Genomic DNA, 114,089 nt, shown 5'->3' on the forward strand with positions numbered 1-114,089 from the left:
TTGCCAGGCATCAAATAAAGCAGAAGGCCCAGTCGAAAGACTGGGCCTTTTTGCTTGTCTGCTATTTAATGACGCAGCTTACCGATAAACGGCGGCCTAAGCTGCTGTAGAACGGCCTGGAATACCGGCGAGCGGCGCATTTCTGCGCTCATAGCGCGGTTTTCATACCCTGTCGTCTACGAAAAAGGGCCCGGTCTCGCGACCCGGCCCTTATTTATATCCGTTCTCTCACTGGAGAGTAAATCCAATCCAGTAGGACGGTAATGATTAACGGGTCAGCGCTACAATTCCCAGCGTTAATCCAGCCACTGCCGCCGCGCCGCCGGCAATTGCCCCAGCCGTTTCCCAGTTATCCTGAGTCGTGCCTTTCATGCAGGTGTTGGTATGAACTAGCCTGCCTTCAGAATCGTAGACCGGCACGCAGGGAGAGTCATGCGCGCAGCCGGCGAGTAAAGTTGCCAGCAGCGTCACTAAAATAAATTTCTTCATGATATTACCTCTGAATAGTCCGTTTTACTGCATCGGGTGAGATACACGACGGAATAGCCTATTTTACCATCGCTGATACAGAGGTCTGATAGAGGAAATTATCTCAATTTATGAGCTACGTAAATGTCATGGAGATAAGCGGGGAATTGCGTAGAAAAGATGTAGAACAAAATAACGAAATAAAGGCAGGGGCTGCCGATCTTATCATTATTGAATATAGTGACTTTAATTTAACTAATTGAATAATAATAAAAAGGCGCCAGCGCGGCGCCTTTGAGGAGGAGATACGCTACTTCTCGCGTCGGGTAAAGCGGCCCCTTACCACCACGAAAAATACCGGTACGAAGAAGATTGCCAGCAGCGTAGCGGTTAACATCCCGCCCATCACGCCGGTACCCACCGCATTTTGCGCCCCGCTTCCGGCGCCATGGCTAATAACTAAAGGCAGCACCCCGAGAATAAAGGCTAATGATGTCATGAGGATCGGACGCAGGCGCATACGCGATGCCTCGAGCGTCGCCTCGATAATTCCTTTGCCTTCTTTATCCATAAGATCTTTAGCAAACTCGACGATCAGAATGGCATTTTTTGCCGATAAGCCAATCGTGGTTAATAAGCCGACCTGGAAATAGACATCATTATTGAGCCCACGAAGCGATGCCGCCAGCAACGCCCCAACAACCCCTAAGGGCACGACCAGCATCACCGAGAAGGGGATTGACCAGCTCTCATAGAGCGCGGCGAGGCACAGGAAGACAACAATCAGGGAGATGGCGTAGAGCGCAGGCGCCTGGTTGCCGGAGAGCCGTTCCTGATAGGACATTCCCGTCCAGTCGTAACCGATACCGGTCGGCAGCTTGCTGGCCAGCTGCTCCATCAGGATCATTGCGTCCCCGGTACTTTTACCCGGCGCGGCCTCGCCGAGAATTTCCATCGAAGGCAAGCCGTTGTAACGCTCAAGTCGCGGAGAGCCATAGACCCAGCGCGACGTGACGAACGACGAGAACGGCACCATTTCACCGTTGGCGCTGCGCACATACATATTATTGATATCATTCGGCAGCATACGGAAATGCGCATCAGCCTGAACGTAAACCTTTTTCACCCGACCATGGTCGATGAAATCGTTAACGTAGTACCCGCCGAGGGCGGCAGAAATCGTTTCGTTGATATCCGCTAATGAAATCCCGAGCGCCTGGGCCTTCTCCTGATCTACGTCGAGCTTAAACTGCGGCGTATCCTCCAGCCCGTTTGGCCGCACGCGCACCAGCTGGTCCGGATGCTGCCTGACCATGCCCAGCAGCTGATTACGCGCCTGGGTTAGTACGCTATGGCCGAGGTTGCCCTGATCGACAAGTTCGAAGTCAAAACCCGTTGCGGAACCGAGTTCGATAATGGCCGGCAGATTGAACGGGAAGACCATAGCGTCCTTAATCTGGCTGAAGGCGACGGTGGCTCGTTTGATAATCGCCTCCACGCCGTTCTCTGCCCCGCTGCGTTGTTCCCACGGTTTAAGGCTGACGAAGGCCATGCCGGAGTTTTGCCCCTGACCGCTGAAGCTAAAGCCGTTGACGGTAAAGACGCTCTCGACGTTGGCCTTTTCATTATGCAGATAGTAGTCGGTAACGGTATCCAGCACTTTCTGCGTTCGCTCCTGCGTAGCGCCGGAAGGCAGCTGGAGCATGGTCATAAACACGCCCTGATCTTCATCCGGCAGGAAGGAGGTTGGCAGACGCATAAAGAGCACGGCCATCCCCACGACGATGAGCAAATAGATAGCTAGGTAGCGTCCGGTACAGCGAAGGATCCTGCTGACGCTGTTGGTGTAGTGGTTAACGCTGCTGTCGAACCTGGCGTTGAACCAACCGAAAAAGCCTTTCTTTTCATCATGGTTGGCGGAAGAAGGCTTTAGCAAGGTGGCACACAGCGCCGGCGTCAGGATCAGCGCAACCAGCACGGAGAGCGCCATGGCCGAGACGATGGTGATAGAGAACTGACGATAAATGGCGCCCGTGGAGCCGCCAAAGAAGGCCATGGGTACAAACACCGCTGACAGCACCATCGCGATGCCAACGAGGGCGCCCTGAATTTGCGACATGGACTTTTCGGTCGCTTCCTTCGGCGAAAGCCTCTCTTCCACCATCACGCGCTCGACGTTTTCCACCACCACGATAGCGTCATCTACCAGCAGCCCTATCGCCAGCACCATTCCGAACATCGTCAGGGTATTAATGGAGTAGCCGAATGCGGAAAGCACCGCAAAGGTCCCGAGTAAAACAACCGGGACTGCGATGGTGGGAATGAGCGTTGCGCGCATATTCTGCAGGAACAGATACATCACGAGGAACACGAGGACGATGGCTTCAAACAGCGTTTTGACCACCTCGTGAATCGATATTTTCACAAACGGCGTGGTGTCGTACGGATAGACAACCTTCATCCCCTGCGGGAAATAGGGCTGCAGCTCGGCAAGCTTTGCCTTAATCGCCGCTGCGGTATCAAGGGCATTGGCGCCGGTTGCGAGTTTAATCCCGAGGCCGGAAGCCGGCTTACCGTTAATTTTCGCCACCACGTTGTAGTTTTCGCCGCCCAGCTCGATACGCGCGACGTCTTTCAGATGGACCACCGAACCGTCGGCGTTCACCCGCAGCGTTACCTTACCAAACTCTTGCGGATCCTTCAGGCGGGTTTGCGCGATGATCGAGGCGTTCAGCTGCTGGCCCGCCACCGCCGGCGTTCCTCCAAGCTGACCGGCGGCAATCTGATCGTTTTGCACCTGCAGCTGGTTGATGACGTCGACCGGCGTCAGGTTATATTTATTCAGCAGATTGCTATCAAGCCACACGCGCATCGCGTACTGGGCGCCAAACAGCTGCACATCGCCAACGCCGTTGAGACGGCTAATCGAATCCTTGACGTTTGAGGCGACGTAGTCAGAGATATCATCCTGAGCGGTATTGGGATTATCGGAAATGAAGCCTGCAACCAACAGGAAGCTGCTGCTGGATTTCTCGACGCTAATCCCCTGCTGCTGCACCTCCTGCGGCAGCAGCGGCGTAGCAAGCTGTAGCTTGTTTTGTACCTGGACCTGGGCAATATCCGGATCGGTACCTGACCGGAAGGTCAGCGTGATGGTGACGCCGCCTGCAGAGTCACTGGTGGAGGACATATACATCAGGTTGTCGATACCGTTCATGTTCTGTTCGATAACCTGCGTCACGGTATCCTGTACGGTCTGAGCATCGGCGCCGGGATAGGTGGCGGATACGGCAACGGCCGGAGGAGCAATTGTCGGATACTGCGCAATAGGCAGCTGCATAATCGCGAGGCCGCCGGCAATCATCATAATGATCGCCAGTACCCAGGCGAATACCGGGCGATGGATAAAAAACTTAGACATAGTGATTCATACCTTATTGTGTGACGGGCGCCGCGGTATCCTCTGTGGCCTTCACCGTCGTACCCGGGTGAACCTTCTGCAGGCCGCTGATGACAACTTTGTCACCGCTTTGCAGGCCGCGGGTTATCAACCAACGATCGCCGATTGCCTGGGATGCAATAACGTCGCGGGTTTCAACCTGGCCGTGGTCGTTGACCAGCATGACGGTGGCATCACCGCGCGGCGTGCGGGTTACCCCCTGCTGCGGCACCAGAATCGCCTGCGGATCCACGCCTTCATCGATGCGGGCGCGGACGAACATCCCCGGCAGCAGGCTGTGCTGCGGGTTTGGGAAGATGGCGCGCAGGGTGATGGAGCCAGTGCTTTCATCTACCGTCACGTCGGAGAATTGCAAAGAGCCCTTGAGCGGGTAGGGCTGGCCATTTTCCATGACCAGCTGAACGTTCTGCGTATCGCTGCCGCGCTGCAGGCTCTGCTGCTTGAGGTGCATAAAATCGCTGCTGGATTCAGTGACGTCGACGTAAATGGGGTCAAGCTGCTGGACTGTGGCCATCGCCTCGGCCTGGCCGTTGGTGACCAGAGCGCCCTCGGTGACGCTGGATTTACCGATACGTCCGACGATAGGCGAGGTGACTTTGGTATAGGCAAGATTAATGCGCGCGCTTTCGACCGCCGCTTTTGCCGCCATCACGTCGGCATCGGCCTGGCTGGCCGTTGCCAGCGCCTGATCGTACTCCTGGCGGCTGATGTACTGTGTCCCGAGCAGAGGAAGATAGCGCTTAACCGTGAGGTGCGCGATGGTGGCTGCCGCGACGGCTTTAGCCTCATCACCTTTTGCGCTGCTGTAGGCGGCCTGATAGGTCGCCGGGTCAATTTGATAGAGCGGCTGGCCCGCCTTTACGTCGCTCCCCTCAATAAAGCTGCGTTGCAGGACGATCCCGCTGACCTGAGGACGAACCTCCGCGACGCGAAATGCCGACGTGCGGCCCGGCAGCTCCGTGGTGACGGATAGCGGTTCGCTGCTGACAACGTGGACGGTGACCTGCGGTATTTGTGCCGGCGGCTGCCCGCTGTTTGAATTATCACAGCCGGTGAGCAGGAGCGCTGTGATAATTAGGCTGGATAAAAGTGTAACCCTGGCGTGACTCGTCATTACCGTTCCTTATAGATTCCGCACCCTGTTCGGCTACGAACCTGTGAAAGAAATAGAGAATAAAAAAGCAGACCGGTATCCTACAAATAAACATCGGTGGATGTAAGGAATAGTTATTTTTGGAGTAACGCAAGGGCACGCAAAAACAAAAAAATGCGAATTTATATTTTAAGAATGACCTTATTATTAACAACGAGCTTAATAACATTTGTCATGTGAATGTATCATTACTTATTCATTCTTTATATGCATTAGTTGGGCGTGATATCTCAAGGGGGAATATCTCCATTTTTGCTAAGTAATATTAATTAGAGAATGCTAGATTTAATCCCGTCTCAATACTCCCACTATTCCGCTGTTCGGCAGCAGGTGAAGCAATGTATGGTCAGAAAAACAAAAGAAGAGGCGCTACGCACGCGCCAGCTGCTGATTGACGTAGCCATCCAGCAGTTTGCGCTGCGCGGGGTGGCGAACACGACGCTTACGGACATCGCCGATGCCGCCGGCGTAACCCGCGGAGCGATATACTGGCATTTCTCGAGCAAGTCACAGCTGTTTAATGAAATGTGGCAGCAGCAACTCCCGCTGCGAGAGCTTCTTCCGCCGCCGGCATCACAAATATCCGCAAGCGATCTTCTGCATCATTTAAGAGAGAAATTTATCTTCGGCCTGCAGTATATTGCCGAAGATCCGCGGCAGCGCGACCTGATGCAGATTCTCTATCATAAATGCGAGTTTGCCTGCGACATGATGTCTGAACAGGATATTCGGCAAAAAATTGGGTTTAGCTATCCCACTATTCGCGAGATTTTAGCTGAGTGTATCCGTAACCGTTTATTACCTGCGGAAACAAATATTGAATTAACGTTAATTATATTGCACGGATCCTTTAGCGGTATTATTAAAAACTGGCTAATGGCGCCGCAGCGATTCGATCTCTATCAGCAGGCGCCGCTGCTGGTGGATAATATTATGTCGATGCTCTGTGTACCGAGTCGTCGGACGGCGAGCTAGCTCAGAGGGGTCAGCTGTCTGCTGCGGGAAGGGGGTAAACGCGAGGCAGTAAAAAGGCGCTTCCCCATGCCGAAGAGCGCCTTTTATTCAAGCAATTAACTGACTAGTATCAGTTCATGCCGTATTTCTTCAATTTTTTACGCAGCGTACCGCGGTTGATGCCCATCATCAGGGCAGCACGGGTCTGGTTACCGCGGGTGTATTGCATCACCATGTCCAACAGGGGCTGTTCTACTTCAGCCAGTACCAGCTCATACAGGTCACTAACGTCCTGACCGTTCAGTTGAGCAAAATAGTTCTTCAGTGCCTGTTTAACCGAGTCACGCAGGGGCTTTTGAGTTACCTGATCCTGAGAGTTAACGGTAGAAACGGTCAGTACGTCAGAATTTACGCGTTGTTCGAACATAGTTCTGTCAGCTCTTTATTTCTGTTTACGCAAAATTTTCGAAGTATGCCTCCAACGCCTCCAGCTGATCGCTGGCATCCTCTATGGCGTTGAATGTGCGCCGAAACTGGTCATTTGGAGCGTGCTCCTGGAGATACCAGGAAACGTGTTTACGCGCAATTCGGTACCCTTTTGCCTGACCGTAAAAGTCATGCAATTCCCGAACGTGAGCGCAAAGCAAGCGCTTAACCTCTGCCAACGGCAGGGGGGGCAGCAGCTCTCCAGTGTCCAGATAATGCTGGATTTCCCGAAAGATCCAGGGTCTTCCCTGAGCTGCGCGGCCTATCATAAGGGCATCAGCCCCCGTATAGTCGAGCACAGCTCTGGCTTTAAGCGGGTCAGTAATGTCACCATTCGCGATAATCGGAATGGAAACTTTCTGCTTAACTGCCCGAATACTGTCGTATTCAGCGTCTCCGTTAAATAAACAGGCGCGCGTGCGTCCGTGAATAGTCAGAGCCTGAATGCCACACTCTTCAGCCAGTTGGGCAATTTCTACACAGTTACGGTGTTCCGGCTCCCAACCGGTGCGAATCTTGAGTGTCACGGGAACGTCCACTGCCTTGACGACCGCCGTCAGGATTAACTTCACCTGCTCGGGATGCTGCAAGAGGGCTGAACCTGCGAGCTTGCGATTCACCTTTTTCGCCGGGCACCCCATATTAATATCAATAATTTGGGCACCGCTTTCCACGTTAATACGGGCGGCTGCGGCCATCTCTTCCGGTACGCTACCGGCGATTTGCACGGTACGAATACCGGGCTCATCAACGTGCACCATCCGTAAACGGGACTTGTCGCTCTCCCAAACCTGAGGGTTGGAGGACATCATCTCGGAAACGGTTAAACCTGCTCCCATCTCATAGCACAGCGTCCTGAATGGTCTGTCAGTAATGCCAGCCATAGGTGCTGCGATCAGGCGATTTCTAAGCTGGTAGTGTCCGATGCGCATGAGTTAAGAAATGACCATACTGTGACTGCAAGGCGGCGTATATTACGCATTTTTTGCACGAGATGAAAGGCCAAACTTTGAGCAATCCCCTATCACAGATCAATGAATCCAGGGGTAACGAAAATACCATGGATAAATTATCATATTAATCATTGCGTTAATGCAAGGTGGATAATTTGTGTCCAATTATAAAATCGTAAAACTTATCTATTTTTCTTAGAAAAATGGGGTCATTGGCGGCATAAAACGCTGTTTTTGTAGCCAAAAAAGCGCTTCGTAATGCGATCTGGCTCCCATTTCTTGACGTCATTCGGCGGTTACTGGAAACAAAAATGCGGCCCGCAGGCCGCATTCGCGCTTACTTGCGCTGGCCGGTAATCCGGCACCACTCTTCTTTTTCAACCACCAGGTCGAGATTAAAGCGATCGGCGTAGGCTTCACAGACGCCGTCAGCCTGGCTGGCAAGGATCCCGGAGAGCCCCAGCAGACCGCCTGCAACGGGCAGGACGCTGATTAACGGAGCCAGCTCGCGTAACGGGCCGGCCAGAATGTTGGCGACCACGACGTCGGCGCTGAGAGCCTCTGGCTGATCCTGAGGTAAATAGAGCTCCAGACGATCCGAGACGCCGTTACGCTCGGCGTTATCGCGGCTGGCCTGAATCGCCTGCGGATCGATATCGATACCGATGGCCTTCGCCGCGCCGAGCTTCAGGGCAGCAATCGCCAGGATGCCGGAACCGCAGCCGAAATCAATAATCGTTTTACCCGCCAGATCCAGCCCATCGAGCCACTGCAGGCACAGGGAGGTCGTCGGGTGGGTACCGGTACCGAAGGCGAGGCCCGGATCGAGCATCACGTTCACCGCGTTGGCATCCGGCACTTCACGCCAGCTTGGGCAAATCCACAGCCGCTCGCCGAAGCGCATCGGGTGGAAGTTATCCATCCATTCGCGCTCCCAGTCTTTGTCTTCCAGCTGCTCGATTTTGTGCGCGAAACCGGCGCCCAGAAGGGGATGCTGCTCAAGGATAGCAACGACTTCGTTCATGTCGCTCTCTGCGTCGAACAGGCCGGTCACGTCGGTGTCGCCCCACAGGCGGGTTTCCCCCGGCAGCGGTTCGAATACCGGCGTATCGTGGGTATCCTGGAAGGTGATAGAGACGGCACCGGCCTCCATCAGCGCATCGCTTAAATCTTCAGCGTGTGCGCCGGTCGTGTTCAGTTTCAGTTGGATCCATGGCATGGCAAAACTCTTTATTTATCAGTAGTCATAATAGGGGCTGGTGGGACGGGCTGACCGAAACGGTTGCCAATCACAAAAGCCAGCAAGCTTAACAGCAGTGAGGGCACAATCGGATGAAAGCCCAGGTACTGAATATTGAATGTCGCCAGCACGGCGTACAGCACGCCGCCAACGATCATGGCGCTGAGGGCGCCGGTAGCGTTAGCGCGCTCCCAGTACAGGCCCATTACCAGCGGCCATAAGAACACCGCTTCCAGGCCGCCGAAGGCCAGCAGGTTGAGCCAGATGATCATCTCGGGCGGCCGCCAGGCTGCCAGCATCATCAGGATCCCAATGACCAGGGTGGTGGCGGTGGAGATCCTCTTCAGCTTTTGCTCATTATGCTTTTTGGCAGGCTGAGCGCTGAGCCAAAGATCTTTAATGATCGTAGCCGATGCCTGCAATAAGTGGGCGTTAACGTTCGACATGATCGCCGCCATTGGCGCCGCCAGGAACAGGCCCGCGGCCCACGGTGGCAGCACCTGGACCATCAGCGTTGGGATCACCTGATCGGGGACGGTGAGGTGCGGCAGAACCGCGCGGCCCAGCGCGCCCGCGAGGTGCATGCCAAACATCAGCAGCGCGACGACTACGGTACCGATGATGATCCCCCGGTGAACGGCTTTGCTGTCTTTATAAGAGATGCAGCGTACGGCGGTATGCGGCAGGCCGATGACGCCGAAGCAGACCAGCACCCAAAACGAGGTCATAAAGGTCGGATTAAGGATACCGTCTACGCCGTGCGGCGATACCAGCTGCGGATCTATCTTCTGTAAGGTATCGACGGCGTGATGCAGACCGCCCGCAGCGTGGACAACCCCAACCAGCAGCACGATAGTGCCGATCAGCATGACCATACCCTGCATGGTGTCATTGAGCACGCTGGCGCGAAAACCGCCGAACGCGGTGTACAGAGCAATGGTGATCCCGAAGATCAGCAGGCCGTTTTCATATTTGATTCCCGCCGCAGTCTCCAGCAGGCGCGCGCCGCCGATAAACTGCACGGCGATCGCCCCGACGAAGGCAACCAGCAGGCTGATGCTGGCGATCCAGACGACGGCGCGGCTTTGGTAGCGGGCCTGCAGCATGTCGTTGAGGGTGATGGCGTTATAGCGTCGCGCCAGAATAGCGAATTTCTTCCCGAGGATCCCCAGCGAAAGCCAGATCGTCGGTACCTGGATCATCGCCAGCAGCACCCAGCCGAGCCCGTACTTATAGGCAGCGCCGGGCCCGCCGATAAATGAACTGGCGCTGATGTAGGTGGCGGTGAGCGTCATGGCCAGCACGAAGCCACCCATGGAACGGCTGCCGAGGAAATACTCGCTGAGAAAACTGCCGCTGCTGCGTTTGCGCATGGCGTAAAGCGACAGGCCGAAGACCACGAACAGATAGGCAATCAGGATGACGATGATTTCAAGCTGCATCGCTATCCTCCAGCGGAATATCGCGGAATACGAAACGCACCATCGCCCAGCACAGCAGGATAAATATCAGAGGCACCAGCAGGCAGGCCATTTCGAACCAGTGCGGCAGCCCGGTTATGCCGATAGCGCTGTCCGGGAGATAGGCCGCAGCCAGCCAGGCGGCAAGATAGAGAAGGGTCAGCCACAGCGCCCAGCGCGCTTCTTTGTGGGCCTGAACAAACCGATTGTCCATTTTTTAGTCCCAGGAGGATGAAGAAAGCGGGGATTGTACCGCATGGAAAAGATGAGGGGAGAGAAAAAGAAAAAAGGCCGGATTATCCGGCCTTTTGCAGCGATGCAGGATTATTTTTCCTGCATACCGAGCTTTTTCTCCAGATAGTGGATATTGGTACCACCATGCTGGAAGTGCTCGTCATTCATGATGCGAATCTGCAGATCGACGTTAGTTTTGATGCCGTCGATGATCAGCTCCTGCAGCGCATTTTTCATGCGTGAAATGGCCACATCACGGTTTTCGCCGTAGCAGATAAGCTTGCCGATCATTGAGTCATAGTACGGCGGCACGGTGTAGCCGGCGTAGATATGAGACTCCCAGCGAACGCCAAAACCGCCCGGCGCGTGGAAGCGGGTAATTTTACCCGGACTCGGCAGGAAGGTATTCGGGTCTTCGGCGTTAATACGGCATTCAACCGCATGGCCACGCACCTGAACTTCTTCCTGCTTGATGGACAGCGGCTGGCCTGCGGCAATCCGCAGCTGCTCTTTAATCAGGTCAACGCCGGTGATCATTTCTGTTACCGGGTGTTCAACCTGAATACGGGTGTTCATTTCAATGAAGTAGAACTCGCCGTTTTCGAACAGGAACTCAAAGGTACCCGCCCCGCGATAGCCGATATCAACGCAGGCCTTGGAGCAGCGCTCGCCGATGTAGCGACGCAGTTCCGGAGTAATACCCGGCGCCGGCGCTTCTTCGACAACTTTCTGGTGACGACGCTGCATGGAGCAGTCGCGCTCAGCCAGATAGATAGCGTTACCCTGGCCATCAGCCAGTACCTGGATCTCGATATGACGAGGATTTTCCAGGTATTTCTCCATATACACCATGTCGTTGCTGAAAGCGGCTTTCGCTTCAGCTTTGGTCATGGAGATGGACTGCGCCAGCTCGGCATCGCTGCGCACAACGCGCATGCCGCGACCGCCGCCGCCGCCGGAGGCTTTGATGATAACCGGGTAGCCGATGCGTTTCGCATGGGCGCGGTTAGCGTCCATGTCGTCGCCCAGCGGGCCATCGGAGCCAGGAACGGTCGGTACGCCGGCTTTCTTCATGGCGGTAATCGCCGACACTTTGTCGCCCATCAGACGAATAGTGTCAGCCTTCGGGCCGATAAAGATAAAGCCGGAACGTTCAACCTGCTCAGCAAAGTTGGCGTTTTCCGAAAGGAAGCCATAGCCCGGGTGAATCGCCACCGCGCCGGTGATTTCAGCCGCGCTGATGATCGCCGGGATATTCAGGTAGCTCTTAATGGACGGAGCCGGGCCAATACAGACCGTCTCATCCGCTAACAATACGTGTTTTAAATCGCGATCCGCAGTGGAGTGTACAGCAACGGTCTTGATGCCCAGTTCTTTACAGGCACGCAGGATACGCAGTGCAATCTCGCCACGGTTGGCGATAACAATTTTATCCAGCATGTTCGCCTCGTTACTCGATGACTACCAGCGGCTCGTCAAATTCTACCGGTTGGCCGCTTTCGATCAGAATGGCTTTCACCACGCCGGCTTTGTCGGCTTCGATCTGGTTCATCATTTTCATTGCTTCGACGATGCACAGAGTGTCGCCCACGTTGACTTTCTGGCCGATTTCCACAAACGCTTTAGCGTCCGGGCTCGGGGTGCGGTAGAAAGTACCGACCATCGGGGAACGTACGATGTGACCACTGATTTCCGCTTTCGCCGGGGCTTCTGCCTGCGCGGCTGCCGGTGCTGCGGCAACAGGTGCCTGTGCCTGCATCATCGGAGCGGCATAAGCCTGCTGCATCACTGGATAACCGGTGTTCGGAGCTGAGCGGCTGATGCGCACAGACTCTTCGCCTTCAGAAATTTCCAGTTCGTTGATGCCAGACTCTTCGACCAGCTCGATCAGTTTTTTAATCTTACGAATATCCATGAGTGGGTTCCGTACTCTTTGTTTAGTGTGATTGTGACAGGCGTTTTACCGCCGTCTGTAAAGCGTATGAATAACCGTCCGCCCCCAATCCACAGATAACGCCTGCGGCGATATCCGACAGATAAGAGTGATGACGGAATGGTTCGCGGGCATGCACGTTGCTCAGGTGGATCTCGATAAACGGGATACTCACCGCAAGTAGCGCGTCGCGGATTGCCACGCTGGTGTGCGTAAACGCGGCCGGATTAATCAGGATATAGTCGACAGCGTCTTTAGCCTGATGAATTCGGTCGATTAACGCGTACTCCGCGTTTGATTGCAGGTGATCCAGCGCCACGTTCAGAGCCGCAGCTTCTGATTCCAGACGGTTAACAATCTCAGAAAGCTTGAGGGTGCCGTACTTCTCAGGCTCGCGTGTACCAAGCATGTTAAGGTTGGGTCCATTCAAAAGCAAAATGCGAAACTTGTCAGCCATTGTGCGGCTATCTCCTGCCATTCTCGGGTAAAAAACAAAATATACCTTCGAAACGCGCTTGTCACCTTTTCAGGGCGTAAAAACCCCTCCAGGAAAACCAAAGTCGCACATTATAACGATTTCGTAGCATTTGGCAGCTAAATACTGGTCTTATCAGGGAAGATTATCAACCGCTATCGTTAAATGAGTCGCGGTTGATAAAAGATCTGCGGGAAACTGCACATATCCGGGGATTAGCGCCACCACTGACGGAACTTCTTGTAACGCCACGCCAAAAGCACAACCGCCAGCCCGGCATATATCAACGGCTGTGGGGATAATATCTTCACGGACCATAGATAGTGGATGGGGGCAAGGATCGCCACCAGATAGACGAAGTTATGCAATGTTTGCCAGCGACGGCCTAATTTTCGCTGCAGCGCCTGCGTCGAGGTGACTGCCAGCGCCAGCAGGGTAAGCCAGCTGATAAACCCCAGCGTCAGATAGGGCCGATTCACCAGCTCAGAACCCAGCAGCGCCAGATTGTTAATCCCGAGTTCCAGCAGCGTGTAGCTGGTCAGGTGCAGCGTCGCCCAGGCAAAACACCACAGTCCCAGCAGGCGCCTGGTACGAATCAACAGCGGCTGTTTAGCGTAGCGCGCCAGCGGCGACACAAGCAAGGTTGCCAGCAGAAATTTAAGAGCCATCCTACCGGTAAAGTGTTGAATATCCTTTGCCGGGTCGGCGCTGAAATACCCCTGCTGCGCAGCCCAGAATAGCCAGAGAAAGGGAAGAAACCCGGCCAGATGGAGCATAACCTTGAGCCAGGTAATCTGTTTTACGTTCAGGCGCACTAGTAATTCTCCCGCAAATTCAGGCCCCGGTAGAGCGAAGCCACTTCGTCAGCATAGCCGTTGAACAGCAGCGTCGGCTGGCGCTTGACGTCCAGCACGCCTCCGGAACCGATAAAGCGTTCCGTTGCCTGCGACCAGCGCGGATGATCGACATGCGGATTGACGTTGGCGTAAAAGCCGTATTCATCCGGTCCCGCCAGATTCCAGGTGGTCGGCGGCCGCTCGCGGGTGAGTTCGATACTAACAATCGACTTAATCCCTTTGAAGCCATACTTCCACGGGACCGTCAGGCGCACCGGCGCGCCATTCTGCGGCGGCAGCGCCTTACCGTAGACGCCCACGCTCAGCAGGGTGAGGGGATGCATCGCCTCATCCAGGCGCAGGCCTTCGACATAAGGATAGGCCAGGCCGCCGCCGATGAAGCGATCCTTCTGCCCCGGCATCTGGTCGGGGGCATAGATGGTTTTAAATGCCACGTAGCGGGCGCTGCTGGTGGGCTCAACCAGCGCCAGCAGCTTATGCAGCGGGAAGCCAACCCACGGCACCACCATCGACCAGGCTTCGACACAGCGCATCCGGTAAATGCGCTCTTCGAGCGGAAAGCGGGTGGTCAGATCGTGATGATCGAGCGTCAGCGGTTTAGCAACTTCTCCGCCGATGGTCAGCGTCCACGGATCGGTACGCAGGCTGCCCGCGTTGGCCGCCGGATCGGCTTTATCCAGACCGAACTCATAGAAGTTGTTGTAGCCGGATACCTTATCCTCCGGGGTGAGCGTTAGCGCGTTTTGCCATGCGGCGGGTTTGTCGAAGGTCAGCGCTTTGCCCGCCGGCGCGGGAGGGCGGTCGTGGCCTTTGAACCAATCGAGAAGATCGGCTTTTGCCGTAGGGGAAAGGGAAAGGGCCGTTGCGGTAATCCCCAGCGTTTTCAAAACCTGGCGACGCTGCAGCATAAAAACGGATTCTGCCGTGACGTCGGCTTCCGTTAGCTTTTTGTGTTTCATGACATCCTCCGGCATGCTTTTTCCTAAGCATGACGGAGGCGGAGAGTTATCGCGAATATGTCACGAAAAATTGCATATTAGGCGATTTTCACCAGCGTCCGACCCTGGATTTGGTTAGCCATAATCTTATCGGCAAAGGCCGGCGCTTCGGCGAGCGTAATTTCCGTCGCGCTTTGCGCATAGAACGACTCAGGCAGATCGCCAACCAACCGCTGCCAGGCTTGAGCCCGGCGCGCGGGCGGAGTCATTACCGAATCAACGCCCTGCAGGCGGACGTTACGCAAAATAAACGGCATCACCGTCGTCGGCAGAGCAAAGCCGCCGGCCAGGCCGCAGGCGGCTACGCAGCCGCCGTAGTTCATCTGTGCCAGCACTTTCGCCAGCACCTTATCGCCGACGGTATCGACCGCACCGGCCCACAGCTGTTTCTCCAGCGGACGGGTTTCGGCAAACTCCTCGCGCCCAACGATCCGCTGCGCGCCCAGCGCTTTCAGATAATCATGGGTGCTTTCGCGACCAGAAACGGCGACCACCTGGTAACCCAGACGATGCAGAAGGGCAACCGCGGTGCTGCCGACGCCGCCGCTGGCTCCGGTGACGACAACCTCGCCGTCCTGGGGACGAATACCGGCATCTTCCAGCGCCATCACGCACAGCATGGCGGTGAAGCCGGCGGTACCGATGGCCATCGCTTTACGGCCGTCCAGCCCTTCAGGCATCGCAACCAGCCAGTCGCCTTTCACGCGCGCCTGCTCGGCCAGGCCACCCCAGTGATTTTCGCCAACGCCCCATCCGGTGAGAAGCACCTGCTGGCCCGCATGGAAACGCGGATCTTCGCTGGTGTGGACGATACCGGCAAAATCGATGCCAGGAATCATCGGAAAGTTGCGGATGATTTTTCCGCTGCCGGTGATCGCCAGCGCGTCTTTATAGTTGAGGCTGGACCACTGAATATCGACGGTCACATCGCCCTGCGGCAGCCGGCTGGCGTCGATGGTTTGCACCGAAGAGATTGTTTTGCCATCCTGCTGTTCTAATATTAAAGCCTGCATATGCGGGTCCTTATTGGTACAAAGATTGGAAAAATTTTTCTGCAGACTATACTCGCTATCGGCATTATTACGCCGATACAACGCAATAAATTGCCAGATACGTCAGCTTTGATAGTATGCCTCGCACTTTAAAAAGTTAGTGCTTACTTTGGGGAAAGCGCCAGTACCGGAGTCCGAATATTCATCGGGCAGTCATTCACACGCGGAGTTAACACAGGGATGCGATTAACGACGAAATTCTCAGCATTTGTCACGCTGCTTACCAGCCTGACTATCTTTGTCACGCTTATTGGCGCGTCGCTGAGTTTTTATAACGGTATTCAGCAAAAAATGGAGAATCGCGTCCAGGCCGTAGCGACGGTGCTGGATAACCGCCTGATCTCTTCATCCTTTGCCCGGCTTGAACCACAGATGGATGAGCTGATGACGCCGGTCGACGTTGTGCAGGTTGATTTTCTCCTTAACGGCAAATCGGTGTACAGCCACTCGCGTAGCGACAGCTACCGCCCACTGGGGAGTAATAACCAGTTTCGGGAGATCACGGTCCCGTCGCTAAAGCACCCCGGCATGACGCTGCATCTGGTCTATCTGGACCCGATGGTTAACTACTTCCGCTCGCTGCACGTGACCGCACCGCTTTCTATCGCCATTGGCTTTATGGTGCTGATGATGTTTTTTTCCGTTCGCTGGATCCGTCGTCAGCTGTCCGGGCAGGAGCTGCTGGAGCTGCGGGCGACGAGGATCCTTAACGGCGAGCGCGGGCCTCAGGTGCGCGGATCGGTGCACGAATGGCCGGTGAGCACCAGCAGCGCGCTGGATATGCTGCTATCCGAGCTGCAGTTTGCCAGCGATCAGCGAAGCCGTATGGATACGCTTATTCGCTCCTATGCCGCTCAGGACACCAAAACCGGCCTCAATAACCGCCTGTTCTTTGATAACCAGCTTGCCACGCTGCTGGAAGATCAGGAAAAGGTCGGCTCCTACGGTATTGTGATGATGATCCGCCTGCCGGAGTTCGATTTACTGCGCGATAACTGGGGGCGCGCCGCAGCGGAGGAGCATTACTTCACGCTCATCAACCTGCTTTCTACTTTTATTATGCGCTATCCCGGCGCGCTGCTGGCGCGTTATCACCGCAGCGATTTTGCCGTCCTGCTGCCGCACCGCACCCTGAAGGAGGCGGACAGCATCGCCGGGCTGCTGCTGAAGGCGATGGACGCGCTGCCGCCCACGCGCATTCTTGACCGCGATGACATGATGCATATCGGTATTTGCGCCTTCCGCAGCGGACAGACCACGGCTCAGGTGATGGAGCGCGCGGAAGCGGCCACGCGCAACGCGGTTCTGCAGGGGAGCAATAGCTGGGCGGTTTATGACGATTCGCTGCCGGAGAAAGGGCGCGGCAACGTGCGCTGGCGCACCCTGATTGAACAGATGCTAAGCCGCGGTGGACCGCGGCTCTATCAGAAGCCCGCGGTGAATCGCGACGGTCGCGTCCATCACCGTGAGCTGATGTCCCGCCTGTATGACGGTACGGAAGAGGTGATTGCGGCGGAATATATGCCGATGGTGCAGCAGTTTGGCCTGGCGGAAGAGTATGACCGCCTGCAGATCACGCGGCTGCTGCCATTTTTAGGCTTCTGGCCAGACGAAAACCTCGCTTTACAGGTGACGGTGGAGTCGCTGATCCGTCCTCGATTCCAGCGCTGGCTGCGCGATACTTTGATGCAGTGTGAAAAATCGCAACGTCAGCGCATTATTTTTGAACTTGCAGAGGCAGATGTTTGTCAATATATCGGCCGCCTGCAGCCGGTTATGCGGCTGATTAACGCTTTAGGTATTAAAGTCGCCGTGGTTCAGGCCGGATTAACGCTGGTTGGAACCAGCTGGATCAAGCAGTTGGACGTCGAAGTCATCAAGCTACACCAGGGACTGTCGCGCAATATTGAAAAACGCAGTGAGAACCAGCTGCTGGTTCAGAGCCTGGTGGAGGCCTGCAAGGGTATGCCGGTCCAGGTTTTTGCAACCGGAGTACGCAGTCGTAGTGAGTGGCAGGTCCTGTCTCAATGCGGTGTTACCGGTGGCCAGGGGGAATTTTTTGCCGCCTCACAGCCACTTGACACAAATGTGAAAAAATATTCGCAAAGATACTCGGTTTGATCTGCCGTTTAGCGTGATTTCACGTAGAATAACGCGCGCCATAGTGAAGGGGGTGTGCTTGTCTACCTGCCGGATTATCGCAATGTAAATGCCAGTAAATGACCTTTGACAGGTTGCAAATTGAAGCGTGGAGCGCTGCTGAAGTTTTCAGCACTGAACGGAGCCGGAAAATTTGTAACAAAGGAAATGAACTGCACTAATTTTCACCGTAGCAGATGATTTTTGCGCCTTGTCGCTGCTGCGTGTGGTTGGTAAAGTAAGCGGATTTTGTTTTCCGCCCCAGCTTTCAGGATTATCCCTTAGTATGTTAAAAAAATTTCGTGGCATGTTTTCCAATGACCTGTCCATTGACCTGGGTACCGCGAATACCCTTATCTATGTAAAAGGACAAGGCATCGTATTGAATGAGCCTTCCGTTGTGGCCATTCGTCAGGATCGTGCCGGATCGCCGAAAAGCGTCGCCGCTGTCGGTCATGAAGCGAAGCAGATGCTCGGGCGTACACCGGGCAACATCGCGGCAATTCGCCCGATGAAAGACGGCGTTATCGCCGACTTCTTTGTTACCGAAAAAATGCTGCAACACTTCATCAAACAGGTGCATAGCAACAGCTTCATGCGTCCGAGCCCGCGCGTTCTGGTGTGTGTACCGGTTGGTGCAACCCAGGTTGAACGTCGTGCCATCCGCGAATCCGCTCAGGGCGCTGGCGCCCGTGAAGTCTTCCTGATCGAAGAGCCGATGGCGGCTGCGATCGGTGCTGGCCTGCCGGTTTCTGAAGCAACCGGTTCGATGGTTGTGGATATTGGCGGCGGTACCACGGAAGTGGCGGTTATCTCCCTGAACGGCGTGGTTTACTCCTCTTCCGTGCGTATCGGCGGTGACCGTTTCGATGAAGCCGTGATTAATTATGTGCGTCGTAACTACGGCTCCCTGATCGGTGAAGCGACGGCAGAACGTATCAAGCATGAAATCGGCTCCGCTTATCCGGGCGATGAAGTGCGTGAAATCGAAGTGCGCGGTCGTAACCTGGCTGAAGGCGTTCCACGCGGCTTCACCCTGAACTCGAACGAAATTCTCGAAGCGCTGCAGGAACCGCTGACCGGCATCGTTAGCGCGGTGATGGTTGCTCTCGAGCAGTGCCCGCCAGAGCTGGCTTCTGATATCTCCGAGCGCGGTATGGTCCTGACCGGCGGCGGTGCGCTGCTGCGTAACCTCGACCGCCTGCTGATGGAAGAGACAGGTATTCCTGTCGTAGTTGCAGAAGATCCACTGACTTGCGTCGCGCGTGGCGGCGGTAAAGCGCTGGAAATGATCGATATGCACGGCGGCGACTTGTTTAGCGAAGAGTAGTCAGCCGAAGGTCTGGGGTGGCTCAAGGGTTGCCCCTGGTCTTAACTGACACGAGAATACGCATAGCCTATGAAGCCAATTTTTAGCCGTGGCCCGTCGCTACAGATTCGCCTTATTCTGGCGGTTCTGGTGGCGCTTGGCGTGATTATCGCCGACAGCCGCCTGGGTACGTTCAGCCAGATTCGAACGTACATGGATACAGCCGTCAGTCCTTTCTACTTTATTTCTAACGGTCCTCGGGAATTGCTGGATAGCGTATCGCAAACGCTGGCCACCCGCGATCAGCTCGAACTGGAAAACCGCGCGCTGCGTCAGGAACTGCTGCTGAAAAACAGCGACCTGCTGATGCTGGGCCAGTACAAGCAGGAGAACGCGCGTCTGCGTGAACTGCTGGGCTCCCCGCTGCGCCAGGATGAGCAAAAAATGGTGACTCAGGTCATCTCAACGGTTAACGATCCCTACAGCGATCAGGTGGTTATCGATAAAGGCAGCGTCAGCGGCGTTTACGAAGGCCAGCCGGTTATCAGCGATAAGGGCGTTGTCGGTCAGGTTGTTGCCGTCGCGAAGATGACCAGCCGCGTGCTGCTTATCTGTGACGCCACCCATGCGCTGCCGATTCAGGTGCTGCGCAACGATATCCGCGTGATTGCCGCCGGTAATGGCTGCACTGACGATCTGCAGCTGGAGCATCTGCCGGCGAATACCGATATTCGCGTCGGCGACGTGCTGGTGACTTCAGGTCTTGGCGGCCGTTTCCCGGAAGGGTATCCGGTGGGCGTGGTCTCTTCCGTCAAGCTGGATACGCAGCGCGCGTATACCGTTATTCAGGCTCGCCCGACCGCGGGCCTGCAGCGTTTGCGCTATCTGCTGCTGCTGTGGGGGGCCGATCGTAACGGCTCCAACCCGATGACCCCGGAAGAGGTTCATCGCGTCGCCAATGAACGTCTGATGCAGATGATGCCGCAGGTTCTGCCTGCGCCGGATTCCGTCGGGCCACAAATGCCGGCTCCCGCAACCGGCCTGACGCCACCTGCTAAACCTCTGCCTGCAGGGGGGCAATAGTGGCAAGCTACCGTAGCCAGGGACGCTGGGTTATCTGGCTCTCGTTTCTTATTGCACTCTTGCTACAGATCATGCCCTGGCCGGCGGACATCAGCGTCTTCCGGCCAAACTGGGTACTGCTTATCCTGCTGTACTGGATCCTCGCGTTACCGCATCGGGTGAACGTCGGCACGGGCTTCGTGATGGGCGCCGTTCTCGATCTCATCAGCGGCTCGACGCTGGGCGTTCGCGCGCTATCGTTAAGCATCATCGCTTATCTGGTCGCTCTGAAATATCAGCTGTTCCGCAATCTGGCGCTCTGGCAGCAGGCGCTGGTGGTGATGATGCTCTCCCTCGCGGTGGACATCGTTGTTTTCTGGGCAGAGTTTTTAGTGATCAACGTCTCTTTCCGTCCGGAAGTGTTCTGGAGTAGTGTAGTAAACGGTGTGCTCTGGCCATGGCTATTCCTGCTGATGCGTAAAGTGCGTCAGCAATTTGCGGTGCAATAAGGTTGATATGACAACTCTGTATCTTGCTTCAGGTTCTCCACGTCGACAGGAGCTGTTGACTCAGATGGGGCTCTCCTTCGAGCGCGTGGTTCCCGGTATTGAGGAGCGACGCCAGCCGCAGGAGAGCGCTCAGCATTACGTCACTCGCCTGGCGCGTGAAAAAGCGCAGGCAGGCGTTGCGCTGGCATCGCGCGATCTGCCGGTGCTGGGTGCGGATACCATTGTCATCCTTAACGGCGAAGTGCTGGAAAAGCCGCGCGATGCCGGGCACGCCGCAGAGATGCTGCGCATGCTTTCCGGGAAAACGCATCAGGTGATGACCGCGGTTGCCCTGGCGGATAAGCAGCAGGCGCTGGACTGTCTGGTGGTAACGGAGGTGACCTTCCGCCTGCTGAGCGAGCAGGATATCGCCGGCTACGTCGCCAGCGGCGAACCTTTAGATAAAGCAGGTGCATACGGTATTCAAGGGCTGGGTGGCTGTTTTGTCAGGAAGATTAATGGCAGCTATCACGCCGTAGTCGGCTTACCGCTGGTAGAAACGTATGAGTTGCTGAGTAACTTTAACTCACTGCGTGAAGAAAAGGGATAAAGATGACGGCTGAATTATTAGTGAACGTAACGCCATCGGAAACGCGCGTCGCGTATATCGATGGCGGTATTCTGCAGGAAATTCACATTGAGCGCGAAGCGCGGCGTGGGATCGTAGGCAATATCTACAAGGGTCGTGTCAGCCGAGTGCTGCCGGGGATGCAGGCGGCTTTTGTAGATATTGGCCTGGATAAGGCCGCATTTCTGCACGCTTCAGACATCATGCCGCACACCGAGTGCGTCGCCGGGGAAGAGCAAAAGCAGTTCACCGTGCGCGATATTTCCGAGCTGGTCCGTCAGGGCCAGGACCTGATGGTGCAGGTGGTGAAAGACCCCCTTGGTACGAAAGGCGCCCGTCTGACGACCGATATCACCATTCCTTCCCGCTATCTGGTGTTTATGCCTGGGGCCTCGCACGTTGGGGTTTCCCAGCGTATTGAGAGCGAAGCGGAGCGTGAGCGCCTGAAGAAGGTTGTCGCCGACTACTGCGATGAGCTGGGCGGATTTATCATCCGTACGGCGGCGGAAGGCGTACACGAGCAGGAAATGGCCGCCGATGCTGCCTACCTCAAGCGCGTCTGGACGAAGGTCATGGAGCGTAAGAAGCGCCAGCAGACCCGCTATCAGATGTACGGCGAGCTGGCGCTGGCTCAGCGCGTGCTGCGCGATTTTGCCGATGCCCATCTTGACCGCATTCGCGTCGACTCCCGCCTGACCTACGAATCGCTGCTGGAGTTCACCGCCGAATATATGCCGGAGATGACCAGCAAGCTCGAGCACTACAGCGGCCGTCAGCCGATCTTCGATCTCTTTGACGTGGAGAACGAAATTCAGCGCGCGCTGGAGCGTAAAGTGGAGCTGAAGTCCGGCGGCTATCTGGTTATCGATCAGACCGAGGCGATGACCACCGTTGACATCAACACCGGGGCCTTCGTCGGCCACCGCAATCTTGACGATACCATCTTCAATACCAACATTGAGGCGACCCAGGCGATTGCCCGCCAGCTGCGGCTGCGCAACCTCGGCGGGATTATTATCATTGATTTCATTGATATGAATAATGAAGATCACCGCCGCCGGGTGCTGCATTCTCTGGAGCAGGCGCTGAATAAGGATCGGGTGAAAACCAGCATCAACGGCTTCTCCCAGCTTGGGCTGGTGGAGATGACCCGTAAGCGCACCCGCGAAAGCGTGGAGCACGTGCTGTGTAAGGACTGCCCGACCTGCCACGGTCGCGGCACGGTAAAATCGGTTGAAACGGTGTGTTATGAAATCATGCGCGAGATCGTCCGCGTACATCATGCCTACGACTCCGATCGTTTCCTGGTCTATGCTTCTCCTGCCGTCGCGGAAACCCTGAAAGGGGAAGAGTCCCACGCGCTGGCGGAAGTCGAAATCTTTGTCGGTAAACAGGTCAAAGTGCAAATTGAACCGCTCTATAATCAAGAGCAGTTTGATGTGGTGATGATGTAATCATCTGGTTTGCCCTCGTTCGGCCTTTCGGCCGCGGTGACGCGCCGGCCGGGCGGAACCCGTGAACGCAGCGCCGAGGGGCAGATGAAGGATGAGGTGTAATAGTTTGACAAGGAGAGATGCGTGAGGCGACTGCCCGGGATATTACTGCTCACCGTGGCAACACTGATTGTTGTCATCGCACTGCTGGTGAGCGGTCTGCGTCTCGTGCTGCCGCAGCTGGACGCATGGCGTCCCCAGCTGCTGGAGAAAATCTCCGCGATCTCCGGCTCTCCGGTCGAGGCTTCCCGGCTGAGCGCCAGCTGGGAGACTTTTGGCCCCACGCTGGACGTCCGCGATGTGAAAGCCGGCCTCAAAGACGGCGGCGAGCTGTCGGTTAAACGCGTTACCCTCGCGCTGGACGTATGGCAAAGCCTGCTCCACATGCGCTGGCAGTTTCGCGATCTCACCTTCTGGCAGCTAAAAATCCACACCAACACGCCGATCCAGACTAACGACGGCGGCGAGAGCCTGAAAACCGACCACATCGGCGATCTGTTCCTGCGCCAGTTCGATCACTTTATTCTCCGCGACAGCCACCTGAGCTTCGTGACCCTCTCCGGCCAGCGCGCCGAACTGGCCATTCCGCAGCTCACCTGGCTGAACGGTAAAAATCGTCATCGCGCGGAAGGCGAGCTGAGCCTTTCCAGCCTCAACGGCCAGCACGGGGTGATGAAGGTGCGGATGGATCTGCGCGATGAAAACGGCCTGCTGAACAAGGGCCGCGTATGGCTGCAGGCGGATGATATTGACGTGAAGCCGTGGCTGGGCCGCTGGATGCAGGACAATATCGCCCTGCAGAGCGCGCGTTTTAGCCTTGAAGGCTGGATGACTATCGACAAAGGCGATATCGCCGGCGGCGACGTATGGCTGAAAAAAGGCGGCGCCAGCTGGCAGGGCGATAATCAGCCCCATCGGCTGGTGGTGGATAACCTGACGGCGCACATCTCCCGCGATAAGCAGAGCTGGGGCTTCCGTATTCCCGATACGCGGATCTCGATTGACGGCAAGTCGTGGCCTCGCGGCGCGCTGGCGATGGCGTGGATCCCGGCGCAGGACGTTGGCGGGGACGACCGTTCCCGCAGCGACGAGCTGCGCATCCGCGCGAGCAACCTTGAGCTGAACGGTCTGACCGGGCTGCAGCCTTTTGCCGATAAGCTGGCGCCCGCGCTCGGCGAAATCTGGCGCACCACCCGGCCAAACGGCAAAATTAATCTTCTGGCGCTGGATATCCCGCTGCAGGCGGCGGAAAAATCGCGCTTTCAGGCCAGCTGGAGCGACTTTTCGTGGAAGCAGTGGAAGCTGTTGCCCGGCGCGGAGCACTTCTCCGGCAGCGTCGCCGGAAGCGTTGAGAACGGCTCTCTGCATGCCAGCATGACGCAGGCGAAAATGCCCTATGAAACGGTATTTCGCGCGCCGCTGGAAATCGCGCAGGGCGACGCGACCCTTAGCTGGGTAAAGAATGAAAAGGGCTTTATGCTCGACGGGCGCAATATTGACGTACAGGCAACCGGCGTGCGCGCTCGGGGCGGCTTCCGCTATTTACAGCCGCAGGGCGATGAGCCCTGGCTGGGCATCCTGGCAGGGATCAGCACCAATGACGGCGGTCAGGCGTGGCGCTATTTCCCGGAAAACCTGATGGGCAAACAGCTGGTGGATTACCTCAGCGGCGCGATTCAAGGCGGCCAGTCCACCGATGCGACGCTGGTTTACGGCGGCAACCCGCACCTGTTCCCCTATCTGCACAACGAAGGCCAGTTCCAGGTTTCCGTCCCGCTGACCAACGCCACCTTCGCTTTCCAGCCGGACTGGCCGGCGCTGACCGGTCTGGACATCAACCTCGACTTTATCAATAACGGGCTGTGGATGAAGGCCGATAAGGTCATGCTGGGCAAGGTGACCGCCAGCAACCTTGAGGCGGCGATCCCTGACTATTCGCGGGAAAAGCTGCTGATCGACGCCGATATAAACGGTGCGGGCAAAGAGGTTGGCCCGTACTTCAAAGAGACGCCGCTCAAAGAGACGCTGGGCACCGCGCTGGATGAGCTGCAACTGGATGGTGGTGTGAGCGCTCGCTTACATCTCGACATTCCGCTGGACGGTGAGCTGACGACCGCCAAAGGCGACGTGAACCTCAAAAATAACAGCCTGTTTATCAAGCCTATCAATGCGACGCTGGACAACCTCAGCGGTAAATTCAGCTTTGTTAACGGCAATCTGAAAAGCGAGAACATGAGCGCCAGCTGGTTTAATCAGCCGCTGAACCTTAATTTCTCCACCACCGAGGGGCAGAAAGCCTTCCTGGTCGATGTGGGAATGAACGCCAGCTGGCAGCCGTCGCGCACCGGCCTGCTGCCGAAAGCTATCGATGAGGCGGTGAGCGGCAGCGTGCCGTGGGACGGTAAGGTGGCGATTGAGCTGCCGTATCGCGGCAGCGCAAGCTACAAGGTCGATATTAACGGCGATCTAAAGAATGTGAGCAGTCGCTTACCTGCGCCCGTAGACAAGCCAGCCGGCGAAGCGCTGCCGGTGAAAATTAACGTCGCAGGTGGGCTCAGCAGCTTTGATTTGACCGGCTCCATTGGCGCGAAAAACCATATCAACAGCCGCTGGCTGCTGAACCGCAAGCTGACGCTGGATCGGGCGATTTTAACCTCCGACAGCAAGGCCATTTCGCCGCTCCCCGAACAGGCTGGCGTAGAGCTCAACATGCCGCCGATGGACGGCGCGCAGTGGCTGGCCCTGTTCCAGGGCGGTGCGGCCAATGAAGTCAGCAGCAATATCATCTTCCCCGAGCGGATCACCCTGCGGACGCCGTCGCTGACCTTTGCCGGGCAAAGCTGGAATAACGTCAGCCTAGTCTCCCGACCGGAGGCCGGTGGTTCGAAGGTTGAAGCGCAGGGCCGGGAAATTAACGCTTCCCTGACAATACGCCAAAACGCCCCGTGGCTGGCGGCCATTCGCTACCTCTATTACAACCCGACCGCCGCGCAGAAGAGCGATGCGGCGCCGGGCGGCAGCAATCCTTTGGCCGATAGCCGAATCGATTTCCGCGGCTGGCCGGATCTCCAGCTGCGCTGCGCGGAGTGCTGGCTGTGGGGGCAAAAATATGGGCGTATCGACGGCGACTTCGCGATTAGCGGCGATACGCTTACGCTCGCCAACGGGCTGGTGGATACCGGTTTCGGCCGACTGACCGCCGATGGCGTGTGGGTCAATGCGACAAGCGGAGTACGCACCTCGTTGAAAGGTAAGCTTTATGGCAGTAAAACGGACGCTTTCGTCGGCTTCTTTGGCGTTTCAACGCCGGTGAAAGGCTCGTCGTTTGACGTCGACTACGATCTGCACTGGCGCGCGCCGCCGTGGCAGCCGGACGTGGCCTCGCTTAACGGGGTGCTGAAAAGCCGTCTTGGCAAGGGCGAGTTTACCGACATTAGCACCGGTCACGCCGGGCAGCTGCTGCGCCTGCTGAGCGTGGACGCACTGCTGCGCAAGCTGCGCTTCGACTTCAGCGACACCTTCAGCGAAGGATTCTGGTTCGATTCGATCCGCAGTACTGCATGGATTAAAGATGGCGTGCTCAATACCGATGATACGCTGGTTGACGGCCTTGAAGCGGATATTGCGATGAGAGGCTCGGTGGATCTCGTGCGCCGCGAACTGGACCTGCAGGCGGTGGTGGCGCCGGAAATCTCGGCGACCGTCGGCGTGGCAACGGCGTTCGTGATTAACCCGATTGTCGGGGCCGCGGTGTTTGCCGCCAGCAAGGTGCTGGGGCCGCTGTGGAATAAGGTGTCTATTTTGCGCTATCGCATCACCGGTCCTATCGATCAGCCGCAAATCAATGAAGTGCTGCGCCAGGCGCGCAGCGACAAAAAGCAATGATTTGACGATTGCGGGGAATTATCGCACTCTCAATATATAGCGTTCTATACCCGTTATATTTCAAACTGCAGATGCGTTGGCTACGCCTGTTGACCCCGGAGCTAAGCTGCCGGGGTTGGTCAGCTGCCGCCTTTCTGCAACCTGAATGATTATGGGTACCTATTTCCGCCTGACAGGCGGCAACAAACGAGTAGCAAACGATGAGTCTGAACCTGGTAAGTGAACAATTACTGTCGGCAAACGGCCTGAGCCATCAGGACCTTTTCGCCATTCTTGGCCAGCTGGCCGAGCGCCGTCTTGATTACGGCGATCTCTATTTTCAGTCGAGCTATCACGAATCCTGGGTTCTGGAAGACAGCATCATCAAAGATGGTTCGTATAATATCGACCAGGGCGTCGGCGTTCGCGCGGTAAGCGGGGAAAAGACCGGTTTCGCCTATGCTGACCAAATCAGCCTGCTGGCGCTGGAGCAAAGCGCGCAGGCGGCGCGTACCATCGTGCGTGACAGCGGCGACGGTAAGGTGCGCACTCTTGGCGCGGTGGAGTATAGCCCGCTGTACGCCAGCATCGATCCGCTGCAAAGCATGAGTCGCGAAGAGAAGCTGGATATTCTGCGTCGCGTAGACAAAGCGGCGCGGGCCGCCGATAAGCGCGTGCAGGAAGTGTCTGCCAGCCTCAGCGGCGTGTATGAACTGATTCTGGTTGCGGCGACCGATGGTACGCTGGCGGCGGACGTTCGACCGCTGGTCCGCCTTTCCGTCAGCGTGCTGGTGGAAGATGATGGCAAACGCGAGCGCGGCTCCAGCGGCGGCGGCGGACGTTTCGGCTACGACTATTTTCTCGGTAGCGAAGAGGGCGAGGTTCGCGCTGACGCCTGGGCAAGAGAGGCCGTGCGCATGGCGTTGGTGAATCTCTCCGCCGTGGCGGCCCCGGCAGGCATGCTGCCGGTGGTATTGGGCGCGGGCTGGCCTGGGGTACTGCTGCATGAAGCGGTAGGCCACGGCCTGGAAGGCGACTTTAACCGTCGCGGGACGTCGGTGTTCAGCGGCCATATGGGCGAGCTGGTGGCGTCAGAACTCTGTACCGTGGTCGATGACGGCACCATTGCCGATCGCCGCGGTTCGCTGGCTATTGACGATGAGGGTACGCCGGGTCAATACAACGTGTTGATCGAGAACGGTATCCTCAAAGGCTATATGCAGGACAAGCTCAACGCCCGCCTGATGGGCGTCGCGCCTACCGGTAACGGCCGTCGCGAATCCTACGCGCATCTGCCGATGCCGCGTATGACCAACACCTATATGCTGGCGGGTAAATCGACGCCGCAGGAGATTATCGAATCGGTTGATTACGGTATCTTTGCGCCAAACTTCGGCGGCGGCCAGGTGGATATCACCTCCGGCAAGTTTGTTTTCTCCACCTCTGAAGCCTATCTGATTGAAAAGGGGAAGGTGACTAAGGCGGTGAAAGGGGCGACGCTTATCGGCTCCGGGATCGAAGCCATGCAGCAGATTTCCATGGTGGGGAACGACCTGAAGCTGGATAGCGGCGTTGGCGTTTGCGGCAAAGAGGGCCAGAGTGTGCCGGTTGGCGTCGGTCAGCCGACGCTGAAGGTCGATAAGCTCACCGTCGGCGGCACTGCCTGAGTATCTTCAATACGCCTTCGCATTCGTCGAAGGCGTAACCTTTCCCGTACTTATCCCGCCGCGCGTTATCGCCAGCGGCTAGTGGTCGAGCCCGCGGCCGTGCATCCCCTGATAAATTTTCGCCACCTCGACAAAATATTCGGTCAGGTAGTTAATGCACACCTGTACCTTCAGCGGCAGCTTGTCTTTTTCGGTATATAGCGCGTACACCGGGCGGGGATCCGACTGATAGCTTGGCAGCAGGATCTCAAGCTCCCCGCGGTTGATCTCTTCGATCGCCCACATGAGCGGAACGTAAGCGACGCCGACGCCGGCGCTCAGCCAGCGCACCAGCGTCATCGGATCGTTAGTGACGAAGCGCCCCTGCGGGATCAGCTTCGTCGAGATCCCTTCTGGCGCGATGATTTCGAATTCGTTATCCGGACGCACGCTGTATTCAAGCCAGGAGTGGCTGGCGAGATCCGCCGGCTTTTCCGGGATCCCCGCCTGCTGAAGGTAGCTCTTTGCCGCGCAGAGCACCATCGGCATCGACCCCAGACGACGTGAAAAGAGGCTGGAATCCTGCAGCGCGCCGACGCGAATAACCACGTCCAGGCCGTCGGCGATCAGGTCCGGTGCCGGGATCCCGGTGACCAGATTAACCGACAGTCCGGGGTACTCTTTGAGCATGCCTGCGGTAATGTGGGACAGGACATTCTGTGCCATAGTTGAAGAGCAGCCGACGCGCAGCGTGCCGATTGGCGTGTTGTTAAACGCGTAAAGCTGCTCGTGGACGTCCTGGGCTTCATGCAGCATTCGGCGGCAGCCCTGATAATAAATTTTCCCGGCTTCCGTTAAGGCAAGGCTGCGGGTGCTGCGGTTAAGCAGCTTTACCTGCAGCTCATCTTCCAGCCTGGATACGGTTTGGCTGATTGAAGATACGCTCATCTGGAGCTGGCGGGCCGCGGCGGTAAATGAACCCAGTTCAACCACTCTGGCAAAAACGGACATGCGTTTTAGTCGTTCCATTGTTCACTCTGACTTAAAAGTGATTTAGATCACATAATATAGATCATGCTGCAATTGTTACGTTACTATATTGTTAGCTACATAATAAATGCTTCACGCTTACCACCTGTACGCTTCTTATCAAGGTCATCATGAGTCTGTTTCCTGTCATCGTGATTTTCGGCTTGTCGTTTCCGCCGATCTTCTTTGAGCTGTTAATATCGCTGGCCGTTTTCTGGCTGGTGCACCGACTGCTGGTTCCTACCGGCATCTATGACTTCGTCTGGCACCCTGCACTGTTTAATACCGCGTTATATTGCTGCCTTTTTTATCTGATATCGCGTTTGTTCGTTTGAGGTTGATGTGAAAACACTAACAAGAAATATCCTCCGTACCGCAATCACTGTGATACTGGTTATCCTGGCATTTGTCGCAATTTTTCGCGCGTGGGTCTACTACACCGCATCGCCGTGGACGCGTGATGCGCGCTTTAGCGCCGACATCGTGGCCATCGCGCCCGACGTCTCGGGGCTGATTTCGCAGGTTAACATCAAGGATAACCAGCTGGTTAAGCAAGGTCAGGTTTTATTCGTGATTGACCAACCGCGCTACCAGAAGGCGCTTGAAGAGGCCGAGGCCGACGTCTCCTATTACCAAACTTTGGCCCAGGAGAAGCGCGTTGAGGCCGGCCGTCGTAACCGGCTCGGCGTTCAGGCAATGTCCCGGGAGGAGATAGACCAGGCCAATAACGTCCTGCAGACGGTGGAACACCAGCTGGCGAAATCGGTGGCAAGCCGCGATCTGGCGAAGCTCGACCTGCAGCGGACGGTTATCCGCGCGCCGGCCGACGGCTGGGTGACCAACCTCAACGTCTACAGCGGTGAATTTATTACCCGCGGCTCTACGGCGGTGGCGCTGGTGAAACAGGATACCTTCTACGTGGTGGCCTACCTCGAAGAGACCAAGCTGGAAGGCGTACGTCCGGGCTTCCGGGCGGAGATCACCCCGCTGGGCAGCAGCAGCACGATCAAAGGGACGGTTGACAGCATTGCCGCCGGGGTGACCAACGCCAGCAGCAGCAGCGATGCAAAAGGCATGGCCTCCGTGGACTCGAACCTTGAGTGGGTGCGCCTGGCGCAGCGCGTACCGGTGCGTATTCGTCTCGATAAGCAGCAGGGCAATATTTGGCCGGCGGGAACCACCGCAACGGTGGTGATCACCGGCAAAGAGGACCGCGACGTCCGGCAGGCGAATTTCTTCCAGAAACTGGCCCTGCGCCTGCGTGAGTTTGGTTAATCGTCATGGGGATCTTCACAATCGCCCCCCGGCACCTCCGCTTTGCCATTAAGCTGGCATGCGCGGTGGTGCTGGCACTCTTCGTTGGCTTCCACTTTCAGCTGGAAACGCCCCGCTGGGCGGTGCTGACGGCGGCAATCGTTGCCGCGGGCCCGGCGTTTGCGGCCGGCGGAGAGCCCTATTCGGGCGCCATTCGCTATCGTGGGATGCTGCGTATCGTCGGCACCTTTATCGGCTGTATTGCGGCGCTGGCTATTATCATCCTGATGATCCGCGCCCCGCTGCTGATGATGCTGGTGTGCTGCCTGTGGGCCGGATTCTGCACCTGGCTCTCTTCGCTGGTGCGGGTTGAAAACTCCTACGCATGGGGACTCGCGGGCTATACCGCGCTGATCATTGTTATCACTATTCATACCGATCCGATGCTGGCACCGCAGTTTGCCGTCGAGCGCTGCAGCGAGATCGTGGTCGGTATCGTCAGCGCCATCGTGGCGGACCTGCTGTTTTCGCCGCGGTCGATCAAAAAAGAGATCGACCTCGAGCTGGATAACCTGCTGGTCGAACACTATCGCCTGATGCAGCTCTGCGTGGCGCATGGCGACAGCGCAGTGGTGGACAAAGCCTGGGGAGCGTTGGTTCGTCGGACCAGCGCGCTGGAAGGCATGCGCGGAAACCTGATTATGGAGTCCTCGCGCTGGGCCAAGGTGAACCAGCGGCTGAAGGCGATTAATACGCTCTCCCTGACGCTGATCACCCAGGCCTGCGAGACCTACTTAATCCAGAACTCACGCCCGGAAATGGTGACGGATGATTACCGCGAGCTGTTCGCCGAGCCGGTTGAGAGCGTGCAGGATGTCCATCGCCAGCTGAAGAGAATGCGCCGCTTTCTGACCTGGAAAGGGGAGCATAATACGCCGGTCACGATCTATAGCTGGGTCGGCGCCGCGACGCGCTATCTGCTGTTAAAAAGGGGCGTGGTCGGCAATACCAAAATTAGCCGCATTGAAGATGAGGTGCTGCGGGGCGAAGTGGTCATCAAGGCCGAGTCAGCCGAGCGCCACCATGCGATGGTGAACTTCTGGCGAACCTCCATTTCGTGCATTCTCGGCACCTTGTTCTGGCTGTGGACCGGCTGGACCTCCGGCAGCGGGGCGATGGTGATGATCGCCGTAGTCACGGCGCTGGCGATGCGCCTGCCGAACCCGCGTATGGTGGCGCTGGACTTCCTCTACGGGATGCTGGTGGCGCTTCCGCTGGGGGCGTTTTTCTTCCTCGTGATTATGCCCGCGACGCAGCAGAGCATGCTGCTGCTCTGTATTAGCCTGGCGGTAATGGCATTCTTCATCGGGATTGAAGTACAGAAGCGGCGGCTGGGTTCGATGGGGGCGCTGGCCGGTACCATCAATATCCTGGTGCTGGATAACCCGATGCAGTTCCAGTTCAGCCAGTTCCTTGACAGTGCGTTAGGCCAGATAGTCGGCTGTTTCCTCGCGCTGATGGTTATCCTGCTGGTGCGGGATAATTCGCGGGAGCGCACCGGGCGCGTGCTGCTCAATCAGTTTGTCTCGGCGGCGGTGTCATCGCTCACCACCAATACCGCCAGGCGCAAAGAGAACCATCTGCCGGCCCTCTATCAGCAGCTCTTCTTATTGCTGAGCAAGTTCCCGGACGATATTGCCCGTTTCCGCCTGGCGCTGACGCTGATTATTGCTCACCAGCGCCTGCGCGATGCGCCGGTGCCGGTTAACGACGATCTGTCGGCATACCATCGCCAGCTGCGCCGTACTGCGGATCACGTTATCTCCGCAGGCAATGACGACAAGCGTCGACGCTACTTCTCCCGCCTGCTCGATGAGCTGGATATTTATCAGGAGAAGCTACGGCTCTGGGAAGCCTCGCCGCAGGTGACGGAGCCGGTCCGACGGCTGGTGGAGATGCTGCGTAAGTATCAGCATGTGCTGACAAATAGCTAAAGACTAAAAACCGACGCCTGAAGCGTCGGTTTTTTTATCGCTATACTTATTCATCAACGGTACCCCTTCGATTGAGAAATATAAGGATGGTAAAGAGACCGTCCGGCGGTATGGTATTTAGCGGGGAATGGCTGCGGGTTTTTAGCGGGGGCGGGCGATGACGGTCTACACGTTTGATTTCGATGACATAGCGGAACAGCAGGATTTCTATCGCGAGTTTTCACGCGTCTTTGAGCTGGGTCGGGAGAGAGTAAACAACCTGGATTCGCTCTGGGAAGCGACCACCGGTGGTCTGCTGCCGCTACCGCTGGAGATTGAGTTTATTCACTTGAGCGATAAGCAGCGACGGCGCTTTGGCGCGTTGATCCTGCTGTTTGATGAAGCGGAAGAAGAGCTGGAAGGGGAGCTGCGTTTTAATGCCAGACAGGCATAAAAAAGCCCCCGACAGGCGGGGGCAAGTCGTCGGACAAGACGACGAGGGTTTATTTGTACAACTCAGCCGTAGCGTGCCAGCTGTCGCCGGTACGGGCTTCAATAATACGGTAGCTGCTGGCGCCTTCTTTAGCGGCTTTCGCCGCCAGTTCCTGGCGCATATCCATCGGCGCGCTGCCTACCTGCGAGACAGAAACGGTGCCCATGGACTGTAGGTTTTGAGCCTGTTCGGCGTTGACCTGCTGTACGGCGGCGCTTGCGCCGAAGGAGAGTACGGAAGCCAGGCCCAGAGATGCGATGATCATTGCAGTTTTCATAATTTTTACTCCAACCATGTTGATTGCAGCGGCGGGAGGTTTGCGATGTACCTGGGCCGCTGGAGATATTCTGTATTCAGTTAATAACCGACTGACGTTAACGCTTATTTATAAAGCTCTGCCGTTGCGTGCCAGTGGTCACCGGTGCGCGCTTCGATAATGCGATAGGAAGAAGCCCCTTCCTCCTGCGCTTTTTTGTTCAGCATTTCGTGCATATCCATCGGGGAAGCACTTACCGCGCCGACGGAAACGGTGCCGATTGACTGACGGCCTTGAGCCTGATCGCTGTTGATTGAATCAGCGGCAAAAGCGCCAAAAGAGAGCACGGACAGGATACTGAGTGCAGCTACGGTTGTTTTGATTTTCATGATGTTCACCTCGTCGAATCTTTTTATTGAGGGCTCTTTGTTTCGTGACCCTCATCACAAAATCAAGTATACACTAATCACCAAAAATATTAATACCATGCTAATTGTTTTGAGTGTAAATAATTACATAGAAATGTCTTTTTTATAACGTATAAGAATTAGAAATGTCATTTATTAGCCGCATGTGCCCGCTATTTCTAATAAAATCATATGGATGGACGTATTTGATATTTTGTGCGTTTTCGGCCCATTCATTCAGTAAAGGAATGTATAGGCGTGAAAAACCACACTAAATGTTAAAAAAATGCTGCATTTTTTGAAGGACCCTCCGGCGGCAGCCAGAGGGTGAGGGAGAGGGCTTAGAGTTCTTGCTCAAACAGGACCAGAATCGCGTCGTGCAGATCTTTGACGGTAAAGCCTCTGGCCGGGGTGGTAAAGATGGTGTCATCGCCGGCAATACTGCCGAGGATGCCTTCCGCTTTACCCAGGGAGTCGAGAAGACGCGCGATGAGCTGCGCTGCGCCTGGGCTGGTATGGATAACCACGACGGCGTCGTTATAGTCGATGTCCAGTACCAGGTTTTTCAGCGGGCTGGACGTCGTCGGAACGCCAAGCTCGGCAGGCAGACAGTAGACCATTTCCATTTTGGCATTGCGGGTGCGTACCGCGCCAAATTTTGTGAGCATGCGCGAGACTTTCGATTGGTTGATATTATCGAAACCTTCTTCCTGCAACGCCTGGACGATTTCACCTTGAGAGCTGAATTTTTCTTCTTTAAGCAGCAGTTTAAATGCTTTAACCAGTTCTTCTTGTTTTGCCGAACTTCGCATAAGTCACCCAGATTATGGTGGTAAAAACAACATCATTATGCATAATCATGAATTTTTATGCAAATAATCCGCAAGGGGATAAAGTAAATAATGTTATGAAGGGGGCATATTTTAGCAAATAACCCTGCTAAGGAACATGCCTTCATCACGGGGCGTAAATAGCTGTAAAAGTAAATTAAATGTTATGAGATTGGTGTTGTTTTGCCGAACAGGCTGGGTGTATTGTAACCACTAGTCGGTCCGGTACTACGCTTTGCTGGATGGTCAGTCTCAGGGATGAAAATGCGAAGCGGATGCATCGCTGCGCACCAGAACGCATTCTTCAACCATACTTATTGTAATTGTTCATCTTGTGAATTAAGGTCCAGGCGACGGAGTAACGAAAGACTATATTAACCATAATAAGGAGTTTAGGATGAAAGTTGCAGTCCTCGGCGCCGCTGGTGGAATCGGCCAGGCGCTTGCCCTACTACTTAAGACCCAACTGCCTTCAGGTTCAGAACTCTCGTTGTACGACATTGCTCCGGTAACCCCGGGCGTGGCGGTTGATCTTAGCCATATCCCTACCGATGTAAAAATCAAAGGTTTCTCCGGTGAAGACGCAACCCCGGCGCTCGAAGGCGCTGATGTGGTGCTGATTTCCGCTGGCGTTGCGCGCAAGCCAGGAATGGATCGCTCCGATTTATTTAACGTTAACGCCGGTATCGTGAAAAATCTGGTTCAGCAGATTGCCAAAACCAGCCCGCAGGCCTGCATCGGTATTATTACCAACCCGGTGAACACGACGGTGGCGATTGCGGCAGAAGTGCTGAAAAAAGCCGGCGTTTACGATAAGAACAAGCTGTTTGGCGTCACCACGCTGGACATTATCCGCTCTAATACCTTTGTCGCTGAGCTGAAAGGTAAATCCTCATCTGATGTCGAAGTGCCGGTGATTGGCGGCCACTCTGGCGTCACAATCCTGCCGTTACTGTCACAGATTGCTGGCGTAAGCTTCAGCGAACAAGAGGTGGCAGACCTGACGAAACGTATTCAAAACGCCGGCACCGAAGTCGTTGAGGCCAAAGCCGGTGGCGGATCGGCAACCCTCTCTATGGGCCAGGCGGCAGCGCGTTTCGGCCTCTCGCTGGTCCGCGCGATGCAGGGCGAGAAGGGCGTGGTGGAATGCGCCTATGTTGAAGGCGATGGCCAGTACGCGCGCTTCTTCTCACAGCCGCTGCTGTTGGGCAAAAATGGTGTAGAAGAGCGTCGTTCGATTGGCACGCTCAGCGCGTTTGAACAACAGGCGCTGGAAGGCATGCTCGATACGCTGAAGAAAGATATCGCCCTGGGCGAAGATTTCGTTAATAAGTAACTGTTCTGATATGCGAATGATATAAACGAGCGGGCAGCCTTGCCCGCTCGCTGTTTTAAAGCCTCTGCTGGCCCACTCGCCTTTAATTGTTATCAAAATGTGATCGCCTCTGCAACTTCTGCAATCCCTTCCTGATTCTTGATTTTTTGGTCACGCTACGACCGAATTTCCACCCGCCTCTTAAGGCGGCGCGGCTTTTGGCTGGCTTATATTGATTCCACCTTGCCGCCATCACCGGGAAAAACATGACCTCCTTAATGCTAAAGCGCAGTGATTACTTCGCGAGTGCCGCCCATCCGGTGGCGGTGGAACATCGTTGTCCGCAGGATATCTTCCCTCTACATCGCCATGATTTTGATGAAATTGTCATCGTCTGGCGCGGTAATGGACTGCATATCTGGAACGGGCTGCCGTACCGCATTACCTACGGCGACGTGCTGTACGTGACCCAGCAGGATAGCCACTATTATCAGTCGGTCGATAACCTCGAGCTGGGCAACATTCTGTTTTGCCGCGACCGCCTGCGCCTGGGCACCGACTGGCACAATCTGCTGCCCGGCACGGAAACCCACCAGCAAAGCCGCAGCTGGCGATTGACCCGGGAGTCGCTGGCGTTGATTCGCCAGCACGTCGAGCGCCTCGCTGGGGAATGCAGCAAGCGGGAGCCCCTCTCTTTACGCCTGACCGAGTCGATATTTCTCGAACTGGTACTTTTGCTAATGCGCCACCGCTACGCGCCGGACACGCTGGCTTCTCGCGCCCGTCAGGATATCGATCTGGTCATTGCCAGCCTCGGCTCGCGGCTGAATGAGAAGTTTGAGCTGGAGTCCCTCTGCGCGCAGCACCAGCTTTCTCCGCGTTCGGTGCGCGACGCTTTCAAACAGATAACCGGTATGACCATCAGCCGCTACCAGATGCAGCGCCGCCTGTGCCGCGCCATTACGCTGCTCGGCACCAGTGAACTCTCCATTGCAGAAGTGGCGGCGGTGAGCGGATTTAGCGACAGCAACTACTTCGCGGTCATCTTTCAGAAAACCTTTAATCAGTCCCCTAGCCACTGCCGGCGAGCGCTGCAGGAACGGGGCCCGGGACGCGGTCATTTTCCTTTCTCAGAAGATTTATCCTCATCAGGAGATAACCTATGAACACACCCGTCGTGCTTAATGCCGCGCTATTTGGTATCGGGCTCAATACCTACTGGCCACAGTTCAGCGGCCTTGAGCAGCGCCTGCTGGGCTATTTGCAGGAGATTGAAGGGCAGCTCTGCGCGCCGTCGATCGATATCATCAACGGTGGGCTGGTCGATTCGCTGGAGAAAAGCGATGCGCTGGCCCGGTGCCTCAGGCAGTTTTCCCCGGACGTCATCGTGATCGCCATCAGCACCTACGCCCTGAGCTCGACGGTGCTGCCGCTGGTGCAGCAGTTTAGCGTGCCGGTGCTGATCCTCGCTCTCCAGCCCGAGCGCTCCTTGCCGTATAGCGTGATTCGCGATCTGCCCGATCGCGGGGCGCGCACCGGCGAGTGGCTGGCGCATTGCCAGGCATGCAGCGCGCCGGAGCTGGCGAACGTGTTTAATCGCGCCGGGATCCGCTGGGAAATGATCGTCGGGGCGCTGCATAACGATCCTCACGTCTGGCGTGAAGCCGGCGCCTGGCTGACGGCGCTGACCCTGAAAAAGCAGCTGGCGCAGACGCAGATTGGCGTGCTGGGCCACTACTACAACGGCATGTACGACGTCTATTCCAACATGACGAACCTCTCGGCAAAGCTTGGCGTGCGCTTCCAGCCGCTGGAGATGTGCGAGTTGCTAAGCTGGCGCGAGCAGGTTTCCGCCAGGCAGATAGAAGAGAAGCTGCGGGAAATAAAAGAAACGCTGGTCATCGATGACAGCTGCGATGAGCAGGAGCTGCGGCGAGCCACGCACACCGCCGTCGCCCTCGACAGCCTGGTCCAGGAAAACAAACTGCACGCGCTGGCTTATTACTACGAAGGCACGCCGGGCAGTGCCCATGAAAATATTGTCACCTCACTGATTGTGGGCAACACGCTGCTCACCGGACGAGAGATTCCGGTCGCCGGGGAGTACGAGGTTAAAAACGTCATCGCGATGAAAATTCTCTCGCTGCTGGGTGCCGGAGGCTCGTTTGCTGAACCTTACGGCATTGATTTTGATGATGATGTTGTTTTGTGGGGACACGATGGCCCGGCGCATCCGGCCATGGCGGAAGGAGAGGTGCGTCTTGTTCCTTTGCCGGTTTATCACGGCAAGCCCGGCAAGGGGATCTCAATCCAAATGAGCGTACGCAACGGGCCGGTCACCTTTCTGTCGGTGGTAGAAGACGTCAACAACCGGGTGATTTTGCAGTACGCCGAAGGGGAGTCGTTGGCAGGTGAAGTGCTGGATATCGGCAATACCAACAGCCGCTACCGTTTCGCCTGCGGCGCCCGGGCCTTTACCGAAAGCTGGTCGCGCGGTGGGGCTGCTCATCACTGCGCCATCGGCATCGGCCACCACGGTGCAACGCTTGAAAAGCTTGCTGGCCTGCTCGGCGTGGCGGCTACCCGCATTGTATAACCGCAAAGGAGAATCTGTATGAGTGCAAAAATTGGTATTTTCGCTATCGGCCTTGAGGCTTACTGGCCGCAGTTTTCGGGCATGAAAGAGCGCCTGATGGAGCACCATCATCGGCTACTGGAAAAATTCTCGCCACGCGACGTCGTTGCCGTCGGGATGGTAGACAACCCGGAAAGGGCGCGGGAGGCGGGGCTGCGCTTTCAGGCGGAAGACGTGGATATTATCTTCTGCCACCTGACAACTTACGCCTCGTCAGAGTCACTGCTGCCGGTCGTGCGCGCGCTGGGCAACGTGACGCTGGTGCTGTTGAACGTGCAGTCAGTACCCGCGCTGGATCTGGATAAAACCCGGACTATCGACGACTGGCTGGGCCAAGGCTGTACCTGCGCCGGTCTGCCCGAAATGACTGCCGTGCTGCGCCGTTTCGAGCATTCTTTTGCGGTGGTTTCCGGCTATCTCGAGGGAGATACGATCCTTGATGAGAAGATGAGCCAGTGGTGCGATGCGGCTAATGCCTGTCGTCGTCTAAAGTCCGGGAATATTGGCATTCTTGGCCGCCCTTATCCGGGGATGATGGATCTCAACGTCGATGAAACGCAGATTTTCCGCACTTTCGGCAGCTACGTGAAGCACCTGAACTGGGAAGACATTGCGGCCAATATTGCTCACGGCTTTAACCAGGACGACATCGAGCGGGTGGGACAGGAGGTGAAAGAGGTGTTCCGCCTGCCGGAGGATCTGGATGAGCAGCACCTGACCTCAATGATTGAGGTCTATCTGGCGACCCGCAAGCTGGTGGACGATCACCGGCTGATTGCGCTGTCGAACCATTTCGAGGTGCAGCCTGGCGGCTATATGCACCAGATAATCTCCGCGTCGAATCCGGTCTTTTCCATGCTGACCCGCCAGGGCATCGCCTGCCCGGTAGAGGCCGACATCAAAACGGCGATCGCGCTGACGCTGATGAAATCCCTGGCCGGCAGCGCGACGCTGACCGAGCTTTACTCGATGGATTTTAACCAGGATCTTTGCATCGTTGGGCACAGCGGGGCGGGCGATCCTGACATCGCCGATGAAAAATCCCTGCTCAAAATGAGCCCGGTCTTCCACGGCAAGCCGGGCAGCGGTTTTCTGACGCAGTTTACCCCGGCTACCGGGCCGGTAACTCTGGCTTCAGTGACTCAAGGGGCCGACGGACAGTACATGCTGGTGCTGGCAGAGGGCGAGTTGGTGGAAGGTAAAACGCTGCAGCTTGGGGATACCAACGCCCTGTTCCGTTTCCGCAAAGGGCTGCGCGCTTTTGTGGATGAGTGGTCCGCCTGCGGCCCGACCCACCACTGCGCCATGGGACGGGGATACCACGCCCAGGCGTTTCATAAACTTGGGCAGCTTCTGAAGATCCCTGTTCACGAGGTGTGATCTTTAGCGCGCACGATCGTCCCGATCCGATTGCCGTAGCGCGCCGTACGACCTGTGGGAAGCCCGTTTTCTCCCATTAATCCTTACTTTTTGTGATACCTGCTATCGCCTGGCCTCCCTTTGCCGAAATTTGGTCCGGGGAGCCTGACTATTCTCTTGTGAGGTTAATATGAACAACTTATCGACCCGTCCCACAACCATCGATCGCGGTAGACGCTACAGCTTTCTGGTCGCCATCGGCGCAAGCATCGGCGGCCTGCTCTACGGCTACGATACGGGCATCATTGCCAGCGCCTTGCTCTTTCTGCGCGAGGATTTTGCCATCGCGGACAACGCCTTTATGCAGTCGGTGGTCACCTCCGCCACGCTGCTCGGCGCGATATTTGGCGCGCTGCTGACCGGCCCGCTCTCGGACCGCCTGGGCCGACGCAGAACCGTCATCGTCATCTCAATATTGTTTGCCTTATTCGCTCTGGGCTGCGCCTTAGCGACCTCTCTCAATATGCTGATTATCATGCGTTTCCTGCTTGGCCTGGGCGTTGGCGGCTCCTCGCAAATCGTTCCGATGTATATCGCCGAGCTCGCGCCTGCCCATCGGCGTGGCGCTCAGGGCGTGCTGTTCCAGATGATGATCTGCGTCGGCACGCTGCTGGCCTACGCCGTAGGCTATCTGCTTGGTCCGTCCGGCGCCTGGGAGTGGATGCTCGGGCTGGCGGTTATCCCGGCGGTGATTTTTATCGTGATGATGCTGTATCTGCCGGAAAGCCCGCGCTGGCTGGTAGGCAAGCAGCAGGCTAAACGGGCGGAGGAAATACTCGTCCGCGTAGGGCGCACCGGACACGAAGCCGCTCTGGAAGTAAAGGAGATAGAACGACTGCATCGGGACCAGCAGTCGAGTTGGAGAGAGCTGTTTCAGCCCTGGGTGCGGCCCGCGCTGGTCGCAGGCCTTGGCATCGCTATTTTCTCTCAGGCTACCGGCATCAGCGCCATCATCTATTACGCCCCTTCTTTACTGGTGATGGCGCAGTTTGGCAAATCGGTGGCGATCCTGGGTTCCGTCGGGATCGGCGTGGTGCTCACGGTATTTACACTGCTGGGCATTTGGCTGCTGGACGTACTCGGGCGGCGGCGGCTGATGCTGATTGGCCTGCCCGGCGCGGTAGTCGTGCTGGCGGTGATGTCGATGCTGTTGCCCTGGTCCGCCCACGCGCAGGAGCTGCTGAGCGACGGCCATAAAATCATCGTGCTGGCCTGCCTGCTGGGATATTTCGCCTTCAACGGCGGCAGCCTGTCGGTGGTGACCTGGCTGTACTGCGCCGAAATATTCCCCCTTGGCGTGCGGGGCAAGGGGACGGCTTTGTGCTCGTTTGCGCTGTGGGTCGTCAATTTCCTTGTCACCCTGCTGCTCTATTTCACGGCGGATGCCCTTGGCATTGGCCTCGTGTTCGGCGCGCTGGCGGTGGTCAATGCGCTCGCCTGGGTCTTCGTATGGCGCTACGCCCCGGAGACGCGGGGAAGAACGCTGGAGGATATTGAACAGAGCCTGCTTAACGGGCAATTCAACTCGCGCAATGGCGATTCTTCGGGCGTTTTGCTCAATAAAATCAACTCAGACTAAGAGGTCGTTATGGAATTTAAAACGGATATTCCGCAGAGCCAGCGCGCGCTGTTCCTGATGGCGAAAAAAAACCTTGAGCTGCGAACTACGGATGTGCCGCAGCCGCAGGCCGGAGAAGTATTGCTGAAAATCGGTTCGGTGGGCGTATGCGGTTCAGACAAGCATTTTTACTTCGACGGCCGATGCGGCAGCGAAATAATTACCGAGCCGATGATTATGGGGCACGAGTTTGGCGGTGCGATTGTGGCGGTGGGGAAGGGCGTTTCTCCGCATAGAGTAGGTCAGCGCGTCTCGGTGGATCCGCTGGTGCCCTGCGGCCGCTGCCAGCATTGTTTGCAGGGGAATTACAATATCTGTCCGACGCAGAAATTTTTCGGCGTGCCGGGTACCTACGGCGCCATGCAGCAGTATCTTTGCGTCCCGTCAGGTAATGCGCATGCCATCAGCGAGGCCGTTAGCGACGGCGCGGCGGCGATGGTCGAAACTATTTCGGTTGCCCTGGCCGGGGTACAAAAAGGCCGGATTGGCCTGGGTTCCCGGGTGTTAATTACCGGCGGTGGCCCGGTAGGTTTATTTGCCGTTCAGGTTGCGAAAACGCTTGGCGCGACGGAGATCGTGCTGGCTGAACCTCAGGAAGGACGGCGCAAAATTGCCCACGAGCTGGGGGCTGAAACGCTGAGCGATCTGGCTGAAAACGATCGGCAGTACGACGTGCTGCTGGAATGCACGGGCGTACAGTCCGTGCGCCACGACGCCTGTCTGAGCGTGCTTTCCGGCGGCCGGGCAATAATGATTGGCGTGGGCGAGCAGGTGGGAGGCTTTCCTATGTCGGCAGTGATAGAACGCGAAGTCACTGTTCATGGCGTAATGCGCTACAAGTTTACCTGGCCTGCGGTTATTGCGGCGCTGGAGGCGCAGAGGCTGAACGCCGATATCCTGATAAGCCGACGTTTGCCGCTGGCGCGTGCGCAGGAGGCATGGACGCTGCCGGTGGCCAATGAAATTAAGACGATGATCGACGTTAACGACTGATTGACGTTAACGTCGATATGACGAGCTAAAGCCCGAGCCTTCGGGCTTTAGTTGGTTGCCGGGTATTCCTGAACGGCGATATGCAGGGTGATTTTCTTATCTTCGCGCATGATCACCACCGGAATTTCTGAACCTGGGCGGATCTCAGCAACCTGATCCATGGTTTCGAGAGCGGAAACCGCGGGTTTGTCATTGACCGAGATAATCACGTCGTTGGCGCGGATGCCGGCCTGGGCCGCAGGCCCTTCAGGCGCAACGTCGTTCACGACGATCCCCTGTAGCTGATCGATTCCGCCGCCCTGCGCATGTAGCGGCGCGATCTCACGACCGCTAATGCCGATGTAGCCGCGGATCACGCGGCCGTCGCGGATCAGCTTATCCATGATCTTAGTCGCCAGCTGGAAGGGGATAGCAAAACCGATCCCTTCCGGCGTTTCGCCGTCGTTGCTTTTATCAAATGAGAGCGTGTTAATGCCCATCAGCTCGCCCAGCGAGTTGACCAGCGCGCCGCCGGAGTTGCCGTGGTTGATAGAGGCATCGGTTTGCAGGAAGTTTTGTCGGCCCGTCGGGTTAAGGCCGATACGACCGGTGGCGCTGATAATCCCCTGAGTAATGGTTTGCCCGAGGTTATACGGGTTACCAATCGCCAGAACCACATCGCCAATATGCGGCACGCGTTTCGGATTAATCGGAATAACCGGCAGGCCGCCGTTGGCGTTGATTTTCAATACCGCAAGATCGGTCAGGGTATCAGAACCGACCAGCAGGGCTTCAAAGACGCGGCCGTCCTGCAGCGCGATGATGATCTGATCAGCGTCGTTAATAACGTGCTTATTGGTCAGAATATACCCGCGCTGGTCCATGATGACGCCGGAACCCAGGGTCAGCTGATTGTGGCTGGTGCCGTTGAGGGCACGGTTATAGACGTTGACCACCGCAGGCGCAGCCCGGCGGACGGCAGGATTATAGCTGGCGGGCGATTCGTCCGCGCTATCGTACTGGGTCGTCGTCGACAGATGCCATTGACGCAGCGAGGGCATTGCGGCCAGCAGCAGTCCCCCGACGATCAAACCAATGAGTACTGAACGTAAAAGCTTTCCAGGCATGATGCAGATATCGTTGATTAATGGACAGGCGCAGCATAACACGACTTACGGGCGTCGTCTTTCACGTTACCGGCGCGCAGGCTGCGTCCCGTCGCCCGATAGGAATAGCGTATTTCCGGACATCGCGGCGATCGCCATGTCCGGATCCGTGCGTTAGCGCAGCAGGAGATAAATGCTTTCGTTACCGCGCATCACGTTCAGCGCGATGACCGCCGGCTTACTCTCCAGCACCTTGCGCAGCTCGGCGATAGTGCTAATGCGCTCGCGGTTAAGGCCGATGATAATATCGTCCTTATGCAGGCCGACCTGTGCCGCAGGGCTGGCTTTATCGACGCTATCAACCACCACGCCTTTGGTACCGTCCTTCATCTGACCATCGCTCAACGATGCGCCCTGCAGGGCGGGTATAATCAGCTCGGCGCTGGCGCTGGAAGAGGTGCTCTTATCCAGGGTAACCTCAACATTCACCGGCTTACCGTCGCGCAGAAGCCCCAGCTTCACTTTGGTTCCCGGCTCGGTGGTGGCGATACGCGACCGCAGCTCGGCAAAGCTGTTGAGCGGCTTGTCGTTCATGCTGACAATCACGTCCCCGGATTTAATCCCCGCCTTAGCTGAACCGGAGTTCGGCAGCACTTCGCTGACAAAAGCACCGCGCTGAGCGTCGATATTCATCGCCCTGGCGATATCGGCGCTCATTTCAGTACCTTTAATTCCCAGCAGGCCGCGTTTGATTTCACCAAACTGAATCAGCTGCTGAGCGAGGGTTTTTGCCATGTTGCTGGGGATGGCAAAGCCGATGCCGACGCTGCCGCCGCCCGGAGCCAGAATCGCCGTATTGATGCCAATAAGTTCGCCATTCAGGTTCAGCAGTGCGCCGCCGGAGTTACCGCGGTTAATAGAGGCATCGGTCTGAATGAAGTTCTCCAGCCCTTCCAGGTTCAGGCCGCTGCGGCCGAGGGCGGAGATAATGCCCGAGGTGGCGGTCTGCCCGAGGCCGAAGGGGTTGCCGACGGCGACGGCGAAATCACCCACGCGCAGCTTATCGGAATCGGCGATAGCGATTTGCGTGAGGTGGGTTGGTTTTAGCAGCTGCAGCAGGGCGATATCGCTTTGATCGTCGCTACCGACCAGCTTCGCATCAAACTCGCGACCATCGTTGAGCTGGACGCTTATCTTTTGCGCCTGGCTGATGACGTGATTATTGGTCAGCACATAGCCTTTTTCGGCGTCGATGATAACGCCTGAGCCGAGCCCCTCAAAAGGCTGAGCCTGCTCCTGCGGCGCATTGTCGCCAAAGTATTTTTTTAGCTCTTCCGGCATGTTTTGCGCAGGAGAGGCGGTGCCTTCAACCTGAACGCTAACCACCGCAGGCAGCACTTTTTCCAGCATCGGCGCCAGGCTCGGCAGCGCTCCCTGGCCCGGTACCTGCGTGGGTATCGACGCCGTAGCCGTAGGTATAACGGACAACGATAACCCGATGCTTAACGCTAACGCACTCAACAGCAAAGTCTGTTTCTTCATTAGATGCTGGCTCTCGTAACCTGAGGTGTGTGGAAAATCGTCCCGAATGGCCTGATGTTATTGAATTTTCGACCAGGTAACAACGTGGTCAATGTTTTAAATTGTAGCTGGGATGTAGGGGGGAAGACGGGCGCAGAGAGTGCGCCCGGAAAATATTTTTACGCTAACCGCAGGATTAGTCGCGTTTTGCACCACCGCGCAGCAGGCCGGATGCGCCTTCAGAATAGTCGCGCGGCATCTGCACCGGCGCCTGATCGTTACCGGCTTCTGATTCAGCCAGGCGGTTGCGGAACGGATTAGCCTCCGCCATGGTATCCGGCAGCAGGCTGCTGGAGCTTTTTGCCATATGCTGGTACAGCTGGCGATAGTCATCGGCCATGTTATCCAGCAGTTCAGCGCTGCGCGCAAAATGGCTGACCAGCTCTTCGCGATACTCTTCAAGCTCTGTTTTATTCTTTTCGAGTTCGAACTGCAGCGCCTGCTGTTGACGTAATTTGCGGTTGCCAAAACGCATGGCGACGGCACCGATGATGATACCGACAACTAGCCCAATTAGCGCATATTCCCAGGTCATGTACATCTCCCGTTGTTTTGTGGTTCCGTAGGGTGGCTATGAGGCTCTCCGCCTGCGCCCGATAGTGCCACTATAACCGCTAATTCCACAGAAGTGGAATCCTGGCGTATCATCGCGTAGTGTAGAACGGCCTTTTTTTCGACAATCGTGAGCTTTGACGTTACGATTTTCAAGGAATAACAATTAGATCATGCAAAGCCTGTCCCCAACATCGCGTTACCTTTTAGCTCTCAAAGAGGGCACTCATCAGCCCGACGACGTCCAGCAAGAAGCGGTAAGCCGCCTCGATACTATCTATCATGAACTGCAGGAAAAACCCGCGCCAACTCCGCAAAGCGGCGGCCTGCGGGCGAAATTTGGCAAACTGCTGGGCAAGCGTGAGCCAACGCCTGAAACGGGCTCCGCCCGCGGCCTGTACATGTGGGGTGGCGTGGGGCGCGGTAAAACCTGGCTGATGGACCTCTTTTATCAGAGCCTGCCCGGCGAGCGTAAGCAGCGCCTGCACTTTCACCGCTTTATGCTGCGCGTTCATGAAGAGCTGATTGCCCTGCAGGGGCACAGCGACCCGCTGGAGATCCTTGCCGACCGCTTCAAGGCGGAAACCGATGTGCTGTGCTTTGATGAGTTTTTTGTTTCAGACATTACCGATGCCATGCTGTTGGGTGGGTTAATGAAGGCGCTGTTTGCGCGCGGCATCACGCTGGTGGCGACCTCTAATATTCCCCCGGACGATCTGTACCGTAACGGCCTGCAGCGCGCCCGCTTCCTGCCGGCTATCGAGGCGATCAAGCAGCATTGCGATATCATGAACGTCGATGCGGGCATTGATTACCGTTTACGCACGCTCACTCAGGCCCACCTCTGGCTATCGCCGCTCAACGAGCAGACCCGGCAGCAGATGGATAAGCTGTGGCTGGCGCTGGCCGGCGCGAGGCGCGAGCAGACGCCGACGCTGGAGATTAACCACCGTCCTCTACCCACGCTCGGCGTGGAGAACCAGACCCTGGCGGCGTCGTTCGCTACGCTGTGCGTCGATGCGAGGAGCCAGCATGACTATATTGCGCTGTCTCGCCTGTTCCATACCGTCATGCTATTTGATGTTCCGGTTATGACGACGCAGCTGGAGAGCGAGGCGCGGCGCTTCATTGCGCTGGTTGATGAATTCTACGAGCGCCATGTTAAGCTGGCGGTCAGCGCGGCGGTGCCGCTGCACGAAATTTACCAGGGCGAACGCCTGAAGTTCGAGTTCCAGCGCTGCCTGTCACGTCTGCAGGAGATGCAGAGCGAGGAGTATTTAAAGCGTCCTCATATGCCGTAACGCGCCTTTCTCCCTCTCCCGGCGGGAGAGGGCTGACGCAGATGCGCGAGGGCCCGCTCCGGTCGCGAAAAAACCCAATCCAAATCACATAAAGGGGTCGATCTTTACGCGTGACTTCTCTATAATCTTGCGACCCCACGTTACGAGAAGGTTTTTTTCCCAAAACTTTCTATGTGCCGGCATAGGCTATTCGAAGGGGTAGGTTTGCTGGACAATGTCGTGTGAACCTCAACTGACTAAACGTTTGGGTGTTCACCAACGTGTAACTTATTATTTGGGTAAGCTTTTAATGAAAACTTTTACAGCTAAACCAGAAACCGTAAAACGCGACTGGTATGTTGTTGACGCGACCGGTAAAACTCTGGGCCGTCTGGCTTCCGAACTGGCTCTGCGCCTGCGCGGCAAGCATAAAGCGGAATACACTCCGCACGTTGATACTGGTGATTACATCATCGTTCTGAACGCAGAAAAAGTTGCTGTAACCGGCAACAAGCGCGAAGACAAAATGTATTACCATCACACCGGCCACATCGGTGGTATCAAAGAAGCGACCTTTGAAGAGATGATTGCTCGCCGTCCTGAGCGTGTGATTGAAATCGCGGTTAAAGGCATGCTGCCAAAAGGCCCGCTGGGTCGTGCTATGTACCGTAAACTGAAAGTTTACGCGGGTAACGAGCACAACCACGCGGCACAGCAACCGCAAGTTCTTGACATCTAATCGGGATTATAGGCAATGGCTGAAAATCAATACTACGGCACTGGTCGCCGCAAAAGTTCTGCAGCTCGCGTTTTCATCAAACCGGGCAGCGGCAAAATCGTTATCAACCAACGTTCTCTGGAACAGTACTTCGGTCGTGAAACTGCCCGCATGGTAGTTCGTCAGCCGCTGGAACTGGTCGACATGGTTGAGAAACTGGATCTGTACATCACCGTTAAAGGTGGTGGTATCTCTGGTCAGGCTGGTGCGATCCGTCACGGTATCACCCGCGCTCTGATGGAGTATGATGAGTCCCTGCGTGGCGAACTGCGTAAAGCTGGTTTCGTTACTCGTGATGCTCGTCAGGTTGAACGTAAGAAAGTCGGTCTGCGTAAAGCACGTCGTCGTCCTCAGTTCTCCAAACGTTAATTGTTTTCTGCTCACGCAGAACAATTTGCGAAAAAACCCGCTTCGGCGGGTTTTTTTATGGATAAAACGGTCATTTTGCATGGTGAAGTCACCCATTCTTACCACTTTTTCAGCATTTCCAGAATCCCCTCACCACAACGTCGTCAAGATCTGGTAAACTATCATCCAATTTTCTGCCCAAATGCTGGTGATTGTTCGTTTTTTGTTTCTTTCATAAACGAGAATGTCTTCCCGCGAATGGGGTTTTTACATCTGGCTAGCCATGCGTGGCTGGTAGCAGTACAAAATTCTGAATATACCTGGAGGTTTTCATGGCTGTCGCTGCCAACAAACGTTCGGTAATGACGCTGTTTTCTGGTCCTACTGACATCTATAGCCACCAAGTCCGCATCGTGCTGGCAGAAAAAGGTGTTAGTTTTGAGATAGAACACGTGGAGAAGGATAACCCACCTCAGGATCTGATTGACCTCAACCCAAATCAAAGCGTACCGACGCTGGTGGATCGTGAGCTCACTCTGTGGGAATCCCGCATCATTATGGAATATCTGGATGAGCGTTTCCCACATCCGCCGTTAATGCCGGTTTATCCGGTGGCGCGTGGTGAAAGCCGTCTGTACATGCAACGTATCGAAAAAGACTGGTATTCGCTGATGAATACCATTCAGACCGGCACCGCCGCACAGGCTGATAACGCGCGTAAGCAGCTGCGTGAAGAGCTGCAGGCGATTGCGCCAGTCTTCACCCAGAAGCCTTATTTCCTGAGCGATGAGTTCAGCCTGGTAGACTGCTACCTTGCACCGCTGCTGTGGCGTTTACCGGTACTCGGCGTCGAAGTGATTGGTGCGGGTGCGAAGGAGCTCAAGGGCTATATGACTCGCGTATTTGAACGTGACTCCTTCCTGGCTTCCTTAACTGAACCCGAGCGTGAAATGCGACTCGGTCGAGGCTAACCGATGGATGTATCGCAGCTAACGCCGCGTCGCCCGTATCTGCTACGGGCGTTCTATGAGTGGCTGCTGGATAACCAGCTGACTCCGCATCTGGTCGTCGATGTCACTTTGCCGGACGTTATGGTTCCGATGGAGTATGCGCGCGACGGACAGATCGTTCTCAACATTGCTCCGCGTGCCGTCGGGAATCTGGAGCTGGCTAACGATGAAGTGCGCTTCAACGCCCGCTTTGGCGGCGTTCCGCGCAATGTCTCCGTACCGCTGGCTGCCGTACTGGCTATCTACGCGCGTGAAAACGGCGCAGGGACCATGTTCGAGCCGGAAGCGGCTTACGATGAGGACGCCATCAGCCTGAATGATGACGAAGCATCGTTAAGCAACGATAACGAAACGGTGATGTCAGTGATTGACGGTGATAAGCCGGATAATCACGAGGATGACCCTGATGACACGCCGCCGCCTCGCGGTGGGCGACCGGCGCTACGCGTCGTGAAGTAATCCTCCAGGCAGGGCCATCAGGCCCTGCTTTTTTTATCTCATCCTGCGCCTGAATCCAGCGGTCTCACGCATCGTTAGCCGTCGTTCTGCCCTGGCTGCCGTTAGCTTCACCCGCCAGATGTTCCTATGATATGATGAATCTGCTGTCACATTTGTCACTCTTCGCTACCTATGGACACTATGAAAGCATCGGATACGCCCGCTGAAAGTACTGCTGATAACGTCGGACGCTCGCTGCGTAGCCGGCCGCTGACGCGTAAAAAACTGTCCGAAATGGTCGAAGAAGAGCTGGAGCAAATGATTCGCCGGCGCGAGTTTGCCGAAGGTGAGCAGCTTCCCTCAGAGCGGGAGCTGATGACATTTTTCAACGTCGGCCGCCCGTCGGTACGTGAAGCGCTGGCGGCGCTAAAGCGTAAAGGTCTGGTGCAGATTAGCAACGGCGAACGGGCCCGCGTTTCGCGACCGTCTGCCGACACCATCATCGGGGAGCTCTCCGGTATGGCGAAAGATTTCCTCTCCCATCCCGGCGGAATCGCGCATTTCGAGCAGCTGCGTCTGTTTTTTGAATCCAGCCTGGTTCGCTACGCGGCTGAGCATGCCAGCGATGAACAGCTTGAAAAGCTGGTACAGGCTCTTGAGATCAACAGCCAGTCGCTGGATGACAATACGCTGTTTATCCGTTCAGACGTTGAGTTCCACCGCGTGCTGGCGGAAATTCCCGGCAATCCAATTTTTATGGCCATTCACGTTGCGCTCCTCGACTGGCTCATCGCCGCGCGTCCTAAGGTCCCTGAAAGGGAACTTTATGAGCATAATAATTTAAGCTATCAACAGCATATCGATATCGTTGCCGCCATTCGCCGCCGCGATCCGGATGAAGCCGATCGCGCTCTGCAAACCCACCTCAACAGCGTTTCCGCCACCTGGCACGCCTTCGGCAAGAAAAAACAGCCGCGTAAATCCGTCTAAGGATCTTCAGGATCGTTTAGTGAAGCAGATCGCATAATAAGCGTTTGGTATGAGGCTGCTGCTTATTCGTTCTGGTATAACAGGTATAAAGGTACACAGTTAATCACAACAAATAACACGACGAGGTCTCTATGGCGGTGAATTTACGTGGGGTAATGGCGGCGCTGCTGACGCCGTTTGACGGGCAGCAAAAGCTGGATCAAGACAGCCTGCGGCGGCTGGTGCGTTTTAATCTCAATCAGGGGATCGACGGGCTGTACGTCGGCGGTTCTACCGGCGAGGCGTTCGTGCAGACCAGCGCTGAGCGCCAGCAGGTGCTGGAAATCGTGGCTGAAGAAGCGCAGGGGAAGATGACGCTGATTGCCCACGTCGGCTGCGTCAGCACAATGGAAAGCCAGCAGCTTGCGCAGGCAGCCGAAGGGTACGGCTACGACGCGGTGTCTGCGGTGACGCCGTTCTACTATCCGTTCAGCTTTGAAGAACACTGCGCTCACTATCAGGCGATTATTGATTCCGCTAACGGCCTGCCGATGGTGGTCTATAACATCCCGGTGCTCAGCGGCGTGAAGCTGACGCTCGATCAGATAGGCACCCTGGTGACGCTCCCGGGCGTGGGCGCACTGAAGCAGACTTCCGGCGATCTTTACCAGATGGAGCAGATCCGCCGGTCGCATCCGGATTTGGTACTGTACAACGGCTTTGACGAAATCTTTGCCTCCGGGCTTGTGGCCGGCGCAGACGGCGGGATCGGCAGCACCTACAACATTATGGGCTGGCGCTATAAGGGGATCGTTAAAGCGCTTCAGACCGGCGATATTGCGCAGGCGCAAAGGCTGCAGGCTGAATGTAATAAGGTTATCGACCTGCTGATCAAAACCGGCGTATTCCGCGGGCTTAAAACCGTCCTTCACTATATGGACGTCGTTGCTGAACCGCTGTGCCGTAGGCCATTCGCGCCGGTGGATGAGAAATTCCTGCCGGAGCTGAAGGCGCTGGCGCAGCAGCTGCAGCAAGAGAAGCAGCATCTGGGTTGAGGATAGCCTCCGCGCTATGAGAGTGGAGCAACGCCCGGAGAGCGGCAGCAACGCTTCCGTCCGGGCGACAACATTGATATGCCAGATGGGTGATAGCGGCATCTGGCATGAGAAACCAAGCGTGGGTCTGACCCATCGCGGGAGAGTAAAATGAGCACAACGACCCAGAACATCCCGTGGTATCGCCATCTCAACCGGGCGCAGTGGCGGGCTTTCTCCGCCGCCTGGCTGGGGTATTTGCTTGATGGTTTTGATTTTGTATTAATCGCCCTGGTGTTGACGGAAATCCAGGGAGACTTCGGCCTGACCACCGTTGAGGCGGCGAGTCTTATCTCTGCGGCCTTCATCTCGCGCTGGTTTGGCGGGCTGATGCTCGGGGCGATGGGCGATCGCTATGGACGGCGGCTGGCGATGGTCAGCAGCATTATTCTTTTTTCGGTGGGCACCCTGGCCTGCGGCTTTGCGTCGGGCTACACCACCCTGTTTATCGCCCGGCTGGTGATCGGCATGGGGATGGCGGGGGAGTATGGTTCCAGCGCCACCTACGTTATTGAAAGCTGGCCCCAAAAGCTGCGCAATAAGGCCAGCGGATTCTTGATCTCCGGCTTCTCCGTAGGGGCGGTCGTTGCTGCACAGGTCTATAGCCTGGTGGTTCCCGTTTGGGGATGGAGAGCGCTATTTTTCATCGGTATCGTACCGATTGTTTTTGCACTGTGGCTGCGAAAAAACATCCCGGAAGCGGAAGACTGGCAGCAGAAGCATGCCGGAAAAACGCCGGTGCTCACGATGGTCGATATTCTGTACTGCGGAAAACACCGGGTGATAAATATTTTCCTGACCCTCGCTGCGGCAACGGCGCTGTGGTTCTGCTTCGCGGGTGAGCTGCAAAATGCCGGAATAGTAGTGGTCCTGGGGCTGCTGTGCGCGGCTATATTTATCAGCTTTATGGTGCAAAGTAGCGGCAAACGCTGGCCGACCGGCGTGACGCTGATGGTCGTTGTGCTGTTTGCCTTCCTGTATTCATGGCCCATTCAGGCGCTTCTGCCAACCTATCTCAAGACGGATCTGGCTTACGATCATACTACCGTCGCGCAGGTTCTGTTCTTTAGCGGCTTTGGCGCCGCGGTTGGCTGCTGCGTCGGCGGCTTTCTCGGCGACTGGTTGGGGACGCGAAAAGCCTATGTTTACAGCCTGCTTGCGTCACAGCTCCTCATTATTCCCGTCTTTGCTATCGGCGGCACAAACGTCTGGGTCCTTGGCCTGCTACTGTTTTTCCAGCAGATGCTGGGGCAAGGGATCTCCGGGATCCTGCCGAAGCTGATTGGCGGCTACTTCGATACCGACAAGCGTGCGGCCGGCCTGGGTTTTACCTACAACGTGGGCGCGCTGGGCGGAGCGATTGCCCCGGTGCTTGGCGCCCTGATTGCGCAGCGAATGGATCTCGGCACGACCCTGGGATCGCTTTCCTTCGGCCTGACCTTCGTCGTGATCCTGCTGATTGGCCTGGATATGCCCTCCCGCGTTCAGCGCTGGATCCGTCCCGAAGCCTTGCGGACCCACGACGCAATTGACGGTCTGCCGTTCAGCGGCGCCACGGCGTCGGGTGCGCGCAAGCGTGGCCTAATGAAAATCCGCTAACCTGTGCCCGGCGGCATGCCGGGCGATTGTCTTTGCCAGGGAGTCATCATGTCTTTGTTTGAACTACTCGATACCCGCATCCGCGCCAACGGTGGATTAATTGTTTCCTGTCAGCCGGTCCCCGGCAGCCCGCTGGATACGCCGCCCATCGTTGCCGCCATGGCGCTCGCCGCAGAACGTGCCGGGGCGGTGGCGTTACGTATTGAAGGCGTGGAGAACCTCCGCGCGACCCGGGACGCGGTGACGATACCGATTATCGGCATCCTCAAACGCGACCTGACGGATTCAGCGGTGCGTATCACGCCGTTTCTCGAGGATGTGGATGCCCTGGCGCTGGCTGGGGCGGATATCATCGCCATCGACGGCACCGACCGCCCGCGGCCGGTGCCGGTAGCAGCGCTGCTGGCGAGGATCCATCAGCACAATACGCTGGCGATGACCGACTGCTCATCTCCTGAAGATGGTCTCTCCTGCCAGCGGCTGGGGGCGGAGATTATTGGTACCACGCTGTCGGGCTACACCGGCGGGGAAACGCCGCAGGAGCCGGACCTCGCGCTGGTCCGCACCCTGCACGCGGCGGGCTGTCGGGTGATTGCGGAAGGGCGCTACAACACGCCGGAGCAGGCGGGGGAGGCGATGCGCAACGGCGCGTGGGCGGTTACCGTTGGCTCGGCGATTACCCGTCTGGAGCATATCTGTGAATGGTACAACGCGGCGCTGAAAAAGGCGGCACCATGAGCACGCTGGCGATAGATATCGGCGGGACGAAGCTGGCTGCGGGGCTGGTGGGCGATGAGCTTACGCTGCTGGAGCGGCGTGAAATGCCCACTCCGGCCAGCCGAACGGCGGCGGCGCTAGCCGCTGCGTTAGAAGAGCTCGTTTCCCCGCTGGCCGCGCGCGCAGAGCGTTTTGCCGTGGCCTCAACCGGGATCATCCGGCACGGCACCTTAACCGCCATCAACCCGGCTAATCTTGGCGGCCTGGCGTATTTTCCTCTGGTCGACTGTCTGTCCACGCTCACCGGGCTACCCGGTATCGCGCTCAACGATGCGCAGGCGGCGGCATGGGCGGAGTATCAGGCACTGCCGGAGAAAGTCGGTGAGATGCTCTTTTTAACCGTGTCGACGGGGGTCGGTGGCGGAGTGGTTAGCCGCGGCAGGCTGCATACCGGAAGCGGCGGCCTGGCCGGGCATTGTGGCCATACGCTGGCGGATCCCCACGGCCCGCGCTGTGGCTGCGGGCGTACCGGCTGCGTGGAAGCCGTCGCGTCAGGGCGCGGTATTGCGGCAGCCGCAGAGGGCGAGCTGAGCGGGCTGGACGCGAAAGCTATCTTTGACCGTGCGGCACAGGGGAACCCGCAGGCGGAGCGGCTTATGCGGCGCTCGGCGCAAGCGCTGGCGCGGCTGATTGCCGACCTGAAAGCCGTTACCGACTGTCAGCTCGTGGTGGTTGGTGGCAGCGTGGGTCTTGCTGGCGGCTATCTGCCTCTGGTTAACGAATATCTGTTACAGGAACCCGCGGTCTATCATGTCCCGCTGCGGGAAGCTTACTACCGACACGATGCGGGCCTGCTCGGCGCGGCATTATGGGGACAGGGAGAGAACGAATGATTTTGGGCAATGTTCACCAGCCATTCGCCGCCGGCCTTCCGCCGGCGCTGGCGCAGGCAATTCTTCTGGCACAAGCTCACGACCTGCAAAGCATCGCGCCGGGGCGCTACGAGCTGCAGGGTGACAGCATATTTATGAACGTGATGCAGTTCAGTACCGGGGCGCCGGCAGAGAAAAAGGCGGAGCTGCATACGCGGTTTATTGATATCCAGATCCTGCTGGCGGGGGAAGAGCGGATATTTTACGGCGTAGAGGGAGCCGCACGCGAGTGCGAAGACGCGCACGACGAGGATGATTATCAGCTGTGTCGAAGCATTCACGGCGAACAGGTATTGACCCTGCAGGCCGGTATGTTTGCGGTATTCATGCCCGATGAACCGCATAAACCGGGCTGCACGGTGACGCAGGCCGATGAGATTAAAAAGGTGGTGATCAAAGTTAGCGCCAGCCTGCTGGCGAAATAGAAAAAGCCCGATGGCAACAAACCATCGGGCTTTTTTTGGCGACCCGGCTAAGCAGCTATCCGGGCCCTGGCGTTACACTTCCAGGTAGTTGAGGATCCCGTCAGCCGCTTTGCGACCTTCGGCAATCGCCGTCACCACCAGGTCAGAACCGCGCACGATATCGCCGCCGGCGAAGATCTTCGGGTTGCTGGTCTGGAACGCGTTTTCGTTACCTTCCGGGGCAATAATACGACCCTGTGAGTCGAGCTCAACGCTGTGTTTCGCCAGCCATTCCATGCTGTGCGGACGGAAGCCAAACGCCATAACTACCGCATCGACCGGAATGACGTGCTCGGAACCGGCAACGATTTCGGCCCGACGGCGGCCCTTCGCATCCGGCTGGCCCATCTCGGTGCGCGCCATCTTCACGCCGCACACTTTACCGTTGGCATTCACCTCAACGCCCAGCGGCTGAACGTTGAACTGGAACTCCACGCCCTCTTCACGCGCGTTTTTGACTTCGCGTTTCGAGCCCGGCATGTTCTCTTCGTCACGGCGGTAGGCGCAGATAACGTGAGTAGCGCCCTGGCGGATAGAAGTACGCACGCAGTCCATCGCGGTGTCGCCACCGCCGAGAACCACGACGCGCTTGCCTTCCATGCTGACGTACGGCTCGTCCGGCGTTTCGCCAAAGCCCATCGTCTGCTTGGTGTTGGCAATCAGGAACGGCAGCGCATCATACACGCCGTTCGCATCTTCGTTTTCCAGCCCGCCGCGCATCGACTGATAGGTACCGACGCCGAGGAACACGGCATCGTACTCTTTCAGCAGCTCGTCGAGCTGAACGTCGCGGCCCACTTCAACGTTGAGTTTGAACTCAATCCCCATGCCGGTGAAAATTTCCCGACGGCGGGTCATGACCTCTTTTTCCAGCTTAAATGCCGGAATGCCGAAGGTCAGCAGGCCGCCGATTTCCGGATGGCGGTCGAACACCACCGCCTTCACGCCGTTACGGGTCAGGACGTCAGCACAGGCGAGGCCCGCCGGGCCCGCACCGATGATGGCGACCGTTTTGCCGACCGGCTTGACGCCGGAAAGGTCGGGACGCCAGCCCATCTCGAATGCTTTATCGTTGATATAGCGCTCGATATTGCCGATGGTCACGGCGCCAAACTCATCGTTCAGCGTACAGGAACCTTCACACAGACGGTCCTGCGGGCACACGCGGCCGCACACTTCCGGCAGGGTGTTGGTCTGATGCGACAGCTCAGCCGCTTCAAAAATACGCCCTTCATTGGCCAGCTTCAGCCAGTTAGGGATGTAGTTGTGAACCGGGCACTTCCATTCACAGTACGGGTTGCCGCAGGAGAGGCAGCGGTCTGCCTGCGCCTTAGCCTGGCCCTCTGAAAACGGCTCGTAAATCTCAACAAATTCAATTTTGCGGATCTTCAGCGGCTTCTTTGGCGGATCAACGCGCTGTAAGTCGATAAACTGGTATACGTTCTGGCTCATCTGAATTCCTTACTGCGCCTGCACACGCAGCTCTGCTGCGCTACGACTACGGTGACCCAACAGTGCTTTAACATCGCTGGACTTTGGTTTAACCAGCGCGAATTTCGCCGAGAAGGCCGGCCAGTTGGCCAGGATCTCTTCCCCGCGCGACGAGCCGGTCAGCTGCACGTGTTCGGTAATCAAACCACGCAGATGCTCCTCGTGGATAGCCAGAGAGTCAACGTCCAGCACTTCCACCAGCTCCGGGTTCACGCGTTTGCGGAAGTCGCCGGCTTCATCCAGCACGTAGGCGAAGCCGCCGGTCATCCCTGCGCCAAAGTTGACGCCGGTTTTACCGATCACGCAGACGATGCCGCCGGTCATATATTCGCAGCCGTTATCGCCGATGCCTTCAACGACGGTGATGGCACCGGAGTTACGCACCGCAAAACGTTCACCTGCGCGGCCCGCCGCGTACAGACGACCGCCGGTCGCGCCGTACAGGCAGGTATTGCCGATGATGCTCGCTTCATGGCTGCGGAAGGCGGAGCCTACCGGAGGACGAATCGCGAGCAGGCCGCCGGCCATACCTTTACCGACGTAGTCGTTCGCATCACCGGTCAGGTGCAGCTCCACGCCACCGGCGTTCCATACGCCGAAGCTCTGGCCCGCGGTACCGCTGAAGTGGGCGGTAATCGGGTCGGCAGCCAGCCCCTGGTCGCCGTGAGTCTGGGCAATATAGCCGGACAGCGAGGCGCCAACGGAGCGGTCGGTGTTGCGGATATCAAACCAGAACGTTTTGCTCTGCTTGCCGTCAACGAACGGTTTTGCCTGCTGCAGCAGCTGCGCGTTCAGCACGCCGTTATCAAACGGCGGGTTGTTCTCGGTGCAGTACAGCGCTTTGCCCGCGTGCGGCTCGGCGGTCTCCAGCAGTTTTGACAGATCCAGCTTCTGCTGCTTCGCGGTAAAGCCGTCCAGCACCTTCAGCAGATCGGTGCGACCGATCAGATCCACCAGACGCTTCACGCCCAGCTGGGCCATCAGCTCGCGGGTTTCGCGGGCGATGAATTCAAAGTAGTTGGTCACTTTGAACGGCAGGCCGTGGTAGTGGTTCTTACGCAGTTTGTCATCCTGGGTTGCTACGCCGGTTGCGCAGTTGTTCAGGTGGCAAATACGCAGGTATTTACAGCCCAGCGCCACCATCGGGCCGGTGCCGAAGCCGAAGCTTTCCGCGCCGAGGATCGCCGCTTTGATGATATCGAGGCCGGTTTTCAGGCCGCCGTCCACCTGCAAGCGAATCTTATGCCGCAGGCCGTTGGCCACCAGCGCCTGCTGGGTTTCAACCAGGCCGAGCTCCCACGGACATCCCGCATATTTCACCGAGGAGAGCGGGCTGGCGCCGGTGCCGCCGTCATAGCCGGCGATAGTGATAAGGTCGGCATAGGCTTTCGCCACGCCGGTGGCGATAGTGCCAACGCCCGGCTCGGAGACCAGCTTCACTGAAATCATCGCTTTCGGATTGACCTGTTTCAGGTCAAAAATCAGCTGCGCCAGATCTTCGATCGAGTAAATATCGTGATGCGGCGGCGGCGAAATCAGCGTTACGCCCGGTACCGAGTAGCGCAGTTTGGCAATGTACGGGGTGACTTTATCACCCGGCAGCTGGCCACCTTCGCCCGGTTTGGCGCCCTGAGCGACTTTAATCTGAATAACGTCGGCGTTAACCAGGTAAGCCGGGGTGACGCCGAAGCGGCCGGAGGCAACCTGCTTGATGCGCGACACTTTGTTGGTGCCGTAGCGCGCCGGGTCTTCGCCGCCTTCGCCGGAGTTGGAGAAGCCGCCGATGCTGTTCATCGCTTCCGCCAGCGATTCATGCGCTTCCGGGCTTAATGCGCCGATAGACATGGCCGCGGTATCGAAGCGTTTGTACAGCTCTTTTGCCGACTCAACGTGGGCGATATCGATCGCTTCGTCGCCAGGATTCAGCGCCAGCAGATCGCGCAGCGTAGCGGCCGGGCGCTCGTTGACCAGCTGAGAATACTGCTGGTAATCGCGGTATTCACCGCTCTGAACCGCCTGCTGCAGGGTGCGTACGACGTCCGGGTTATAGGCGTGATATTCACCACCGTGAACGTATTTCAGCAGACCGCCCTGGTCCAGCGGCTTGCGGACCAGCCACGCGCGTTTCGACAGGTTCAGCAGGTCCTGCTGGAAGTCGTCGAAGCCTGCGCCGCCGATGCGGCTGACTACGCCGAGGAAGCAGAGGTCGGAAACTTCGCGATGCAGGCCAACGGCTTCAAACAGCTTCGAGCAGCGATAGGACGCGATGGTCGAAATACCCATCTTCGACATGATCTTGTAGAGACCTTTGTTGATGCCGTTACGGTAGTTCAGCATCACCGTGCGGTAGTCTCTGTCGATGGCTTTGCTATCGACCAGTCTGGCCAGGGTTTCATAGGCCAGATACGGGTAGATAGCCGTTGCGCCGAAGCCCAGCAGGACCGCGAAGTGGTGCGGGTCGCGGGCGCTGGCGGTTTCAACAATGATGTTGGCATCGCAGCGCAGGCTCTTATCGACCAGACGAGTCTGGATAGCACCGACCGCCATTGGCGCCGGTACCGGCAGGCGATCTTTCGCAATGTTGCGATCCGACAGCACCAGCAGCACGGTACCGTTGCGTACCATCCGCTCTGCTTTGTCGCACAGCGCCTTCACCGTCTCGGCCAGGGTTGTTTCCGCGGCGTTGAAGGTGATGTCCAGGGTATCGGCGCGATAGTGCTCCTCTTCCATGGTGGTCAGCTGTTTGAAATCAGAGTACAGCAGGATTGGCGATTTGAAGCTCAGGCGGTGCGCCTGGCCTTCCGCTTCGCAGAAGACGTTCATTTCGCGGCCAATGCTGGTGGCCAGAGACATCACGTGCGCTTCACGCAGCGGGTCGATCGGCGGGTTGGTCACCTGCGCGAACTGCTGGCGGAAGTAATCGTAAATAATACGCGGCTGGCTGGAGAGCACGGCAAACGGCGTGTCATCGCCCATGGAGCCGACGGCTTCCTGGCCGTTCTCGCCCAGCACGCGCAGCACGGAATCCAGCTCTTCAGCGCTGTAGTTAAACTGTTTCTGATAGCTGGCGAGCGTATCGTCATCCAGCTGGCGGCTGCCAACGTCTTCGTCAGGCAGGTCTTCGAACGGCACCAGGCGACGAACGTTTTTCTCCATCCACTCTTTGTAAGGGTGGCGGCTTTTCAGGTCGTCGTCAGTCTCTGCTGAGTGCAGAATGCGGCCACCGCGGGTATCGATAACCATCAGCTCGCCTGGACCGACGCGGCCTTTTTCAACCACTTCGTCAGGCTGATAATCCCAGATGCCGACTTCGGAGGCGCAGGTGATCAGCTTGTCTTTGGTGATGACGTAGCGTGCCGGACGCAGACCGTTACGGTCGAGGTTACAGGCAGCGTAGCGCCCATCGGACATGACGATGCCCGCCGGGCCGTCCCACGGCTCCATATGCATGGAGTTAAAGTCGAAGAATGCGCGCAGCTCCGGATCCATATCCGGGTTGTTCTGCCAGGCCGGCGGAACGAGCAGGCGCATGGCGCGAACGATATCCATCCCGCCTGCCAGCAGCAGTTCCAGCATGTTATCCATAGAGCTGGAGTCCGAGCCCGTTTCGTTGACGAACGGTGCGGCATCGTGCAGATCGGGGATCAGCGGGGTCTGGAACTTATAGGTACGCGCGCGCGCCCACTGGCGGTTGCCGGTGATGGTGTTGATTTCACCGTTGTGCGCCAGGTAGCGGAACGGCTGTGCCAGCGGCCAGCGCGGCACGGTGTTGGTGGAGAAGCGCTGGTGGAACAGGCAGATTGCCGACTCCAGACGCAGGTCCGCAAGGTCCAGGTAGAAGCGCGGCAAATCCGCCGGCATACACAGACCTTTATAGATATTCACCAGGTTCGACAGGCTGCAAACGTAAAAATCTTTATCATCCTGCAGGCGCTTTTCAAGGCGACGACGCGCGATGAACAGGCGACGCTCCATATCACGCGGGCGCCAGCCTGCCGGTGCGTTAACAAAAATTTGTTCAATACGGGGCAGCGAGGAGAGGGCGATTTCACCGAGAACCCCTTCGTTAGTTGGCACTTCGCGCCAGCCGACGATAGACAGGGTTTCACGTTGCAGTTCTTCTTCAACGATGCGGCGTGAGGCAGCAGCCAGTTCAGGATCTTTATTAAGGAACAGCATCCCAACGGCGTAATTTTTGGCTAAACGCCAGCCGCGTTCTTCCGCAACGATACGGAAGAAACGATCGGGTTTTTGCAGCAGCAAGCCACAACCGTCGCCGGTTTTACCATCGGCAAGGATCGCGCCGCGGTGCTGCATTCGGGCCAGTGCGTGTATAGCGGTACGCACTACCTTGTGGCTAGGTTCGCCTTCTATGTGGGCGATCAGGCCGAAACCACAGTTATCCCTCTCAAGGGATTTATCGTACAACATATCAGTGAACCTCCCCAGGCTCTACGGGACACCCTCCGATACCGATTGCGCACGGGCACAGAAAGAGCATGGCGACGGGGTTTGCACCTCGCATTCGCCCTCTTTAAATCCTTTTCGCATCGGTACGCAAGTTTGAGGACTTGCTGTAAGAGGGAATCTCAATTACTGCATAAATATGATGAGCAGAGAGCTCATCCAGAAAGCTTCCAGCGGATTCCCAACTTATCGGGAATCCACACTTACGTCAAATGGCAATCTTATTTATACAAAAATGTGCTATGTGGTGTTTAATGTTATGATTATTAAAGATATTAACGGGTTTTTAACGCTATTGAAACGTGCCGGAAAGCGTAATCTAGTGTGATCTGTCTCACTATATCGATAGCGTAACATTATCGATCTGTGCTGAAGTGTCTTTTTATTGCAGAATATTTAGCTGCTTATTATCTCTGAAGCCAGAAATAACACTGTTTTTAACCCTGGCGAAGATAATGGCAAACCAGAGGTTAAGTATAAGGAAAAGTCATCATAGAAATCGTGAATGAAATTGCAGTTATATTGAGTGGTTATGCAATGAGCTGAGCGGTCACTCTGACGATTGATCCAGGTCATCGCCGTAGGTGACTAAAAATGGCAGGCTTGGCCCCTTTCTTCAGGCCGGTCTATCAGATTATGCAGTTACAAAAATTAGTCAATATGTTTGGTGGGGATCTTATGCGTCGCTATGGCGAAAAGGTTCATAAACTGACGCTGCATGGTGGATTTAGCTGCCCGAATCGTGATGGCACCCTTGGCCGGGGCGGCTGCACGTTCTGCAACGTAGCCTCTTTTGCTGACGAAGAGCAGCAGCACCGCTCGATTGCCGAGCAGCTGGCGCTTCAGGCGCAGCGGGTGAACCGTGCAAAACGCTATCTGGCCTATTTTCAGGCCTACACCAGCACCTTTGCTGAAGTGCAGGTGCTGCGCGCGATGTACCAGCAGGCGGTGAGCCAGGCCAATATTGTCGGGCTCTGCGTCGGCACCCGACCGGACTGTGTCCCCGAAGCGGTGCTGGACCTGCTAACGGAGTATCGGGAGCTGGGCTACGAAGTCTGGCTGGAGCTGGGGCTGCAAACGGCGCACGATAAAACGCTGCATCGCATTAACCGCGGCCATGACTTTGCCTGCTATCAGCGCACGACCCGGCTGGCGAGAGCGCGCGGGCTGAAGGTGTGCGCGCATTTGATTGTCGGGCTGCCGGGCGAAGGGCCGGGCCACTGCCTGCAAACGCTGGAGCAGGTCGTCGGGACCGGCGTGGATGGCATCAAGCTGCATCCGCTGCATATCGTCACCGGCAGCACGATGGCGAAAGCCTGGCAGGCCGGGCGCCTTAACGGCATTGAGCTGGATGACTATACCGTCACCGCCGGAGAGATGATTCGACATACGCCGCCGGAGGTGATTTATCACCGAATCTCGGCCAGCGCCCGCCGTCCCACCCTGCTGGCGCCGCTGTGGTGCGAAAATCGCTGGACCGGGATGGTTGAACTGGACCGCTATCTGAACCAGCACGGCGTGCAGGGTTCGGCCCTGGGACGCGCGTGGAGCCCGACCGCCGCATAGTCCGTGAATAACGCGGCGTTGCGGATAGTTCAGCAGCGGCCTGCGCTGCGGCGGTCTGAAGTATGAAGAGGATCGGCATTTTTCGCACAACTTACGGCGCCTCGCTCAGAATTGGGTATTATTGTGCACAGTTGTGGCGAAGGAATCCCTTATGAAGCAAATCCGTATGCTGGCGCAGTACTATGTTGACCTGATGATGAAGCTGGGTCTGGTGCGTTTTTCAATGCTGTTAGCCCTGGCCCTGGTGGTGCTGGCGATTGTGGTGCAGATGGCCGTTACGATGGTGCTGCACGGCCAGGTCGAAAGCATCGATGTGATCCGCTCTATCTTCTTTGGCCTGCTGATTACCCCGTGGGCGGTCTACTTTCTGTCGGTGGTGGTTGAGCAGCTTGAGGAGTCGCGACAGCGCCTCTCGAGGCTGGTGGAGAAGCTGGAGGAGATGCGCGAGCGGGATCTGAAGCTCAACGTGCAGCTCAAAGACAACATCGCCCAGCTCAATCAGGAGATTGGCGAGCGCGAGAAGGCGGAAGCCGAACGCGAAACCACGCTGGAACAGCTGAAAATTGAGATGAAAGAGCGTGAAGAGGCGCAGATTCAGCTCGAACAGCAGTCCTCCTTCCTGCGTTCATTCCTCGACGCCTCGCCAGACCTTGTTTTCTATCGCAATGAAGATAAAGAGTTTTCCGGCTGCAACCGGGCGATGGAGCTGCTGACGGGTAAAAGCGAGAAGCAGCTTATCCACCTCAAGCCGCAGGATGTCTATAACGAAGAAGCGGCGGAGAAGGTGCTGGAAACGGATGAGAAAGTCTTCCGGCATAACGTCTCTCTGACCTATGAACAGTGGCTGGATTACCCGGACGGGCGCAAAGCCTGCTTTGAAATCCGCAAGGTTCCTTACTACGATCGCGTCGGCAAACGCCGTGGCCTGATGGGCTTCGGCCGCGATATTACCGAACGTAAGCGCTATCAGGACGCTCTGGAGCGCGCCAGCCGCGATAAGACGACCTTTATCTCAACTATCAGCCACGAGCTGCGTACGCCGCTTAACGGCATCGTGGGGCTCAGCCGCATCCTGCTGGATACCGAACTCACCGGCGAGCAGGAAAAATACCTGAAAACGATCCACGTATCGGCGGTGACGCTGGGCAATATCTTCAACGATATTATCGATATGGATAAGATGGAGCGGCGTAAGGTCCAGCTCGATAATCAGCCGGTGGACTTCACCAGCTTCCTTGCCGACCTCGAAAACCTCTCCGGCCTGCAGGCGCAGCAGAAAGGGCTGCGCTTCGTGATGGATCCGACGCTGCCGCTGCCGCATAAGGTCGTCACCGACGGTACGCGCCTGCGGCAGATCCTGTGGAACCTCATTAGCAACGCGGTCAAATTTACCCCTCAGGGCGGCAACGTGACCGTCCGTATTCGCTACGATGAGGGCAATATTCTGCACTTTGAGGTCGAGGATTCCGGTATCGGTATTCCGCAGGCGGAGCAGGATAAAATCTTCGCCATGTACTATCAGGTTAAGGATAGCCACGGCGGGAAACCTGCCACCGGCACCGGAATTGGCCTGGCGGTATCGCGCCGGCTGGCACGCAATATGGGCGGCGATATCAACGTCGCCAGCCAGCCGGGCCAGGGCGCAACCTTTACCTTAACCGTGCATGCGCCGGCGGTAGCGGAGGAGGTTGAAGACACGCTGGCGGAAGATGAAATGCCGCTCCCGGCGCTGAACGTGCTGCTGGTAGAGGATATTGAGCTTAACGTGATTGTCGCCCGCTCGGTGCTGGAAAAACTGGGCAATAGCGTTGACGTGGCGATGACCGGTAAAGCCGCGCTGGAGATGTTCGAACCCGGTGAATATGACCTGGTGCTGCTGGATATTCAGCTACCGGATATGACCGGTCTCGATATCTCACGCCACCTCAAGCAACGCTTTGCCGCCGACGAGCTGCCGCCGCTGGTGGCGCTCACGGCCAACGTTCTGAAAGACAAAAAAGAGTACCTGAATGCCGGTATGGATGATGTGCTGAGTAAGCCGCTGTCGGTCCCGGCGCTCACCGCCATTATTAAAAAGTTCTGGGATTCGCCGGAAGATGACCTGGACGAGGCGCCGGCCGTGGATGCGGCTAAATCGGCCTCGGTGCTGGATATTCCGATGCTGGAACAGTACATCGAGCTGGTGGGGCCGAAGCTCATCAGCGACGGTCTGGCGGTTTTCGAGAAGATGATGCCGGGCTATCTGGCGGTGCTGGAGTCCAACCTTACCGCTCGCGACCAGAAAGGGATTGTCGATGAAGGCCATAAGATTAAGGGCGCCGCGGGCTCTATCGGCCTGCGCCACATTCAGCAGCTTGGACAGCAGATTCAGACGCCGGACCTGCCCGCGTGGTCAGATAACGTTGGTGAATGGGTTGAAGAGATGAAATCGGAGTGGCAGAACGATGTGGCGGTACTGAAGGCGTGGGTTGCGGCGGCACATAAAAAATGACCCCGGATAAACCGGGGTGCGCGAACACTGCGCCAACACCAGGGAACTGGTCGTTGCGCCACAATTTTTAGAGATATTTTTTACACGGCGCAACCTGAGGATTTGGTTTGCTCGCTGATTAAGATAGCAAACCTTAAATTATTTGTTACATGAATCAGTCAAATATGTGAAGCAATGCGGGTAAATCAAAATTTTTGACTGGTTTCAGCAAGTTTGCACTAAGGAGCTGGGGTGATGAAAAAGATTGGTGTCGTATTAAGCGGCTGCGGTGTCTATGACGGCACTGAGATTCATGAGGCGGTTATTACCCTGCTGGCGATTGCTCGCGGCGGTGCCCAGGCGGTGTGCTTTGCCCCTGATAAGGCGCAAACGGACGTCATCAACCATCTGACCGGCGAGCTTCTGCCGGAAAGCCGCAACGTGCTGATTGAAGCCGCGCGCATCGCCCGCGGTGAGATCCAGCCGCTGTCCGACGCCCGGGCCGATGATCTCGATGCGCTGATTGTCCCCGGTGGATTTGGCGCCGCGAAAAACCTCAGCAGCTTCGCCTCCCGGGGCAGCGAATGTACCGTCGACGACGAGCTGAAGGCGCTGACGCAGGCCATGCATCAGGCCGGTAAGCCGCTGGGCTTTATCTGTATCGCGCCGGCGCTGCTGCCAAAAATCTTACCCGCCCCGCTGCGGGTCACCATTGGCACCGATCTGGACACCGCCGAAGCGCTGGAGGATATGGGGGCCGAGCATGTGCCCTGTCCGGTGGATGACATTGTGGTGGATGAAGAGAATAAAGTCGTGACCACCCCGGCCTATATGCTGGCGCAGAATATCGCCGAAGCGGCGAGCGGGATTGAGAAGCTGGTGGCGCGCGTGCTGGTTCTCACGGCATGAAGGCCCGCTTTTCGCCGCTGCGGATGGTAAAGCGTGGGCTGCTGCGCGTGCTGCTGGTGGCCGCCGCCTTCTGGGGCGGCGGCATTGCGCTGTTTAGCGTGCTGCCGGTGCCTTTCTCGGCGGTGATGCTTGAGCGGCAGGTCGGCGCCTGGCTGAGCGGCAATTTTCATTATGTCGCCCACTCTGATTGGGTGGGGATGGATGAGATATCGCCGTGGATGGGGCTGGCGGTGATGGCGGCTGAGGACCAAAAGTTCCCCGACCATTGGGGCTTTGACGTTCCGGCGATAGAAAAAGCGCTGGCGCACAATGAGCGTAACGAAAACCGCGTTCGCGGGGCCTCGACCCTGTCGCAGCAGACGGCCAAAAACCTGTTTTTATGGGATGGCCGTAGCTGGCTGCGTAAGGGGCTGGAGGCCGGTCTGACCGTAGGAATCGAGACGGTATGGAGTAAAAAACGCATCCTCACCGTTTATCTGAATATCGCCGAGTTTGGTGAAGGGACGTTTGGCGTTGAAGCCGCGTCGCAGCGCTACTTCCACAAGCCGGCGAGCAGGTTAACGCCTGCGGAAGCGGCCCTGCTGGCCGCCGTATTGCCTAATCCGATCCGCTTTCGCGCGGACGCGCCGTCGGGCTATGTCCGCAGTCGACAGGCGTGGATTTTACGTCAGATGCGTCAGCTTGGCGGGGAAGGGTTTATGCGGGAGAACAGGCTGTATTAATACGGTTGGCGGGTGTGTTACCCCGGTAAGCATCGCGCGACCGGGGGAATGACGCCGGCGTTAGTCTTCGTCAAAACCGGCGTTAAACAGCGCAATAACCGCGGCCAGCGCTTCGACTTCCTGCGGACCGCTGGCCTCAATCTCAATTTGCCGACCCTTTGCGGAGTCGAGCATCAGCAGAGCAATCACGCTATTGGCTTCCGCCTCCGTGCCCTCATCGTTGCGCAGCAGCACTTCGGCATCGAAATTTTGCATCAGCTCGAACAGCTTCATCGCCGGGCGCGCGTGCATGCCCAGCTTGTTAGTGATCTCAACGCTCTGCTTTACGGTCATGATTTGCGTTTTTCCAGCGTCCGGTGACGCGACTGCACGTTCTTACCGCGCGAGCGGAAGTAGTCAGCCAGTTGTTCGGCAATATAGACCGAACGATGTTTACCGCCGGTACAACCGATAGCGACCGTCAGATAGCTGCGGTTATTGGTCTCCAGCATGGGTAACCATAGCTCAAGATAGCTGCGGGTCTGATAAATAAAGTTGTGAACCTCGGTGTGGCGATCGAGGAAGGCGGCAACGGGTTTATCGAGGCCGGTCATCGGGCGCAGCTTGGGATCCCAGTGCGGGTTAGGCAGGAAGCGCACGTCGAAGACGTAATCGGCATCAATCGGAATACCGTGCTTAAAGCCAAAGGATTCAAAGACCATGGTGAGCTCACGCTCGCGTTTGCCCAACAGGCGCGTACGCAGCATTTCTGCCAGCTCGTGTACCGACATTTCGGAGGTGTCGACGATCAGGTCGGCGCGGGAGCGCAGCGGCTCCAGCAGCGCGCTCTCTTCGTCGATGGCGCTCTCAAGCGACAGGTTTTTGCTTGAAAGCGGATGCAGGCGACGCGTGTCGCTGTAGCGACGAATCAGCGTATTGCGATCGGCATCAAGGAACAGCAGCTGAGGAGAAAACGCCTCAGGCAGGCTCTTCATCGCCTGTTCAAAGATTTCTGGCGACTCCGGCATGTTGCGCACGTCAATGCTGACGGCGGCGGAAATGTTTCTGTCGGCCAGCGATCTCGCCAGCTCGGGCAGCAGCACTACCGGCAGGTTATCTACGCAGTAGAAGCCCATATCTTCCAGCGCCCGCAGGGCGACGGATTTCCCCGATCCTGAGCGGCCGCTGACGATCATCAGTACCATGTACCGTTTCTCCTCAGTACGATAAAGGGGAGGCTATCGCTCCCGTTATGCGTCATCGCTGCTTCCTGCCTCGGTGATAATCTCATACAGCTCTTCGTCGCTTTGCGCGGCGCGCAGGCGACGGCAAATCGTTTTATCCGCTAGCCGTTTTGCCACCAGCGACAGCGTATGCAGATGGGTTTTTGTCTGATCGGCCGGCACTAAAAGCGCAAACAGCAGATCGACGGGCTGATTGTCGATCGCATCAAAGGCGATCGGCGTTTCCAGCTGCACAAAAACGCCAACGGCGCGCAGCGTATCCTCTTCAAGCTTACCGTGCGGAATGGCGATGCCGTTGCCAATTCCGGTACTGCCCATTTTCTCACGGGTGAGGATCGCTTCGAATACCACCTGGGACGGCAGACCTAGCTGCTTTGCTGCCAGCTCGCTGATGATCTCCAGCGCGCGCTTTTTGCTCTGGCAGTGAACCTGGCTACGGGTACATTCCTGATTAAGGACATTGCTCAGTTGTAGAGCTGAATCGTTGTTCATCATAATTTCACCTGAGCTCGCTCTCTGCCAGCTGCCGACAATAGCCGACGGCTGGCAGGGACGATCGCCCGGACAATTAGTGTTGTTTTAGTTTATCTTTATGTTTTGTTAACTGTCGTGCCAGCTTATCGATGAGACCATCGATAGCGGCATACATATCCTGCCCTTCCGCACTGGCATGGATTTCGCCACCGTTGACATGCAGATTGGCGTCCGCAATTTGCGTCACCTTCTCTACTTTTAACACAATGTAGACCTGATTGATCCTGTCGAAAAACTGCTCCAGTTTGCTGAACTTCGCGTTGACGAACTCGCGCAGGGCCGGGGTGATTTCGACGTTGTGTCCTGTAATGTTGAGCTGCATAGTGTCTTCCTTATCGGTTGGGTCACACCAGCTGTTTACGCTGGTTAGACGGCGGAATGGATAAAGACTCTCGGTACTTAGCGACGGTGCGGCGCGCCACCATGATACCCTGTTCAGACAGGATGGTGGTGAGCTTACTGTCACTCAACGGCTTCGCGGGGTTCTCCGCGGCGATTAACTTCTTCACCAGCGCGCGAATGGCGGTCGACGATGCCTCGCCTCCGCCTTCGGTATTCACGTGGCTGGAGAAGAAATACTTCAGTTCAAAAATACCGCGCGGGCTGTGCAGGTACTTTTGCGTGGTCACGCGTGAAATCGTCGATTCATGCATTTCGACGGCCTGAGCGATATCCGCCAGCACCATCGGTTTCATAAACTCTTCGCCCTGTTCAAAGAAGGCCTGCTGCTGTTCGACGATGCAGCGGCTGACGCGCAGCAGCGTATCGTTGCGGCTTTCCAGGCTTTTGATCAGCCAGCGGGCTTCCTGCAGGTTGCTGCGGATAAACTGGCTATCGGCGTCGTTACGCGTGCTGTTGCCCATTGCGGCGTAGTGCTGGTTGATCTTCAGGCGCGGGATGCTGTCGGAATTCAGCTCTACGACCCAGCGTTCGCTCACCTTACGCACCAGCACATCCGGGATCACGTATTCTGGTTCGCTGGTTTGGATCGACTGACCCGGGCGCGGATCTAACGACTGGATCAGATTAACCGCTTCTTTCAGAACATCCTCTTTCAGCCGCGTAACGCGCATCAGGGAGCGAAAGTCGTGGTTGGCGAGCAGATCGAGATGATCGCTGATGATAAGCCGGGCCTCTTCCAGCCACGGCGTCTCTTTGGCAAACTGCGAGAGCTGAACCAGCAGGCAGTCGCGCAGATCTTTTGCCGCGACGCCAACCGGGTCAAAACGCTGGATGCGCTTCAGTACCGCTTCAACTTCTTCGAGGCCGATTTCGTCATCGTCAATGCTCTCAACGATATCCTCCACCCGCAGGGTGAGGTAGCCGGTATCATCAACGGCATCGACGATAGAGGTGGCGATAGCGCGGTCGGTATCGGTGAACGGCGTCAGCTGGACCTGCCACATCAGGTAATCCTGCAGGCTCTGAGTCGTTTCACCTTGATAGATAGGCAGCTCGTCATCCTGGTAATCGACGCCGTTGCCAGAAGGCGTGCCGGCGGTGTAGATCTCATCCCAGCTGGCGTCGAGCGGCAGCTCCTCGGGCATATCTTTTTGCTCAAGGGCGTCCACGGTATCCAGAGACTCGCGGTCCTCAACTTCTTTCGTTTCTACCTCTTCATGAAGATCGGTTTGCTCAAGCAACGGATTACTCTCCAGCGCCTGCTGGAGTTCCTGCTGGAGTTCTAACGTGGACAGCTGCAGCAAACGAATGGCCTGCTGCAGTTGTGGCGTCATGGCAAGCTGTTGGCTTAGCCTTAATTGCAAACCTTGCTTCATATTCAGGGCTAATATCTCCGGCTAAAACGTCTGTAACCTCTACCCTATCAGAGTCTGAAGTCTTCCCCAAGATACACGCGCTTAACCTGCTCGTCTTCCAGGATTTGCTGTGGGGTGCCGTGAGCAATCAGATGCCCCTGGCTGACGATATAAGCACGCTCGCAGACCGCCAGAGTTTCCCTGACGTTATGGTCGGTGATTAGGACGCCAAGGCCGCTGTCGCGCAGGTGCTCGATGATGCGTTTGATATCGATAACGGAGATGGGGTCAACGCCAGCAAACGGTTCATCCAGAAGGATAAATTTAGGGTTGGCGGCCAGCGCGCGGGCAATTTCAACGCGGCGACGTTCGCCGCCGGAAAGCGCCTGACCGAGGCTATCGCGTAGATGCTCGATATGAAACTCTTCCATCAACTCTTTCGCGCGATCTTCACGCTGTTCGCTGCTCAGATCGTCACGAATCTGCAGTACCGCCATCAGGTTATCGTAGACGCTCAGGCGACGGAAAATCGAGGCCTCCTGCGGCAGATAGCCAATGCCGCGGCGCGCGCGCGCGTGAAGCGGCAGCAGGCTGATATCTTCATCGTCGATGATAATATTGCCGGCGTCGCGCGGCACGATCCCGACCACCATGTAGAAGGTGGTGGTTTTGCCGGCGCCGTTCGGGCCGAGCAGGCCGACAATCTCACCGGAGTTGACGGTCAGACTGACATCTTCCACCACGCGGCGGCCTTTATAAGCTTTGGCGAGATTCTTTGCAGTTAATGTTGCCATAACGAATTACTTACCTTTCTTTGGCTGATCGGTGCCTTTGTCCTGCAGCTGCGAAGGAACCAGAACCGTAGTCACGCGCCCGCCTTTGTTGCTGAACGCCTGCATTTTCTGCTCTTTCACCAGATAGGTGATCTTGTCACCCTGGATATTGCTATCGATCTGTTCCAGATGCGCATTGCCGGTCAGTACGACGAAATCATTTTGCAGCTCATAGCGCATTTTTGACGCGCGGCCTTTCACCGGCTTGCCGTTATCCTGCATCTGGAAGAAGGTTGCCGGATTGCCGTATCCGTCGATCACCTCTTTGCCCCTCTCGCCGCCTGGACGAGTGACCACGACCTTATCGGCATTGATCTTGATGGTGCCCTGGGTCACGACGACATTACCGGTAAAGGTGACAACATTGCCCTGCATATCCAGCGACTGCTGATCGGATTCGATATGAATCGGCTGATCGGTGTCGCCAGTCTTTGCCAGTGCCGGCAGGCTGACGGCCAGTATGGCGCTGGCGAGCGCAATCTTAAGGCTGAGTTTGTTTGTTCTGAATTTCATAAGAGGTTCTAACCTTTTCAATCAGCTCGGCATTTTTGCTGCGCAGGTTACCGCGCATTCTTAGGCCACTGGAAGTAAATGTTGTCCCGTACAACGTCACCATGTCATCGGAGGTAACATCCTGCGTCACCAGATTTATCCGGGCGTTATCCGTCGTAATTTTGCGCAGTTGAGAGTCGGGGCTTAGCGCGTTCACCTCAACGTGCCCATAAAGATACAGCATACGATCGTTGGTCAGCTTGGCTTTATCCGCTTTGATTGACCAGGTTGGGGCTTTGTTGGTATCAAAGGTGGTCATCACCGGCTGAGTGAACCACGACAGCTCTTGCGCAGAAAAATACGCCACGTGCTCGGCGATAAGGCGATAGTTAAGCGCCCCTTCCGGACTGTAAACGACGGTATCGGTATGCTCGCTGGTATAGGTTGGGTCATCAGGATTGACCTCCGGCTGAGCGCTATCGTCCGTACCCGCCAGGTTAAGGCCGATCAGGATCAGCGCGACCAGCGACAGTAAAATGATAACCCAACGTCTGGTTTTACTCATATTGATTGCCCTTTGGCCTCATCCAGCTTGCCCTGCGCCAATAGTAACAAATCGCAGACTTCGCGTACCGCTCCGCGCCCGCCGTTGATGCGGGTAACATAGTCTGCGCGTGGAAGCAGCAGCGGGTGCGCATCCGCCACGGCAACGCTTAAGCCTGTTTCTGCCATTACCGGCCAGTCGATCAGGTCATCGCCAATATAGGCCACTTCGTCCGCACGGACGGCCAGCTTGCTTAATAAGTCACGGAAGGCCAGCAGCTTATCGGACTGCCCTTGATAGAGATGCGTAATGCCTAACGTCTGACAGCGATCTTCTACTAGTTTAGCGTTTCGCCCGGTAATAATCGCCACTTCAATACCTGAAGTCAGCGCGCAGCGGATCCCGTAGCCATCGCGTACGTTGAACGCCTTCAGCTCTTCGCCGTTGTTGCCCATATAGATAAGACCGTCGGACAGCACGCCGTCGACGTCGAGGATCAGTAAACGGATCTTCGCCGCGCGTTCGAGAAATTCAGGGCTTACCGGTCCGTAGCAGGTCGCTAGCAGAGCATCAGCATTATTCATTATTTTATCCTTACTTACACTACGCCTGCGCGCAGGAGATCGTGCATATGTACCACACCCAACAGACGGTCGCCATCGGCAACTAATACGCAGGTGATATGACGGGCTTGCATCAGGTTTAGCGCATCGACGGCCAGAATGCCGGGACGGATGCGAATCCCACCCGGCGTCATGACCTCGGCAATGCCGGCATTACGCATATCGACCCCGGAATCGAACACCCGGCGCAGGTCGCCATCGGTGAAAATACCGATGATGTTCATCTCATCGTCGCAGATAGCGGTCATGCCTAAATTTTTCCGCGTGATTTCCAGCAGCGCATCGCGCAGCGTGGCCTGCAGAGTCACGTGCGGGATTTCATCACCCGTGTGCATGATATCATTGACCCGCAGCAGCAGCTTGCGGCCCAACGCGCCGCCGGGGTGCGACAGCGCGAAATCTTCGGCGGTAAAGCCGCGAGCTTCCAGCAGCGCAACCGCCAGAGCATCGCCCATCACCAGCGCCGCGGTGGTGCTTGACGTCGGGGCAAGGCCAAGCGGACAGGCTTCTTTCAGCACCTTCACGCACAGGTGGATATCCGCCGCGCGCGCCATGCTGCTTTCCGGGCGGCTGGTCATGCAGATCAGCGGCACCCGCTGGCGCTTAAGCACCGGGATCAGCGCGAGCATTTCGTTCGACTCGCCGGAGTTCGACAGGGCGATAATAACGTCCTGCGGCGTGACCATGCCTAAATCGCCGTGGGCCGCCTCGCCGGGATGAACGAAGAACGACGGCGTACCGGTGCTGGCGAAGGTGGCTGCCATTTTGCGCCCGATATGGCCGGACTTACCCATCCCCATGACCACCACTTTGCCCGTGCAGCGGAAAATCGTTTCGCAGGCGCGCGTAAAATCTTCATTAATGTATTGATCGAGCTGCGCCAGACCTTCACGTTCAATTTCCAGGACCTCGCGGCCTGCCCGTTGAAAGTCAAAATCCGTTGGCAAATCTTTTTGCGACATAATGGTATCCCGATTCATTCACCAAAGAGCGGTGCTGCCCAGTACAGCATCGCCAACCAAACCACAAAACCGCCGACCAGCAGCGCCCCGGCAAGTCGGCTGGGCTGCCGTTTTCGGCGCCAGCACAGCAGGGCGAAAATTACGCTGACCAGCATCATGACGGCATAGTCGCGCGTAAACGCTTCGGGGGCGAAGGATCCCGGCGCGATCAGCGCCGGCAGCCCGAGAACCAGGACAATATTCAGGATATTGGCGCCAATGATATTCCCGATGGCGATATCATCTTCCCCTTTACGTGCGCCAGCAATCGCCGTTGCCAGTTCCGGCAGGCTGGTGCCGATGGCGACCACCGTGAGGCCGACGGTCAGTTCGCTGATGGCGAAGTAGTTCGCCAGCACGGTGGCATTATCCACCACCATGCGGGTCGCCATAGGCATGATAATCATCGCTACCCCCAGCCACAGCAGGGCGACGGGAAGAGAACCTTCTCGCGGCAGCTCCGCTATCTGCTCCCGGGTCAGGCTGTCGTTACCCTGACGCTCGGCGATGCGCGCAATTTTTACCGTGAACAGTAGCCATAGTATGGCTAACGCCAGTAAAAAAAGGCCGTCCATGCGCGAGAGCTGGCCGTCATAGAGGACAAAGCTCGCGAGCAGGCTGACCAGCAACATTAGCGGCAGTTCGCGGCGCAGGATATCAGAATGTACGGTAAATGGATGAAGTAAGGCGGCGAGGCCAAGAATTAATAGGATATTGGTGATGTTGGATCCGATCGCCGTCCCGATGGCCAGATCGGTCTGCCCGTGCAGGGAGGCGGCCGCAGAGACGATGATCTCGGGCAGGCTGGTGCCGATACTCACCACCGTCATGCCAATAATAAGCGGCGGGATCCCTATCATGCGGCACAGTATTGAAGCGGCGTAGACCAGACGATCGGCGCTGTAGACCACCAGCAGTAAACCAATTATTAACAGAGCCGTCGCTAAGAGCATCTAAAGTCCTTTCTTCAGGTATAATCGTCGCCTCGCTGATCGTCCGTACGCAGCGTAACGAATTCTTAATTTTGACTTTATGTTTGTCAAAAGTAAAACAAATGCCAGCTTTCGCTAACCCAGGCGGGTAAGATTCTGTAAAAATGTTGGGTTTATGGTGGAAGAAAGCACCATGCTTAGCCTGAGGGATGTTTTGTAAGGATGATTTTATGAGCCAAACTCTGGCGAATTTAGTCGAAGTACGCGGTATCAGCTTCTCTCGAGGCGATCGCGCGATCTTTGATGATATCTCGCTGTCGGTGCCGCGCGGTAAGATCACGGCGATCATGGGGCCATCGGGAATCGGTAAAACGACCCTGCTGCGCCTGATCGGCGGCCAGATCCCACCGGACAGCGGCGAGATCCTGTTTGATGGCGAAAACGTGCCGCAGATGTCGCGTTCGCGCCTGTATACCGTACGTAAGCGCATGAGCATGCTGTTTCAGTCGGGCGCGCTGTTCACCGATATGAACGTCTTTAATAACGTGGCCTATCCGCTGCGCGAGCACACTCAGCTGCCCGAAGCGCTGCTGCATACTACGGTGATGATGAAGCTTGAGGCCGTTGGCCTGCGCGGAGCGGCAATGCTGATGCCTTCTGAGCTATCCGGCGGCATGGCGCGCCGTGCCGCGCTGGCAAGAGCTATCGCGCTCGAACCGGATCTCATCATGTTCGATGAACCGTTCGTCGGCCAGGATCCCATCACTATGGGCGTGCTGGTTAAGCTGATTTCTGAACTTAACAGTACCCTGGGCGTCACCTGTATCGTGGTATCGCACGACGTACCGGAAGTGCTCAGTATTGCGGATTACGCCTATATTGTGGCCGATAAGAAAATCGTCGCCCACGGCAGCGCCCGGTCGCTGCGGGAAAATGCCGACCCTCGGGTTCGCCAGTTTATTGATGGTATCGCCGACGGCCCGGTGCCGTTCCGCTATCCGGCAGGCGACTATCAGCATGATTTATTAGGCATAGGGAGTTAAACGACTGATGCTGCTAAATATGCTGGCATCGCTCGGCCATCGGGGGATTAAAACCACCGCGGCTTTTGGGCGTGCCGGATTAATGCTTTTCAACGCCGTAGTGGGCAAGCCGGAGTTTCGCAAGCACGCGCCGCTGCTGGTGCGCCAGCTGTACAACGTTGGCGTGCTGTCGATGCTGATCATCATCGTGTCGGGGCTGTTCATCGGCATGGTGCTCGGCCTGCAGGGGTATCTGGTGTTAACCACCTACAGCGCAGAAACCAGTCTTGGTATGCTGGTGGCGCTGTCTCTGCTGCGCGAGCTGGGACCGGTGGTTGCCGCGCTGCTGTTTGCCGGGCGTGCCGGTTCTGCGCTGACCGCCGAAATAGGGCTGATGCGTGCGACCGAACAGCTCTCGAGCATGGAGATGATGGCCGTTGATCCGCTGCGTCGCGTAATATCACCACGCTTCTGGGCCGGCGTCATCTCACTGCCGCTGCTGACGGTTATTTTTGTCGCGGTGGGGATCTGGGGCGGTTCGCTGGTTGGCGTTAACTGGAAAGGTATCGACAGCGGCTTCTTCTGGACCGCGATGCAAAACGCCGTCGACTGGCGAATGGATCTGGTTAACTGCCTGATTAAGAGTCTGGTTTTCGCCATTACGGTGACATGGGTAGCGTTATTTAACGGTTATGACGCTATCCCCACTTCCGCAGGGATTAGCCGGGCAACGACGCGCACCGTGGTGCATTCGTCGCTGGCGGTTCTGGGGCTGGATTTTGTGCTGACTGCGCTGATGTTTGGGAATTGAGTTCATGCAAACGAAAAAAAGTGAAATCTGGGTAGGCGTATTTTTACTGGTGGCGCTGCTGGCGGCGCTGTTTGTATGCCTGAAGGCCGCGAACGTGACCTCTCTGCGGACCGAGCCGACGTATCGTCTTTACGCGACGTTTGACAATATCGGTGGCCTGAAGGCGCGGTCGCCGGTGCGCATTGGCGGCGTGGTCGTTGGCCGGGTGGCAGATATTACGCTCGATCCAAAAACCTACCTGCCGCGGGTGGCTCTCGATATCGATGAGAGCTACAACCATATTCCTGACTCCAGCTCGCTGGCCATTCGTACTTCCGGCCTGCTGGGCGAGCAGTACCTGGCTCTGAACATCGGTTTTGAAGACCCGGAGCTGGGGACATCTATCCTTAAAGATGGTGGGACGATTCAGGACACCAAATCTGCCATGGTTCTGGAAGATCTGATTGGCCAGTTCCTTTACAGCAGTAAAGGCAGCGACAATAAGAATTCTGGCGATGATCCAACAGCCCAGGAAAGTCATACTGACGCAGCGCAGCCTGCCGCCACGACGCACTAACTCAGGAGAGACCCGATATGTTTAAACGCTTACTGATGATCGCCATGCTGGCGATTGCGCCATTGACTGCTGCGACCGCAGCGGATCAGTCCAATCCGTACAAGCTGATGGATGAAGCCGCGCAGAAAACCTTCGACCGCCTGAAAAACGAGCAGCCGAAGATTCAGGCTAACCCGAACTATCTGCGTGAAATCGTCGACCAGGAGCTGATGCCGTACGTGCAGGTGAAGTATGCCGGCGCGCTGGTGCTGGGCCGTTATTACAAAGAGGCGACCCCGGCGCAGCGTGAGGCCTACTTTACCGCCTTCCGCGAATATCTGAAGCAGGCGTACGGCCAGGCGCTGGCGATGTATCACGGTCAGACCTATCAAATCGCGGCTGAACAGCCGCTGGGCGATGCGACTATCGTTCCTATCCGCGTGACGATCCTCGATCCTAACGGTCGTCCGCCGGTGCGCCTGGACTTCCAGTGGCGTAAAAACACCCAGACCGGCCACTGGCAGGCTTACGATATGATTGCTGAAGGGGTGAGCATGATCACCACCAAGCAGAACGAGTGGAGCGATCTGCTGCGTACTAAAGGCGTTGATGGCCTGACCGCGCAGCTGAAAGCGATCTCCGCCCAGCCGATTACTCTGGAACAGAAAAAATAATGAGCGGTCAGCTGAGCTGGACCCGCAGCGGCGAGCGCCTGGCACTGCAGGGTGAGCTGGACCAGGATCTGCTGGTCCCGCTCTGGGACGACCGCCTACAGGTGACTGAAGGCGTATCGACTATCGACCTGAACGCAGTAACCCGGGTCGATACCGCGGGCCTGGCGCTACTGGTGCATTTCGTGGCGCTGATTCGTCGCCAGGGCAGGGAGGCACAGCTGATCGGCAAGAGCGATAATTTGCAAACGCTGATCGCTCTTTACAACCTTCCTGCCGATATGATCCCATAACTTTTCAGGGTGTTACTGCTGACGCTATCCGCAAAGCCCCATCAATATTTTCGATGGGGCTTTTTGCTTGTTTAAGACCGCGCCACTTTCCTCTAAGATGTTGGGCTATTTTCACTACCAGATAAAATTTGAACCCATGGAAAATCATGAAATTCAGACCGTGCTGATGAACGCACTCTCCCTCCAGGAAGTCCACGTCTCTGGCGATGGCAGTCACTTTCAGGTTATTGCTGTGGGCGAGCTGTTCGACGGCATGAGCCGCGTGAAGAAGCAGCAGACTATCTACGCCCCGCTGATGGAATATATTGCCGACAACCGCATCCATGCTCTGTCGATCAAGGCGTATACCCCGCAAGAGTGGGCTCGCGATCGCAAGCTAAATGGCTTTTAAGCTGTAGGGATGCTCCCTGCAGCGTATATGAATTCTTAACAGAGAACAGAATCAATGGATAAATTCCGTGTTCAGGGTCCGACTCGTCTCCAGGGCGAAGTCACCATCTCCGGTGCGAAAAACGCAGCCCTGCCGATCCTCTTTGCCGCACTGCTGGCAGACGAGCCGATTGAGATCCAGAATGTACCGAAGCTGAAAGACATCGATACCACGATGAAACTGCTGAGCCAGCTCGGCGCCAAAGTTGAGCGTAATGGTTCGGTATGGATTGATGCGGGCCCGGTTGACGTCTTCTGTGCTCCGTACGATTTAGTCAAAACCATGCGTGCCTCTATCTGGGCGCTGGGGCCGCTGGTGGCGCGTTTTGGCCAGGGCCAGGTTTCACTGCCGGGCGGCTGTGCGATCGGCGCCCGTCCGGTTGACCTGCATATTACCGGCCTGGAGCAGCTGGGTGCCGAGATCAAGCTGGAAGAGGGCTACGTCAAGGCATCGGTCAATGGACGCCTCAAAGGCGCGCATATCGTAATGGATAAGGTCAGCGTTGGCGCGACCGTCACCATCATGAGCGCCGCGACGCTGGCAGAAGGCACCACCGTTATCGAAAACGCCGCGCGTGAGCCGGAAATCGTCGATACGGCCAACTTCCTCGTTGCGCTGGGCGCGAAAATTAAAGGCCAGGGCTCTGACCGCATTACCATTGAAGGCGTAGAGCGTCTGGGCGGCGGCGTCTATCGTGTTCTGCCGGACCGCATCGAAACCGGGACCTTCCTGGTCGCAGCGGCAATCTCCGGCGGTAAAATCGTCTGCCGCAATGCGCAGCCTGATACCCTCGACGCCGTGCTGGCGAAGCTGCGTGACGCGGGTGCCGATATTGAGACCGGTGAAGACTGGATTAGCCTTGATATGCACGGCAATCGCCCTAAAGCCGTCAACGTACGTACCGCACCGCACCCGGGATTCCCGACCGACATGCAGGCGCAGTTTACGCTGCTAAACCTAGTGGCTGAAGGCACCGGCGTGATTACCGAGACCATTTTCGAAAACCGCTTTATGCACATTCCGGAACTGATCCGTATGGGCGCACACGCGGAAATCGAAAGCAATACGGCGATCTGCCACGGAGTGGCCCAGCTGTCCGGTGCTCAGGTAATGGCAACCGACCTGCGCGCATCGGCAAGCCTGGTACTGGCGGGCTGTATTGCGGAAGGCACCACGATTGTCGATCGTATCTATCACATCGACCGCGGATACGAGCGGATTGAAGATAAGCTGCAGGCGCTCGGCGCGAATATCGAACGCGTCAAAGGCGAGTAAAGCTGCTATCGCAGCCCTCTGACGTTGGTCCGGGGGCTGCATCCTGAATTACCTCGACTCACTTCTCACTTTTCTTCTGGCGTATCATCTGCGTTCTGTCGATAAACCGATGGGTAATCGGGTCATGGTAGCGTGACGGCCAAATAGCCCAGGGTGTGGTTTCCAGCGCGTTCGCAATAATCAGCTCGCCTTTGGGCCACGGCCGGGTTAGAGCATTGGCCAGGGTTGAGGAACTCAGACCGTTGCGTCGTGATTCCGCTGCCAGCGACGTGCCCTTTTTGCGTAATCCGGCGATAATATCGGCCGGGTGCCAATCGATGAACTTATCCATAAATTCTCCTGGTGATAAGGTTCCAGATCGCCCCAAGCGGACGACAGAGTCACTATACCCCTGGTTTATTAAAGTTCTAACAAGTTCCAGTAAATCGATTGAATATTCAGAATTCATCAAGGTTCAGGGCAGGGGGTTACGACGGAGGATTTTTTTGGAACTTTCCCGCGCGATGCGCGGGAAGGGTCGAAAGGGCGATTAGCGATCGCGCTGAACGGCGATGTGCGCCAGGCCGATGAGCGCTTCGCGCCACGGCGAGTCGGGTAAAACCTGAAGCGCGACAATCGCCTTATCGGCTTCTTCTTCCGCGCGCTTTTGGGTCCACTCCAGCGAGCCGCAGGCGGCCATGGCTTCCAGAACGGCTGCCAGCAGGTGACGTCCGTTACCCTGTTCGATTGCGCCGCGGATCATGGCGGACTGCTCCGGAGTGCCGTGGCGCATCGCATGCAGCAGCGGCAGAGTAGGTTTACCCTCGTTCAGGTCATCGCCCACGTTTTTACCCAGACGCTCGCCGTCGGAGCTGTAGTCCAGCAAATCATCGATCAGCTGGAAAGCGGTGCCCAAATAGCGGCCGTAGTCCTGTAATGCCCGCTCCTGTTCCTCGGTGCAGCCAGCCAGAATCCCGGAACATTGCGCGGCGGCCTCGAACAGCCGGGCTGTTTTGCTGTAAATCACCCGCATGTAGTTTTCTTCGGTGATGTCCGGGTCGTTAACGTTCATCAGCTGCAGGACTTCGCCTTCGGCAATCACGTTAACGGCTTTCGACATGACCTCCAGCACTTTCAGCGAACCGAGGCTGGTCATCATCTGGAAAGAGCGGGTATAGATAAAATCACCAACCAGCACGCTGGCTGCATTGCCGAAGGCCGCATTGGCCGTGGCTTTGCCACGACGCATATCCGACTCGTCAACGACATCATCATGAAGCAGGGTCGCGGTATGAATAAATTCGATCAGCGCGGCAATGGTGACGTGCGCATTCCCTTGATAACCGACGGCACGCGCCGCGAGGACCGCAATCATCGGACGAATACGTTTACCGCCTCCGCTGACGATGTAATAGCCTAACTGATTGATAAGCTGAACATCTGAGTCGAGTTGCTCAAGGATTGTCGCATTGACACCCGCCATATCTTGCGCGGTTAACTCATTGATTTTTTCTAAATTCATCGCAAAAGCCGGGCCACATGTCCTGTTACCGCGAATCCAGGTGGGTTCACAGCAGGATTAAGATAGAATTAAAAGAAGATATGATTGTACTGAAAAAATGGCATAGATAAACGTTAGCGTGAAAGTTGTGTTTTTTTTCTGCGTTGAGCGACGATCGCTCTTGTCAAAGGCTCGCCTTTTGCGTAATATTCGCGCCCTATTGTGAATATTTATAGCGCACTCTAAATCACATTAAGAGGTGCGCGGAAGCGGAGTTTTATATGTACGCGGTTTTCCAAAGTGGTGGTAAACAACACCGAGTAAGCGAAGGTCAGACCATTCGCCTGGAAAAGCTGGACATCGCAACTGGCGAAGCTGTTGAGTTCGCTGAAGTGCTGATGGTCGCAAACGGTGAAGAAATCAAGATCGGCGTTCCTTTCGTTGAGGGCGGCGTAATCAAAGCTGAAGTTGTTGCTCACGGTCGTGGCGAGAAAGTTAAAATCGTTAAGTTTCGTCGTCGTAAACACTACCGTAAGCAGCAGGGCCATCGTCAGTGGTTCACTGATGTGAAAATTACTGGCATCAGCGCCTAAGACCTGAGGAGAGATTTAAATGGCACATAAAAAGGCTGGCGGCTCAACTCGTAACGGTCGCGACTCAGAAGCTAAACGCCTGGGCGTTAAGCGTTTCGGTGGCGAAACCGTTCTGGCGGGTAGCATCATCGTTCGTCAGCGTGGCACCAAATTCCACGCTGGTAGCAACGTAGGTTGCGGTCGTGACCACACTCTGTTTGCTAAAGCAGACGGTAAAGTGAAATTTGAAGTTAAAGGCCCGAACAACCGTAAATATATCAGCATCGTTGCTGAGTAAGGTTTTCGAGGTCCGGTAACGGATTAAAGCCCCGCAACGTGTTGCGGGGCTTTTTACATTAGAAGTCCGGAAAATTTTCCGCAGGTAAAACGGGCATGAAGCAGCAGGCCGGCATAGGTATTGTTTTGGCGCTCACCACCGCAATGTGCTGGGGTGCGCTGCCCATCGCAATGAAGCAGGTTCTGGAAGTGATGGAACCGCCAACGGTGGTGTTCTATCGCTTTTTAATGGCGAGTATTGGCCTCGGGTCGATCCTGGCGATTAAAGGCAAGCTGCCGCCGCTGCATCTTTTCCGCAAGCCTCGCTGGCTAATTTTACTGGCTATCGCAACGGGCGGCCTGTTCGGTAACTTCATTCTGTTCAGCTCGTCCTTGCAATATTTAAGCCCGACGGCCTCGCAGGTGATTGGCCAGCTGTCCCCGGTTGGCATGATGGTCGCCAGCGTCTTTATCCTCAAGGAGAAGATGCGCGGGACCCAGGTTATCGGTGCGATAATGCTGCTCTGCGGGCTGGTGATGTTCTTCAACACCAGCCTGATAGAGATTTTTACCCGCCTGACGGATTACACCTGGGGTGTGATTTTTGGCGTGGCTGCGGCGACGGTGTGGGTAAGCTACGGCGTCGCGCAAAAGGTGTTATTGCGTCGTCTGGCGTCACAGCAAATCCTGTTTTTGCTGTACACTTTATGTACGATTGCACTATTGCCGCTGGCAAAGCCGGGTGTGATATCCCAGCTAAGCGACTGGCAGCTGGCGTGCCTGATCTTTTGTGGTTTGAACACGCTGGTAGGTTATGGCGCACTCGCGGAAGCGATGGCGCGTTGGCAGGCAGCACAGGTGAGCGCATTAATTACGCTAACCCCGCTGTTTACGCTGTTATTTTCAGATTTATTATCAATTGCCTGGCCCGATTTCTTCGTCAAACCGATGTTAAACCTGTTGGGTTATCTCGGTGCGTTTGTCGTGGTTGCGGGCGCGATGTTTTCCGCCATTGGTCATCGTCTTTGGGGACGCTGGCGTAAAAATGAAGCGGTTGTAGTAGTCCCCCGCTCAGGCGAATGATTTACGGAGAGTAAAATGAAGTTTGTTGATGAAGCAACGATCCTGGTCGTAGCAGGTGATGGCGGCAATGGTTGCGTGAGCTTCCGCCGTGAAAAATATATCCCAAGAGGCGGCCCTGACGGCGGCGACGGCGGTGATGGCGGCGACGTTTGGCTGGAAGCGGACGAGAACCTGAACACCCTGATTGACTACCGTTTTGAGAAAGCTTTCCGCGCTGAACGTGGACAGAACGGACAAAGCCGTGACTGTACCGGTAAGCGTGGTAAAGACGTCTCGGTGAAGGTGCCCGTAGGGACCCGTGTTATCGATCAGGGGACCGGCGAGACCATGGGCGATATGACCAAACACGGTCAGCGTCTGATGGTCGCCAAAGGCGGCTGGCACGGCCTGGGTAACACCCGCTTCAAATCGTCCGTCAACCGTACCCCGCGTCAGAAAACGATGGGTACGCCGGGCGACAAGCGCGACCTGCAGCTTGAGCTGATGCTGCTGGCAGACGTTGGGATGCTGGGGATGCCGAACGCCGGTAAATCCACCTTCATTCGCGCCGTTTCTGCAGCGAAGCCGAAAGTTGCCGATTATCCGTTCACCACGCTGGTTCCTAGCCTCGGCGTTGTACGTATGGATAACGAGAAGAGCTTCGTCGTGGCGGATATTCCAGGGCTGATTGAAGGCGCCGCCGAAGGCGCAGGCCTCGGTATTCGCTTCCTCAAGCACCTTGAGCGCTGCCGCGTGCTGCTGCACCTCATCGATATTGAGCCAATCGACGGTTCCGATCCGGTCGAGAATGCGCGCATTATCATCGGTGAGCTGGAAAAATACAGCGAGAATCTGGCGTCGAAACCACGCTGGCTGGTCTTCAACAAGATCGACCTGATGGATAAAGCGGAAGCCGAAGCGAAGGCGAAAACCATTGCCGAAGCGCTGGGCTGGGAAGATAAGTTCTACCTGATTTCTGCGGCAAGCCAGCAGGGCGTGAAAGACCTGTGCTGGGACGTGATGACCTTTATCATCGAAAACCCAATCGTGCATGCGCAGGAAGATAAGCCGGCTGAGAAAGTCGAGTTTATGTGGGATGACTACCACCGCGAGCAGCTTGAAAGCGCTGAGATCGAAGTGGAAGACGACGAAGACTGGGATGACGACTGGGACGAAGACGACGAAGAAGGCGTTGAGTTCATCTACAAGCGTTAATTCTGGTATGCACCGGTCCCCGCAGCGTAATGCTAAGCGGGGAACATCGCCGGGTAGCACGAAAAGGGCCGCATCTGATGCGGCCCTTTTGTATTTAGTTGTTCTGGTACAAATCCTTATACAGCCGGCTTTCGAAGCGCACCAGCGGAATTCGACGGTTGCGCTGATCGGCTGGCGGTACCGCATAGCCTGACAGATACTGCACGAAAGCGATTTTCTGCCCGCTGGCGCCGGTGATAAAGCCCGCCAGATTATAGACCCCCTGCAGGGAGCCGGTTTTCGCGGAAACCTTACCATCCACGCCCGCCTGATGCAGACCCGCACGGTACTGCAGCGACCCGTCATGACCGGCGAGCGGCAGCATCGAGATGAAGTTGAGCTCATTATCGTGCTGGGCAATATATTGCAGCACCTGCATCATTGTGGCGGGAGCGATCAGGTTGTGGCGCGACAGGCCGGAACCGTCGGCAATAATCGTATTGCCCAGGTCGACGCCAGCCTGCTGACGCAGGATTTGGCGCACCGCATCGGAACCCGCACGCCAGGTGCCCGGCACGCCGAGGCGCGCGTGACCGATGGTGCGGAATACGGTATCGGCAATCATGTTGTCTGATTTTTTCAGCATGATGCGCAGGAGATCGTGCAGCGGCGCGGACTGAGTACTCGCCAGCACGGTCCCCGGATCGTTGGCCAGCGTCTGGCGCAGCAGAGTCCCACTGTAGGTGATGCCGGCCTGGGTCAATTCAGACTTCAGGATCACCCCGGCATAGCTGGCGCCGTCCTGAATGGCAAAGGCCAGCGGCAGCGGCTCGCTGCGCTGCGGCAGACAGCCGGTCAGGGTGTAGCGGTTAAGATCGCCCGGTACCACGTCGAGCTCGCAGTACTGAGCCTCCGCAGAGCCGCGGGCCAGCGTGCGGACCTGGCTGAACATGGTGACCGGGTAATACGAGGCGACGCGAATAAATGCCAGGTCTCCGGGCTTCTGCGCGCTGTACAGCGAGATCGAGAAACAGTTGCGATCGACGATCGCCGCCGCCGGCGGGGCGCTAAAGCACTGGGTCATATCGTTCCACGGCCAGCCCGGCGCTTTGTCATGGCTGGCGAAGACCGAGGTATCGATCAGGACGTTCCCCTCGATCCGCTGGACGCCGGCCTTTTTGAGCGTGGCCACCATATTGCGAATATCCTGCCGCCTGAGCGTAGGATCGCCGCCAAAACGGGCAATCAGGTCACCTTTCAGCACGCCACCGTCGAGGGTACCTTTGGTTTCCAGGGTGGTGGTGAAACGGAAGTCTGGCCCCAGCTGGAGCAGGGCAGCCAGCGCGGTGATCACCTTCTGAGTACTGGCCGGTAGCGCCATTTGCTGGCTGTGAAAGTCTATCTCCGGCGTAGGGGAGCCGACCTTTTGCGCCATAAAGGCGAGGTTAGCACCCGCAGGAAGCTGGTTGATGTACTCGTCAATGTTCGCCGCCTGAGCGCTAAACGCAATGCCGGCAGTCAATCCGATGATAAATCTGGAAAATCGCATAATCTCGCGCTAACAACCTGAAACCGAGCCGTCATACTACGGTGCAACACCCTGTAAAGTAAACGATGACCCATAGTGAACTTCAGGGTAAAATACGTATCAAATTGAAAATTGCTGCTGACCTGGGGAATGTTTCCCGGGTTGGTTTTCTTTTTGCTCCTGTCCTGCTTTTTGCCAGGCAGGTTGCGGAACGGGATATCCGTTCCATGAAGGAATGATAAAGAGGTATAACAAATGCAAGCTATTCCGATGACCTTACGTGGCGCTGAAAAACTACGCGAAGAGCTGGATTTTCTGAAATCCGTTCGTCGCCCTGAAATCATTGCAGCCATCGCCGACGCCCGTGAACATGGCGATCTCAAAGAGAACGCTGAGTACCATGCGGCCCGCGAACAGCAGGGTTTCTGTGAAGGTCGTATCAAAGATATTGAGGCCAAGCTGTCCAATGCGCAGGTTATCGATATCACCAAAATGCCGAATAACGGCCGCGTGATTTTTGGTTCGACGGTAAACGTTCTCAACGTTGATACCGACGAAGAGCAGATTTATCGCATCGTGGGCGACGACGAAGCGGATTTTAAGCAGAATCTTATCTCCGTGAACTCCCCGATCGCTCGCGGGCTGATCGGTAAAGAGCAGGATGATGTGGTGACAATCCGCACGCCGGGTGGCGAGGTCGAATACGAAATTATCAAGGTTGAGTACCTTTAATTCGTATTTCCCGCTACGCTGTTGATGGATTGTAAAGAAAGGAAAAAGGCCGCATAGCGGCCTTTTATCAACGTCCAGAGCATGGCATTTTGCTCGTCTACCCGCAGAAATCCCTCGTTTTACACAAAGTTGTGTCGAGATTCAGGATATTCTTAGCGTGGCAGCGAGATTTTACGCTCTTTAGATGGGCGGTACAGGACCAGCGTTTTACCGATGACCTGTACGTTACAGGCGCCGGTTTCGCGTACGATAGCTTCCACGATCAGGGTTTTAGTCTCGCGGTCTTCCGAGGCGATTTTCACCTTGATGAGCTCATGGTGCGCTAGCGCTTGTTCGATCTCGGCCAGTACCCCTTCGGTCAAACCATTATTGCCAAGCATAACTACCGGCTTGAGCGGATGTGCCAGACCTTTCAGGTGCTGTTTTTGTTTAGTACTCAGATTCATCGTATTTTTTTGCTTACGTTGGGATTGAAAACGGTTCATTCTACCGCCATCTCCCATATATCGCCAAACTACAGTGTCGATTTTTACGTCGCAAAGTATGATGAACCCGAAATGGGAATGTTAAATGACAGGTAAAAAGCGTTCTGCCAGTTCCAGCCGCTGGCTTCAGGAACACTTTAGCGATAAATATGTTCTCCAGGCACAGAAAAAGGGGTTACGTTCCCGAGCCTGGTTTAAACTTGATGAAATACAGCAAAGTGACAAAATTTTTAAGCCGGGGATGACGGTTGTTGACCTCGGTGCTGCACCCGGAGGCTGGTCGCAATATGCGGTCACGCAGATCGGAAACAGCGGCCGCATCATCGCTTGCGATCTTTTACCGATGGATCCAATCGTTGGTGTGGACTTCCTTCAGGGCGACTTTCGTGATGAATTAGTCCTGAAAGCGTTACTTGAGCGCGTAGGTGACAGTAAAGTACAAGTTGTCATGTCCGATATGGCGCCAAACATGTGCGGAACACCGGCGGTGGACATCCCCCGGGCCATGTATTTGGTGGAACTGGCGCTTGGAATGGCTCGTGATGTATTAGCGCCAGGTGGTAGTTTTGTAGTTAAGGTGTTCCAGGGCGAAGGCTTCGATGAGTATCTAAGAGAAATTCGCTCCCTGTTTACGAAGGTCAAAGTTCGTAAGCCGGACTCTTCCCGTGCTCGTTCGCGTGAAGTGTACATTGTAGCGACCGGGCGAAAACCATAACCGGTAGATTTCAAACGAAAGTTTGAAAGACACTGGATATAGAGTATCCTGACGCTGTTTTTAACACAGTTGTAATAAGAGGTTAATCCCTTGAGTGACATGGCGAAAAACCTAATACTCTGGCTGGTCATTGCCGTCGTGCTGATGTCAGTATTCCAGAGCTTTGGGCCCAGCGAGTCTAATGGCCGTAAGGTGGATTATTCAACCTTCCTGCAAGAGGTCAACCAGGACCAGGTTCGCGAAGCGCGTATCAACGGACGTGAGATCAACGTTACCAAGAAAGATAGTAACCGTTACACGACTTACATTCCGGTTAACGATCCGAAGCTGCTCGATAACCTGTTGACGAAAAACGTCAAAGTGGTTGGCGAACCGCCGGAAGAGCCGAGCCTGCTGGCTTCCATCTTCATTTCCTGGTTCCCGATGCTGTTGCTGATCGGCGTCTGGATCTTCTTTATGCGGCAAATGCAGGGCGGCGGCGGAAAGGGCGCGATGTCCTTCGGCAAAAGCAAAGCCCGTATGCTGACGGAAGACCAGATCAAAACCACTTTTGCTGATGTCGCGGGTTGCGATGAAGCGAAAGATGAAGTGGCCGAACTGGTGGAATATCTGCGTGAGCCGAGCCGTTTCCAGAAGCTGGGCGGTAAAATCCCGAAAGGCGTCCTGATGGTCGGCCCTCCGGGTACCGGTAAAACGCTGCTGGCGAAAGCGATCGCCGGCGAAGCGAAAGTGCCGTTCTTCACAATTTCCGGTTCTGACTTCGTAGAAATGTTCGTGGGTGTCGGCGCATCTCGCGTGCGTGACATGTTCGAACAGGCTAAGAAAGCGGCTCCGTGCATTATCTTCATCGATGAAATCGACGCCGTCGGTCGCCAGCGTGGCGCTGGTCTGGGCGGTGGTCACGATGAGCGTGAGCAGACGCTGAACCAGATGCTGGTTGAGATGGATGGTTTCGAAGGTAACGAAGGTATTATCGTTATCGCCGCAACAAACCGTCCGGACGTTCTGGACCCCGCGCTGCTGCGTCCGGGCCGCTTCGACCGTCAGGTTGTCGTTGGTCTGCCGGATGTTCGCGGTCGTGAGCAGATCCTGAAAGTTCACATGCGTCGCGTTCCGCTGTCGCCTGATATCGACGCGGCAATCATCGCGCGCGGTACCCCGGGCTTCTCCGGTGCTGACCTGGCGAACCTGGTGAACGAAGCCGCTCTGTTTGCTGCCCGTGGCAACAAACGCGTGGTATCGATGGTTGAGTTCGAAAAGGCTAAAGACAAAATCATGATGGGTGCGGAACGTCGCTCCATGGTGATGACGGAAGCGCAGAAAGAGTCGACCGCTTATCACGAAGCAGGACATGCGATTATTGGTCGCCTGGTGCCGGAACACGATCCGGTGCATAAGGTGACGATTATTCCGCGCGGCCGCGCTCTGGGCGTCACGTTCTTCCTGCCGGAAGGCGATGCAATCAGCGCCAGCCGTCAGAAGCTGGAAAGCCAGATTTCGACCCTCTACGGCGGTCGTCTTGCAGAAGAGATTATCTACGGTGTAGAGCATGTTTCTACCGGCGCGTCGAACGACATTAAAGTCGCGACCAACCTGGCACGTAACATGGTGACTCAGTGGGGCTTCTCCGACAAACTCGGTCCGCTGCTGTATGCGGAAGAAGAGGGCGAAGTATTCCTCGGACGCAGCGTCGCGAAAGCGAAGCATATGTCCGATGAGACCGCACGTATCATTGACCAGGAAGTGAAATCACTGGTTGAGCGTAACTACAACCGCGCCCGTCAGATCCTTAACGACAATCTGGATATTCTGCACTCGATGAAAGATGCGCTCATGAAATATGAGACCATCGATGCACCGCAGATTGATGACCTGATGGCACGTCGTGACGTTCGCCCACCGGCTGGCTGGGAAGACCCAGGCACCAACAATTCTGGCAACAACGGCACCCCGAGTGCGCCGCGTCCGGTCGATGAACCGCGTACGCCAAACCCGGGTAACACGATGTCAGAGCAGTTAGGCGACAAATAAGTTAGCCGCTGTTGATGTGGTTGTGCATATCTAAACCCTGGGGCATCCGCTCTGGGGTTTTTCTTTTATTTATCTCTCCTGATTCAGGGATCTCGTGATGAAACTTGTAGCCCAGGGCTCAACCCTCGATCTCACCCACCCGCACGTGATGGGTATCCTTAACGTTACGCCGGACTCCTTCTCCGACGGCGGGGCGCACAATTCGCTGGTAGAGGCGGTTAAGCACGCCAATCTGATGATTAATGCCGGGGCGACGATCGTTGACATCGGCGGCGAATCGACGCGTCCTGGTGCGCTGGATGTTAGCGTTGAGGAAGAGCTGACGCGCGTGATCCCGGTTGTGGAAGCCATTGCTCAGCGTTTTGAAGTGTGGATCTCGGTCGATACGTCAAAACCTGAAGTGATCCGTGAAGCCGCTCGGGTAGGGGCACATATCATCAACGATATCCGCTCGCTAACGGAGCCCGGCGCGCTGGAAGCGGCGGCAGAGACCGGTCTGCCGGTGTGTCTGATGCATATGCAGGGGCAGCCGAAAACCATGCAGGCTGCGCCGAAGTACGAAGACGTCTTCACCGATGTGACGCGCTTTTTCACAGAGCATATTGTGCGCTGCGAACGGGCTGGGATCGCAAAAGATAAATTGTTGCTCGACCCGGGATTCGGTTTCGGTAAAAATCTTTCCCATAATTATGAGCTGCTTGCTCGACTCGGCGAGTTCCACCATTTTGGTCTCCCGCTGTTGGTAGGTATGTCGCGTAAGTCGATGGTCGGTCAGTTGCTGAACGTTGGGCCGGCAGAGCGCCTCAGCGGTAGCCTGGCTTGCGCAGTAATTGCGGCGATGCAGGGCGCGCAGATAGTGCGCGTCCATGACGTCAAAGAAACGGTAGAAGCGCTGCGCGTGGTGGAAGCCACTCTGGCTACAAAGGAAAATAAACGTTATGAGTAACCGTAAATATTTTGGCACCGATGGTATCCGTGGCCGCGTTGGCGATGCGCCAATTACGCCGGAATTTGTGCTTAAGCTGGGCTGGGCTGCAGGAAAAGTTCTCGCGCGTCACGGTTCGCGTAAAATTATCATTGGTAAAGATACCCGTATCTCGGGCTATATGCTGGAGTCGGCCCTCGAAGCGGGCCTGGCGGCAGCCGGTCTCTCCGCCTCATTCACTGGCCCAATGCCTACGCCGGCGGTGGCTTATCTGACCCGCGCTTTCCGCGCAGAGGCCGGTATCGTCATTTCAGCGTCGCATAACCCTTTCTACGACAACGGAATCAAGTTCTTCTCTATTGAGGGAACCAAGCTGCCGGATAACGTCGAAGAGGCGATTGAAGCCGAGATGGAGAAAGAGCTGACCTGCGTCGACTCTGCGGAATTAGGCAAAGCCAGCCGGATTGTCGATGCGGCCGGGCGCTACATCGAGTTCTGCAAAGGCACCTTCCCGAATGAGCTAAGCCTGAACGAGCTGAAAGTGGTTGTTGACTGCGCTCACGGCGCGACCTACCACATCGCGCCTAGCGTCTTCCGCGAGCTCGGCGCGCAGGTTATTGCGATGGGCTGTGAGCCCAACGGCCTTAATATCAACGAAGAGGTCGGGGCCACCGACGTGCGTGCCTTACAGGCTCGCGTGCTGGCGGAAAAGGCCGATCTGGGCATTGCCTACGACGGCGATGGTGACCGCGTTATTATGGTCGACCATGAAGGCAATAAAGTTGATGGTGACCAGATCCTCTACATTATTGCCCGCGAAGGCCTGCGTCAGGGCCAGCTGCGCGGCGGTGCCGTGGGCACGCTAATGAGCAATATGGGACTCGAGCTGGCGCTCAAACAGCTGGGTATCCCGTTTGCTCGCGCAAAAGTGGGCGACCGCTATGTGCTGGAGAAGATGCAGGAGAAAGGCTGGCGTATTGGCGCCGAAAACTCCGGTCACGTTATCCTGCTCGATAAGACGACCACCGGAGACGGCATTGTTGCAAGCCTGCAGGTCGTGGCCGCGATGGTACGTAACCATATGAGCCTGCACGATCTGTGCAGCGGCATGAAGATGTTCCCGCAGATTCTGGTCAACGTGCGCTTTACCGATAACAGCAGCAACCCGCTCGAGCATGAGAGCGTAAAAGCGGTTGCCGCCGAGGTTGAGGCCGCATTGGGTAAACGTGGCCGGGTGCTGTTACGTAAATCCGGCACCGAGCCGCTGATTCGCGTGATGGTTGAAGGCGAGCACGAAGAGCAGGTGCACGAATTCGCTCACCGCATTGCTGATGCGGTTAAAAACGCATAGCTTGTGGCGCTAAGTGATTAAAAAGGCGGCGCTTGCCGCTTTTTTAATTGCCAATAAACGGTTTTTTGCTGTTTTTTTCTGCAGTTGATACAATGCGTCGAAATTGCCCTTGCGAAGGTCATTCGCTTTGGTTAGTATTCACACCCGCTTCAGTGGGAAACGTTAATGCGTCCCGCTTTATTGGTCGAAGCAATTGGTATGCGGCGAATCCGCAAGGAACAGGTTGATTATGCAAGAAGCTCTTTTAGTTGTTTTCCTTATTGTGGCGATTGGCCTTGTTGGTCTGATCATGCTGCAGCAAGGTAAAGGCGCTGATATGGGAGCCTCGTTCGGAGCAGGCGCTTCCGGCACGTTGTTCGGTTCCAGCGGTTCTGGTAACTTCATGACCCGCATGACCGGTATCCTGGCTGCGTTGTTCTTCATCATTAGTTTGGTGCTGGGCAATATCAACAGCAACAAGACCAGTAAAGGAAGTGAGTGGGATAATCTGAGCGCGCCGAAATCCGAGCAGACTCAGCCAGCAGCGCCGGCGCAGCCGAGCAGCGACATCCCACACTGATAAGTAGTATCTGTACCGAGGTGGTGGAATTGGTAGACACGCTACCTTGAGGTGGTAGTGCCCTAACGGGCTTGTGGGTTCGAGTCCCATCCTCGGTACCAATATTCCGAAAAAAAGACGCTGAAAAGCGTCTTTTTTTTTGCCTTAAATCGACGGCTGTTTATTTATAAATAACTCTCCGCTGGCCTTGATCCCATCCAGGTCGCTAAAGTCGCGCTCATCTATTTATCAGAGGTGAGTAACGCAATGAAGCATTTCAGGCTGTTTATCATTGCCGGCGTTCTGTGCTTGTCCGGATGTAGTACCACGCCAGCGGCGGATCCGGTGGAGACTATTAATGCGCTGGCGGTACCGGTAATGCATAGCGACGTTCAGTCCGCAGGACAAAACTCTCAGTCAATTACCCGCTGCTTTCAGGATAACTCGGTGCTGATTGGCAGCCTTAGCCGGTCATTAAAAGACAACTATCTGCAGGATGTGGAGAGAAAGGATATCTTCGATAAGGATAGCGATGCCTATCACGTCTACAGCGCGCTCACCAAACTCGAACAGATGTCGGCGATGAATGAGGTCTACCGCAAAGAAAATAATATTGCCGGACTAGAAGAGATCAATAAGGTACTGAAGGCCGTTCCCCTGGCGGCGTAAGTGAGGGATCGCCGGACGGCAATCCCTGCTGATAACGATCAGAAGCGGAAGTTGAAGCCGGCGTAGGCGCCGTCGGCCAGCGTATTGTCACGATGGCTGTTTTTGCCCGCCATATCCATATAGCGATAACCCGCTTCAATACTCAGCGACTTAATGACGTTTATTCGCACACCCGCGTTAGCTTCAACGTAGTCGTCTACGCCGCTGGACATGGAGTCCGGAGAGTAATAGGCCTCCCCGAAGAGGGTGAAGAAATCGCCGAGCGGTAATTGTGCCCCGCCGCCAAGCGCGATGGCGTAACCCTCATCGCTATCCTGTGGATTGAGGTAGAGCGCTTTGCCACCCATGGTCAGCAGAAACGGGCCGAGGTCAAAGTTATAGCCCATACCTAACCCTGCGATATCCCCGTCGTTATCGCTATGCGCCCAGCTGCCGTTGAAGGTCATGCCCGGATCGTCTGCGTTAAAGCTGGCGGAAAGATGAGTAAACTCTTCCCCCGCCTCGCCGTGGAGGTTAACCGATGCGCTAGCGGCGCCGCTGGCGCAGAGCGCCGCGACGAGCAGAACTGATTTTGACGTGAACATGCTCATTGTTAGTTCCTTCAGGTAAAAAAATACCCGACACGAGCGTTCGGGCAAATAAGTAGCGTGCTTTGGGTTCTAATCGCCGTTGACCGCAGAGCTAAACGGCAGCCGTTATCACGCCACGCAGAGCGACACGCGCGGCGTGAGCGCTGATGCAGGCAGCGATTTGTGTGAACAACAGGGTTGGGTGCTGACGCGTTTGACCTTAGAGATCGCAGAGGCAAAAGCAGTCGGCACAGCGCGGGTATTTACTGCGAACGCTGGCGGAAGAGTTGTCTTCATTTCTGGGCCTGTTGTTTGGTTTTTAAAGCACATTTTTCAGTGCGATAAATACAGGCGCCCAGAATAAAATTATTTATCGCTTGCCGTTATCATTTGTTTGTTTAAATTTAAATTGCATCCAGCGCCCTGGTAGCTGGCCCCGCAATACAGCAGAGATAAGCACCAGCGCGGTTGCTTAGAATTTCTCAGGTAGCATGTTCACGCTTTGCAAATAACCACCGCGGGCGAACTCAATATATCCGCCTTTTTTTAACGCTGACAGCACGTTCAGAATACTGCTGCGCGAAAGATGGGTTCGGTCCTGAATATATTCCAGAATAGATACGCGTAGCCGCGTTTCATCAGGCATAAGAAGCATCTCCATCAGATGATTGCGGATGACCGAGTAGGTTCGCTGCTGCAGGACCAAATCGTCCCGATAAACCAGGTACGAGGTATGGTATGCGAGTAGGCTGGTAACCTCTTCCCACAGGTCGTGCTCCCGGAACAGCTGGATGGCACGATCGCTATCGATACGTAATACATCGGAGGGGATCTCCGCCCGTAGCCCGTGGCTCCGGCTCGGCTGGAGCATCTCCGCGACGCCAAAGAGATGCGGTTCATAGACGGTCACTATCAATAATTTGTCAGATGAACGGATAACTGACAGCTCGCCTTTTTTAAAAAGATAGAGCTGGGTTTTCCCTTTATAGTCACAGGCCAGCCTTTTTCGCGCAATCACATTCATTGGCGTGGCGTAAGGCTCAAGCGTCTCCAGCAGGCGATCGATCTCCCGCTGTGGTCTGACCGGGGGTTTTATATTCATTAGGGCCTCACATCGGAAAGGATAAATCTATGCGGAAGATTATAGACAATAATTATTAGATACCGCGACCGGTAAAATTATGAGCCCCAGATTTTAGGGCGTGTAATTCTGACGAAAGAAAAAAGCCGACGGATTAGCGTCGGCTGAAAGAGTAGATGAAAATAGATTATTTGTCTCTATTTTCCAAATTCTCAACCTGCGGCAGACCGGTGGTTGAAGACGCGGTGAGCAGGCCGGATTGTGCGTAACCGAACAGCTTATCGCGGGTATCGGTGATATCCAGATTACGCATGGTCAGCTGGCCAATACGGTCTTCTGCGGAGAACATTGAGTCGCCTTTCTCCATCGTCAGACGCTCTGCTTTATAGGTCAGGTTGTCGGAGACGGTGTTCAGAATGGAGTAATCATTGCCGCGACGCAGCTCCAGCGTCACCTCACCGGTAATCGCGCTCGCCACCCAACGCTGCAGCGCATCACGCAGCATCAGCGCCTGAGAGTCAAACCAGCGTCCCTGATACAGCAGGCGACCCAGCTGACGCCCGTGGGCGTGGTACTGCTCAATGGTATCTTCGTTATGGATGCCGGTCAGCAGACGCTCATAGGCAATGTGCAGCAGCGCCATGCCCGGCGCTTCATAGATGCCGCGGCTTTTTGCTTCGATGATACGGTTTTCAATCTGGTCGCTCATGCCAAGCCCGTGACGGCCGCCGATGCGGTTTGCTTCCAGCATCAGCTCCACGTCATCGCTGAAGGTTTGGCCGTTGAGCGCGACCGGATGACCCTGCTCAAAGCGAATGGTCACTTCTTCCGCCGGGATCTTAACGCTCTCATCCCAGAACTTAACCCCCATGATCGGGGTGACGATTTTGACGCTGGAGTTCAGGAATTCCAGGTCCTTCGCTTCGTGGGTTGCGCCCAGCATGTTGGAGTCAGTGGAGTAGGCTTTCTCAACGGACATTTTGTAGTCAAAACCGCAGGCAATCATAAACTCGGACATTTCCTGACGTCCGCCGAGCTCATCGATAAAGTCGCTATCCAGCCACGGTTTGTAAATTTTCAGCTCAGCGTTGGTCAGCAGGCCGTAACGATAGAAGCGCTCAATATCGTTGCCTTTATAAGTGCTGCCGTCACCCCAGATGTTAACGCCATCTTCTTTCATCGCGGCAACCAGCATGGTGCCGGTAACGGCACGACCGAGCGGGGTGGTGTTAAAATAGGTCAGGCCGCCGGTGGTGTTATGGAATGCGCCGCACTGGATAGCGGCAATGCCTTCAGCAACCAGCTGTTTACGGCAGTCGATCAGACGAGCGCCCTCGGCACCGTACTCTTTGGCGCGGCGAGGAATAGCATCGTAATCCTCTTCGTCCGGCTGGCCCAGGTTAGCGGTGTAGGCGTAAGGTACCGCGCCTTTTTTACGCATCCACAGCAGGGCGGCACTGGTATCCAGTCCACCAGAGAAAGCGATACCAATACGTTGACCAATCGGGAGATGCTTAAGAATCGTCGTCATAAAATAAAACCCTGCTAGATAGACTGTTGTGAGTTCGGTTTACCAGGTCCAGAACCTGTCCCATTTGACTATTCCGTTTGCCATTGAGGTTCAGGGTCATGCTTAAAAACCTTTATGTATAACCATACACGCCGGTCTTCTCGCGCTGTCCATGCCAAGGTGGCGTAAAAATCACGTCAAATGGGATATGTCCCTATTGCATGTTTATGCACTAATAGTGAGTTTTCATTTAATCATCTTTTATGGATGACAGGAAGTGATTCATTGCTTTTTTGCTAAAAAAGGGCGAGATGCCAGCATAAACGGTAACCGGACAATGTGAAAAACATGTTGACAAAATATAGGGTTTATCAATACACTTTACCACGATTTTATGTCCCGTCCTCGGTACCAAATCCCAGCAGTATTTGCGTCTTTTACTCAATAAGAGTAAAATATGCCACGTTTCAGGCGCGGGGTGGAGCAGCCTGGTAGCTCGTCGGGCTCATAACCCGAAGGTCGTCGGTTCAAATCCGGCCCCCGCAACCACTTTCCCTTTGAGTACTTTTTCAAATATACTGTGAGGACCTGGTCCTTCGTAGCCGAATTTGAAAGAATTCTCCTGGAAGTGTTCCAGATCGCAGTTGCGATCGCAGGGTTCAGTTATCTAAAACCCCGATTTATCGGGGTTTTTTGTTATCTGACTTCAGAATAACTGGGCTATACGCCCTTTTTTTATGTCTTGGGGGTGGGTTTGTCCACATTAGAGCAAAAATTAACAGAGATGCTCACTGCGCCGGTTGAAGCGCTTGGCTTTGAGCTGGTCGGCATCGAATTCGTTCGTGGTCGCACTTCCACACTGCGCATCTATATTGATAGTGACAATGGCATCAATGTTGATGATTGTGCTGATGTGAGCCACCAGGTCAGTGCTGTCATGGACGTCGAAGATCCGATCACCGTTGCTTATAACCTGGAAGTGTCTTCACCTGGTCTCGATCGCCCGATGTTTACCGCCGAACACTATGCGCGTTTTTCCGGTGAAGAAGTTTCGCTGGTACTGCGTATGGCGGTTCAAAATCGCCGCAAATGGCAGGGCGTTATCAAAGCGGTAGACGGTGAAATGATCACGGTAACCGTCGAAGGCAAAGATGAAGTGTTCGCGCTGAGTAACATCCAGAAGGCGAACCTGGTTCCCCACTTTTAACAGTCTGGATTGAGGTGAAAGGCCCCGATGAACAAAGAAATTTTGGCTGTTGTTGAAGCCGTTTCCAACGAAAAATCGCTGCCGCGCGAAAAGATTTTCGAAGCGCTGGAAAGTGCTCTGGCAACGGCGACAAAGAAAAAATACGAGCAAGAGATCGACGTGCGCGTGAGCATCGATCGTCGTAGCGGTGATTTTGACACCTTCCGTCGCTGGTTGGTCGTTGAAGAAGTTACCCAGCCGACTCGCGAAATTACGCTTGAAGCGGCGCGTTACGAAGACGAAAGCATGAATCCTGGTGACTTTGTCGAAGACCAGATTGAATCCGTCACCTTCGACCGTATCACCACGCAAACCGCAAAACAGGTAATCGTACAGAAAGTACGTGAAGCCGAGCGCGCCATGGTTGTCGATCAGTTCCGCGAGCACGAAGGTGAAATCATCACCGGCGTGGTGAAAAAAGTGAACCGCGATAACATCACTCTGGATCTGGGCAGCAATGCTGAAGCCGTGATCCTGCGTGAAGATATGCTGCCGCGTGAAAACTTCCGTCCAGGCGACCGTATTCGCGGCGTTCTGTACGCGGTACGTCCGGAAGCGCGCGGCGCTCAGCTGTTCGTTACCCGTTCTAAGCCGGAAATGCTGATCGAACTGTTCCGCATTGAGGTGCCGGAAATCGGTGAAGAAGTTCTCGAGATTAAAGCTGCCGCTCGCGATCCGGGTTCTCGTGCGAAAATCGCGGTGAAAACCAACGATAAGCGTATCGATCCGGTTGGCGCCTGTGTCGGCATGCGCGGTGCGCGCGTTCAGGCGGTTTCTACCGAACTGGGCGGCGAGCGTATCGATATCGTCCTGTGGGATGATAACCCGGCGCAGTTCGTGATTAACGCGATGGCTCCGGCTGACGTTGCGTCTATCGTGGTGGATGAAGACAAGCACACCATGGATATCGCCGTTGAAGCGGGCAATCTGGCGCAGGCGATCGGCCGTAACGGTCAGAACGTGCGTCTGGCATCGCAGCTGAGCGGCTGGGAACTCAACGTAATGACCGTTGATGACCTGCAGGCTAAGCACCAGGCAGAAGCCCATGCGGCAATCGATACTTTTACTAAGTATCTTGATATTGATGAAGATTTCGCCACGATGCTGGTTGAAGAAGGTTTCGCCACTCTGGAAGAACTGGCCTATGTGCCGGTGAAAGAACTGCTGGAAATCGACGGTCTGGATGAATCCACCGTTGAAGCACTTCGTGAGCGTGCGAAAAATGCGCTGACCACGTTGGCGCTGGCTCAGGAAGAAAGCCTGGGAGACACCAAACCTGCCGATGATTTACTGAATCTGGAAGGTCTGGAACGTCTGATGGCTTTCAAACTGGCTGCCCGTGGCGTTTGTACGCTGGAAGATCTCGCCGAGCAGGGCATTGATGATCTGGCTGATATCGAAGGCTTGACCGACGAAAAAGCCGGAGAGCTCATCATGGCCGCCCGTAATATTTGTTGGTTCGGCGACGAAGCGTAATAAACTGTAGCAGGAAGGAACAGCATGACAGATGTGACCATTAAAGCGCTGGCCTCAGAGATTCAGACCTCTGTGGATCGCCTGATACAGCAATTTGCTGATGCAGGGATCCGCAAATCGGTCGATGACTCTGTGACCGCGCAAGAGAAGCAAACCTTGTTGACGCACCTGAACCGTGAACACGGCTCGGCGCCCGACAAGCTGACGCTGCAGCGCAAAACGCGCAGCACGTTAAATATTCCAGGTACCGGTGGAAAGAGCAAATCGGTACAAATCGAAGTCCGCAAGAAACGCACCTTTGTGAAACGCGATCCGCAAGAGGCAGAACGCCTTGCCGCGGAAGAGCAGGCGCAGCGTGAAGCGGAAGAGCAGGCCCATCGTGAAGCTGAAGAAACGGCTAAGCGAGAGGCGCAATTAAAAGCTGAACGTGAGGCCGCAGAACAAGCTAAACGTGAAGTCGCTGATAAAGCGAAACGTGAAGCCGCGGAAAAAGACAAAGTGAGCAATCAACAAACCGACGAAATGACAAAAACCGCCCAGGCTGAAAAGAGCCGCCGTGAAAACGAAGCTGCAGAGCTGAAGCGTAAATCGGAAGAAGAAGCACGTCGCAAGCTTGAAGAAGAAGCGCGCCGCGTGGCAGACGATGCACGCCGTATGGCCGCAGAAAACGAAAAGAACTGGACCGAAACCCCAGAAACGCCTGTTGAAGAAACCTCTGACTATCACGTGACTACGTCTCAGCATGCCCGTCAGGCAGAAGACGACAACGACCGTGAAGTTGAAGGCGGTCGTGGCCGTGGCCGTAACGCCAAAGCAGCACGCCCTCAGAAGAAAGGCAACAAGCACGCTGAATCCAAAGCCGATCGTGAAGAAGCCCGTGCGGCAGTACGCGGCGGTAAAGGCGGCAAGCGTAAAGGTTCTTCTCTGCAGCAGGGCTTCCAGAAGCCGGCTCAGGCCGTGAACCGTGACGTTATCATTGGCGAAACCATCACCGTTGGCGATCTGGCTAACAAGATGGCGGTCAAAGGCTCTCAGGTCATCAAAGCGATGATGAAGCTGGGCGCAATGGCGACCATCAACCAGGTCATCGACCAGGAAACCGCACAGCTGGTTGCCGAAGAGATGGGCCACAAGGTTATCCTGCGTCGTGAGAACGAGCTGGAAGAAGCGGTAATGAGCGACCGTGATACCGGCGCTGCGGCAGAAGCCCGTGCACCGGTTGTGACCATCATGGGTCACGTTGACCACGGTAAAACCTCTCTGCTCGACTATATTCGTTCAACGAAAGTGGCGTCCGGCGAAGCGGGTGGTATCACCCAGCACATCGGTGCGTACCACGTTGAAACTGAAAACGGCATGATCACCTTCCTGGACACCCCGGGCCACGCCGCGTTCACCTCAATGCGTGCTCGTGGTGCTCAGGCAACGGATATCGTTGTTCTGGTTGTTGCCGCGGACGATGGCGTGATGCCGCAGACTATCGAAGCTATCCAGCATGCGAAAGCAGCGCAGGTGCCGGTGGTTGTTGCGGTCAACAAAATCGATAAGCCAGAAGCGGATATGGATCGCGTTAAAACCGAACTGTCTCAGTACGGTGTAATGCCGGAAGAGTGGGGCGGCGAGTCTCAGTTCATCCCTGTTTCTGCGAAAGCCGGTACCGGTATCGACGACCTGCTGAACGCCATCCTGCTGCAGGCTGAAGTTCTGGAGCTGAAGGCCGTTCGTAACGGTATGGCAAGCGGTGCGGTTATCGAATCCTTCCTGGATAAAGGTCGTGGTCCGGTTGCAACCGTTCTGGTACGTGAAGGTACTCTGAACAAGGGCGATATCGTTCTGTGTGGCTTCGAATATGGCCGCGTTCGTGCAATGCGTAACGAACTGGGTCAGGAAGTGCTGGAAGCAGGTCCGTCCATTCCGGTTGAGATCCTCGGCCTGTCCGGCGTTCCGGCTGCGGGTGACGAAGTGACCGTTGTTCGTGACGAGAAAAAAGCGCGTGAAGTTGCGCTCTATCGTCAGGGCAAATTCCGCGAAGTCAAACTGGCGCGTCAGCAGAAGTCTAAGCTTGAGAACATGTTCGCTAACATGACCGAAGGCGAAGTTCACGAAGTGAACGTAGTACTGAAAGCGGACGTTCAGGGCTCTGTGGAAGCTATCTCTGACTCTTTACTGAAGCTGTCTACCGACGAAGTCAAAGTGAAGATCATTGGTTCTGGCGTAGGTGGTATCACCGAAACCGACGCGACCCTGGCTGCGGCATCCAACGCTATCCTGGTTGGCTTCAACGTGCGTGCTGATGCCTCTGCTCGTAAAGTGATTGAAGCTGAAAGCCTGGATCTGCGCTACTACTCCGTCATCTATAACCTGATCGACGAAGTTAAAGCAGCAATGAGCGGCATGCTGTCTCCGGAACTGAAACAGCAGATCATTGGTCTGGCTGAAGTGCGTGATGTGTTCAAATCGCCGAAATTTGGCGCCATCGCGGGCTGTATGGTTACCGAAGGTACGATTAAGCGTCACAACCCAATCCGCGTACTGCGTGACAACGTGGTTATCTACGAAGGCGAGCTGGAATCCCTGCGCCGCTTCAAAGATGACGTTAACGAAGTCCGTAACGGCATGGAATGTGGTATCGGCGTTAAGAACTACAACGACGTTCGCGCTGGCGACATGATCGAAGTGTTCGAAATCATCGAGATCCAACGTACCATCGCGTAATCTTCGTCGACTGCTGGGCCGCTGCGCCTGTTGCTGCAGCCCAACATTGACAGAAGATCGCTGAAGGTAAGCCGGGTTAGCGAAGCGCCACCCGGCAATAATTCTAAAAAGGGGCTTATAGCCCCTTTTTTGTCTTTATTCTGGAGAATTTATTATGGCGAAAGAATTTGGTCGCCCGCAGCGCGTAGCTCAGGAGATGCAAAAAGAGATTGCTATCATCCTGCAGCGCGAAATTAAAGATCCGCGCCTGGGCATGATGACTACCGTCTCTGGCGTAGAAATGTCCCGCGATCTGGCCTATGCCAAAGTGTTCGTGACGTTCCTGAACGACAAAGATGAAGCCGCTGTTAAGGCGGGTATTAAAGCGCTGCAGGAAGCATCCGGATTTATCCGCTCTCTGCTGGGTAAAGCGATGCGTCTGCGTATCGTGCCGGAACTGACCTTCTTCTACGACAACTCGCTGGTCGAAGGGATGCGCATGTCTAACCTGGTGACCAGCGTGGTGAAGCATGACGATGAGCGTCGTGTGAACCCGGACGACGTCAAGGAGGACTAATGAGTCGTCCTCGTCGTCGCGGCCGCGATGTGCACGGCGTGCTGTTGCTGGATAAACCCCAGGGGGCTTCCAGCAATGACGTACTGCAAAAAGTAAAACGTATTTATAACGCTAACCGGGCAGGGCACACCGGCGCGCTGGATCCGCTGGCAACCGGCATGCTGCCGATTTGCCTCGGAGAAGCGACCAAGTTTTCCCAGTACCTGCTCGATTCTGACAAGCGTTACCGCGTCATTGCCAAACTGGGTCAACGCACTGACACCTCTGATGCCGATGGCCAGGTAGTGGAAGAGCGCCCGCTGGCCTTTAGCGATGCTCAGCTGGCCTCCGCGCTGGACGATTTTCGTGGCGAGACTCAGCAGGTGCCGTCCATGTATTCGGCGCTGAAGTACCAGGGTAAAAAGCTGTATGAATATGCCCGTCAGGGGATTGACGTCCCGCGCGAAGCCCGGCCGATTACCGTCTACGAGCTGCTGTTTATTCGCCATGAAGGCGATGAGCTCGAGCTGGAAATCCACTGTTCAAAAGGGACCTATATTCGGACGATTATCGACGATTTAGGCGAAAAGCTTGGCTGCGGCGCGCACGTGATTTTCCTGCGCCGCCTGGCCGTCAGCAAGTATCCTGTTGAACGTATGGTGACGCTCGAACAGCTGCAGGCGCTGGTTGAACAGGCGCAAGAGCAGGATATTCCTGCCGCGCAGCTGCTCGATCCGCTGCTGATGCCGATGGACAGCCCAGCCTCGGATTATCCGTTGGTTAATATTCCCGAAACGTCGGCGGTATACTTTAAAAACGGTAATCCGGTCCGCACTTCTGGCGCGCCGAAGCAGGGCCTGGTTCGCGTAACGGAAGGTGAAGACGAGAAGTTTCTCGGTATGGGTGAGATTGATGACGAAGGCCGCGTGGCGCCGCGTCGTCTGGTCGTTGAATACCCTGTCTGAGGGCTGTTCTTGCGATAAAAGCTGGCTGCGAGTAGAATATCGCCGCCTGACGTCCGCAAAAATGTTTTAACATTTTCGGGCGTCGCATCAGGGGTTGCTGAATTAGAGATCGGCACCCTTTCTTTCTTTTAATTTTTGGAGTTCAAAATGTCTCTAAGCGTTGAAGCTAAAGCAAAAATCGTTTCTGAGTTTGGTCGTGGCGAAAACGACAGCGGTTCTACCGAAGTTCAGGTTGCACTGCTGACTGCCCAGATTAACCATCTGCAGGGTCACTTCTCCGAGCATAAAAAAGATCACCACAGCCGTCGTGGTCTGCTGCGCATGGTTTCCCAGCGTCGTAAACTGCTCGACTACCTGAAACGTAAAGATGTTGCACGTTACTCTTCGCTGATCGAGCGTCTGGGTCTGCGTCGCTAGTTCTGCGAGTTTCAGAAAAAGGGGCCTCAGGGCCCCTTTTTTCGACCAGGCGGCAGCAATTAGCTAAAAACTCATGTATTGTTGCTATTAATGATCTTCGTGCAGAGGTTCGCGCGGCTAATGAGAGGCTTCATCCGCAGGGGCGGGTAAAGGTTGTCATTAGTCGCGAGGATGCAGAAGATCGGGTCATCTGACGCTATATCCTCGATATAGCGTCACTTTTTGATAAAAGGATAGAATTTTGCTAAATCCGATCGTTCGTAAATTCCAGTACGGCCAACACACCGTTACCCTGGAAACCGGCATGATGGCCCGCCAGGCCACTGCTGCTGTCATGGTAAGCATGGATGACACCGCGGTATTCGTTACCGTTGTTGGCCAGAAGAAAGCGAAGCCAGGCCAGGACTTCTTCCCGCTGACCGTAAACTATCAAGAACGTACCTATGCAGCAGGTAAAATCCCGGGTGGTTTCTTCCGTCGTGAAGGCCGTCCAAGCGAAGGCGAAACCCTGATTGCGCGTCTGATTGACCGCCCGGTTCGTCCGCTGTTCCCGGAAGGTTTTGTTAACGAAGTTCAGGTTATTGCTACCGTTGTTTCCGTTAACCCACAGGTTAACCCGGACATCGTTGCCATGATCGGTGCTTCCGCTGCGCTGTCCCTGTCCGGTATTCCGTTTAACGGTCCTATCGGCTCCGCGCGCGTTGGCTACATCAACGACCAGTACGTACTGAACCCGACTCAGGATGAGCTGAAAGAGAGTAAGCTGGACCTGGTTGTTGCCGGTACCGAAGCTGCGGTCCTGATGGTTGAATCTGAAGCAGAACTGCTGAGCGAAGACCAGATGCTGGGCGCGGTGGTGTTCGGCCACGAGCAGCAGCAGATTGTTATTCAGACCATCAACGATCTGGTGAAAGAAGCGGGTAAACCGCGCTGGGAATGGCAGCCGGAAGTCGTAGACGCCGCGCTGAATGCCCGCGTTGCAGCCCTGGCTGAAACTCGCCTGAGCGATGCTTACCGCATCACTGATAAACAAGAGCGCTATGCTCAGATTGGCGTGATCAAAGCTGAAACTATCGCCACGCTGACCGCTGAAGATGAAACCCTGGACGCTAACGAGCTGGGTGAAATTCTGCACGCTATCGAGAAAAATGCCGTTCGTAGCCGCGTACTGGCAGGCGAGCCGCGTATCGATGGCCGTGAAAAAGATATGATTCGTGGTCTGGACGTTCGTACCGGCGTACTGCCGCGTACCCACGGTTCCGCACTGTTCACCCGTGGCGAAACTCAGGCGCTGGTTACCGCGACACTGGGCACCGCGCGTGACGCACAGAACATCGATGAGCTGATGGGCGACCGTACCGACTCCTTCCTGTTCCACTACAACTTCCCTCCGTACTCCGTAGGCGAGACCGGAATGGTAGGTTCACCGAAGCGTCGTGAAATTGGTCACGGTCGTCTGGCTAAGCGCGGCGTGCTGGCCGTGATGCCGACCACCGAAGAGTTCCCGTACACCGTTCGCGTGGTTTCTGAAATCACCGAATCTAACGGCTCTTCTTCCATGGCTTCCGTTTGCGGTGCCTCTCTGGCACTGATGGACGCCGGCGTGCCGATTAAAGCCTCCGTTGCGGGTATCGCGATGGGTCTGGTGAAAGAAGGCGACAACTATGTCGTTCTGTCCGATATTCTGGGCGACGAAGATCACCTGGGCGATATGGACTTCAAAGTTGCGGGTTCCCGCGACGGTATCTCTGCTCTGCAGATGGATATCAAAATTGAAGGTATCACCAAAGAGATCATGCAGGTTGCGCTGAACCAGGCTAAAGGTGCGCGTCTGCACATCCTGGGCGTAATGGAGCAGGCGATTAACGCGCCGCGCGGCGACATCTCCGAATTCGCACCGCGTATCCACACCATCAAGATCAGCCCGGACAAGATCAAAGACGTTATCGGTAAGGGCGGCTCCGTCATCCGTGCGCTGACTGAAGAGACCGGCACCACCATCGAAATCGAAGATGACGGTACCGTGAAAATCGCAGCGACCGACGGTGACAAAGCGCTGCACGCGATTCGTCGTATCGAAGAGATTACCGCTGAGATCGAAGTTGGCCGTATCTACAATGGTAAAGTGACCCGTATCGTTGACTTTGGCGCATTCGTTGCCATCGGCGGCGGTAAAGAAGGTCTGGTGCATATTTCTCAGATCGCCGACAAGCGCGTAGAGAAAGTCACCGATTACCTGCAGATGGGTCAGGAAGTGCCGGTTAAGGTTCTGGAAGTTGACCGTCAGGGCCGCGTCCGTCTGAGCATCAAAGAAGCAACTGAGCAGACTCAGCCTGTAAGCGCACCGGAAGCTCCGGTCGTAGAGCAGGGCGAGTAAGGTTGCCGTTTGCCCTCCGCGTTTGCGGAGGGCGTATTACGGGCAGGACGCCTTGTTTGCAGCCGGGGAACTGGACGTTCATCCAATCGTTGTCTTCGGGAGTGGGAAATGAAGCCTTTTTTGCGCTGGTGTTTCGTGGCGACAGCTCTCACGCTGGCAGGATGCAGCAACTCTGCCTGGCGTAAGGACGCAGTCCTCGCGGTGCCATTGCAACCGACTTTGCAGCAAGAAGTGATTCTGGCGCGCATGGAACAAATTCTTGCCAGTCGGGCTTTAACCGATGATGAACGCGCACAGCTTTTATATGAGCGCGGAGTGTTGTATGATAGTCTCGGTCTGAGGGCATTAGCGCGAAACGATTTTTCACAAGCGCTGGCAATCCGACCTGATATGCCCGAAGTATTCAACTACTTAGGCATATATTTAACGCAGGCAGGCAATTTTGATGCTGCCTATGAAGCGTTTGATTCTGTACTTGAGCTTGATCCAACTTATAACTACGCGCACTTAAATCGCGGCATCGCCCTGTATTACGGGGGTCGTGCTAAGTTAGCGCAAGATGATCTGCTGGCGTTTTATCAAGACGATCCCAATGATCCTTTCCGTAGCCTGTGGCTTTATCTCGCTGAGCGCAAACTCGACGAGAAGCAGGCGCTTGAAGCACTGAAACAGCGCTTCGACAAATCGGACAAAGAGCAATGGGGATGGAACATTGTCGAGTTCTACCTTAACGATATTAGCGAAAAAACGCTGATGGATCGTTTGAAGGCAGACGCAACGGATAACACCTCGCTCGCTGAGCATCTCAGTGAAACCAACTTCTATTTAGGTAAGTACTACCTAAGTCTGGGGGACAAGGACAGCGCTACGGCACTGTTCAAACTGGCGGTCGCAAACAACGTTCACAACTACGTTGAGCACCGATACGCATTGTTGGAATTATCGCTCTTGGGCCAGGAGCAAGATGACCTGGCAGAATCGGACCAGCAATAGCTGACGAACAAACATCAGCCCAAATTTTTATTGCCATCACCTTCGCGGGTGAGGGCGTTGTTGTTCGTTAATACACCTACTTTGAGCCGGTTCACACTTTTCAATGAAAATTACTGTAAATTTTCACGTTGAGTTATGTAGACTGGCCGCCATTAATTTTGAGGCACACGTACTACATGGCTGAATTCGAAACCACTTTTGCAGATCTGGGCCTGAAGGCTCCTATCCTTGAAGCCCTTAACGATCTGGGTTACGAAAAACCATCTCCGATCCAGGCTGAATGCATTCCGCATCTGCTGGGCGGCCGCGATGTTCTGGGTATGGCCCAGACCGGTAGCGGTAAAACTGCAGCGTTCTCTTTACCGCTGCTGAACAATCTTGATCCTGAGCTCAAAGCACCGCAAATCCTGGTGCTGGCGCCGACCCGCGAACTGGCGGTACAGGTTGCTGAAGCGATGACGGACTTCTCTAAACATATGCGCGGCGTAAACGTGGTAGCCCTTTACGGCGGCCAGCGTTATGACGTGCAGTTGCGTGCTCTGCGCCAGGGACCACAAATTGTTGTCGGTACCCCGGGTCGTCTGCTTGACCACCTGAAGCGCGGTACTCTGGATCTCTCTAAGCTGAGCGGTCTGGTGCTGGATGAAGCTGACGAAATGCTGCGCATGGGCTTCATCGAAGACGTAGAAACTATCATGGCTCAGATCCCGGAAGGTCATCAGACCGCTCTGTTCTCTGCCACTATGCCGGAAGCGATCCGTCGTATTACCCGCCGCTTTATGAAAGAGCCGCAGGAAGTGCGCATCCAGTCCAGCGTTACTACTCGCCCGGACATCAGCCAGAGCTACTGGACTGCTTACGGCATGCGTAAAAACGAAGCGCTGGTGCGTTTCCTGGAAGCGGAAGATTTTGATGCGGCGATTATCTTCGTTCGTACCAAAAACGCGACCCTGGAAGTGGCCGAAGCGCTGGAGCGTAGCGGCTATAACAGCGCCGCGCTGAACGGTGACATGAACCAGTCCCTGCGTGAGCAGACTCTGGAGCGTCTGAAAGATGGTCGTCTGGACATCCTGATTGCGACCGACGTTGCGGCCCGTGGCCTTGACGTTGAACGTATCAGCCTGGTTGTTAACTACGACATTCCGATGGACTCCGAATCTTACGTTCACCGTATCGGCCGTACCGGTCGTGCAGGTCGTGCAGGCCGTGCGCTGCTGTTCGTTGAGAACCGCGAACGCCGTCTGCTGCGTAACATCGAACGCACCATGAAGCTGACCATTCCGGAAGTAGAGCTGCCGAACGCAGAGCTGCTGGGCAAACGCCGTCTGGAAAAATTCGCCGCTAAAGTTCAGCAGCAGCTGGAAAGCAGCGATCTGGATCAGTACCGTGCGCTGCTGACGAACATCAAGCCGTCCGCTGAAGGCGAAGAGCTGGATATCGAAACTCTGGCCGCAGCACTGCTGAAAATGGCTCAGGGCGAACGTCCTCTGATCCTGCCGCCGGATGCGCCGATGCGTGCTAAACGCGAATTCCGCGATCGCGACGATCGTTTCGAACGTCGTAATGACCGTAACGATCGCAATGACCGTGGCCCGCGTGGCGACCGTCCTGAGCGTACTGAGCGTAGCGGTGAAGATCGTCCTAAACGCGAGCGTCGTGACGTTGGCGATATGGAACTGTATCGCATTGAAGTGGGCCGCGACGATGGTGTTGAAGTTCGTCACATTGTTGGCGCTATCGCTAACGAAGGCGACATCAGCAGCCGTTACATCGGTAACATCAAGCTGTTCGGTACCCACTCAACGATCGAGCTGCCGAAAGGCATGCCGGGCGAAGTGCTGCAGCACTTTACTCGTACCCGTATCCTGAACAAGCCGATGAACATGCAGCTGATGGGCGATGCCCAGCCGCGCCCTGAGCGTAGCGGTGGCGAGCGTCGTGGCGGCGGTGAACGTCGTGAAGGCGGCCGTGCTTTCGGTGGTGGCGAACGTCGTGAAGGCGGTCGTAGTTTCGGCGGTGAACGTCGCGAAGGCGGTCGTGGTGATGGTCGTCGTTTCAGCGGCGAACGTCGTGAAGGCCAGGCACCGCGTCGTGAAGGTCATGCTCCGCGCCGTGATGATTCAGCGCCGCGTCGCGAAGATTCAGCCCCGCGTCGGGATGACTCTTCAAGCCGTCGTCGTTTCGGTGGCGATGCGTAATTAGCATCCGCTAGCGTAAAGAAAATGATACAGCCCCGATCTTAACGATTGGGGCTTTTTTTATTTCAATTGTACTCGTGTACTGGTACAGTGCTGCACGCTAACGATGAGCAAAGTATTATTGACTGGAGATTACGCTAAATGGCGACACTAACCACTACGGCATCGCGCCCGTCCTTAATTGGCGGCGTGGTGATTATCGGCGGAACCATTATTGGCGCGGGCATGTTTTCTCTGCCGGTGGTCATGTCCGGCGCGTGGTTCTTCTGGTCGCTGGCGGCTCTGGTTTTCACCTGGTTCTGCATGCTGCATTCCGGGCTGATGATTCTGGAAGCCAACCTGAATTACCGCATTGGCTCCAGCTTCGATACCATCACCAAAGATCTGCTCGGCAGAGGCTGGAACCTGATTAACGGCGTGTCGATTGCCTTCGTGCTCTATATCCTCACCTACGCCTACATCTCGGCCAGCGGCTCCATATTGCACCATACCTTTTCCGAGATGTCGCTCAACGTTCCGGCGCGGGCGGCAGGATTGGGCTTTGCCCTGCTGGTGGCGTTTGTCGTCTGGCTGAGCACCAGGGCGGTAAGCCGCATGACGGCGATTGTGCTGGGAGCGAAGGTCATTACGTTTTTCCTGACCTTCGGCAGCCTGCTGGGACACGTACAGCCGACGACGTTGTTCAACGTGGCCGAGCAAAACGCATCCTATATGCCGTACCTGCTGATGACGCTGCCGTTTTGCCTGGCATCCTTCGGCTATCACGGCAACGTCCCCAGCCTGATGAAGTACTACGGCAAAGATCCGCGCACCATTACGCGCTGCCTGGTTTACGGCACGCTGCTGGCGCTGGGGCTGTACGTTATCTGGCTGCTGGTGACGATGGGCAATATCCCGCGCGCGGAGTTTGTCGGCATCGCGCAGAAGGGCGGTAACATTGATGTACTGGTGCAGGCGCTGAGCGGCGTGCTGAACAGCCGCAGCCTGGATCTGCTGCTGGTGGTGTTCTCAAACTTTGCGGTAGCGAGCTCGTTCCTCGGCGTCACGCTGGGGCTGTTTGACTATCTGGCGGACCTGTTCGGTTTCGATGACTCCGCGCTGGGGCGCTTTAAGACCGCGCTCCTGACCTTCGTACCGCCGGTTATCGGTGGCCTGCTGTGGCCGAACGGCTTCCTGTATGCCATCGGCTATGCGGGACTGGCGGCAACCATCTGGGCGGCAATCGTCCCGGCTCTGCTGGCGCGCGCATCGCGTAAGCGCTTCGGTAGCCCACAATTCCGCGTTTGGGGCGGAAAGCCGATGATTGCGCTGATTCTGCTGTTCGGCGTCGGCAACGTTATCGTCCACTTCTTATCGAGCTTTAACGTTCTGCCGGTTTATCAATAGCGACTTCGCTTCCCGGCCGGCATTACGCGCGGTCGGGAAGCGGGGTGGACGTTAACCCAACAGCTCCTCTTTCACCTGCATCGCCAGCTCAAACGAGTGCAGGCGCGCCTGATGATCGAAAATCTGGCCGTTAACCATCAGCTCGTCGGCCTGGGTTTCGCGCAATATCGACTCCAGACCGTGACGTACCTTCGCCTTATCCCCGACCAGAGACATGCTCAACGCCTGCTGTACGCCGTATTGCTCGGAGGCAGACCACAGCTGATGCATATTCTCCACCGGCGGCGGCAGCTGGCCGGTTTCACCCCGGCGTAGCTTAGCGAAAGCCTGCTGCATTGAGGTAAACAGGAACTCCGCATCGCGGTTACTGTCGGCGGCAACAATATTGATGCACACCATCGCATAGGGTTTCTCCAGCCGCGCCGAGGGTTTGAAATGCGTGCGGTAGAGGTGCAGGGCCTGGAACAGCATGTCTGGCGCAAAGTGCGAAGCGAAGGCAAACGGCAGGCCGAGCTGCGCCGCCAGCTGGGCGCTGTAGAGGCTGGATCCAAGCAGCCATACCGGGATCTGCTCGCCGTAGCCGGGCACCGGGCGCACGTGCGGATTCGGGTCACGGGCATCGAACCAGTCAACCAGCTCCGCAACATCGCGCGGGAAGTTATCGACGTCACCGCTCATGTGGCGGCGCAGCGCGCGCATGGTGGGCTGATCGCTGCCCGGGGCGCGGCCAAGACCGAGGTCGATGCGGCCAGGATAGAGGGTATTCAGCGTGCCAAACTGCTCGGCAATCACCAGCGGCGAGTGGTTGGGCAGCATCACGCCGCCGGAACCGAGGTGCAGAGTGCGGGTGTTGGCCGCCAGATAGCCGATAAGCACCGACGTCGCGGCGCTGGCAATACCGACCATATTATGGTGCTCCGCCAGCCAGTAGCGGTGATAGCCGCGTTTTTCAGCCAGCTGCGCCAGGTCTAACGAATGGGAGAAGGCTTCTTTCGCCGAAGAACCTTGCGGGATCGGTGCCAGATCGAGCACCGAGAACGGAATAGATTTGTCAGTCATAAAGGCTCACTTTGCTACAGCATAGTCATCAGATTGAAGGTCTTCTTCCAGCCTGGCGCATTCGGGGCGCGCCGGCCAGAAAAGCTGCGGCTTCAATAGTGCATTAAAAAGTGACGATAGCTATTAACAAAGTGAGCGGTTTATCAGCTCTGTAGCTCCAGCCCGGCCAGCCGTTTCCAGTAGCCATTGCACTCGCTGTTGGCAGTGAGCGGCAGCGGCGAGGCGCCGTTTTCGTTTGCCCGGAAGGCATCGAGCGTGGCAAAGACCTTGTCATCCAGCGGCGACAGGCGAACCATATCGACCAGGCCGCGCATCGACGCCAGCTCGTTGCCGAGGTTATAGACGTATCCGCTCATGGTCTGAATACCGTTGAGCACAAAGACCTGCTGGTTTTCCTGCGACAGCACGTCGCGGCCGTTGGGGTACTTGATGCAGCAGGTTTCGCACTCATCCTTCGGTTTGTCTTCAGAGCGGGCGGTAAAGCAGCGCGCGGAGTAGGCCAGCGGCAGGTGGCCATAGCTCAGCACTTCAACCTCGAACCGCTCGCGGATCCCCAGCTCTTCACACTGCGTCAGCAGGTTCATCAGCCAGTCGCGGGAAAGCTCGACCGGCATGCACCAGCGCACCATTCCCTGCTTGAGCAGCAGGCGCAGGGTTACGGCGTTATAGCAGTTGAGCGCATGACCGGCGACGAACGGCAGCCCGCGTTCTGCGCACATATTGACGACCCCCAGATCGCTGGCCTCAATCAAAAACTCGCCGTTGTCGACGTAGCGTTTCAGCTCCCCCAGCTCAGAAGAGGCCTGAACCAGGGCGAGGGTCGAGAGGACCACCTGCTTGCCGCTGCTCGCCAGCATTCTTGCCATATCGATCCAGTCGCCGACTTTGGTCGCGCGGCGCTTGCTGCATACCGCTTCACCGAGATAAATCGTCTCGGCGCTACAGCCTGCCGCCTGCTGGTAAAAATCTTCCAGCGTCTCTTTTGGCCAGTAGTACAGCACCGGCCCTAATGAATATTTCATCACGTTTCTCACTGCCATTTACGGTGATAGGCGCCAAGGGTGGTTTGCGTTCCCTCGGACATTGCGCCGAGAGTCTCCATCCATGCGGATTGTGGGACAAAATCCTGCGGGGAGGCTTTACAGCGATCGATAGCCTGACGCCAGACCTTCGCCACCTGGGTAACGTAGGCCGGGCTGCGCTGGCGGCCCTCAATTTTCACCGAGGCAATATTTGCCGCCATCAGCTCCGGCAGCAGCTCAAGGGTATTCAGGCTGGTGGGCTCTTCCAGCGCGTGATAGCGCTCGCCGTCGACCAGGTAGCGGCCTTTGCACAGGGTGGGGTAGCCGGCGTTCTCGCCGTCCTGATAGCGGTCAATCAGGACTTCATTAAGCCGCGACTCCAGGCCCTGCGGAGTCTGCTGCCAGCGAACGAAGCGCGCGGGCGAACAGGCACCGACGGTATTGGGTGATTCACCGGTCAAGTACGAGGAGAGATAGCAGCGGCCTTCCGCCATAATGCACAGGCTGCCGAAGGCGAAGACCTCCAGCGGAACCGGGGTAGCGCGCGCCAGCTGTTTGACCTGGTGGATGGAGAGCACGCGCGGCAGCACCACGCGGGCGACGTCGAAATTGCGGTGGTAGAAGCGTACCGCCTCTTCGTTGGTCGCAGACGCCTGAACCGACACGTGACGTTCAATATGCGGATAGCGCTCGGCGGCATATTCCAGCATGGCGATATCGGCGAGGATCAGGGCATCGGCCCCCAGCTGGGCGGCCATATCCACCGCGCGCTGCCAGCGGGCGTAGCCGTCCGGGTGGGCGAAGGTGTTGATCGCAATATGCAGCTTGCGGCGATGCTGATGGACGAAGCTGACGGCTTCCTGCAGCTTCTTTTCGGTGAAATTAAGACCGGCAAAGTGGCGGGCGTTGGTGTCATCTTTCAGCCCGATATACACGGCATCGGCACCGTTTTCGATGGCC

Annotated in this window: 108 protein-coding genes and 2 tRNA genes (1 of these 110 running past the window's edge); 66 read left to right on the forward strand and 44 right to left on the reverse strand. The window is 56.2% G+C overall.

The window, feature by feature from the left end; all coding sequences use genetic code 11:
• Positions 1-267: 267 nt before the first annotated feature.
• Positions 268-489 (reverse strand): lipoprotein, encoded by a 222-nt coding sequence (locus RTE01_RS16450; RefSeq protein WP_041147475.1) that lies wholly within the window; start codon positions 487-489, stop codon positions 268-270.
• 110 nt (positions 490-599) lie between these two features.
• Here RTE01_RS16450 and RTE01_RS26425 point away from each other — a divergent pair, with 110 nt between their 5' ends.
• On the forward strand, positions 600-731 hold the full coding sequence (locus RTE01_RS26425) for a hypothetical protein (RefSeq protein ID WP_255313538.1): 132 nt from the start codon (positions 600-602) through the stop codon (positions 729-731).
• 47 nt (positions 732-778) lie between these two features.
• Here RTE01_RS26425 and RTE01_RS16455 read toward each other — a convergent pair whose 3' ends face one another.
• Both RTE01_RS16455 and RTE01_RS16460 read right to left on the reverse strand, forming a co-directional pair.
• The gene (locus RTE01_RS16455) at positions 779-3,889 is read right to left on the reverse strand and encodes an efflux RND transporter permease subunit (protein WP_134527928.1); all 3,111 of its coding nucleotides are present in this window, start codon (positions 3,887-3,889) and stop codon (positions 779-781) included.
• A 13-nt stretch (positions 3,890-3,902) separates the two neighbouring features.
• On the reverse strand, positions 3,903-5,042 hold the full coding sequence (locus RTE01_RS16460) for an efflux RND transporter periplasmic adaptor subunit (RefSeq protein ID WP_134527925.1): 1,140 nt from the start codon (positions 5,040-5,042) through the stop codon (positions 3,903-3,905).
• 381 nt (positions 5,043-5,423) lie between these two features.
• Here RTE01_RS16460 and envR point away from each other — a divergent pair, with 381 nt between their 5' ends.
• Entirely contained in the window at positions 5,424-6,056 is a 633-nt protein-coding gene (envR, locus tag RTE01_RS16465) for an acrEF/envCD operon transcriptional regulator (RefSeq protein WP_134527922.1), read from the forward strand.
• Between the two features lie 109 nt (positions 6,057-6,165).
• Here the strand turns inward: envR and fis are convergent, their stop codons facing one another.
• From fis to acuI, 11 genes are all read right to left on the reverse strand, one after another.
• Positions 6,166-6,462 (reverse strand): DNA-binding transcriptional regulator Fis, encoded by a 297-nt coding sequence (gene fis, locus RTE01_RS16470; protein ID WP_003855228.1) that lies wholly within the window; start codon positions 6,460-6,462, stop codon positions 6,166-6,168.
• A 25-nt stretch (positions 6,463-6,487) separates the two neighbouring features.
• Positions 6,488-7,453, reverse strand: coding sequence for a tRNA dihydrouridine synthase DusB (gene dusB / locus RTE01_RS16475; protein WP_041147471.1), 966 nt, complete (start codon positions 7,451-7,453; stop codon positions 6,488-6,490).
• 358 nt (positions 7,454-7,811) lie between these two features.
• A complete protein-coding gene (gene prmA, locus RTE01_RS16480) occupies positions 7,812-8,693 on the reverse strand; it encodes a 50S ribosomal protein L11 methyltransferase (protein ID WP_141335192.1) in 882 nt (293 codons plus the stop codon).
• Positions 8,694-8,704: 11 nt separating this feature from the next.
• Positions 8,705-10,156 carry a sodium/pantothenate symporter gene (gene panF, locus RTE01_RS16485; protein WP_134527919.1) on the reverse strand — a complete coding sequence of 484 codons (1,452 nt, stop codon included), beginning with the start codon at positions 10,154-10,156 and terminating at the stop codon, positions 8,705-8,707.
• Positions 10,146-10,388, reverse strand: coding sequence for a YhdT family protein (locus RTE01_RS16490; protein WP_041147468.1), 243 nt, complete (start codon positions 10,386-10,388; stop codon positions 10,146-10,148). The genes panF and RTE01_RS16490 overlap by 11 nt, the downstream gene beginning before the upstream one ends.
• 110 nt (positions 10,389-10,498) lie before the next feature.
• The gene (gene accC, locus RTE01_RS16495) at positions 10,499-11,848 is read right to left on the reverse strand and encodes an acetyl-CoA carboxylase biotin carboxylase subunit (protein WP_041147467.1); all 1,350 of its coding nucleotides are present in this window, start codon (positions 11,846-11,848) and stop codon (positions 10,499-10,501) included.
• Positions 11,849-11,858: 10 nt separating this feature from the next.
• Entirely contained in the window at positions 11,859-12,323 is a 465-nt protein-coding gene (gene accB / locus RTE01_RS16500) for an acetyl-CoA carboxylase biotin carboxyl carrier protein (RefSeq protein ID WP_041147466.1), read from the reverse strand.
• Positions 12,324-12,345: 22 nt separating this feature from the next.
• Positions 12,346-12,798: a type II 3-dehydroquinate dehydratase gene (aroQ, locus tag RTE01_RS16505; protein WP_041147465.1), complete on the reverse strand. Its 453-nt coding sequence runs from the start codon at positions 12,796-12,798 to the stop codon at positions 12,346-12,348.
• A gap of 233 nt (positions 12,799-13,031) precedes the next feature.
• On the reverse strand, positions 13,032-13,631 hold the full coding sequence (gene msrQ / locus RTE01_RS16510) for a protein-methionine-sulfoxide reductase heme-binding subunit MsrQ (protein ID WP_115191773.1): 600 nt from the start codon (positions 13,629-13,631) through the stop codon (positions 13,032-13,034).
• Complete coding sequence (msrP, locus tag RTE01_RS16515; protein ID WP_041147463.1) at positions 13,631-14,632, reverse strand: protein-methionine-sulfoxide reductase catalytic subunit MsrP; 1,002 nt, start codon at positions 14,630-14,632, stop codon at positions 13,631-13,633. The genes msrQ and msrP overlap by 1 nt, the downstream gene beginning before the upstream one ends.
• Before the next feature lie 77 nt (positions 14,633-14,709).
• Entirely contained in the window at positions 14,710-15,684 is a 975-nt protein-coding gene (acuI, locus tag RTE01_RS16520) for an acrylyl-CoA reductase (NADPH) (protein ID WP_045856507.1), read from the reverse strand.
• Positions 15,685-15,903: 219 nt separating this feature from the next.
• On the opposite strand from acuI, the gene csrD reads away from it, so the two are divergent.
• From csrD to tldD, 8 genes are all read left to right on the forward strand, one after another.
• Entirely contained in the window at positions 15,904-17,844 is a 1,941-nt protein-coding gene (gene csrD, locus RTE01_RS16525; protein ID WP_041147461.1) for an RNase E specificity factor CsrD, read from the forward strand.
• A gap of 304 nt (positions 17,845-18,148) precedes the next feature.
• A complete protein-coding gene (mreB, locus tag RTE01_RS16530) occupies positions 18,149-19,192 on the forward strand; it encodes a rod shape-determining protein MreB (protein WP_002918653.1) in 1,044 nt (347 codons plus the stop codon).
• Positions 19,193-19,261: 69 nt separating this feature from the next.
• Positions 19,262-20,254, forward strand: a complete 993-nt coding sequence (gene mreC, locus RTE01_RS16535) for a rod shape-determining protein MreC (RefSeq protein ID WP_041147460.1) — start codon at positions 19,262-19,264, stop codon at positions 20,252-20,254.
• A complete protein-coding gene (mreD, locus tag RTE01_RS16540; RefSeq protein WP_041147459.1) occupies positions 20,254-20,742 on the forward strand; it encodes a rod shape-determining protein MreD in 489 nt (162 codons plus the stop codon). Before mreC ends, mreD begins: the two co-directional genes overlap by 1 nt.
• 7 nt (positions 20,743-20,749) lie before the next feature.
• Positions 20,750-21,331 carry a Maf family protein gene (locus tag RTE01_RS16545; protein ID WP_041147458.1) on the forward strand — a complete coding sequence of 194 codons (582 nt, stop codon included), beginning with the start codon at positions 20,750-20,752 and terminating at the stop codon, positions 21,329-21,331.
• Between the two features lie 2 nt (positions 21,332-21,333).
• A complete protein-coding gene (rng, locus tag RTE01_RS16550; RefSeq protein ID WP_134527916.1) occupies positions 21,334-22,803 on the forward strand; it encodes a ribonuclease G in 1,470 nt (489 codons plus the stop codon).
• A 123-nt stretch (positions 22,804-22,926) separates the two neighbouring features.
• Entirely contained in the window at positions 22,927-26,727 is a 3,801-nt protein-coding gene (gene yhdP / locus RTE01_RS16555; RefSeq protein ID WP_141335195.1) for an AsmA2 domain-containing protein YhdP, read from the forward strand.
• Between the two features lie 200 nt (positions 26,728-26,927).
• Entirely contained in the window at positions 26,928-28,373 is a 1,446-nt protein-coding gene (gene tldD / locus RTE01_RS16560; protein ID WP_041147455.1) for a metalloprotease TldD, read from the forward strand.
• A gap of 78 nt (positions 28,374-28,451) precedes the next feature.
• On the opposite strand, the gene aaeR is transcribed toward tldD, so the two are convergent.
• On the reverse strand, positions 28,452-29,381 hold the full coding sequence (gene aaeR, locus RTE01_RS16565; RefSeq protein WP_115191777.1) for an HTH-type transcriptional activator AaeR: 930 nt from the start codon (positions 29,379-29,381) through the stop codon (positions 28,452-28,454).
• Between the two features lie 131 nt (positions 29,382-29,512).
• Between aaeR and aaeX the strand changes: the two genes are divergently transcribed.
• The 4 genes from aaeX to RTE01_RS16585 all read left to right on the forward strand — a co-directional run bounded on the left by aaeX (position 29,513) and on the right by RTE01_RS16585 (position 33,062).
• Positions 29,513-29,716 carry a p-hydroxybenzoic acid efflux pump operon protein AaeX gene (gene aaeX, locus RTE01_RS16570; RefSeq protein WP_041147453.1) on the forward strand — a complete coding sequence of 68 codons (204 nt, stop codon included), beginning with the start codon at positions 29,513-29,515 and terminating at the stop codon, positions 29,714-29,716.
• 7 nt (positions 29,717-29,723) lie between these two features.
• Positions 29,724-30,656 (forward strand): p-hydroxybenzoic acid efflux pump subunit AaeA, encoded by a 933-nt coding sequence (aaeA, locus tag RTE01_RS16575; RefSeq protein WP_041147452.1) that lies wholly within the window; start codon positions 29,724-29,726, stop codon positions 30,654-30,656.
• A gap of 5 nt (positions 30,657-30,661) precedes the next feature.
• Entirely contained in the window at positions 30,662-32,629 is a 1,968-nt protein-coding gene (gene aaeB, locus RTE01_RS16580) for a p-hydroxybenzoic acid efflux pump subunit AaeB (protein WP_041147451.1), read from the forward strand.
• A 157-nt stretch (positions 32,630-32,786) separates the two neighbouring features.
• Positions 32,787-33,062: a barstar family protein gene (locus tag RTE01_RS16585; protein ID WP_041147450.1), complete on the forward strand. Its 276-nt coding sequence runs from the start codon at positions 32,787-32,789 to the stop codon at positions 33,060-33,062.
• 49 nt (positions 33,063-33,111) lie between these two features.
• Here RTE01_RS16585 and yhcN-B read toward each other — a convergent pair whose 3' ends face one another.
• The 3 genes from yhcN-B to argR form a co-directional block, all read right to left on the reverse strand.
• On the reverse strand, positions 33,112-33,378 hold the full coding sequence (gene yhcN-B, locus RTE01_RS16590; protein ID WP_045857851.1) for a DUF1471 family stress response protein YhcN-B: 267 nt from the start codon (positions 33,376-33,378) through the stop codon (positions 33,112-33,114).
• Between the two features lie 104 nt (positions 33,379-33,482).
• On the reverse strand, positions 33,483-33,746 hold the full coding sequence (yhcN, locus tag RTE01_RS16595) for a peroxide/acid stress response protein YhcN (RefSeq protein WP_041147449.1): 264 nt from the start codon (positions 33,744-33,746) through the stop codon (positions 33,483-33,485).
• A 359-nt stretch (positions 33,747-34,105) separates the two neighbouring features.
• Positions 34,106-34,576, reverse strand: coding sequence for a transcriptional regulator ArgR (argR, locus tag RTE01_RS16600; RefSeq protein WP_041147448.1), 471 nt, complete (start codon positions 34,574-34,576; stop codon positions 34,106-34,108).
• A 415-nt stretch (positions 34,577-34,991) separates the two neighbouring features.
• On the opposite strand from argR, the gene mdh reads away from it, so the two are divergent.
• The 6 genes from mdh (at position 34,992) to RTE01_RS16630 (ending at position 42,574) form a co-directional block, all read left to right on the forward strand.
• Positions 34,992-35,930 carry a malate dehydrogenase gene (gene mdh / locus RTE01_RS16605; protein WP_041147447.1) on the forward strand — a complete coding sequence of 313 codons (939 nt, stop codon included), beginning with the start codon at positions 34,992-34,994 and terminating at the stop codon, positions 35,928-35,930.
• Positions 35,931-36,175: 245 nt separating this feature from the next.
• Positions 36,176-37,075: a helix-turn-helix domain-containing protein gene (locus RTE01_RS16610; protein ID WP_123551873.1), complete on the forward strand. Its 900-nt coding sequence runs from the start codon at positions 36,176-36,178 to the stop codon at positions 37,073-37,075.
• Positions 37,072-38,505 (forward strand): L-fucose/L-arabinose isomerase family protein, encoded by a 1,434-nt coding sequence (locus RTE01_RS16615; RefSeq protein ID WP_134527913.1) that lies wholly within the window; start codon positions 37,072-37,074, stop codon positions 38,503-38,505. The genes RTE01_RS16610 and RTE01_RS16615 overlap by 4 nt, the downstream gene beginning before the upstream one ends.
• 18 nt (positions 38,506-38,523) lie before the next feature.
• Entirely contained in the window at positions 38,524-39,924 is a 1,401-nt protein-coding gene (locus tag RTE01_RS16620) for a sugar isomerase (RefSeq protein WP_134527911.1), read from the forward strand.
• A gap of 169 nt (positions 39,925-40,093) precedes the next feature.
• Positions 40,094-41,542, forward strand: coding sequence for a sugar porter family MFS transporter (locus RTE01_RS16625; protein ID WP_134527908.1), 1,449 nt, complete (start codon positions 40,094-40,096; stop codon positions 41,540-41,542).
• A gap of 9 nt (positions 41,543-41,551) precedes the next feature.
• Entirely contained in the window at positions 41,552-42,574 is a 1,023-nt protein-coding gene (locus tag RTE01_RS16630; protein WP_134527905.1) for an alcohol dehydrogenase catalytic domain-containing protein, read from the forward strand.
• Positions 42,575-42,621: 47 nt separating this feature from the next.
• Here RTE01_RS16630 and degS read toward each other — a convergent pair whose 3' ends face one another.
• The 3 genes from degS to zapG form a co-directional block, all read right to left on the reverse strand.
• A complete protein-coding gene (degS, locus tag RTE01_RS16635; protein WP_041147441.1) occupies positions 42,622-43,680 on the reverse strand; it encodes an outer membrane-stress sensor serine endopeptidase DegS in 1,059 nt (352 codons plus the stop codon).
• A gap of 153 nt (positions 43,681-43,833) precedes the next feature.
• On the reverse strand, positions 43,834-45,201 hold the full coding sequence (gene degQ, locus RTE01_RS16640; protein ID WP_041147440.1) for a serine endoprotease DegQ: 1,368 nt from the start codon (positions 45,199-45,201) through the stop codon (positions 43,834-43,836).
• A gap of 175 nt (positions 45,202-45,376) precedes the next feature.
• Complete coding sequence (gene zapG, locus RTE01_RS16645; protein WP_041147439.1) at positions 45,377-45,775, reverse strand: Z-ring associated protein ZapG; 399 nt, start codon at positions 45,773-45,775, stop codon at positions 45,377-45,379.
• 190 nt (positions 45,776-45,965) lie between these two features.
• Here zapG and zapE point away from each other — a divergent pair, with 190 nt between their 5' ends.
• The 11 genes from zapE to nanQ all read left to right on the forward strand — a co-directional run bounded on the left by zapE (position 45,966) and on the right by nanQ (position 55,382).
• Entirely contained in the window at positions 45,966-47,093 is a 1,128-nt protein-coding gene (gene zapE, locus RTE01_RS16650) for a cell division protein ZapE (protein ID WP_134527902.1), read from the forward strand.
• A gap of 289 nt (positions 47,094-47,382) precedes the next feature.
• Entirely contained in the window at positions 47,383-47,811 is a 429-nt protein-coding gene (gene rplM, locus RTE01_RS16655) for a 50S ribosomal protein L13 (RefSeq protein WP_004106200.1), read from the forward strand.
• Positions 47,812-47,826: 15 nt separating this feature from the next.
• Positions 47,827-48,219, forward strand: coding sequence for a 30S ribosomal protein S9 (gene rpsI / locus RTE01_RS16660; protein WP_003025138.1), 393 nt, complete (start codon positions 47,827-47,829; stop codon positions 48,217-48,219).
• A 311-nt stretch (positions 48,220-48,530) separates the two neighbouring features.
• On the forward strand, positions 48,531-49,169 hold the full coding sequence (gene sspA, locus RTE01_RS16665; RefSeq protein ID WP_041147437.1) for a stringent starvation protein SspA: 639 nt from the start codon (positions 48,531-48,533) through the stop codon (positions 49,167-49,169).
• 3 nt (positions 49,170-49,172) lie between these two features.
• Positions 49,173-49,667, forward strand: a complete 495-nt coding sequence (gene sspB, locus RTE01_RS16670; protein WP_041147436.1) for a ClpXP protease specificity-enhancing factor — start codon at positions 49,173-49,175, stop codon at positions 49,665-49,667.
• A gap of 171 nt (positions 49,668-49,838) precedes the next feature.
• Positions 49,839-50,636 carry a transcriptional regulator NanR gene (gene nanR, locus RTE01_RS16675; protein WP_041147435.1) on the forward strand — a complete coding sequence of 266 codons (798 nt, stop codon included), beginning with the start codon at positions 49,839-49,841 and terminating at the stop codon, positions 50,634-50,636.
• A 131-nt stretch (positions 50,637-50,767) separates the two neighbouring features.
• A complete protein-coding gene (gene nanA, locus RTE01_RS16680; RefSeq protein WP_041147434.1) occupies positions 50,768-51,670 on the forward strand; it encodes an N-acetylneuraminate lyase in 903 nt (300 codons plus the stop codon).
• Positions 51,671-51,820: 150 nt separating this feature from the next.
• On the forward strand, positions 51,821-53,308 hold the full coding sequence (locus RTE01_RS16685; protein ID WP_041147433.1) for an MFS transporter: 1,488 nt from the start codon (positions 51,821-51,823) through the stop codon (positions 53,306-53,308).
• A gap of 48 nt (positions 53,309-53,356) precedes the next feature.
• A complete protein-coding gene (locus tag RTE01_RS16690; RefSeq protein WP_076946545.1) occupies positions 53,357-54,046 on the forward strand; it encodes an N-acetylmannosamine-6-phosphate 2-epimerase in 690 nt (229 codons plus the stop codon).
• On the forward strand, positions 54,043-54,918 hold the full coding sequence (gene nanK / locus RTE01_RS16695; protein ID WP_134528658.1) for an N-acetylmannosamine kinase: 876 nt from the start codon (positions 54,043-54,045) through the stop codon (positions 54,916-54,918). Before RTE01_RS16690 ends, nanK begins: the two co-directional genes overlap by 4 nt.
• On the forward strand, positions 54,915-55,382 hold the full coding sequence (gene nanQ / locus RTE01_RS16700; RefSeq protein ID WP_134527899.1) for an N-acetylneuraminate anomerase: 468 nt from the start codon (positions 54,915-54,917) through the stop codon (positions 55,380-55,382). Before nanK ends, nanQ begins: the two co-directional genes overlap by 4 nt.
• A 72-nt stretch (positions 55,383-55,454) precedes the next feature.
• Here nanQ and RTE01_RS16705 read toward each other — a convergent pair whose 3' ends face one another.
• Together RTE01_RS16705 and gltB are read right to left on the reverse strand one after the other, a co-directional pair.
• Positions 55,455-56,873, reverse strand: coding sequence for a glutamate synthase small subunit (locus RTE01_RS16705; RefSeq protein WP_045856560.1), 1,419 nt, complete (start codon positions 56,871-56,873; stop codon positions 55,455-55,457).
• 9 nt (positions 56,874-56,882) lie between these two features.
• Positions 56,883-61,343 carry a glutamate synthase large subunit gene (gene gltB / locus RTE01_RS16710; RefSeq protein WP_134527896.1) on the reverse strand — a complete coding sequence of 1,487 codons (4,461 nt, stop codon included), beginning with the start codon at positions 61,341-61,343 and terminating at the stop codon, positions 56,883-56,885.
• A gap of 672 nt (positions 61,344-62,015) precedes the next feature.
• On the opposite strand from gltB, the gene RTE01_RS16720 reads away from it, so the two are divergent.
• From RTE01_RS16720 to mtgA, 4 genes are all read left to right on the forward strand, one after another.
• Positions 62,016-62,945 carry a TIGR01212 family radical SAM protein gene (locus tag RTE01_RS16720; protein WP_115193878.1) on the forward strand — a complete coding sequence of 310 codons (930 nt, stop codon included), beginning with the start codon at positions 62,016-62,018 and terminating at the stop codon, positions 62,943-62,945.
• Between the two features lie 151 nt (positions 62,946-63,096).
• Positions 63,097-65,436, forward strand: a complete 2,340-nt coding sequence (arcB, locus tag RTE01_RS16725; RefSeq protein WP_141335197.1) for an aerobic respiration two-component sensor histidine kinase ArcB — start codon at positions 63,097-63,099, stop codon at positions 65,434-65,436.
• Between the two features lie 234 nt (positions 65,437-65,670).
• A complete protein-coding gene (gene elbB / locus RTE01_RS16730; RefSeq protein ID WP_041147425.1) occupies positions 65,671-66,324 on the forward strand; it encodes an isoprenoid biosynthesis glyoxalase ElbB in 654 nt (217 codons plus the stop codon).
• Positions 66,321-67,046 carry a monofunctional biosynthetic peptidoglycan transglycosylase gene (mtgA, locus tag RTE01_RS16735; protein WP_123551884.1) on the forward strand — a complete coding sequence of 242 codons (726 nt, stop codon included), beginning with the start codon at positions 66,321-66,323 and terminating at the stop codon, positions 67,044-67,046. Before elbB ends, mtgA begins: the two co-directional genes overlap by 4 nt.
• Before the next feature lie 60 nt (positions 67,047-67,106).
• On the opposite strand, the gene npr is transcribed toward mtgA, so the two are convergent.
• The 11 genes from npr to RTE01_RS16790 form a co-directional block, all read right to left on the reverse strand.
• Complete coding sequence (gene npr / locus RTE01_RS16740) at positions 67,107-67,379, reverse strand: PTS phosphocarrier protein NPr (protein ID WP_041147423.1); 273 nt, start codon at positions 67,377-67,379, stop codon at positions 67,107-67,109.
• Entirely contained in the window at positions 67,376-68,230 is an 855-nt protein-coding gene (gene rapZ, locus RTE01_RS16745; RefSeq protein ID WP_041147422.1) for an RNase adapter RapZ, read from the reverse strand. Before rapZ ends, npr begins: the two co-directional genes overlap by 4 nt.
• A gap of 45 nt (positions 68,231-68,275) precedes the next feature.
• Positions 68,276-68,764: a PTS IIA-like nitrogen regulatory protein PtsN gene (gene ptsN / locus RTE01_RS16750; protein ID WP_041147421.1), complete on the reverse strand. Its 489-nt coding sequence runs from the start codon at positions 68,762-68,764 to the stop codon at positions 68,276-68,278.
• Between the two features lie 73 nt (positions 68,765-68,837).
• Positions 68,838-69,125, reverse strand: a complete 288-nt coding sequence (gene hpf / locus RTE01_RS16755; protein ID WP_004868168.1) for a ribosome hibernation promoting factor — start codon at positions 69,123-69,125, stop codon at positions 68,838-68,840.
• 22 nt (positions 69,126-69,147) lie between these two features.
• Positions 69,148-70,581, reverse strand: coding sequence for an RNA polymerase factor sigma-54 (gene rpoN, locus RTE01_RS16760; protein WP_041147420.1), 1,434 nt, complete (start codon positions 70,579-70,581; stop codon positions 69,148-69,150).
• Positions 70,582-70,628: 47 nt separating this feature from the next.
• On the reverse strand, positions 70,629-71,354 hold the full coding sequence (lptB, locus tag RTE01_RS16765; RefSeq protein ID WP_004206203.1) for an LPS export ABC transporter ATP-binding protein: 726 nt from the start codon (positions 71,352-71,354) through the stop codon (positions 70,629-70,631).
• A 6-nt stretch (positions 71,355-71,360) separates the two neighbouring features.
• Positions 71,361-71,906, reverse strand: coding sequence for a lipopolysaccharide ABC transporter substrate-binding protein LptA (lptA, locus tag RTE01_RS16770; protein WP_134527893.1), 546 nt, complete (start codon positions 71,904-71,906; stop codon positions 71,361-71,363).
• On the reverse strand, positions 71,875-72,450 hold the full coding sequence (gene lptC, locus RTE01_RS16775) for an LPS export ABC transporter periplasmic protein LptC (RefSeq protein WP_041147418.1): 576 nt from the start codon (positions 72,448-72,450) through the stop codon (positions 71,875-71,877). Before lptC ends, lptA begins: the two co-directional genes overlap by 32 nt.
• Positions 72,447-73,013, reverse strand: coding sequence for a 3-deoxy-manno-octulosonate-8-phosphatase KdsC (gene kdsC / locus RTE01_RS16780; RefSeq protein WP_041147417.1), 567 nt, complete (start codon positions 73,011-73,013; stop codon positions 72,447-72,449). Before kdsC ends, lptC begins: the two co-directional genes overlap by 4 nt.
• Before the next feature lie 14 nt (positions 73,014-73,027).
• Positions 73,028-74,032, reverse strand: coding sequence for an arabinose-5-phosphate isomerase KdsD (gene kdsD / locus RTE01_RS16785; RefSeq protein WP_166793758.1), 1,005 nt, complete (start codon positions 74,030-74,032; stop codon positions 73,028-73,030).
• The gene (locus RTE01_RS16790) at positions 74,029-75,006 is read right to left on the reverse strand and encodes a calcium/sodium antiporter (protein ID WP_041147416.1); all 978 of its coding nucleotides are present in this window, start codon (positions 75,004-75,006) and stop codon (positions 74,029-74,031) included. The genes kdsD and RTE01_RS16790 overlap by 4 nt, the downstream gene beginning before the upstream one ends.
• Before the next feature lie 209 nt (positions 75,007-75,215).
• Here RTE01_RS16790 and mlaF point away from each other — a divergent pair, with 209 nt between their 5' ends.
• From mlaF to murA, 7 genes are all read left to right on the forward strand, one after another.
• Entirely contained in the window at positions 75,216-76,028 is an 813-nt protein-coding gene (gene mlaF, locus RTE01_RS16795; RefSeq protein WP_041147415.1) for a phospholipid ABC transporter ATP-binding protein MlaF, read from the forward strand.
• 7 nt (positions 76,029-76,035) lie between these two features.
• Positions 76,036-76,818 (forward strand): lipid asymmetry maintenance ABC transporter permease subunit MlaE, encoded by a 783-nt coding sequence (mlaE, locus tag RTE01_RS16800; protein ID WP_041147414.1) that lies wholly within the window; start codon positions 76,036-76,038, stop codon positions 76,816-76,818.
• A gap of 4 nt (positions 76,819-76,822) precedes the next feature.
• Positions 76,823-77,374, forward strand: coding sequence for an outer membrane lipid asymmetry maintenance protein MlaD (gene mlaD / locus RTE01_RS16805; RefSeq protein ID WP_041147758.1), 552 nt, complete (start codon positions 76,823-76,825; stop codon positions 77,372-77,374).
• Positions 77,375-77,391: 17 nt separating this feature from the next.
• Positions 77,392-78,027 (forward strand): phospholipid-binding protein MlaC, encoded by a 636-nt coding sequence (mlaC, locus tag RTE01_RS16810; protein WP_041147413.1) that lies wholly within the window; start codon positions 77,392-77,394, stop codon positions 78,025-78,027.
• Positions 78,027-78,317 carry a lipid asymmetry maintenance protein MlaB gene (mlaB, locus tag RTE01_RS16815; protein ID WP_041147412.1) on the forward strand — a complete coding sequence of 97 codons (291 nt, stop codon included), beginning with the start codon at positions 78,027-78,029 and terminating at the stop codon, positions 78,315-78,317. The genes mlaC and mlaB overlap by 1 nt, the downstream gene beginning before the upstream one ends.
• A gap of 136 nt (positions 78,318-78,453) precedes the next feature.
• A complete protein-coding gene (ibaG, locus tag RTE01_RS16820) occupies positions 78,454-78,708 on the forward strand; it encodes a BolA family iron metabolism protein IbaG (protein WP_041147411.1) in 255 nt (84 codons plus the stop codon).
• Positions 78,709-78,762: 54 nt separating this feature from the next.
• Positions 78,763-80,022: a UDP-N-acetylglucosamine 1-carboxyvinyltransferase gene (gene murA / locus RTE01_RS16825; RefSeq protein ID WP_041147410.1), complete on the forward strand. Its 1,260-nt coding sequence runs from the start codon at positions 78,763-78,765 to the stop codon at positions 80,020-80,022.
• Between the two features lie 58 nt (positions 80,023-80,080).
• On the opposite strand, the gene sfsB is transcribed toward murA, so the two are convergent.
• Positions 80,081-80,353: a DNA-binding transcriptional regulator SfsB gene (sfsB, locus tag RTE01_RS16830; RefSeq protein WP_041147409.1), complete on the reverse strand. Its 273-nt coding sequence runs from the start codon at positions 80,351-80,353 to the stop codon at positions 80,081-80,083.
• Between the two features lie 198 nt (positions 80,354-80,551).
• Positions 80,552-81,523 (reverse strand): octaprenyl diphosphate synthase, encoded by a 972-nt coding sequence (ispB, locus tag RTE01_RS16835; RefSeq protein WP_041147408.1) that lies wholly within the window; start codon positions 81,521-81,523, stop codon positions 80,552-80,554.
• 260 nt (positions 81,524-81,783) lie between these two features.
• Between ispB and rplU the strand changes: the two genes are divergently transcribed.
• From rplU to cgtA, 4 genes are all read left to right on the forward strand, one after another.
• Complete coding sequence (rplU, locus tag RTE01_RS16840; protein WP_041147407.1) at positions 81,784-82,095, forward strand: 50S ribosomal protein L21; 312 nt, start codon at positions 81,784-81,786, stop codon at positions 82,093-82,095.
• Between the two features lie 19 nt (positions 82,096-82,114).
• Entirely contained in the window at positions 82,115-82,372 is a 258-nt protein-coding gene (gene rpmA, locus RTE01_RS16845; protein ID WP_041147406.1) for a 50S ribosomal protein L27, read from the forward strand.
• Positions 82,373-82,467: 95 nt separating this feature from the next.
• Positions 82,468-83,433, forward strand: a complete 966-nt coding sequence (locus tag RTE01_RS16850) for a DMT family transporter (protein ID WP_041147405.1) — start codon at positions 82,468-82,470, stop codon at positions 83,431-83,433.
• 15 nt (positions 83,434-83,448) lie between these two features.
• Complete coding sequence (cgtA, locus tag RTE01_RS16855; protein ID WP_041147404.1) at positions 83,449-84,627, forward strand: Obg family GTPase CgtA; 1,179 nt, start codon at positions 83,449-83,451, stop codon at positions 84,625-84,627.
• Between the two features lie 94 nt (positions 84,628-84,721).
• Here the strand turns inward: cgtA and dacB are convergent, their stop codons facing one another.
• Positions 84,722-86,155 (reverse strand): serine-type D-Ala-D-Ala carboxypeptidase, encoded by a 1,434-nt coding sequence (gene dacB / locus RTE01_RS16860; protein ID WP_041147403.1) that lies wholly within the window; start codon positions 86,153-86,155, stop codon positions 84,722-84,724.
• Positions 86,156-86,389: 234 nt separating this feature from the next.
• Here dacB and greA point away from each other — a divergent pair, with 234 nt between their 5' ends.
• Positions 86,390-86,866 (forward strand): transcription elongation factor GreA, encoded by a 477-nt coding sequence (gene greA, locus RTE01_RS16865; RefSeq protein ID WP_041147402.1) that lies wholly within the window; start codon positions 86,390-86,392, stop codon positions 86,864-86,866.
• A gap of 152 nt (positions 86,867-87,018) precedes the next feature.
• Here greA and yhbY read toward each other — a convergent pair whose 3' ends face one another.
• Entirely contained in the window at positions 87,019-87,312 is a 294-nt protein-coding gene (gene yhbY / locus RTE01_RS16870) for a ribosome assembly RNA-binding protein YhbY (RefSeq protein ID WP_041147757.1), read from the reverse strand.
• Between the two features lie 124 nt (positions 87,313-87,436).
• Between yhbY and rlmE the strand changes: the two genes are divergently transcribed.
• From rlmE to RTE01_RS26185, 7 genes are all read left to right on the forward strand, one after another.
• Positions 87,437-88,066, forward strand: a complete 630-nt coding sequence (gene rlmE, locus RTE01_RS16875; RefSeq protein WP_041147401.1) for a 23S rRNA (uridine(2552)-2'-O)-methyltransferase RlmE — start codon at positions 87,437-87,439, stop codon at positions 88,064-88,066.
• A gap of 99 nt (positions 88,067-88,165) precedes the next feature.
• Positions 88,166-90,097, forward strand: coding sequence for an ATP-dependent zinc metalloprotease FtsH (ftsH, locus tag RTE01_RS16880; protein ID WP_041147400.1), 1,932 nt, complete (start codon positions 88,166-88,168; stop codon positions 90,095-90,097).
• A 97-nt stretch (positions 90,098-90,194) separates the two neighbouring features.
• Positions 90,195-91,043 (forward strand): dihydropteroate synthase, encoded by an 849-nt coding sequence (gene folP / locus RTE01_RS16885; protein ID WP_141335199.1) that lies wholly within the window; start codon positions 90,195-90,197, stop codon positions 91,041-91,043.
• Positions 91,036-92,373 (forward strand): phosphoglucosamine mutase, encoded by a 1,338-nt coding sequence (gene glmM, locus RTE01_RS16890; protein ID WP_041147398.1) that lies wholly within the window; start codon positions 91,036-91,038, stop codon positions 92,371-92,373. Before folP ends, glmM begins: the two co-directional genes overlap by 8 nt.
• A 229-nt stretch (positions 92,374-92,602) precedes the next feature.
• On the forward strand, positions 92,603-92,932 hold the full coding sequence (gene secG / locus RTE01_RS16895; RefSeq protein ID WP_041147397.1) for a preprotein translocase subunit SecG: 330 nt from the start codon (positions 92,603-92,605) through the stop codon (positions 92,930-92,932).
• A 14-nt stretch (positions 92,933-92,946) separates the two neighbouring features.
• A tRNA-Leu gene (locus RTE01_RS16900) sits at positions 92,947-93,033 on the forward strand.
• Positions 93,034-93,178: 145 nt separating this feature from the next.
• Positions 93,179-93,580 (forward strand): hypothetical protein, encoded by a 402-nt coding sequence (locus tag RTE01_RS26185; RefSeq protein ID WP_166793756.1) that lies wholly within the window; start codon positions 93,179-93,181, stop codon positions 93,578-93,580.
• Between the two features lie 38 nt (positions 93,581-93,618).
• Here RTE01_RS26185 and RTE01_RS16910 read toward each other — a convergent pair whose 3' ends face one another.
• The 3 genes from RTE01_RS16910 to argG form a co-directional block, all read right to left on the reverse strand.
• Complete coding sequence (locus RTE01_RS16910) at positions 93,619-94,170, reverse strand: YfaZ family outer membrane protein (RefSeq protein WP_041147395.1); 552 nt, start codon at positions 94,168-94,170, stop codon at positions 93,619-93,621.
• A 451-nt stretch (positions 94,171-94,621) separates the two neighbouring features.
• Positions 94,622-95,251: a winged helix-turn-helix transcriptional regulator gene (locus tag RTE01_RS16915; RefSeq protein WP_041147394.1), complete on the reverse strand. Its 630-nt coding sequence runs from the start codon at positions 95,249-95,251 to the stop codon at positions 94,622-94,624.
• Between the two features lie 166 nt (positions 95,252-95,417).
• Positions 95,418-96,761, reverse strand: a complete 1,344-nt coding sequence (argG, locus tag RTE01_RS16920; protein WP_076946560.1) for an argininosuccinate synthase — start codon at positions 96,759-96,761, stop codon at positions 95,418-95,420.
• Between the two features lie 451 nt (positions 96,762-97,212).
• Here argG and RTE01_RS16925 point away from each other — a divergent pair.
• The 12 genes from RTE01_RS16925 (at position 97,213) to mtr (ending at position 111,048) form a co-directional block, all read left to right on the forward strand.
• Positions 97,213-97,289, forward strand: a tRNA-Met gene (locus tag RTE01_RS16925).
• 205 nt (positions 97,290-97,494) lie between these two features.
• Positions 97,495-97,947 (forward strand): ribosome maturation factor RimP, encoded by a 453-nt coding sequence (rimP, locus tag RTE01_RS16930; RefSeq protein ID WP_071844987.1) that lies wholly within the window; start codon positions 97,495-97,497, stop codon positions 97,945-97,947.
• Between the two features lie 27 nt (positions 97,948-97,974).
• Entirely contained in the window at positions 97,975-99,462 is a 1,488-nt protein-coding gene (gene nusA, locus RTE01_RS16935; RefSeq protein ID WP_041147391.1) for a transcription termination factor NusA, read from the forward strand.
• 24 nt (positions 99,463-99,486) lie between these two features.
• Positions 99,487-102,177, forward strand: a complete 2,691-nt coding sequence (infB, locus tag RTE01_RS16940; protein WP_134527891.1) for a translation initiation factor IF-2 — start codon at positions 99,487-99,489, stop codon at positions 102,175-102,177.
• Positions 102,178-102,331: 154 nt separating this feature from the next.
• Complete coding sequence (gene rbfA, locus RTE01_RS16945) at positions 102,332-102,733, forward strand: 30S ribosome-binding factor RbfA (RefSeq protein WP_041147389.1); 402 nt, start codon at positions 102,332-102,334, stop codon at positions 102,731-102,733.
• Positions 102,733-103,677 (forward strand): tRNA pseudouridine(55) synthase TruB, encoded by a 945-nt coding sequence (truB, locus tag RTE01_RS16950; RefSeq protein WP_041147388.1) that lies wholly within the window; start codon positions 102,733-102,735, stop codon positions 103,675-103,677. The genes rbfA and truB overlap by 1 nt, the downstream gene beginning before the upstream one ends.
• A gap of 147 nt (positions 103,678-103,824) precedes the next feature.
• Complete coding sequence (gene rpsO / locus RTE01_RS16955; RefSeq protein WP_004868066.1) at positions 103,825-104,094, forward strand: 30S ribosomal protein S15; 270 nt, start codon at positions 103,825-103,827, stop codon at positions 104,092-104,094.
• Positions 104,095-104,335: 241 nt separating this feature from the next.
• Positions 104,336-106,471 (forward strand): polyribonucleotide nucleotidyltransferase, encoded by a 2,136-nt coding sequence (gene pnp, locus RTE01_RS16960; protein ID WP_041147387.1) that lies wholly within the window; start codon positions 104,336-104,338, stop codon positions 106,469-106,471.
• Positions 106,472-106,579: 108 nt separating this feature from the next.
• Positions 106,580-107,464, forward strand: coding sequence for a lipoprotein NlpI (gene nlpI, locus RTE01_RS16965; protein ID WP_041147386.1), 885 nt, complete (start codon positions 106,580-106,582; stop codon positions 107,462-107,464).
• 103 nt (positions 107,465-107,567) lie between these two features.
• Complete coding sequence (yrbN, locus tag RTE01_RS16970; RefSeq protein ID WP_115191791.1) at positions 107,568-107,648, forward strand: protein YrbN; 81 nt, start codon at positions 107,568-107,570, stop codon at positions 107,646-107,648.
• Complete coding sequence (locus tag RTE01_RS16975; RefSeq protein ID WP_041147385.1) at positions 107,641-109,662, forward strand: DEAD/DEAH family ATP-dependent RNA helicase; 2,022 nt, start codon at positions 107,641-107,643, stop codon at positions 109,660-109,662. The genes yrbN and RTE01_RS16975 overlap by 8 nt, the downstream gene beginning before the upstream one ends.
• Before the next feature lie 141 nt (positions 109,663-109,803).
• Positions 109,804-111,048, forward strand: a complete 1,245-nt coding sequence (gene mtr, locus RTE01_RS16980; protein WP_041147384.1) for a tryptophan permease — start codon at positions 109,804-109,806, stop codon at positions 111,046-111,048.
• A 51-nt stretch (positions 111,049-111,099) separates the two neighbouring features.
• Here the strand turns inward: mtr and RTE01_RS16985 are convergent, their stop codons facing one another.
• From RTE01_RS16985 to ubiU, 3 genes are all read right to left on the reverse strand, one after another.
• Positions 111,100-112,107: a luciferase-like monooxygenase gene (locus RTE01_RS16985; protein ID WP_041147383.1), complete on the reverse strand. Its 1,008-nt coding sequence runs from the start codon at positions 112,105-112,107 to the stop codon at positions 111,100-111,102.
• 143 nt (positions 112,108-112,250) lie between these two features.
• Positions 112,251-113,129, reverse strand: coding sequence for a U32 family peptidase (locus RTE01_RS16990; RefSeq protein WP_041147382.1), 879 nt, complete (start codon positions 113,127-113,129; stop codon positions 112,251-112,253).
• 8 nt (positions 113,130-113,137) lie between these two features.
• A protein-coding gene (gene ubiU / locus RTE01_RS16995; RefSeq protein WP_041147381.1) for a ubiquinone anaerobic biosynthesis protein UbiU crosses the window boundary here: on the reverse strand, positions 113,138-114,089 show its 3' portion. It continues 44 nt past the right edge of the window; only the last 952 of its 996 coding nucleotides appear in the window; its start codon lies beyond the right edge, outside the window — the gene reads right to left on this strand; it ends in the stop codon at positions 113,138-113,140.

The organism is Klebsiella terrigena (genome assembly GCF_006539725.1).
Classification (GTDB): Bacteria; Pseudomonadota; Gammaproteobacteria; order Enterobacterales; family Enterobacteriaceae; genus Klebsiella; species Klebsiella terrigena.

Excerpts from the sequence above, each read along its gene's own strand:
- lptC (WP_041147418.1), bottom strand. The coding sequence starts at position 72,450 with ATGAGTAAAACCAGACGTTGGGTTATCATTTTACTGTCGCTGGTCGCG.
- RTE01_RS16985 (WP_041147383.1), bottom strand. The coding sequence starts at position 112,107 with ATGACTGACAAATCTATTCCGTTCTCGGTGCTCGATCTGGCACCGATC.
- argR (WP_041147448.1), bottom strand. The coding sequence starts at position 34,576 with ATGCGAAGTTCGGCAAAACAAGAAGAACTGGTTAAAGCATTTAAACTG.
- arcB (WP_141335197.1), top strand. The coding sequence starts at position 63,097 with ATGAAGCAAATCCGTATGCTGGCGCAGTACTATGTTGACCTGATGATG.
- rlmE (WP_041147401.1), top strand. The coding sequence starts at position 87,437 with ATGACAGGTAAAAAGCGTTCTGCCAGTTCCAGCCGCTGGCTTCAGGAA.
- ftsH (WP_041147400.1), top strand. The coding sequence starts at position 88,166 with ATGGCGAAAAACCTAATACTCTGGCTGGTCATTGCCGTCGTGCTGATG.
- greA (WP_041147402.1), top strand. The coding sequence starts at position 86,390 with ATGCAAGCTATTCCGATGACCTTACGTGGCGCTGAAAAACTACGCGAA.
- folP (WP_141335199.1), top strand. The coding sequence starts at position 90,195 with ATGAAACTTGTAGCCCAGGGCTCAACCCTCGATCTCACCCACCCGCAC.
- npr (WP_041147423.1), bottom strand. The coding sequence starts at position 67,379 with ATGACCGTAAAGCAGAGCGTTGAGATCACTAACAAGCTGGGCATGCAC.
- RTE01_RS16620 (WP_134527911.1), top strand. The coding sequence starts at position 38,524 with ATGAGTGCAAAAATTGGTATTTTCGCTATCGGCCTTGAGGCTTACTGG.
- aaeB (WP_041147451.1), top strand. The coding sequence starts at position 30,662 with ATGGGGATCTTCACAATCGCCCCCCGGCACCTCCGCTTTGCCATTAAG.
- zapG (WP_041147439.1), bottom strand. The coding sequence starts at position 45,775 with ATGACCTGGGAATATGCGCTAATTGGGCTAGTTGTCGGTATCATCATC.
- accC (WP_041147467.1), bottom strand. The coding sequence starts at position 11,848 with ATGCTGGATAAAATTGTTATCGCCAACCGTGGCGAGATTGCACTGCGT.
- rpmA (WP_041147406.1), top strand. The coding sequence starts at position 82,115 with ATGGCACATAAAAAGGCTGGCGGCTCAACTCGTAACGGTCGCGACTCA.
- mreB (WP_002918653.1), top strand. The coding sequence starts at position 18,149 with ATGTTAAAAAAATTTCGTGGCATGTTTTCCAATGACCTGTCCATTGAC.
- murA (WP_041147410.1), top strand. The coding sequence starts at position 78,763 with ATGGATAAATTCCGTGTTCAGGGTCCGACTCGTCTCCAGGGCGAAGTC.
- glmM (WP_041147398.1), top strand. The coding sequence starts at position 91,036 with ATGAGTAACCGTAAATATTTTGGCACCGATGGTATCCGTGGCCGCGTT.
- RTE01_RS16790 (WP_041147416.1), bottom strand. The coding sequence starts at position 75,006 with ATGCTCTTAGCGACGGCTCTGTTAATAATTGGTTTACTGCTGGTGGTC.
- RTE01_RS16915 (WP_041147394.1), bottom strand. The coding sequence starts at position 95,251 with ATGAATATAAAACCCCCGGTCAGACCACAGCGGGAGATCGATCGCCTG.
- rplM (WP_004106200.1), top strand. The coding sequence starts at position 47,383 with ATGAAAACTTTTACAGCTAAACCAGAAACCGTAAAACGCGACTGGTAT.
- RTE01_RS16615 (WP_134527913.1), top strand. The coding sequence starts at position 37,072 with ATGAACACACCCGTCGTGCTTAATGCCGCGCTATTTGGTATCGGGCTC.
- aroQ (WP_041147465.1), bottom strand. The coding sequence starts at position 12,798 with ATGGCTGACAAGTTTCGCATTTTGCTTTTGAATGGACCCAACCTTAAC.
- rbfA (WP_041147389.1), top strand. The coding sequence starts at position 102,332 with ATGGCGAAAGAATTTGGTCGCCCGCAGCGCGTAGCTCAGGAGATGCAA.
- RTE01_RS26185 (WP_166793756.1), top strand. The coding sequence starts at position 93,179 with ATGAAGCATTTCAGGCTGTTTATCATTGCCGGCGTTCTGTGCTTGTCC.
- nusA (WP_041147391.1), top strand. The coding sequence starts at position 97,975 with ATGAACAAAGAAATTTTGGCTGTTGTTGAAGCCGTTTCCAACGAAAAA.
- envR (WP_134527922.1), top strand. The coding sequence starts at position 5,424 with ATGGTCAGAAAAACAAAAGAAGAGGCGCTACGCACGCGCCAGCTGCTG.
- csrD (WP_041147461.1), top strand. The coding sequence starts at position 15,904 with ATGCGATTAACGACGAAATTCTCAGCATTTGTCACGCTGCTTACCAGC.
- RTE01_RS16455 (WP_134527928.1), bottom strand. The coding sequence starts at position 3,889 with ATGTCTAAGTTTTTTATCCATCGCCCGGTATTCGCCTGGGTACTGGCG.
- RTE01_RS16625 (WP_134527908.1), top strand. The coding sequence starts at position 40,094 with ATGAACAACTTATCGACCCGTCCCACAACCATCGATCGCGGTAGACGC.
- ibaG (WP_041147411.1), top strand. The coding sequence starts at position 78,454 with ATGGAAAATCATGAAATTCAGACCGTGCTGATGAACGCACTCTCCCTC.
- rpsI (WP_003025138.1), top strand. The coding sequence starts at position 47,827 with ATGGCTGAAAATCAATACTACGGCACTGGTCGCCGCAAAAGTTCTGCA.
- mlaC (WP_041147413.1), top strand. The coding sequence starts at position 77,392 with ATGTTTAAACGCTTACTGATGATCGCCATGCTGGCGATTGCGCCATTG.
- yhcN-B (WP_045857851.1), bottom strand. The coding sequence starts at position 33,378 with ATGAAAACTGCAATGATCATCGCATCTCTGGGCCTGGCTTCCGTACTC.
- lptB (WP_004206203.1), bottom strand. The coding sequence starts at position 71,354 with ATGGCAACATTAACTGCAAAGAATCTCGCCAAAGCTTATAAAGGCCGC.
- RTE01_RS16690 (WP_076946545.1), top strand. The coding sequence starts at position 53,357 with ATGTCTTTGTTTGAACTACTCGATACCCGCATCCGCGCCAACGGTGGA.
- rapZ (WP_041147422.1), bottom strand. The coding sequence starts at position 68,230 with ATGGTACTGATGATCGTCAGCGGCCGCTCAGGATCGGGGAAATCCGTC.
- mtr (WP_041147384.1), top strand. The coding sequence starts at position 109,804 with ATGGCGACACTAACCACTACGGCATCGCGCCCGTCCTTAATTGGCGGC.
- cgtA (WP_041147404.1), top strand. The coding sequence starts at position 83,449 with ATGAAGTTTGTTGATGAAGCAACGATCCTGGTCGTAGCAGGTGATGGC.
- kdsC (WP_041147417.1), bottom strand. The coding sequence starts at position 73,013 with ATGAATAATGCTGATGCTCTGCTAGCGACCTGCTACGGACCGGTAAGC.
- mlaD (WP_041147758.1), top strand. The coding sequence starts at position 76,823 with ATGCAAACGAAAAAAAGTGAAATCTGGGTAGGCGTATTTTTACTGGTG.
- degS (WP_041147441.1), bottom strand. The coding sequence starts at position 43,680 with ATGCCTGGAAAGCTTTTACGTTCAGTACTCATTGGTTTGATCGTCGGG.
- infB (WP_134527891.1), top strand. The coding sequence starts at position 99,487 with ATGACAGATGTGACCATTAAAGCGCTGGCCTCAGAGATTCAGACCTCT.
- zapE (WP_134527902.1), top strand. The coding sequence starts at position 45,966 with ATGCAAAGCCTGTCCCCAACATCGCGTTACCTTTTAGCTCTCAAAGAG.
- sspB (WP_041147436.1), top strand. The coding sequence starts at position 49,173 with ATGGATGTATCGCAGCTAACGCCGCGTCGCCCGTATCTGCTACGGGCG.
- msrP (WP_041147463.1), bottom strand. The coding sequence starts at position 14,632 with ATGAAACACAAAAAGCTAACGGAAGCCGACGTCACGGCAGAATCCGTT.
- rng (WP_134527916.1), top strand. The coding sequence starts at position 21,334 with ATGACGGCTGAATTATTAGTGAACGTAACGCCATCGGAAACGCGCGTC.
- mdh (WP_041147447.1), top strand. The coding sequence starts at position 34,992 with ATGAAAGTTGCAGTCCTCGGCGCCGCTGGTGGAATCGGCCAGGCGCTT.
- mlaE (WP_041147414.1), top strand. The coding sequence starts at position 76,036 with ATGCTGCTAAATATGCTGGCATCGCTCGGCCATCGGGGGATTAAAACC.
- mtgA (WP_123551884.1), top strand. The coding sequence starts at position 66,321 with ATGAAGGCCCGCTTTTCGCCGCTGCGGATGGTAAAGCGTGGGCTGCTG.
- nanQ (WP_134527899.1), top strand. The coding sequence starts at position 54,915 with ATGATTTTGGGCAATGTTCACCAGCCATTCGCCGCCGGCCTTCCGCCG.
- rpoN (WP_041147420.1), bottom strand. The coding sequence starts at position 70,581 with ATGAAGCAAGGTTTGCAATTAAGGCTAAGCCAACAGCTTGCCATGACG.
- ispB (WP_041147408.1), bottom strand. The coding sequence starts at position 81,523 with ATGAATTTAGAAAAAATCAATGAGTTAACCGCGCAAGATATGGCGGGT.
- RTE01_RS16450 (WP_041147475.1), bottom strand. The coding sequence starts at position 489 with ATGAAGAAATTTATTTTAGTGACGCTGCTGGCAACTTTACTCGCCGGC.
- fis (WP_003855228.1), bottom strand. The coding sequence starts at position 6,462 with ATGTTCGAACAACGCGTAAATTCTGACGTACTGACCGTTTCTACCGTT.
- rpsO (WP_004868066.1), top strand. The coding sequence starts at position 103,825 with ATGTCTCTAAGCGTTGAAGCTAAAGCAAAAATCGTTTCTGAGTTTGGT.
- nanK (WP_134528658.1), top strand. The coding sequence starts at position 54,043 with ATGAGCACGCTGGCGATAGATATCGGCGGGACGAAGCTGGCTGCGGGG.
- RTE01_RS16630 (WP_134527905.1), top strand. The coding sequence starts at position 41,552 with ATGGAATTTAAAACGGATATTCCGCAGAGCCAGCGCGCGCTGTTCCTG.
- prmA (WP_141335192.1), bottom strand. The coding sequence starts at position 8,693 with ATGCCATGGATCCAACTGAAACTGAACACGACCGGCGCACACGCTGAA.
- yhbY (WP_041147757.1), bottom strand. The coding sequence starts at position 87,312 with ATGAATCTGAGTACTAAACAAAAACAGCACCTGAAAGGTCTGGCACAT.
- aaeR (WP_115191777.1), bottom strand. The coding sequence starts at position 29,381 with ATGGAACGACTAAAACGCATGTCCGTTTTTGCCAGAGTGGTTGAACTG.
- RTE01_RS16720 (WP_115193878.1), top strand. The coding sequence starts at position 62,016 with ATGCAGTTACAAAAATTAGTCAATATGTTTGGTGGGGATCTTATGCGT.
- mreC (WP_041147460.1), top strand. The coding sequence starts at position 19,262 with ATGAAGCCAATTTTTAGCCGTGGCCCGTCGCTACAGATTCGCCTTATT.
- rplU (WP_041147407.1), top strand. The coding sequence starts at position 81,784 with ATGTACGCGGTTTTCCAAAGTGGTGGTAAACAACACCGAGTAAGCGAA.
- RTE01_RS16545 (WP_041147458.1), top strand. The coding sequence starts at position 20,750 with ATGACAACTCTGTATCTTGCTTCAGGTTCTCCACGTCGACAGGAGCTG.
- RTE01_RS16460 (WP_134527925.1), bottom strand. The coding sequence starts at position 5,042 with ATGACGAGTCACGCCAGGGTTACACTTTTATCCAGCCTAATTATCACA.
- RTE01_RS16975 (WP_041147385.1), top strand. The coding sequence starts at position 107,641 with ATGGCTGAATTCGAAACCACTTTTGCAGATCTGGGCCTGAAGGCTCCT.
- secG (WP_041147397.1), top strand. The coding sequence starts at position 92,603 with ATGCAAGAAGCTCTTTTAGTTGTTTTCCTTATTGTGGCGATTGGCCTT.
- yhcN (WP_041147449.1), bottom strand. The coding sequence starts at position 33,746 with ATGAAAATCAAAACAACCGTAGCTGCACTCAGTATCCTGTCCGTGCTC.
- dacB (WP_041147403.1), bottom strand. The coding sequence starts at position 86,155 with ATGCGATTTTCCAGATTTATCATCGGATTGACTGCCGGCATTGCGTTT.
- hpf (WP_004868168.1), bottom strand. The coding sequence starts at position 69,125 with ATGCAGCTCAACATTACAGGACACAACGTCGAAATCACCCCGGCCCTG.
- gltB (WP_134527896.1), bottom strand. The coding sequence starts at position 61,343 with ATGTTGTACGATAAATCCCTTGAGAGGGATAACTGTGGTTTCGGCCTG.
- RTE01_RS16850 (WP_041147405.1), top strand. The coding sequence starts at position 82,468 with ATGAAGCAGCAGGCCGGCATAGGTATTGTTTTGGCGCTCACCACCGCA.
- ptsN (WP_041147421.1), bottom strand. The coding sequence starts at position 68,764 with ATGATGAACAACGATTCAGCTCTACAACTGAGCAATGTCCTTAATCAG.
- aaeX (WP_041147453.1), top strand. The coding sequence starts at position 29,513 with ATGAGTCTGTTTCCTGTCATCGTGATTTTCGGCTTGTCGTTTCCGCCG.
- sspA (WP_041147437.1), top strand. The coding sequence starts at position 48,531 with ATGGCTGTCGCTGCCAACAAACGTTCGGTAATGACGCTGTTTTCTGGT.
- RTE01_RS16990 (WP_041147382.1), bottom strand. The coding sequence starts at position 113,129 with ATGAAATATTCATTAGGGCCGGTGCTGTACTACTGGCCAAAAGAGACG.
- RTE01_RS26425 (WP_255313538.1), top strand. The coding sequence starts at position 600 with ATGAGCTACGTAAATGTCATGGAGATAAGCGGGGAATTGCGTAGAAAA.
- degQ (WP_041147440.1), bottom strand. The coding sequence starts at position 45,201 with ATGAAGAAACAGACTTTGCTGTTGAGTGCGTTAGCGTTAAGCATCGGG.
- lptA (WP_134527893.1), bottom strand. The coding sequence starts at position 71,906 with ATGAAATTCAGAACAAACAAACTCAGCCTTAAGATTGCGCTCGCCAGC.
- yrbN (WP_115191791.1), top strand. The coding sequence starts at position 107,568 with ATGAAAATTACTGTAAATTTTCACGTTGAGTTATGTAGACTGGCCGCC.
- RTE01_RS16705 (WP_045856560.1), bottom strand. The coding sequence starts at position 56,873 with ATGAGCCAGAACGTATACCAGTTTATCGACTTACAGCGCGTTGATCCG.
- mlaB (WP_041147412.1), top strand. The coding sequence starts at position 78,027 with ATGAGCGGTCAGCTGAGCTGGACCCGCAGCGGCGAGCGCCTGGCACTG.
- nanR (WP_041147435.1), top strand. The coding sequence starts at position 49,839 with ATGGACACTATGAAAGCATCGGATACGCCCGCTGAAAGTACTGCTGAT.
- nanA (WP_041147434.1), top strand. The coding sequence starts at position 50,768 with ATGGCGGTGAATTTACGTGGGGTAATGGCGGCGCTGCTGACGCCGTTT.
- accB (WP_041147466.1), bottom strand. The coding sequence starts at position 12,323 with ATGGATATTCGTAAGATTAAAAAACTGATCGAGCTGGTCGAAGAGTCT.
- RTE01_RS16910 (WP_041147395.1), bottom strand. The coding sequence starts at position 94,170 with ATGAGCATGTTCACGTCAAAATCAGTTCTGCTCGTCGCGGCGCTCTGC.
- argG (WP_076946560.1), bottom strand. The coding sequence starts at position 96,761 with ATGACGACGATTCTTAAGCATCTCCCGATTGGTCAACGTATTGGTATC.
- truB (WP_041147388.1), top strand. The coding sequence starts at position 102,733 with ATGAGTCGTCCTCGTCGTCGCGGCCGCGATGTGCACGGCGTGCTGTTG.
- RTE01_RS16585 (WP_041147450.1), top strand. The coding sequence starts at position 32,787 with ATGACGGTCTACACGTTTGATTTCGATGACATAGCGGAACAGCAGGAT.
- RTE01_RS16610 (WP_123551873.1), top strand. The coding sequence starts at position 36,176 with ATGACCTCCTTAATGCTAAAGCGCAGTGATTACTTCGCGAGTGCCGCC.
- acuI (WP_045856507.1), bottom strand. The coding sequence starts at position 15,684 with ATGCAGGCTTTAATATTAGAACAGCAGGATGGCAAAACAATCTCTTCG.
- RTE01_RS16490 (WP_041147468.1), bottom strand. The coding sequence starts at position 10,388 with ATGGACAATCGGTTTGTTCAGGCCCACAAAGAAGCGCGCTGGGCGCTG.
- tldD (WP_041147455.1), top strand. The coding sequence starts at position 26,928 with ATGAGTCTGAACCTGGTAAGTGAACAATTACTGTCGGCAAACGGCCTG.
- dusB (WP_041147471.1), bottom strand. The coding sequence starts at position 7,453 with ATGCGCATCGGACACTACCAGCTTAGAAATCGCCTGATCGCAGCACCT.
- elbB (WP_041147425.1), top strand. The coding sequence starts at position 65,671 with ATGAAAAAGATTGGTGTCGTATTAAGCGGCTGCGGTGTCTATGACGGC.
- RTE01_RS16685 (WP_041147433.1), top strand. The coding sequence starts at position 51,821 with ATGAGCACAACGACCCAGAACATCCCGTGGTATCGCCATCTCAACCGG.
- kdsD (WP_166793758.1), bottom strand. The coding sequence starts at position 74,032 with ATGAATCGGGATACCATTATGTCGCAAAAAGATTTGCCAACGGATTTT.
- mlaF (WP_041147415.1), top strand. The coding sequence starts at position 75,216 with ATGAGCCAAACTCTGGCGAATTTAGTCGAAGTACGCGGTATCAGCTTC.
- nlpI (WP_041147386.1), top strand. The coding sequence starts at position 106,580 with ATGAAGCCTTTTTTGCGCTGGTGTTTCGTGGCGACAGCTCTCACGCTG.
- panF (WP_134527919.1), bottom strand. The coding sequence starts at position 10,156 with ATGCAGCTTGAAATCATCGTCATCCTGATTGCCTATCTGTTCGTGGTC.
- sfsB (WP_041147409.1), bottom strand. The coding sequence starts at position 80,353 with ATGGATAAGTTCATCGATTGGCACCCGGCCGATATTATCGCCGGATTA.